Source organism: Chloroflexota bacterium (genome assembly GCA_016235055.1).
Taxonomy (GTDB): Bacteria; Chloroflexota; Anaerolineae; order JACRMK01; family JACRMK01; genus JACRMK01.
The window spans coordinates 1-115,343 of record JACRMK010000051.1 but is presented as its reverse complement, the minus strand read 5'-3'; the positions used below and the strand labels follow the sequence as shown (position 1 = coordinate 115,343).

The window sequence follows — 115,343 nt, the reverse complement described above, 5'->3', positions numbered from 1 at the left end:
AAGAACTGGGTCATCGTCGACGTGTTCGCCGTGTCGTCCGGATTCGTGCTGCGCGCCGTCGCCGGCGCCGTGGTTATCAATGTGCCCGTATCGCCCTGGCTGTACGTCGTCGCCATCCTCGGCGCGCTGTTCCTCGGCATCAACAAGCGCCGTAACGAACTGGTGACACTCGGTTCCGACGCTGGCAACCACCGCGCCGTGCTGGAGCATTACACATTGCCGCTGCTTGACGAGATGACGTCCGTCGTCACGTCGGCCACGGTCATGGCGTACTCGCTCTACACTTTCTCCGCCGAGAACCTGCCGAAGGACCACTCGATGATGCTGACGATCCCGTTCGTCATCTACGGGATCTTCCGCTACCTCTACCTCATCCACGTCCGGCACGAGGGCGGCGACCCATCGGAACTGCTGTTCCGCGACCGCCCGCTGCTGGTGGCGATTCTGATGTGGGGCGCGGCGGTCGTCACGATCCTCATTCTAGAGCGGTCGCCCGCCCTGTAGTTACGCCCCGCCCAACAACGCCTCCGCCTGCGCCCACTCGTCCGGCGTGTTGACGTTGATGAACGACCGCAGCGCCGGGTCGTACGGCACGACTTCGTCCCGCCGCACCGCGCGCACCCGCACACGATCGAAGTAGCCAATCAGCCGCAGGTCCCCGCTTTGCACCTGCGCGGCCATCGGCTCGATGCAGGTCCGCCGGTACACGGCATGTAGCGGGTGCAGGTCGATCTGCTTGGCCGTCTGGCTGGCGGCTTCCAGCACAGCGCCCGTGCTGAGGTCGGGCACGACCGCATCGTAACCATCTGCCAGCGACACCAGATGCTCCAGCAGGCGTCCGTTCAGAAACGGCATGTCACACGCCACGGCGATGGCGAGCTCAGTCCGTATCGCCACCAGCCCCGAATACAGGCCGCCGAGCGAACCGGCATTGGGTAGCGCATCGGGTATCATCGCCAGCCCAAAGGCGCGATACGCCTCCGGCGAGTTGGTCACGAGCACGATGTCGGCGCAAATCGTTTGCAGCATATCGATGACGCGACCGATCAATGCCCGGCCGCCCAGTTCCATCAACGCCTTGTCGCGCCCCATCCGGCGCGAGCGGCCGCCGGCCAGAATAATGCCGGTGACCGCGCTCACCGCCAGTCCCGCAGGTCGCCGGGCGTGAGCAGCTCGCTGAGCAGGCGCTTGAATACCGCCGCTTTGTCGTGTCGTGCGAACAGTCCCCGCACTAGTTCCTCGCCCACATCGTAGGTGTACGTGTAGGAACGCGAGAGCGGCTCGGTCAGGAAGCGAATGCTGCGCTCGGCCTCCGGCCGGGTGCGGTGGCTGTAACGCATGATGTAGTCCGCCACGACATCGGCCGGCACACTGCCGGCATGCAGCATCAACGCGGCGTTGCCGCTGACTGCGCGCATCGCCTGCTGGGCTTCGTGCAGGCGCAGCACCACATCGACCGGCAGATCATCGTTGACGCCTGCGCGCGGGTACAGCACCTCGCGCTGCCAGCGTTCCCGTTCCTCCGGCGTGAACAGCACGTCGGCCGCGGTCGTCGCGATGCCTTCCGACACCACGCACTCCGGCGCGTTGATCAGCAGCACACTCGCCTCGATCAAGCCTGCCTCCGCATACAACGCGCGCTCTTTGATCGCATGCTCGGTATGATGGCCCGGGTAACCCTCGTGCGCCATCAACTCAACGAACATATCCGCGCGCGCCGGCACATCGGCGTTGACCTCGATCAGCGAATGCCCCGCGCCGCGATACCAGTTGTACGCGCTCCAGGGTTTATCGTGCACCAACGCGATTTCGACCGACTCATCGCCGGGCAATTCAAACAGCGCGCGGGTGCGGCGGCGCGTCTCTTCCATCGCCAGCCGGTAGAGCTCCGCGGCTCTGTCAGCCGGTACTTCGAAGCGCCGACGCCGGGCCTGCATCCGTTCGCGGAGATCCCCGTCGCCCGGCAGCAGGACCGACAGATCGCGCTGCGCAGCGTCCAGCACGCTATCGTCCACCCGCTGCGCTTCTATGTCGTATAGCTCGCGTACCTCGTCGGCATAGGCTGGCGGGTTGCCGGCCAGGATGCGCAGGCTGGCTTGCATCGCGTTGATCTGCACCGACAGAAAGCGGCGACTGCGCGGATCGGATTCACCGCGCGCCACGGCGCCCGCCAGGTCGCGCGCTCGCGACTGCAAATCAGCCAGCGCGATGCGCCCGGCCGTATCGGCGTCACACCGCCATTGCGGCGGCCCGAAATAGGCGTCCAGGTAGCCGGACTGGTGCTGCTCAATCGCCAGCGCCAGCCGCACATAGGCGGCGCCGATTTCCGTGGCGGGCGTTCCGGCGAATTCTGGGACAGCGGTCATGATATGCTCCAGCGCAAACGCGCCCGGAGTGATTTTACCACAGGCAGCCCAGGGTGAAACACAGAGAAGGGATGCCGCATGCGCGGAGCATCCCTTCTCGGCAATCCCGTGGTGGGGGAACAGAACTCTATTTATCGGCCGCTTTTGCGAGATAGTTGACGGCTTCGCCCACGCTGGTGATCTTCTGGGCCTGATCGTCCGAAATCTCGCCGCCGAACTCCTCTTCGAAAGCCATGATCAGCTCGACCAGATCGAGTGAATCGGCCTCGAGATCCTCACGGAAGCGCGCCTCCATGGTGACTTTGTCGGCGTCGGCGCCGAGCTGATCCACGATGATTTTCTTGACGCGCTCGAAGGTATCGGATGCCATTGCTGTCTCCCCTTTCCATTTTTTGGAATGCCTGTTGGATGTCCGTCACAAATGCCGTGAAAGTATACCAGCGTTGGCCGCGTGCGTCAACACATTGACAAGGCGTTGCACTGCCTGTAACATGGTGCATGCGGCCGGCTGCGGCATGTGCGCCGGTTCTGCATGTGAAAACACCGAACTGTCGCATAGGTTACGATGACCAGTCAGCGAAAAATCGACCACGTCCGAATCGTCAGCGAGGAGCCGGTCGAGTTTATCGAGACGAAGAACGGCCTCGAAAAATACCGGTTTATCCACCGCGCGCTCCCGGAGGCCGACAAGGCCGCGATCGACCTGCGGCTGAGCCTGTTTGGCCGCGCCCTGGACGCCCCGCTCTGTATCGCTTCAATGACCGGTGGCGCCGGCGGCACCGGCCCGATCAACCAGCGGCTGGCCGAAGCCGCGCAGCAGGCCCGGATTGCGATGGGTGTCGGATCGCAGCGCGCCGCAATCGAAGACCCCACGCTGGCCGAAACGTACCAGGTGCGGCGCTGGGCGCCCGACATCTTGTTGTTTGCCAATCTGGGTGCCGTCCAGTTGAACTACGGCTACGGTATCGACGAGTGCCGGCGCGCCGTGGAGATGATCGACGCCGACGCGCTCATCTTGCACCTCAATTCAATGCAGGAAGCCGTGCAGGTCAACGGCGACACCAATTTCCATGGGCTGCTTGCCAAAATCGAGCAGGTCTGTCGCGCCCTGTCAGCGCCTGTCATCGCCAAGGAAGTGTCGTGGGGTATCGACGCAGAGACCGCACGGCGACTCGCGGATGCCGGCGTGCAGGCAATTGACGTTGCGGGCGCGGGCGGTACCTCATGGACGGAGGTCGAACGGCGACGCACGGCTGACCCGCGACTCCAGAAGATCGCGGCAACGTTCCTCGAATGGGGTATCCCGACTGCTGAGACGATCGTCGAAGCGCAGCGCGGCGCGCCCAGCCTCCCCGTCATCGCCAGCGGCGGATTGCGCAACGGGCTCGAAGCGGCCAAGTGCATCGCGCTCGGCGCTACGCTTACGAGCATGGCATCGCCGTATCTCAAAGCGGCGCTGTCGTCCACCGAGGCCGTCGCCGAGCGGATCGCGCAGACCGCCGAGGAACTGCGCATCGCGATGTTCGGCATCGGCGCGGCCAACCTCGCACAATTGCGACACAGCCCCCTGCTACGAAAAGTCGACTAGCCATCATGCCTGCGCCTGATCTTTCGATATACCTGGAAGCGATCGACGCTGAGATGCGCGCCGTCATCCGGTCCAGTGAGTCAATGTTGGCGCCGTTCTACGGCATGATGCACTACCACATGGGCTGGGCCGATGAGCAGTTTCGCCCGGCGGTCGTGAACAGCGGCAAACGGTTGCGGCCGGTCTTCTGCTTGCTGGCCGCCGAAACGCTCGGCAGCGACTGGCGGCCGGCGTTGCCGGCTGCGGCAGCCGTCGAGATTCTGCACAACTTCTCGCTCGTCCACGACGACATCGAGGACGGCGACCGCACGCGACGGCACCGCCCGACGCTCTGGACGCTGAGCGGCGTGCCGCACGCCATCAACGCGGGCGATGCGCTGTTCGTGCTCGCCCAGCAAGCGTTGCTGCGGCTGAGTGACCACGACGTGCCGGCCGCGAGCGTACTGCGCGCGGAGCGCATCTTCCAGACCACGTGCCTCCGGCTGGTCGAGGGACAGTTCCTCGACATGCAGGGCGAATCGCTGGCGCAGACCGACCTGCCGTACTATGAACGCATGATCAGCGGCAAGACCGCCGCGCTGCTCGGCGCGTCGCTGGCGCTCGGAGCCGTCGCAGTGAATGCGAGCGATGCGATGGTTGCGGACTGCCAGCGATTCGGGGAAGAATTGGGGCTGGCGTTCCAGATGACCGACGATATTCTCGGCCTCTGGGGCGCGCCCGCGGTCACTGGCAAACCGGCCGGGGCTGACCTGAAACACAAGAAGAAGAGCCTGCCTGTGGTGCTGGCACAGGCCACAGTTGGCGAACTCGGCGACACGATGCGCCGCGTGTTCGCGTTGCCCGAAGTCAGCGATGCCGAAGTGGCAACGCTGCTCGGCCTAATGGACGGAGCGCAGATCCGGCAGCGCGCCGAGCAGGAGGCCAATCGGCACAATGCTATTGCGTGTGGCTGCTGGCAGACTGTGGCTGGTTCAGCCGCGTCGGCCAGCGCAGCCGCGACAGCCAGCGCGCTCGCCGAATCGCTAACCCGCCGCACGCATTAACCGCGCTAGCCGGCGCCTCGGCGGCGCGGCAGGAAGGCCGATACGCGCTGCATATAGCCACGGTAATCTGGAGCGCGCTGCAACAGATCGCGCTCTTCGAGCCACGCCATCACCAGCAGCCACAGAATCCCGCCAAGCGACGCAACCAGCACTGTCCACGATGGCACGACGAGAAACAGCCCGGCCAACTCCAGCATCATCCCCGCGTACACCGGATGCCGAATCCAGGCATACGGCCCGTGCGCTTCGACCGCATCACTCGTTGAAGGGGCCATCGCGCGCGTGCGCAGCGTGCGCACGGACCAGGTGATCAGCACGGATCCGGCCGCCAACGCAGCCCAGCCCGCAAGCGCCGAAGGCATGCCTACTGCATACAGGTCGGGCGAAGGGTCCCAGACGGCCAGCAGATAGCCGCTTGACCAGAACGGGACGCTGACAGCGCGCACAATGAGTGTAGCGCGCTGCCCGCCGGCCACGCCCCAGCGCTGCGAGAAGCGCGTGGTAAACGTACTGAGCCCGCCAAGCGCAAAGCCCAGCCAAAGTGGGAGCAAGAACAGCCACATATCGCTATCCCCGTCTTGAGTCGCCGCGTACGAACGGCGGCGCCACCTCGCTGGATGTCAAAGCAGCATAGCGCCCGGGCTTGCGGTACGCGTTACCCCACGTCTCAGACGCCCGGTATTGGCGCAGCGCACCCAGATCGAAGCGCGCCTGATAGATCGACTCGCCGCCACCGCCCTCGACGATCACCATGTCATGGGAATGGTGTCCGTCAAACGCGATACCGTCGAGGGCGACTGACCTGCCTCCCGACCACGGAGACGGATAGTTGGTCAGCGCGACGGCCATCATGTTCTCGAAGGCGCGTGCATGCAGTTGGCCCATACGATTGGCTTCCATCTCGCACGCATTCGGCACCAGCACAAGTTCCGCGCCAGCCAGCATAAGCACCCGCGCGCTCTCGGGAAACTCGCGGTCGTAGCAGATCATCGCGCCGATCTGCACCGGTCCACCGCCGGTGTCGAGCATGCCAACGGCGAAACCGTCGCCCGGTGTCAGCAAAGCTTCGCGGTCGAAGTCGCAGGTATGCACCTTGGCGTAGTGAAGAACCTGTCGGCCATGCCGGTCGAAGAGCGTGACGCTATTGCGTGGTTGCGGATCGTAGCGCTCCAGATAGGTGATCGCAATCGCCATGTCGAGTTCGCGCGCCAGTTGCGCGAAATGCGCTACAAACGGGCCGTCTGAAGCCACGGCGCTTTCGCGCCAGCGCGCCGCTGCACCTGCGTTGGGGGGATCGGGGATCTGGTAACCGTGGCTCCACATCTCAGGAAACACGGCCAGTTCGGCGCCAGCCCGCTGAGCGCGGCGGCACCACTCGTCGCCCTTGAGCCGGTTCGCTTCTACATCATCGGCGTGAGGCTCCAACTGCATCAACGCCACAGTCAACCCGGCCATGTAATGCCCTCCAACACAAAGAGCGCAGCCACCCGCGCTGCGCTCCTGATCATTGCCCGCGAAGGCTGCCTTTAGCCCTGCTGCCAGTGCGCCAGCGGCAGGTTGTTCGGCGTGATCAGGCCGGCCGCGCCGCCCACCACGCGCGGAATCGAGTTGACCACGATCGCGGCGGTCGCGATGTCGCCATGCAGGCCGCCTTCAATGGTGGACTTGATGTTCGGTGTGCCGTCGATCTGCACCGTGTCATGCGACTGCGGCGCGCCGACATACGCCACCAGTTGCAGCGTGATGCGCTCCTCGCCATTAACGTAGCCGATGCCCGACTGGTCCACGCCGGCAACCGTGCCCGCCTTGACGGTCAGGAATGGCGTCGTCACATCCTGCTTGGCAATGACCGGGTCGATCACTTCTTTGTAATCGCTCAACGTCCAGCCGAACGAGTCGGCAATCATCGTGATCGACTCGCGCAAGCCGACGTGCCGCACCGAGCCATCCGCCACGCGCTTCTGGAACTCCTCACGCGTAATGCCTGCGCCAATCTTCTGCTGGAACGGCAGACGGCGCACGCCGGCATCCTGCATGCGCACGATGCGGATGCGCTTCACGTCCGCGCACGGCGCGGTCAGGAAGATCGGCAGCGCGTCCATCACAAAACCGGGGTTGACGCCGGTCGCGTAGATTGCGACGCCATTTTTCCTGGCGAGCGCGTCGAGTTCGGATACCAACTCGGCATTGTGCGCCTGCGGGTACGACAACTCTTCGCACGTTGAGATAACCGGCAGGCCGGCATTGACAATCGTCTCGAGCTGGCCCTTGACCTTCTTGAGCGCGGACGCGGTCGTCAGCACGACGATGTCGGCGACGTTCTTGTTGACGACGCTCTTCACGTCGTTCGTTACGGTCACACCCAGCTTTTGGCCGTCGCCGAGCAGGGCGCCGAGTTCCTTGCCCACTTTCGCCGGGTCGATGTCCACCGCCCCAACGATCTGCATGTCGCCGCGCTTGGCCACCAGCTTGGCGACGCCAATCCCGATCGGCCCCAGGCCGAAATGCACAACACGAATCATAGTTTCTCCTCAGGTAGTTGGTTCCGTTGCACTGCACGAATGATTAGAGCAGCTTGGCGTCCTGCAACTCGCCGAGCGAGCGCTCGAATGCCCCCAGCGTGGCGGCAAGCACATCGTCATCGTGCGCCATACTCAGCAGACCGGCGCTGTGGAAGACGTGCACACCGTGATGGTACATCGCCAGATGGAACGCCTTGTCGATCTCTGCCGCCGAGCCTTTCTTGAGTGTTTCGAGCGACAGACCGGGATCGCGCAGGTCAGCTTCACCGCGCGCCGCCACCGGCACGCCCAGAATGACGTGGAAAACTGATGCGTCGCCGTACGCTGCACCTTCAATCTCCATGCGGTTCAGGATCTGGTTCATGCCCTTGCGCAGCTTGGCCGCCTGGGCGTCGATAAACGCGTGCACTTTGCCGTCGGCGATCGCGTCGAGGCAGACGATGGCCGCCGCCGCCGAGACCGGATTGGCGTTGAACGTGCCGTTGTGCAGGACTTTGTGTTCGATGTTCCACTCGCGTCCCTTGAACGTCAACTGATCCATGATGTCGCGCCGGCCGGCCACGGCCCCGCCCGGCAGGCCGCCCGCTACGATCTTCGCCATCGTCGTCAGGTCCGGCGTGACGCCGACCCTGCCCTGCACGCCGCCCGGCGACCAGCGAAAGCCGCCGATCACTTCGTCGAAGATCAGTACCGTGTCGTACTTGGTCGACAACGCGCGCAGCGCCTTCAGGAACCCGTCCGGCATCGGAACCTTGGAGTACGAAGCCCCGGTCGGCTCCAGGATGATGCCGGCGATCTTGCCAGTCTTGAGCTCGTTTTCGACAATGCCGAGGTCGTGCGGCACGGTGCGCATCGACTCGCGCACGGTCTCCGGGATGCCCGGCAACTTATTCGACGCCAGCGACTGCAGTCCCACACTGGCATAGTCGTTCCAGCCATGGAAGTGCCCTTCGAAGCGTAAAATGTACGGGCGACCGGTGAACGCGCGCGACAGCCGCATCGCCATCATGGTCGCCTCGGTGCCGGAAGCCACGAAGCGCACCATCTCGGCCGACGGCACCATCTTGACAATGCGCTCGGCCCACTGGATCTCGGCCGGGTGGCTGGCGCTGAAGTGTGTGCCCACGCGCATCTGCTCGGCGACCGCACGCGAGATGGCGGCATAGTTGTGACCGAGGATCAGCGCGCCGTGGCCCATGCCCAGGTCAATCAGTTCGTGGCCGTCGGCGTCCCACTTGCGCGCGCCTGAGGCGCGCAGGATGTAGAACGGGAACGGGTCCTGATGGCGCACATCGTGCGCAATGCCGCCCGGCAGAAGCGTTGCTGCTTTCTCGTGCAAGGCACGCGAATTAGCATTCTCTTTGGTGTATCGCTCGATAATGGCGTTGCTCATCAGACTTCCTTTCAAGGATTGTGGCGGCGGGTTGGGCGGTGGTCACGGACGCACTGCGCGTTGACTTGGTTGTAAACGCCACGCCACTCGTCGCCGATCTCGTCGTGTTGTGCCTAGATCCTCCGGCGCCGCGCCGCGGGGTGTTCTTCGTCCTCGTCGTCGAGTTCGTCCTCGTCGTCGTCCTCATCGTCGCCGAACTCGTCTTCCTCCCCGTCGTCTTCGAGGTCATCCAGTTCGTCGTCGTTCAGAGCCGCGTCGCCGCCCTCCGCCTCGTCCTCATCGGGCGTCAGTTCTTCGTCGTCATCCCAATCTTCATCGTCGATGACACCGGCGAACACTTCGCGGGTCTGCGCCGTCAGGCATCCCTGATCGGGATCATATTCGATCTCCTCGGCCGTGCAGCGGGACTTCTTGTTGAACACACACACATCATAGCGACAAACGATGCGCGGCATACGCCCCTCGCATTGGATGGAATGTCGCAGCCCGCAGGCTGCGTGCTCCTTCCCCCCCCCGCCCGTCCCAGAAACTAGAAAACCGTGTCACTCCAGTCGAGCATTTGCACGTCGGCAGCGTCGCCAGGCCGCAGGCGCGCGACCCCTTCCGGCACCACCAGCAACCCGTTGGCGCGCACCAGCGACGTGAGCACGCCGGAACCCTGCTCGCCGGTCGTCCGCGCATAGTAGACGCCGTCCTCGCGCGTCACGACGGCCCGCACGAAGTTGCGACGGCCGGAGTTCTCAATCTCCTCTCGCACGACGGCGCGCACGGTCGGCGTCTGCCAGCGCACCCAGCCGGCCATCTTGAGGAGCGCCGGGCGCACGAACTGCTCGAAAGAGACCATGGCGGCCACCGGATTGCCCGGCAGGCCGACCAGCGGCACGCCGCGCAGGCTGCCAAACGCCATCGGTTTGCCCGGCTTCATGGCCACCGACCAGAACTCTATATGCCCTTCGCTGGCGAGTACATCTTTGACCATATCGAAATCGCCCACCGAGACGCCGGCCGACGTCAGAAACAGATCGGGCGCGAGCGCCAGCCCCTCCTCCACCTTGGCCGTCAGATGATCGAGCCGATCGCGCGCGATGCCGAGGCAGAGCGGGATGCCCCCACTGCGGCGGACCAGCGCCGCCGTGGAGTACTCGTTGATATTGCGAATCTGCCCGGGGCCGATCGGCTCGTCAATGCTCACCAGTTCGTCGCCCGTGGCTAGAATCGCCACGCGCGGCTGCCGGTGCACCATGACGCTCGCCTGCCCGAGCGCGGCCAGCATGCCGACCTCCTGCGGCCGTATTAACGCACCCGCGCGGATAACCACGACGCCTTGCGTCACGTCCTCACCCGCGCGCCGGATGTTCTCGCCGGCCTGCACGGCGACGAGCACCTGCACGTCGCCGCCGCGCTCGGCCTGTCCCAGGTCACGGGTGCCGTGGCCGCGTGCGCCCAGCCCTTCGCTCGTATGCTCGAAACGCACCACCGCATCGGCGCCGGCCGGCAGCGGCGCGCCGGTCATGATACGCACAGCCTCGCCATGCGACACGCGCACAGACACGGGTGCGCCCGCCGGGGCGTGACCGGTCACGCGCAAGGTTGCTGGAACCAGCTGAACGTCCGCCGCGATGACAGCATAGCCGTCCATCGCCGAATTGTCGAACGGGGGAATGTTGAGGCCCGCCGCCACATCCGCCGTGGCAATGCGCCCGAGCGCATCGAGTAACGGCACCTGTTCGGGGGGCAACGGCATGACTTGCGCCAAAATACGCGCGCGCGCTTCTTCGACCGAAATCAAACCATTGCTCACAGACGCTCCTGTGCCATTATAGCACGCAGAATAACGCTGTCAATGACGATTTTTTCGAGGCAGCAATTCTCATTTTGGCTTCAGACGGACACTTCCCATGCCGGCTTGCTATGAACTGGCCCCTGGTGCTTGTTACGCAGGCTGCCTCGACAAGAAAGCGACGTTGCCCTCTCCCCGACCCCCTCCCAACTTCGTTGGGAGGGGGCGAGATTCTAAGGGGATGAGAGGGGGCAACCTGGTGGACGGACTCCAAAATGAGAATTGCTGTTTTCGAGGAGACAGAGCGGCCCCGCAGCATGCCTGCGTCAGACCGCGAACTGGGTTCATTCCAGTTTTCGGGCCGGAGTTGGGCCGGTCGTCGGCCTACAGCTCTTCGTGCCGTTGTCCGCTGGCCTCCCGCCAGCGGACGCTTAACGGTCAGCGGTGCTGTCCAGCGGCTTCGCGCCGCTGGACGTTAAGCACGCCTGGGCTGGAGGCCCAGGCGCAACGAAGCCACTGACCAGCGCGGGCATCCAGAGGTGTTGACTCTGGACTCCCGCTTTTGCGGGAGTGACGTCTTGTTCTGCCACAGACAGCGGTTCTCCCTCAATCTGACGCGCACCCCCGCAAATTCGCACAGTGGACACCCGGCCGCATTATTGAGTAGAATAGCCGCAGCCAAGTCCCCCATTCCTCGGCCAACAAGGAGGCATTGTGGAAGCGTTTTACCAATCGGTCGCCGGGTTCTGTTTCACACTGATGGGTCTGTGGTCGGGCGTCGTGTCGCTGCGGCGTCAGGAGTGGCTCTTTGACCCGGCGCGCCGGCGCATGGCGCACAGCGTGTACCTGGGCTTTTTTCTTCCCGCCGTCATGAGCCTGCTCGCCGCCGCCATCCCCGATCAGAAGATCATATGGCAAATCGCGTTCTTCAGTTCGGCCGCCTTTGGCTTCGTGTCGACGGTCCTCTTCATTGCGCGAGAGCCGGCCGGCGAGTTCAGCTTCTTCGTGCGGCGCAGCCGCTGGCTGGTCGCGCTACTGTACGCACTGGTCGCGATCGTGGCCCTTTTCCCGGACGCGGTCGGACTGCTCGGCATCACCCTGAAGCCGTTACAGATCGAAGCGGCCATGTTGGCGGTGCTCGTGTTCCTCGGCGTTGCCTACGCCTGGGAGTTCACGATGGAACCGGCCGCCGGCGAGCAACGGCCATAAACACGGACGGCACGTCGACATGCTCCCTCCTTCGCCTTATCGTTGGGTAATGCTCGCGCTCGTCGTGGCCTGCTACACGGCGTTTGGCATCCTCTCGTCGTCGCTCGCGCCGCTGGTTACGCCGGTCATGCACGACCTGCACCTCGACGCGACGCAGATGGGATTCGTGCTGGGCACCTGGCAGCTTGTGTACATCTTCGTCGCCTTCTGGGGCGGCGCGCTGGTCGATCGCTTCGGTCTGAAACGCGCCATAACGGCCGGCATGCTGTTCCTCGCGCTATCGGCAGCGCTGCGCGGCTTTGCCTCGGACTTCACCAGTCTGGCGCTCGCCGTCGGCCTATTTGGCATCGGCGGCCCGATGATCTCGTCCGGCATCCCCAAGCTCGTGTCAACGTGGTTCAGCGGACGCGAGCGCGGCACGGCGGTAGGCATCGCCAACATCGGGCCGGCGCTCGGCGGCGTCATCATCCTCTCGACCGCCAGCAGCATCCTCGTGCCGCTGACGGGCTCCTGGCGCGGGTCGCAGGAGATTACCGCCGGCGTCTGCCTGATCGTCGGCATCGTCTGGTGGCTGCTGGCGCGCGATCTGCCCGAACAGGCCGACGATAGCCCCCACGTGGTGCGCGCCTCCGGGCCGCTGGCGGCGATGGGCCACCTGCTGCGCGTGCGAAATGTGGCCGTCATTCTGGGCGGCGCCGCCGCAATATTCGGGATCGGTCACGGACTCGGCCAATGGCTGCCAAACGTGCTGGAGGCTAAAGGGTTGTCGCCGACCGAGGCTGGTTTCTTCGCGTCGTTCTCGACGGCGGCAGGGATAATCAGCACATTGCTGTCGCCGCGCATCGCGGCGGCGGGCAACCGGCGGCTGACGATCATGATCATGTTCGGCGGCCAGTTTCTGGCGCTCACCGGCCTGTGCCTGCTGGCCGGCCCGGGGCTGGCACTTCTGCTGCCTGTGCTCGGATTCTTTCGGCAGGGCATCGGCCCGCTCGTCCAGCTCATATTGATGGAGACACCCGAAGTGGGCACGCGGCACATGGGCACGGTCGGCGGCTTGTACTTCGCGCTTGGAGAGATCGGCGGCTTCGGCGGCCCATTTGTCATGGGGTGGCTGCTCGACCTGACCGGCAGTTTTGCGTCGGGCATTCTCATGTTGGCCGCATTGGCGCTGCTGCTGGTCGTGCTGGCATCCCTTCTGCAGGAAGGACGCCACGCCACCTTGAATGCCCTGCCATCCTAAGCCGCCGGTTAGCGGCGATTCTGCTTGCTCCTTTGGTTAGCAAGGCGTATAATGCCCTCCGTGCAACCGAATCGAACACCGCTTCCGGCATGGCAGTGGAATCAGTACCTGATCACGCTCGCATCGTTCACGACCTTCTCTGGCTTCACCTTCTTCAGTCCGTTCATCCCCCTGTTCGTGCATAGCGAGCTTGGAATCGAGAGCCTGGCCGAAGTCGCATTCTGGTCGGGCGTCCTGATCGCGGCGCCGCCTTTGCTGTCGGCGCTCAGCGCGCCGTTCTGGGGCTCGCTCGCCGATCGCTACGGGTACCGCGCCATGGTGCAGCGGGCGATCCTGACGTTCGTCGTCGTGGTCGGGTTGATGGCGTTCGTCACCAACATCTGGCAGATGCTCATCTTGCGCATGTTGTCCGGATTGCTTGGCGGCTTCAACGCCATGGGCATGGCGCTGATCACAAACGTCACCCCGAAGACGAAGACCGCGCAGGCCGTTGGCCTGTTTCAGGGCGCGCGCACGTTCAGCAACGCCTTCGGGCCGCTGCTGGGCGGCGTGCTGTCCGCCTGGATCGGCATGCGTCCGACGTTTATCGTCAGCGCCGCGTTGTTCGTCGGCGCATTCATCATGTTGCGCCTGTTCTGGCGCGACGAGGTGGAAGAGACATCCGGCGCCCGCAGCACCTCACGCTCGACCGTGTCGCTCTGGAATGCAGTGCGCACGCCAGCATTCTTCGCCGTGATGATCGCGCTGTTCCTGACGCAGGCAGTCGACCAGTCGTTCGGGCCGATCCTGCCGCTGGTCGTCCAGCAGATGCAGCCCAGCGACACGGCATCGGCGACGCTGTGGACCGGCCTGATCGTCTCCGTCGCCGCCGTCGGCGCGACGATCTCCGCGATGGCCGCGGGCCGGCTGGCGACCAAGTTCCAGCCGCGCTCGGTGCTGCTATTCACCCTGCTGGCTGGCGCGGCCGTTTGCGTGCCGTTGGCTGCCGCGATGACGACGCCTGGCCTGCTATTCTGGCGCGCACTGCTGGGATTGTTGGCCGGCGGCTCCGCCACGCTGGCGTACACCGTAGGCGGCACGCACCTGCCCGACGAGTTACGCGGTTCGGGCTTCGGGCTGCTCACGTCGGCGGCGTTGCTGGGCGGCGCGGTCAGCCCGCTGGTGTACGGGGTCATTGCCGGCGTGGATCTGCGGCTGCCGTTCACCCTCAACAGCCTCGTCTACGTCGCCGTGTTTGCCTGGGTGTTGGTGGCGCTGCGCAGCCGCCGCACACTGGCGCATCCCGGTTAGGCGAGGCACGCGTGTTCAGGCGTTTCCGGCAGCTCGAGGCATGGGAGTGGAATAGCTACATCACCGCCTTTGCCATCCTCGTCGTCTTCAGCGCATTCAGTTTCGTCATCCCGTTCCTGTCGCTCTTCCTGAGCCGCGAGCTCGGCATGACCGACATGCCGACCGTCGCGCTCTGGACGGGCATCCTCTTCGCCACCGCGCCGCTGCTCGGAGCATTCTCCGGCCCGATCTGGGGCTCGCTGGCAGACCGCTTCGGGCATAAGGCGATGCTCCAACGCGCGATCTTCGTCGTATCAATCGCGCTCGGCGCGATGGCGTTCGCGCAGAACGAATGGCACGTGCTCTTCTGGCGCGCCGTGATCGGCTTGTTTGGCGGCATCAACGCCATGGGCATCGCGCTGCTGACGACCATCGCGCCGAAGGAGAAGACCGGCCAGGCGGTTGGCTTGCTATACGGCGCGCGCGCGCTCAGCGGGGCGGTGGCACCCGCGCTCGGCGGCGCGCTGGCCGATTCCGTCGGCATGCGCCAGGCGTTCATCGTCAGCGGGCTGCTCGGCTTTGCATCGTTCGCGCTGCTGACGGCCGTCTTTCGCGAGACACCCGACATGAAGCGCGACCGCGAAACGCGCCGCCAGGCGCCGCCACCGATGTCGCTGCGCGCGGTCGCACGCTCGCCGGAGTTCCTGGCGCTGGCCCTCGTCCTGTTCTTCGTGCAGGCGGTGGACAACTCGTTTGCGCCGATCCTCCCGCTCTTCGTCGCGATGCTCGAAGGCTCCGCAGAGCGGGCTGCCTCGTTGAGCGGCATGATCATCTCCGTCGCGGCCGTGGCAATGGCAATCGCCTCCACGGGGCTTGGACGCCTGACCGAACGACTACCGGCGCGGCGGCTTTTGCTTGTCACGCTGGTGCTGGGCACGCTGCTCTGTATTCCATTAGCGCTCAGCGGCTCGACGACAGAGTTTTTCATCTGGCGCGTGCTGCTCGGGTTGTGTGCGGGCGGCACGATGACGCTGGCGTTCTCGCTGGGCGGCAGCGTGATCCCGCCGGAGATTCGCGGCGCCGGCTTTGGCCTGCTGACCTCCGCGACGCTGATGGGCAGCGCGGTTAGCCCGATCGTGTTCGGCGCACTCGGCGGCTACAATCTGCGCTATGCCTTTGGGCTGGACGCCATCGTGTACGCCGTGATCTTTGTCTGGGTACTGGTGGCGCTGCGGCACAACCGCTAGGACACCCGAACCGCTTCCACACACAGATCCCCGGCGACAGCGGAAACGCTGACTGCTGCCGGAACTGCCCAGCACGTTTGCACCGGTCGAACCAGACAGAGGCTCCAACCGTTTGGCCGTATGCCCCATCGTACGGGCGCGGTCTCCGCGCGCCCAACCAGCGATTGCCCGGAACGCCTGCGCTGGCTTTATGGCGCCTATTATTGGATAGCTGATCCACCGTACTGCCGTCCAGGGCGATGCAAAAGTTTGGTGATTACCCACATCGTCGTGGATCGCGCGTATCAAGACCTCGCGGGTTTTGAAAACCCGCGAGGTCTGGTAGATATGGGTAATCACCAGCAAAAGTCCCTTGACAAACTTGGCGATCGTGCCCTGAACGGCACAAAACGCCGTCGACGGGCATGGAAATGCACGCACGCTTCGACCCCGTCTGCGCCTCGCCCCGCGCCGTTGGCGGGGGCGGGCGCTTCGACAAGCTCAGCGCCCGCTTCGTCGAATTTTCATCATACACTACGACTATTGAACGACCCTGACTGCCGTCCAAAGCGTTTGACGCAGACGCCCGATTAGTGCTAGTATGCGCGTCATATTTGGTTGAATCTCTCGGGTCGCACACGCTCGAGAGCGGTTGCGGTATCGAGGCCAATCTGCATAGCCCCTGGCGAAAGGATGCGAATGAAGACACACGCTCGCTGGTATCGCGCTTTGCTCATCATCGTGACCTTTGCACTGTTCGTGCCACTCTGGTCTGGAATCGTCCAGGCGTCGCCGGGCGCAATACCGCCCGCAGCCAAGCCGGTCGACGGCGGCGATCCGGACGCGCCGAAGAAGCCGCCAGTCGGAAGCGTGCCCGGTGGCCCGAACGGTCCCGCCCAGTTGAACCAGGAAGAAGAAGGCCTGGCGCTGGAGCGCGACTGGGCGTTTTACTCGCGCCGCACGGCCGGCGATCCCAACGTGCCGTTTGACATGCAGGCGGCGGCGCGCCTACGCGCGGCCGCAGCCGATCAACTGGGCAGCCCTGGCAGCCGGCCGAGCGCGCCGCAGACACCCGGCACGTTCGGCGGCGCATGGGCAACGGCCGGCCCGAATCCAATGGTGCTCACCGGTCGCGGCGACGGCACATTCGACGCCATGACCGGGCGCATCGGCGCGCTGGCCATTCGCTCGACAGCCCCTTACACCATCTACCTCGGCGGCGCGCAGGGTGGCATCTGGATTTCGTCGACTGCCACCAGCGTCTGGACGCCCAAAACCGACTTCATGGGCACGCTCGCCATCGGCGCGCTGGCGCTGGCGCCGTCGAACGAAGACACGGTGTACGTCGGCACCGGCGAGGGCGCGCTTTCGGGTGACTCGTACTTCGGCGAAGGCATCTATAAGTCCACCAACGCCGGCGGCACATTCACCAAGATCAGCGCGGCCGGTTACTTCACGGCTACCTCCATCTCAAAGTTGGTCGTTCACAATTCGGATGAGAACACACTCTACGTTGGCACCCTGCGCGGGCGCGGCGGCGAGCGCCGCACCAGCCCGCCGACCGCCGCTATGCCGTTCGGCATCTGGAAATCCACCGATGGTGGCATCAATTGGTCGGCGGTGCTCACCGTCTCAACCAGTCCACTGGTCATGAGCGGAGTGACCGACCTGGTGATGGACCCGCAGAACTCGAGCGTGGTCTACGCCTCGATTTTGGGCTCTGGCATCTCGAAGACGGTCGACGGCGGCCTGACCTGGCAGACGGCGATGACCGGCCTGCCAACCGGGGACTACGCGACCGCCCCGTCGCGCATCGCGCTCGGCATCAGCCACCCGGCCACTCAGACGAACGCAACGCTCTACGCCGGCTTTGAGTACTACAGCGGCATAACGAAGGTTCCCTCGCGCGTTTACAAGTCAACGGACAATGCCGGAACCTGGTCGTTAGTCGGGACGGCTGTCGTCGACAACTACTGCGGTTCGCAGTGCACGTACGACAACGTGATCGGCGTCGACCCTGGCGATCCCAACACGGTGTACGCGCTGGGTCTGTACGACTACACGAACGGGTCGGGCGGCATCTATCGCTCACGCGACGGCGGCACGACATGGGTTGATCTGGGCTTTAACCTGCACCCGGACTACCACGCGATCGCGATTCGCAAGGACAATCCGTCGTATCTGGTCATCGGCAACGACGGCGGCGTCTGGTCGACGGCGGCGCAGGGCGGCCGGCTCAACCCGGGCGACGCGCCAAATGCGACATCGTGGGTAAACCTGAACGGCAATGTGAACCCAGCGACCGCCGTGGTCAACAGCCGCAGCGGACTCGCGCTGGGCCAGTTCACCAGCATCGCCACCAACCCGGCGGTCGCCAACCGGTTCTACGGCGGCACACAAGACAACGGCACCCTGCGCAAATCGACTAGCAGCGCAACCTGGTACGACGTCAGCAGCGGCGACGGCGGCCAGGTCCTGATCGATCCGACTGACGCCAACTTCGTCTACGGCACATACTATGGCATCCGCACCTACCGTTTTACGGACGGCGGCGGGCTGTACTCCGGAGGATTCACCAGCAACGAGTTCATCCGGGGCGGCCTCGATCTCACCGATCGCTCGGAGTTCTACATTCCATGGATGATGGACCCGGCCAATCCGGCGCGGTTGTATCTGGGCACCTACCGGGTGTATCGCACGGATAACGCCAAGACGGCCAATGCCGGCGACGTGTACTGGAACACCGTCAGCGGCGACCTGACGTCCGGCTGCACGGGCACGGCACCCAACGGCGCGCGCGGCTGCTACATCAGCGCGTTCGGCAAGTCGGCCGGCGCCAATGCGTTGTACGTCGGCACGGACGAAGGCTGGATCTGGCTGTCCACCAACTCGACGGCGGGTACACCGACGTGGACACGGCTTGATCAGGTCGGCGTCAGCACGCCGAATCGGCCGATCGCGTCAATCGCCGTGGACGCGTCCAACTACCGCGTGGCCTACGTCGGATTCAATGGCTTCAACGCCGCGACCCCGTCGCAGCCCGGGCACATCTTCAAGACCACGAACGCCGGGCAGTCGTGGACCGACATTAGCAATAACCTGCCTGACATTCCCGTCAACTCGGTCGTGCTCGATCCGGCCGATCCGCAGACGATCTACATCGGCACCGATATCGGCCCGTATGTCACGACCAACGGCGGAAGCCTCTGGTCGCCGCTGGGCTCCGGTTTCCCGGTTGTCGCCATCTGGCAGTTGGCGCTGAACGCATACACACGCCAGATAGTGGCGGGCACGCACGGACGCGGCGCGTGGTCGTTGACGGATAGCTCCACGTTGCTGCCCGCGCTGCAGATCAGCAAGCAGACCGGCGCGACACCGGTCGGCCCCGGCAGCACGCTGCAGTACACGGTGACGGTCGAGAATCACGGCAATGTCACGGCCACCAACGTTGTCATCACCGACCAGATTCCCGCGAACACGACCTTCGTCGCCGCCGGATCGGGCGGCGCGCTGACCGGCTCCAATGTTGTGTTCAACGTGCCGCTCATCGCACCACCGACGACGGTTGCCACGGGCGGCTCACTCGGCATTGGCGTCCTGCCTGGTCGCGCCACCGTGACGTTCACCGTGCAGATCGCGTCGGGCGGCGCGGTGACCACCGGTTCGACCATCACCAACGACAACTATCTCGCGTCGTCAACGGAAGTGGCGCCGGTCTACGGCAGTCCGCACATCACAACCCTGGCGCCAAGCGCGGGCGTAGCGGTGCTGCCGCTCACGCAAATGGACGGCGCCCGCAGCGGCCAGTCGCTGTTCTATCCCTTTACCATCCAAAACAACGGCTACCTGAACGACAGCTTCACGCTGCTTAGCACAGGCAACAGTTGGGCGGTTTCGTTCTGGGACTCCACCGGCGCGACGCAGATCGGCGGCACGCCGGTCATCGGCGCAGGCGCCACGGCCAGCGTGCTGGTCAAAGTAGCCGTACCGGCCGGCATGCCCAACGCATTTTGGGACGTTGCCACGGTACATGCGTCGTCCGACAACAGTCCGGTAGTCGAAGCCACGGCAGCCGTGACCACCACGGCGGTGACGTACGACATCCTGCTGGTGGACAACGACGATGCGCATCCCAACTCGGAGGCCACCTATCAGGCCGCGCTGACGGCCGGCGGCTATAGCTACAACTACCTCGACTTGCGGACGGCGCCGGGCCACCAGTTGCCCATTAACTACCTGAAAGCGCACAAAGCGGTCGTATGGTTTGCGGGCATGTCGTATCCCGGCCCGCTCCTGCCCTATGAAAGCGAACTCGCCGCGTATCTGGATGGCGGCGGTCGCATCTTCATGTCCGGCCAGGATATCCTCGATCAGTCGGCCGGCACGACGCCGTTTGTGCTGAACTATCTGCACATCAACTGGGACGGCACGGAAGGCCAGAACGACCGGGGCACGCTGACGGTCACGGCGGTCATCACCAGCCCGTTCAGCGCCGGACTGAGCCCAATGGCGATGAACTACGCGGCCGCCGGCTTCGCCGCCGACTACAGCGATCAGATCACGCCGACGTTCCCGGCCGAGGTGGCGTTCCTCGACGACAAGGGCAAACCCGACGCCCTGCAAGTGGACACGGGCGTCTACAAAGTCATCTTCCTCGGCTTCCCGTTCGAGGTCATTCAGAGCGCCCCCGAGCGCGCGGCCGTGCTGGACCGCGGCCTGAAATACCTGTTAGCGAGCTCGGCGCTGACCGGTGTCGGCGTCAGCGGCCCAGCGGTGCTGCAACAGAACGCCGCCGGCAGCTACATCGCAACCGCTGCGCCGATCTCGTCGACCCGGCCGGTGCGCTACTACTGGCAAGCCGACGAGCAGACCGCGGCCAACGTGCTCGGTCTCGGCAGCGACACGCGCAGCTACACCTGGTCGACGCTCGGCCCCAAGACGATAACCGTCACGGCCTCGAATGAGGACGTCTGGGCCGCGCTGTCGGGCGTCAATCAGGTGCCCGCCGTGAACTCGGCGGCCACCGGACTGGCGTCGTTTATCTACAACCCAACCACGCGCGTGCTGAGCTACACCTTGAGCATCGGCAATCTCGTCGGCGCGACGGCCGCCCACATTCACTACGGCGCAGCCGGCGTGAACGGCGGCGTGGCGCACACGCTGAACACACCCGTGGGCGGCGCGGCCAGTGGCGCAGTGACGCTCAGCGCCTCCGACGAAACGGCGTTGTACGCCGGAGGCCTGTATGTGAATGTCCACACCGCAGCCAATCCGGGTGGCGAGGTGCGCGGACAGATCATGGTGACAGGCGGGCACACGACACAGGTCGCGCACGTAGTCGTCGTGCACCCCGTATTGTATTTCCCGCTGGTTGGGCGCTAACGAGCTCGGGCCAACGGGCTTTCGGCAGAGTACGACGCAACGGGGGCGCTTGCAAGCGCCCCCGTTGCTGTGGCGCGGTATAATATATGCATGAGACGCGTATGGTCAATCCTTTGCTGCTTGCTGGCACTGACGGCGTGCGCCACAACCGGGACTCCGACGCCGTCCCGCGCGCTGACACCGGCTGCACCCACCAGCGCGACCGCCAGCGTGACAGCCGAACCTCCGCATAGCGCGGCGGATTCGCTTCAAGCGGCATTGTTGCTCGTTGAACGCGAACTTGGCGCGGCGTCGATAGCCGGCGACGTGGCTGCGGTGCAAAGCCATGCGCAGAACGCAACCAATGTTCTGGTCGGCCCATACGGACGGTGGTACGCCGGTGACGCCGGTATCGAGCAGGGCGTGCTGCCCGGCGAGCGCGTGCCCGGTCCCGCCCCCGACGTGGGCAATCCGCAATGGCCGGCTGGCTGGGCGTTGCTCGTCTATGGTGAAGGCCGCCCGGGGGATCAAGCTGTGGTGCGCGATCTGATCGGGGACGTTGGCGTCTGGCAATCGGCGCCCCGCCGGGGCTATGATGCGGTTGCGGCTGCGATTGCCGCCGGGCCGGTCGTCGAGTCGGTCAAGCTTGCCGGACCGGTTGGGCGCACCCTTGCCTACGCGCGACTGATCCTCGCGACGGCCGACTCGCTGGAGCGCGCTCACCGCTGGGCTAATCTGGCAGCCATTGAGGCCGGGCAGGCAGCCCGCATCGCGGGCATGCTTGGCCGCTAGAGCAGTTCGCGTACCCACGCGACAGGTTGGCGCACCGCGCGCTAACGTTGAAGCGACAGGTCACTGACTCGTCCACTCGGATAGGTCAGAGACCTGTCTTTACGTGCTGGCCAGCAATTTGCCGTGGGACGCAACACTCCGGCGCATCCCAATGGCGCGCGCGCCGCGACGGCATCCGCTCGATATCTGATATACTTACACAGATGGCGACATGCTCAACACAAAACAGTATTTCCCAAACATCAATCGCGCCATGCAAGGGCGAACACGGTATTGAGGATACGCATGAAACTGGCGATCATTGGCGGCACGGGCACGCAAGGCACCGCGCTGGCGCAACGGTTTGCACGCGCCGGCGTGAACGTAATCATCGGCTCTCGGGATGCGGCGCGTGGCGCCGCCGCTGCCGAGGCGCTGAATGCCCGCCTCGGCAGCGCGCTGGCCGGCGGCGCAGCCAACCGCGACGCGGCCGCCCAGGGCGACGTCGTGCTACTATCGGTGCCGTATGATGGCATGCAGCCGATCATCGACGATGTGCGCGAAGCGGCGCTTGGCAAGATCGTCATCAATATCGCGTCGGCGCTGTCACCCGAGCGCAAGAGCCAGGCAAAACCGCCGCCGGCCGGGTCGATCACGGCGGAGTTACAGCAGTTCTTCGGTGAAACGACGAAGGTCATCGCCGCATTCCAGAACATCTCCCCGGAGAAGCTGGCAGGCGAGGGGCCGATCGATAGCGACGTGCTGGTGTGCGGGGGCGACCGCGCGGCGCGCGAAAGCGTCATCGGCCTGATCCAGCAGACGGGACTGCGCGCGCTCGATGCGGGCACGCTGGCCAACGCGGTGGCGGTTGAGACGCTGACGGCGGTGTTGATTGCCGTCAACATCAAGTACAAGGTTAAGGGCGCCGGCATACGCATTACCGGTCTGCCTGTTTGAGCGACACGGAGAGGCGAGCGTGGAGCTACTGCAAGTCATTTATACGGCCGTGCCCGGCATTCCGCTGATCAGTCCGGGCGATGATCTGGGGCGTGTCGTCTTTGAGGCAGCCAGCGCGGCAGGCGTTCAACTGGCCGATGGCGACGCCATCGTCTTCGCGCAGAAAGTAGTCAGCAAGAGCGAGGGGCGGCTGGTGCGCCTCAAGGATGTGACACCGTCTGCGCGCGCCACGGACGTTGCGGCCATCACCGGGCACGACCCGCGACTGGATGAGCTGATTATTCGCGAATCGACGGAAATCCTCAAGATGCGGCGCGGCTTGATCGTCGTCGCTCAGCGCACCGGCTTTATCTGCGCGAATGCGGGCATCGACCGGTCCAACATCGAGCCGGACGGCGACGAGATCGTCGTCAGCCTGCTGCCGGTTGACCCGGACGCCTCGGCGCGCCTGTTGCGCGCGCGCTTGCAGGCGCTGTCGGGCAAGCAACTGGCCGTGCTCATCATCGACACACATGGCCGCGCATTTCGCGATGGCGTGATCGGCACGACCATCGGGCTGGCGGGCATGCAGGCGCTGCGCGACGCGCGCGGCGAGGAAGACTTGTTCGGCTTTCATTTACAGCATACGGTCATCGCGCCGGCTGACGAGATTGCGGCCGGCGCATCGCTGCTGATGGGGCAGAGCGGCGAAGGGCGGCCGGTGGTGGTCGTGCACGGCGCGCGCTACAATCCGGGCGAGGGATCGGTCCGCGAGTTGGTCCGGCCGCGTGAACTCGATCTGTTCCGTCCCGAACCGCTAATTCGACTATCTGGTTAACCAATCATTTAATCACACAGCATAGCCCGGGCATGGTCCCGGACGGGTTCGAAAGGAGAACGATGGCTGACACGAAGAGCAACAAAAAAGCCGCCAAGGCGGCGTCGAAAAGCAAGAAGGTGCGCGTTGCCATTATTGGCGTTGGCAACTGCGCGTCGTCGCTGGTGCAGGGCGTGCAGTTCTACCAGGATGCGCCGGTGGATGCGTTTGTGCCGGGGCTAATGCATAGCGTGCTCGGCGGCTATCACGTCGGCGATATCGAGTTCACCGCTGCGTTCGACATCGACGCCGAGAAGGTCGGCAAGGACCTCAGCGAGGCGATCTTCAGCGGCCCCAACAACACGATCAAGTTCGCCGACGTGCCGGACCAGGCTGTGAAGGTGCACCGCGGCATGACCCATGATGGCCTCGGCAAATACCTCAAGGAAGTCATCCACAAGGCGCCGGGTTCCACGGCCGACATTGTCCAGATCCTCAAGGACACGCAGACCGATGTGGTCGTCAACTATCTGCCGGTCGGCTCGGAAATGGCGACCAAGTGGTACGTCGAGCAGGTGCTGGAGGCCGGTTGCGCCTTTGTTAACTGCATTCCGGTTTTTATCGGGCGCGAGGACTACTGGCAGGCGCGCTTCAAAGAGAAGGGACTGCCGATCATCGGCGATGACATCAAGTCGCAGGTCGGCGCGACGATTACCCATCGTGTGCTGACCAACCTGTTCAAAGATCGCGGCGTCCGGCTCGACCGGACATACCAGCTAAATTTCGGCGGCAACACCGACTTCTACAATATGCTGGAACGCGAGCGATTGGAATCGAAGAAGATCAGCAAGACCAACGCGGTCGTCTCGCAACTGCCCTACGACATGGGCGCTGAGAACGTGCACGTGGGCCCGAGCGACTTTGTGCCGTGGCTGAAAGACCGCAAGTGGTGCTATATCCGCATGGAGGGCACAACGTTCGGCAACGTGCCGCTCAATCTGGAATTGAAACTTGAAGTGTGGGACTCGCCCAATTCGGCGGGCGTCGTCATCGATGCGGTGCGCTGCGCCAAGATCGGACTGGATCGCGGCGAGGGCGGGACGCTGAAGGGACCGGCCGCGTACTTCATGAAGTCGCCGCCGATACAGTACGACGACGCGACGGCCCTGGACATGGTGGAAGAGTTCATCAAGGGCTGATCGGTCCGGCGTGTTGACGCGGGCGGCTGCAACGGCAGCCGTCCGCCGGATCCTTCGCTCAAGCAACTCCATCATGATTCTCGTGTACGTTGGCTGGCGCGTGGCCAGCTTCCTGGTCGGTCGCTTGCCGCTCGACGTCTGCTACCGCTTGGCCGGTCTGCTCGGATCGGTCGTTTTCACACTCATGCGGAGTTCGCGACGCCATGCGGCGGACAACTACGCGCGGGTGCTCGGCAAGCCGGCCTCCGATCCGGCCGTGCAGGCCACTGTGCGCCGGTCGATGCGCAACTTCTGCTTCTACACGCTGGAAGTCATGCGCTTTCCGTACCTGACGGAAGCCGAGTTGAACCGCCGGGTAGTTCTGCATGACACCGGCGAATTTGGCACGGCGCTGGCCCGGGGGCGCGGGGTCGTCTTCACGTCGATTCATTTTGGCAACATGGAACTGGCGGGCGTCAAACTGGCCCGCCAGTACGCACCGCTCACGCTGCCGGCCGAGGTCGTGCGCCCGCGCCAGTTGTTCGACTGGCTGGTGAACGCGCGCAAACGACACAACGTGACGCTCGTGCCGTATACGCATGCGGCCCGCGCTATCATAAACGCGCTGCGCAACAACGAAATACTCGGCATGTTTGTGGATCTCGGCGCGCGCTACGATCACAAGGCGGTGCCGGTGCGCTTCTTCGGCGCGACGGCGTACTTTCCGGCGGCCCCGGCGCTGGTGGCGTATCGCGCCAATGCGCCGGTCATCTTTGGTTTTGCGCCGATCGATGACCAGGGCGCCGTGCACGGTTACCCGTACCCGGCGATCTACCCTGACCTGGCGATGGATCGCGATGCGTTCGTGCGGCAGACGATGCAGACGATCGCCGGGCAGATGGAGGATGCGATCAGCCGCTACCCGGACCAGTGGTACATATTCCGCCCGATATGGCCTGTGGATGAAGGCGCGCCGGCGCGTCAGGGCGCGGGCGTTGAGGCATCGGCTCCCGAGGCCGGTCGATGATCGTCTACTGGGGGCTGCGCTTGCTGGCGTGGGTGCTCGGCTATGTGCATGATGGCATCGCCTATCCGGTCTTCCGGCTTATCGGCGTCGTCCTGTACTGGGTGGTGCCTGGCCGCCGCCGCATGGCCGAGCACAACCTCCGGCACGTGCTGGGACCAGACGCGACGCCGGCGCAGGTGCGCGCCTGCGGCATCGAGGCGTCGCAGACGCTGGCGCTAAACTACTACGAATTGTTCCACATGCCGGCGTACAGTCGCGAGGCGATCCGCGCCCGCATGACGATCAATGGCGTTGAGCGCATCGCCGAGGCGCTGGAACGCAAGCGCGGCGTCATTCTGGTCACCCTGCACCTGGGCAATGTGGAAACGCTGATCCAGGTGCCATCCCTCTATCCGTACATGCGGTTCATGATGCTCGTCGAGCGCATGCACAATCCGGGCGTGCTGCGCATGATGAGCGAACTGCGCGCCAGCCAGGGCGTTGACATTGTCAACACGGATGAGTTGATGAAGCTGGTGCGCCGGCTCAAGGAAAACGGCGTGGTGGCGCTCGCAGCCGACCGCGACGTGACCGGCAGCGGCGCCGTGCTCGACTTCTTTGGCCGTCCCGCCCGCCTGCCGGATGGCGCGGTGAGGCTTGCCGCGCGCACCGGCGCCGCGCTGATCCTTGCCTATGGTTGGCGCGACCACGCGGGCGGCTTTCGCGTCGAAGTTGAGCCAGCCATGGCACTGGTCTCGACCCGTGACGCCGACGCCGACGCCCGCGAGAACATGCGCCGGCTTGCCGCGCGGCTGGAATATGTCATCCGCGCGCGCCCCGGCCAGTGGATGGCTTTTCACTCGACCTGGATCTAGCCCATGAAAATTGCTTTGGTGTCACCGTACGATCACTCCGTGGCCGGAGGCGTTGGCGCGCACATCGCGGGACTTGAGAAGGAGTTCTGCGCGCTGGGTCACCAGGTGAAGATCCTGGCGCCGGCGTCCGACGACACCAAGGTCGGCGAGAACGTGATGATCGTCAGCGACCGCGTCGTGCCCGTCGGAATCAGCGGCTCGAAAGCACGCATCACGTTGAGCCTGAGCCTTTACCGTCGGATCAAGCGCATCCTGCATGACGAGCAGTTCGATGTGGTGCATATTCACGAGCCGCTGGTGCCAATGCTTCCGGTGTTCGTGCTGCGCCATGCGCACGGTGTGACCATCGGCACGTTTCACGCCTACCGCGACAACGACAGCTACATGGGCTACGCCGCCACGCGGCCGGTTCTGCAGCGCCTGATGAGCCGGCTCGACGCGCGCACGTGCGTCTCGCGGCCGGTCGTCGAGTTTGTTTCGCGCTACTTCCCCGCCACGTACGAGATCATCCCCAACGGGCTGGACATCGAGCGCTTTGGCGACCCGTCCATCGCGCCGATCGAGAAATACATGGATGGCAAGCTGAACATCCTGTTTGTGGGCCGGCTGGAAAAACGCAAGGGCTTTCCGCACTTGCTGGCGGCCTACCCGCAGATCAAGGAACAGGTGCCGGATGCGCGCCTGCTTGTCGTCGGCGCGTATGACAAGGACGACCGCGAGCAGTTCGTGCACTACGCGCGCGACAACGGCCTGCGCGACGTGCGGTTCGTCGGCTACGTCGCGGCGGACGAACTGCCGCGCTACTATCGCACCGCGCATGTGTTCTGCGCGCCGTCGACCGGCTTCGAGTCGTTCGGCTACGTTCTGGTCGAAGCATTGGCCGCCGGGGCGCCGCTAGTGGCATCCGACATCACCGGCTACCGCAGCGTCATCACGCACGGGGTGGACGGCCTGCTGACGCCGCCGGGCGACGAGCCGGCGCTTGCGCAGATGATCACCCTGCTGCTGCGCGATCCGGCGCTGCGGGCGCGGCTGTCCGCGCAGGGCCGCGAGACGGTCAAGCAGTACTCGTGGAAAAACGTGGCACAGCGCACGCTCGAACTCTACGAGCGCTGCATCGAGGCGCGCGAGCAGAAAGCGCCGGAAGCGCACCGTTCACGCTTTTCGCTGGGGCGGCCACGCCGCAACGGAGGCGCGCGGTGATCTCGGAGCGCCTGCGCGGCCTGCTGAGTGGGGTTATGCAGGGCGTCGGCACGACGCTTGCGCGCACCGGCCTGTCGCCCAATGTGTTCACGGTAATCGGCTTTACGGCAGTCGTGATAAATGCCGTCGTGATTGCGCTGGGCTTCCCGCAACTGGCCGGGCTGCTGCTGATTGTCGCACTGGCGCTCGACTCGCTCGATGGCGCAGTGGCCCGCGCGACCGGGCGCATCAGCGCATTCGGTGCGTTCCTGGACTCCACGCTCGACCGCTGGGCCGAAGTGGCGATCTTCTTTGGTATGGCCGTCTACCTGCAAGGTTCGTGGATTGACCAGGCCATCATTTACTGGGCGATCTGCAGTTCGCTGCTGGTCTCGTACACGCGCGCGCGCGCCGAGGGGATTGGCGTACAGTGCAAAGAGGGGTTCTTCACGCGCTTCGAGCGGGTGGTGGTAATCATCATCGGCCTGCTGTCGCTGCAAATGACGATTGCCAACGCCGTGATCGCCGTGCTTGCCACGTTCACGGCGGTCCAACGCGTGTGGTACGTCTGGGGGCAGACGCGCGGGCGCTAGCGCGACGCCTGTTGCAGCAACTCCTTCGCTTCCCGAAAGTTGGCGTTCAACTCGACCGCCGCCGCAAATTCGTCGCGCGCGCGGTCCTTTTGTCCAAGCGCCAGCAGCGCGCGACCGCGCCAGGCGTGCACTTCCTCAATCGGGTCCAGGTTCTTCATTTGCGGCGTGGTCAGGTCGAGGATGCGCTGATAAGCTCCGGTGCGGAACAACGCGTCGTAGGGGCCGAAGTTATACCAGGCAAAGTTGGGCGGCATGCCGAGCGCGGCTGCTCGGTCGTATGCTTCCACCGCGCCGCGTGCATCGCCGGCAGCCAGCCGATCGTCGCCGAGGTTGAACCACTGCGCGGCATCCTGCGGGGCGGCCTGCGCGGCGGCGCTCGCCGCGCCGAGCGCGCGCCGTACATTGGCCTGCGCGTCGAAGTCGTCGCCCAGCGCCGCGCGCACAGCCGGCTCCTGCTGGGGTTTGTACGCCACGATGATGCGGTGGTTCCACGGCTTCCACCACGCCTCGAAGTCCGCGAACGAATACGCCTTGCGCGGCGGCGTGAACGGGTCGCTGGTGATGAAGACGCCGGTCGCTAGATCGTACCCCTGCACGACGCGGAAGTGGCCGACCAGATCGCTTTCGCTCTTGGCCAGCCACTGGTGCACGATTACGGGCAGGCCTGCTGCCACCAGCCGCATCAATTGCTCGCGCGTGCCGTTGACGCGCACGATGGCGCTCAGTCCCTGGCTGGTCAGGTAAGCCTGCATCTCGTCCGGACGGACGTTCTTGTCTTTTTCGTTCCCCTTGATCAAATCGGCAATGTCGAACTGCGTGCGCGGCACGCCAAGGTATGTCGTGATAATGCCGAGCGACACCGGCCCGCAGTTGTTCCACTTCTGGTACTCGTGCGCGACATTCAACTGTACCTTGGGCGGCAAAGTGACTGACGCTGTGGCCGCGGCGGGTCGCGGCGTGGCTGTCGGAGTCGGGCTGGTGGTCACAGTCGCCATCGCGGTGGCTGTTGGCGTGTCCGTCGGCGTCGGCACCGTGGTCGCCGTGAAGGAGGGCACAGGCGTTGCCGATGCTGGCGCGATCGCCGGCTCGACTTGCGCGGGGACCGCAGTTGCTGGCGCAGACAAGGCGGCTGGATCGCCGCGCGTACAAGCGGCCAGCGCAACAGCAAGCGCCAGCACCACAGGGCTTTCCCAAAGTTGATGCCTCCCCCACCCTAACCCTCCCCCGCGACGCAAAACCGGCGTCGCAGGAGAGGGAATATGCTCCTTCCCCTGTTCGCTGGGATTGCGAACGGGGGAAGGTTGGGATGGGGGCAGGCCCCGCACGGGCTTTGAAATAGCCCTGGACAGCACCAAGAGAACCATGGACGCCCATCGGGCGTGTGCTATAATGACCGAGAACATGACAATTCACTGCGGGCCGCTCGGGTGCGTGTGCGCCCCGCGAATTTCAGTATAACCGATGCTGATAGAAGCCAATAACCTCACCAAGCGGTTTGGCGACTTCGCGGCGGTAGACGATCTGAGCCTGGCGCTGGCCGAAGGCGAGATCCTCGCCCTGCTGGGTCCTAACGGCGCGGGCAAGACCACCACGGTGCGCATGCTCGCTTCGATACTGAAGCCGACGCACGGTACCGCCCGCGTGTGCGGGTTCGACGTCGTCAGCCAGGCGCGCGCGGTGCGGCATGCCGTCGGTCTGTTGACGGAGGTGCCCGGCCTCTATCTGCGCATGAACGCCGTCGAGTACCTCGACTTTTTCGGCGAGTTGCAGCACATGGATCGCGCGCTCTGCCGGAAGCGAGCCGACGAACTGCTGATGCGCTTTGGCATCTGGGAGGCGCGCGAGCGGCGGTTGGGCACGTATTCCAAGGGTATGAAGCAGAAGGCGGCGATCGTCCGCGCCATGCTGCACGATCCGCGCATGTTGTTCCTCGATGAACCGACCTCGGCCATGGACCCGCACAGCGCCAAACAGGTGCGCGACGCCATTTCCGACCTGCGTGGGCTGGGGCGCACGATCCTGCTCTGCACGCACAATCTCCCGGAAGCGGAAATGCTGGCCGACCGGATCGCCATCGTCCGGCGCGGGCGCGTCATCGCATCGGGCACGGCCGACCAACTAAAGCGCGATCTGCTCGGCGAGCCGCTAATGGAAGTGCGCGTCGCGGGCGCACTGGACGGCATCACCGGACGGCTCGGGGCGCTAGAGGTGGTGGCGCAGGGGCCGGACTGGTTCCGGTACCGGACCACGACGCCACAGCGCGCCAACCCAGCGGTGCTGGCACAACTGGCCGCGCTGGGCGTGCCCGTTGTGACTTTGAGCGAGGTCGAGCGCCGCCTTGAAGACGTCTACCTCAAGATCGTGGAGCAGTGATCTCGCCCGCCATGCTCGCCAATGCCCTGATCATCACGCGCCGCGAACTGCGCGACAGCCTGCGCGACTGGCGCATCCTGCTGCCCATCGGCCTGCTGACGCTTGGATTTCCGTGGCTCATGCTCGGCATCGCGCAGGTGGCATTCCAGTACGCGCGTAACTTCGACCAGGATGCACTGTTCATCACGCTCGTGCCGTTCTCCATCATGATCGTGGGTTTCTTCCCGATCTCGTTCTGCCTGGTGATCGCGCTCGAAGCGTTTGTGGGCGAAAAGGAGCGCGCCAGCCTGGAGCCGCTGCTGTCGATGCCGATTGAGGATATCGAACTCTATATCGGCAAACTGCTTGCGTCGATGGCGCTGCCGCTGCTCGGCTCGTACCTGGCGATCACGGAGTTTGTGCTCGGCCTCAAGTGGCTCAAGGGACTGGACGTACCGTTCTGGATGATTACCCAGATCGGCCTGCTGACCGGTCTCGAATCGCTGGTCATGGTGTCCGGTGCCGTGGTCGTCTCGTCGCACACGACGAGCATTCGCGCCGCGAATCTGCTGGCATCGTTTATCATCGTGCCGATGACGCTGCTGGTGCAGGTCGAGAGCTTGCTGCTGCTGAACAACCGCTCCGAGTTGCTCTGGCACGTCATGGCGGGACTGCTCGTCGCCAACTTGATCGTCGGGCGCATGGGACTGCGGCTCTTCAATCGCGAGGAGATTCTGGCCCGCGAGATGGACGAGCTGCATGTGCGCGGCCTGCTGGGCACGTTCTGGCGCTTCCTCAAAGAGGGCCGCACACATTTCTCATTCCGAGGCTTCTATCGCAGCGATTTCGGCGCCATCCTGTCGCGCACGCGCAATGCGATCATCGTGACCGTCGGGCTGATGCTGCTGACCGGGCTGCTTGGGGCGGTCGCGGCCAACATCTATCGACTGCCCGAGGGCGCCATCCAGTTGCGCGATCTGTCGGCTTCGGAGTTCCGGCGGATGCTGGACGATGCGCCGTCCATGGGGTTGCTGCCGCGGCTGGAAACGGGTGCGATCTTCTTCAACAATGTGCGCTCGCTGGCCGCTGCCGGATTACTTGGCTTGTTCTCATTCGGGTCGCTCGCGCTGATTCTGCTGATGGTGCCGGTCGGCATCATCGGCTATGCGGCCGGCGCCGTCGCGCTGGGTGGACTGAACCCATGGCAGTTTCTGACGGCATTCATATTGCCGCACGGCATCCTGGAGATGCCGGCTGCGATCCTGGCGACCGCGCTGGCGCTGCACATGGGCGCGTCGCTGATCTCGCCGCGCGCGAACATGACCGCGGGCGAAAGCCTGCTCTCGGCGCTGGCCGACTTCCTGCGTGTGTTCATCCTGATTGTCGTGCCGCTGCTGCTGGCCGCCGCATGGGTGGAAGCGCAAATCACACCGGAGATCGTGATCTGGTTCTATGGCAGATAACCGCACCCCCGTGGAGCTGCTCGGCGTGGATATTGGCGGCACGTTCACCGATTTCGTGCTGCGGCGCGGTCAAGAGTTGATCGTGCACAAGCTGCTGTCGACGCCGGACGACCCGTCGCGCGCGCTTCTGCAGGGTGTGCGCGAGTTGTCGCTGGCGCCCGATGGTGAGATCATCCACGGTTCCACCGTCGCGACGAATGCGCTGCTCGAACGCAAGGGCGCGCGCACCGCGCTGATCACGACGCGCGGCTTCGCCGATGTCATCGAGATCGGCCGCCAGAACCGGCCCTTGTTGTACGCCTTTCACCAGACCAAGCCCGCGCCGCTTGTCGCGCGCGATTGGCGCATCGAACTGGGCGAGCGGCTTGACTACCAGGGCACGGTCCTCGGCGCGCTCGATCCGGCCGAACTGCCGCCGGCGCTGGAACGCATGCGAACAGGCGGCATCGAGTCGGTGGCCGTCTGCCTGTTATTTTCCTTCGTGAACCCGGCGCATGAGCGCATGGTCGGCGATGCCCTGCGCGATAGCGGGCTATGGCTGTCGCTGTCGTCCGACATTCTGCCGGAGTATCGCGAGTACGAGCGCGTGTCGACGACGATCATCAATGCGTATGTCGCGCCGGTCGTCGCGCGCTACGTCGGCAATCTGGAGGCCGGGCTGGCGGGCCGCCGCTTACGCATCATGCAGTCGAACGGTGGCAGCATTTCAGCATCCGCCGCGCGCGACGTGGCGGCGCGGCTGGCGCTGTCGGGCCCGGCGGGCGGCATCGTAGGCGCGTTCACCGTCGCGCAGGCAGCCGGGTTCGATCACATTATCACGTTTGATATGGGCGGCACGTCCACCGACGTGGCGCTTTGCACCGGCCAGCCGCAGGAGACCAACGAGGGCAATATCGCCGGTTTCCCGATGCGCCTGCCGATCCTCGACATTCACACCGTCGGCGCGGGCGGCGGCTCACTGGCGCGCATCGATGCCGGGGGCGCGCTGCGTGTGGGGCCGGAGTCGTCCGGCGCCAATCCGGGACCGGCCTGCTACGGCCGGGGCTGCGCGCAGGTCACGGTGACCGATGCCAACTTGATGCTGGGCCGCATCGCGCCCGGTCGCTTCCTCGGCGGGCGCATGCGACTGGACGCCGGGGCCACAGCGCAGGTGTTCGAACCGCTCGCGGCGCAAATGGGCGTGGACGCGCCGGCGGCCGCGCACGGCGTGATCCGGGTCGTTAACGCCAATATGGAACGCGCCATCCGGCACGTCTCGGTCGAGCGCGGATACGACCCACGCGAGTTCACACTGGTGGCGTTTGGCGGTGCAGGGCCACTGCACGCGTGCGCGCTCGCCGAAGCGCTGGGTATCCCGCGGGTGCTGGTGCCGCGTTATCCCGGCGTCCTGTCGGCGCTCGGCATGCTCAATGCCGATCTCGTCAAAGATTTCTCGGCGAGCGCCCTCAAACGTGCGGCCGAACTAGACAGCGAGTCCGTTGCGCGGCTCTATGCGCCGCTGGTCAAGCGCGCGCGCGACGCGATGGCCGCCGAGGACGTGCCGGCCGGCCGGCTGTCACTCAAGCTCGGTGCCGACATGCGCTACGCAGGGCAGTCGTATGAGTTGACCGTGCCATATGATGATTTACCGGCGACGCTCAGCCGGTTCCATGCGGCGCACCTGCAGCGTTTTGGTCACGCCGATGAAAAACTGCCAGTCGAGTTCGTGACGCTACGCGTCAAAGCGGTCGGTGAGACCGATAAGCCACGTGTGGTAGCGGTGCAGCCTTCGCGGGCGGCTGTGTCGTACAGCGCGGCGCACCTTGACCGCGAAGCGCTGCAGCCGGGCGATACGGTGGCCGGCCCCAGCGTGATCTACCAGTTTGATGCGACAACATTCATCGACGGCGGCTGGCGCGCGCGCGTGGACGGCTACCTGAACCTGATCGTCGAGCGCCTGGCGGTATAGCACCGTCTCATCAGACTCGGTAGTTCCAAGATTCATGTTCTGGAGGTGACGGTCGCGTTGATGACGGTGAGCGGACCCGTGCTCGATTCGATCGGCGCGTGGCTGTTGACATTGCTGGCTTTCTTCCTTATGCTGTGGCGAAGCTATCGTGGGTTGGTTTTGAGCGGCGTCTTGTGGCGTGGGGGCACTCGCTCAAGTACTGAATCGGGGCGATGGACCACGCCGCTCACGCAGGGTTCGTTGTTGGCTGCGGCGTATGCTGACGCGTCAGGCAATCGATGCAGCGCCGTTATTCAGCGCAGCGCAACCGGGAGGAATCACATGGCATCCGACATTCCACAACTGGCAGACTTCGTCCGGCTGAATGCCTCGCATGTCGAACAGGCCGCCGGGATGTTCGCGCGCGCCTTCCACAGCGATCCACTGTACTGCCACTTCTTTCCCGCCGACCGCGACCGCGAGCGCATGCTCCCGGCGATGTTTCGCTTCCGGCTGCGCTACGGCCTGCTCGCCGGCGAAGTGTACGCATCGTCACCGGGTATGGAAGCAGCGGCGATCTGGATTCCCTCGCAGAACGATCACATGACGTTTGGGCGTATGCTGCGCACCGGCGGGCTGGGGGTGTTCCTATCGGCCGGCTCCGCCGCGCGCAAGCGCATGCAGAGGGCGATCCGCTGGGCGGGGGAGATTCACGCGCGCCAGGCGGGTTTCCCGCACTGGCACTTGTCGCCCATCGCTACCGACCCGGCGCGGCAGGGCAAAGGTTACGCGGGCGCTCTGATTCGCGCGATGCTGGCCCGGCTTGACGCCGAGCGTGTGCCGTGCTTCCTGGAGGCGCAGACCGAGCGCAATGTGCCGCTCTACGAGCACTTCGGCTTCAAAGTCGTGGAGCACGGGACGATTCCCGGCACGCAGATCGGGCACTGGGCGATGCTGCGGCGGCCGGCGGGCGCGTAGGTGCCGGCGTGCTTCGCGGTTCTGGAGATGGAAAACCCTTCGGGTCTTGAAGACCCGAAGGGTTTGATCTTTAGATCGAATCCAGCACCGCGGCGAACGTCTTGATGATCTGGTCGATCTCATCCTCATTGATGGTCAACGGTGGCGAGAACGCGACGGTCGCGTTTGGCACCGAGCGCGCGCGGATGCCGCGCGCCTGCGCTGCGTTGGCGACCTTGGCCGCCGTGGCCGGGTCCTGCTCCTTGGTCTTGCGATCCTTGACAAACTCGATGCCGCACAGCAGTCCGATGCCGCGCGCTTCGCCGATCTGCGGGAAGTCGACCATCAGCGATTTTAGTCCGGCCTGCAACTTCTCGCCCATCAGCCGCGAATGCTCGACCAGGTTCTCGCGCTCGTAGATATCGAGATTGACCAGCCCGACCGCGCACGACGCCGGGTGTCCGGAGTAGGTGTGACCGTGCATCCACGACTCGCTCTCCGGCGCGCTGTTGATGGCGTCCATGATTGCGTCCGAGACCTGGATGCCGCCGAGCGGCAGGTATCCGCTCGTGACGCCCTTGGCAAACGACAAGATATCCGGGCGCAGGTTCCAGTGGTTAATGCCGAAGCGTTTGCCGGTGCGGCCGAAGCCGTTGATGACCTCGTCCACCATCAGCAGCACGTCGTACTTGTCGCAGATCTGGCGCACGAGCGGGAAGTAATCGTCCGGCGGGATGATCACGCCGCCGACGCCCATCACCGGCTCGGCGATGTACGCCGCAACCGTATCCGGTCCTTCGCGCAGGATCGCTTCCTCGACCGCGCGCGCGGCCGCCTGGCCGACCGTCTCGCCGGGCTTCATGTCGCCCTCGTAGCGATACGGGTACGGCGCGGGCACGTGGATGAAGCCCGGAATCGCCGGTCCGAACATCTCGTGATAACGGCTGACGCCGGTGGCGAACGTCGCCGCGAGCGTGATGCCGTGATAGGCGCTCTTGCGCGCGATGACTTTGTACTTGTCCTTCTTGCCCATGCGCTTCCAGTAGTAGCGCGCGGTCTTGAACGCTGAGTCGTTTGCCTCGGAACCGCCGGAGGTGAAGAACGTGTGGTTGAGCGTCGGATGCGCGTAGCCGGCCAGGCGCGCCGCCAGTTCGATCGAGGGGCGGTTGCTCATGCCAACGTAGTTCGAGGTGTACGCCATGTTGAGCATCTGCTTGTAGGCGGCCTCGGCGCACTCCTTGCGGCCATACCCGATATTGACGTTCCACAGCCCGGCCATGGCATCGAGGATCTTGCGGCCGTCGGTCGTATACAGGTAGACGCCTTCCGATCGCTCGACGATCAGCGGGTCGGCGTGCGCTTTCGGGTGCTGGAGCGGATGCAGTTGCAGCTTGTCCTTCTCGACAAGCGCGGCATGTTCGGCTGCGGTTATTGGCATAGTTATTCCTTTCGGTGGCGGACAGGCCGTTGGGCCAAAGATTGTTCTGCGGCTACATTATACCCGAACTGCCAAGGCGGATGCCCCGTGCCGGCTCTTGCGGAATGACGAAGGAGCCTCGGATGCCCGCAGCGAAAGGACGGGGCAGGGTCCGGTCAGCATGCCGGATGATGGTGTGCCGTGGGGGTACAAACGCTGGCATGCAACCCAGCAATTCTCATTTTGGAGTCGGCTGCCAATATGCCCCCTCATCCCCTGCCCCTTCTCCCCCGCGCGCGCGGGGGAGAAGGGGAAAAGCTAACGGGGAGGGCAGCGCCACTTTTTCGGCGGATCAGCTTGCGTGACAAGCGCCTGAGAGCCAGCGCATCGCAAGCGGCATTGGAAAGTACCCGTACAAAGCCAAATTGAGAATTGCTGCATGCAACCGCGCGCGCGCTGGCATTGCGGGGCGGACGGGCGTAAAATAGCCCCATGAACGCGCCCAAGCCCCGCCGCGAAGCGTGGCAGTGGAACCAGTACGTCGTCACGCTGGCGATCTTCATCACTTTCGTTGGATTTTCGTTCGTCAGCCCGTTTCTGTCGCTGTATATCCACCGGGAACTCGGCATTGAAGACATGCGCGAGGTCGCACTGTGGAACGGCTTTCTGTTCGGCATTACCCCGCTGCTCGGCGCTTTCTCCGGCCCGTTCTGGGGCTCGCTGGCCGACCGCTTTGGCTACAAGGCGATGGTTCAGCGCGCACTGTTCACGATTATCTTCGTGCTGACCGGCATGGCCTTCGTGCAGTCCGTCTGGCATCTGTTGGGACTGCGCGTGCTGCTGGGGCTGCTCGGTGGCGTCAATGCCATGGGCATGGCGCTTATCACGTCGATCACGCCGCGCGAGCGCACCGGACAGGCGGTCGGAATGATTCAGGGCGCGCGGTCGTTCAGCCAGGCCGTGGCGCCCGCCTTTGGCGGCATCGTGGCCGACACGGTCGGCATGCGCCAGTCGTTCATCGTGAGCGGCGCGCTGGCGGTATCGGCGTTCATGCTAATGACGTTCGCCTACCGCGAAACGGCGGAAACGCGCAAGGCGGCCAAACGCGGTGACGGCATGTCGCTCGGCCAGTTGCTGCGTGTGCCCTCATTCCTGGCCGTGTTTGTCGTTCTGTTTCTGGTACAGATGGTGGACCAGTCGTTCAATCCGATCATGCCATTGTTCGTCACACTGCTGGAGGGCGGCAACAGCGCCAGTGCCGCCACCTATAGCGGGTTTATCATTTCGGCGGCGGCCGTGGCGATCACGTTGTCAGCCGCGATGGTGGGGCGCTTCGCCGCCAAGTTCCCGCCGCGCCGCATGCTTTTTGTGACGCTGGCCGCCGGCATGCTGGCCTGCATTCCGATTGCGCTGGCCGGGTCAACGCTGGAGTTCGGACTATGGCGCATTGTGCTCGGTCTGTTCGCCGGCGGATCGGTCACACTGGCGTTTACCCTGGGTGGCACGGTCATCCCCAATGAGATCCGCGGCTATGGGTTCGGTCTGCTCACCTCGGCCACGCTGATCGGCAATGCCGTCAGCCCGATGTTGTTCGGCGCGCTGGCCGGCATCAATCTCCGTTTCGTGTACGGACTGGACGCCGTGGTCTATGCCATTGTCCTCGCGTGGGTCGTCCTTGTACTGGGCCGCATGGGCAAAGACGTGCCGGTTGAAGCCGTGCCGGTACAGGCAGGCCGCTAAGCCAATCGCGCCAACTTCGCCATAATCTGATACGCAACTAGCTTTGCAGCAATTCTCATTTTGGAGTCGGCTGCCAATGTACCCCCTCATCCCCTGCCCCTTCGCCCCGCGCGCGCGGGGGCGAAGGGGAAAAGCTAATGGGGAGGGCAGCGCCACTTTTTCGGCGGGCCAGCTTGCGTGACAAGCGCCTGAGAGCCAGCGCATCGCAAGCGGCATTGGAAAGTACCCGTACAAAGCCAAATTGAGAATTGCTGTAGCTTTGGCAGACGCGCCACTCGCCGTTATACTTTGGCGTACAAGCCGTTTTGCCGCCTTTCCGCAGGCGGCGCACCGCCGGCAAAACCTGACCGAGACTCTATATGCCCCGTCAACGACTGACTCGCCGCGCGAGCGGCGCGAACAATAGCAGTGCCGATGCCTCGCCGGCACCCAAGAAGACACACGAAGTGGCCGCCGTACCACCGGACGCGGTACTATTCCTCAACCGCGAGCTCAGCCAGCTTGAGTTTTTCCGGCGCGTGCTCGATGAGGCGCAGGACGAGACCAATCCCCTGCTCGAACGCGTCAAGTTCCTGTCGATTGTCGGCTCGATCATGGCCGAATTCTTCATGATCCGCGTCGCCGGCCTCAGGCAGCAGCTTGCCGCCGGCGTGGTCGATCGCTCAACGGACGGCCTGACCGCTGCCGAACAGCTCAAGGCGATCCGGAAGGTCGTGCTCGACCTGATGGGCGACGCCCGCAACACACTGCGCGCCCTCTTGCCGCAACTGGCGCGCGCCGGCATCCATATCCACGACTACGCCACGCTGGATGTGGAACAGCGCGCAGCACTGCGCGCCTATTTCGACCAGATGGTCTTTCCGGTGCTGACGCCGCTCGCCTTCGACCCGGCGCGCCCATTCCCGCACATCTCCAACATGAGCATGAACCTGGCGGTGATCGTGCGCACGCAAGCCGGCCACGAGCGCTTTGCGCGCATCAAGGTGCCGAACACGCTGCCGCGTCTGCTGCCCGTCAAGCCGCCGGACGACCGCGCGCCGGCCAACGGGCGCGGCCCGCACGACCTGCATTTCGTCTGGCTGGAGCAGGTCATCGCTGCGAACCTCGCTGCGCTGTTCCCCGGGCAAACGATTGTCGAGACCCACCCGTTCCGCATCACCCGCGATGCTGATATCGCCCTGCAGGAGATGGACGCCGAAGACCTGCTGGACACGGTCGAGCAGAGCCTGCGCGAGCGGCGCTTCGGTTCGGTGGTGCGCATGACCATCGATCGCGATATGCCGGAGAGCATCCGTGACGTGCTCGCGGAGAACCTGGATCTATCGCCTGACACTATTTATACGCTGGATCCACCGTTGGGCACCAGCGACCTGATCAGCCTGTATGCACTTGATCGCCCGGACCTTAAGGACCCGCCGTTTGCGCCAGTGCGTCCGCCCGGGCTCGATGATGAAGAGGGCGACATCTTCGCAGCGATTCGGCGGCAGGATATTCTGCTGCACCACCCCTACGACTCGTTTGCGCCGGTTGTGGACTTCCTTGAGCAGGCGGCGCGTGATCCGCACGTGCTGGCGATCAAGCAGACGCTGTACCGCGTCGGGCGAAACTCGCCGGTTGTGCAGGCGCTGATGGAAGCGGCGCGCAACGGCAAGCAAGTCGCCGTCGTCATGGAACTCAAAGCGCGCTTCGACGAGGAGAGCAACATTGAATGGGCGCGCGCACTGGAGCAAGAGGGCGTGCACGTGGTCTACGGGCTGGTCGGTCTCAAGACGCACTCCAAGATCGCGCTGGTCGTGCGCAAGGAAGGCGACCAGTTGCGGCGCTACGTTCACCTGGCGACCGGCAACTATAACCCAGGAACGGCACGGCTCTACACCGATATCGGACTGCTAACCGCCAACCCGGACATGGGCGCGGATGCGACCGACGTGTTCAACTACCTGACCGGCTACTCGACCAAGACCGACTACCGCAAATTCCTCGTCGCACCGATCAACCTGCGCAGCGGCATCGACAGCCTGATCCGCCGCGAAATCGAGCACCAAAAGCAGGGGCGCGGCGGGCACCTGATCCTGAAACTCAATTCGCTGGTAGACAAGCAGATTATCCACCTGCTCTACGAGGCGTCGCAGGCCGGCGTCAAGGTGGACTTGATCGCGCGAGGCATTTGCTGCCTGCGGCCCGGTATCCCCGGTGTCAGCGACAACATCCGGGTCACCAGCATCGTCGGGCGATTCCTCGAGCACAGTCGCCTCTTCTGGTTCCGCAACGGCGGCGCTGAGCAGGTCTATGCCGGCAGCGCCGACTTGATGCCGCGCAATCTAGACCGGCGTGTCGAGATCGTGTTCCCATTTGAGGATCCGCGCGTGGTGCGCCAGGTGCGCGACCAGATCCTGGCGACATACCTGGCGGACAACGTCAAAGCGCGCGTGATGCTGCCGGACGGCACCTATCAGCGGCGGCGGCCCGAACCGGGCGAGGCGACGTTGAGCGCGCAGCAAGTGTTGCTACCGCGCGCCGAGCGCAGCGTATAGCCAGCCGGCTTCAACCGGCCCCACATAATCACGCAGCGCCCGTCGGTTGACGGGCGCTGCGTTCATTGTAACTCTAGGAAATTACGAATGTCCCGTCGGCCTGTCATGCACGTCCTGAACGCGTCCCGCCACAAGCGAGACGCTCGCTGCTGTGCGGCGCGAACAGGATAATGCGCGAAAGCCGCACCGATGGCTTTTGTCTGTCGCGCACAAAGCTTTTCAGCCGACGATCGGATCTAACGTCACGGATCATGGTCAAGTCGAAGGGCCATAAGTACTAAACGACGCTATGCAAGGCTCTCAGCCATCACTTCGATCCAATGCTTCGGCTTGCGCCCGGTGCCATGCTCGACCTGCTGCCGGCATGACACGCCGCTAACCGCAATCTCTGTGTCGGGCGACTGAGCGCGCACCTTCGGGAACAGCCGATCCTCGCCGACCTTCATCGACAACTCGTAGTGCTCGCTTTCGAAGCCAAACGCGCCGGCCATGCCGCAACAGCCCGCACCGCTCTCCGTCACCGCAAAACCCGGATTTAGCTTCAGCGCCCCAGTCACCGGCCCCATGCCGCACGCGGCTTTTTGATGGCAATGGCCGTGGATCAGCACGTTCTTCTTGTCCGGTGCAAACTTGAGCTTGTCTTTGACTGATGGCAGGAACTCCTCCAGCAGCATCGCCTTTGAGGCGACCAACTTGGCATCCGCGCTGTCCGGGAAGAAGTCGACGTACTCCTCGCGCAGCGTCAGCAGGCACGACGGCTCCGCGCCGACGATCGGGATGCCGGCGCGCGCAATCGGCGCCAGCAGTTCAATGTTGCGCGCGGCCAGCGACTTCGCCTCGTCAAGCAGTCCTTTGGAGATAAACGGGCGGCCGCAGCATGGGCGCTGGGGCGCGAACACCTCGACACCGGCCGACTGCAGCACCTTCGCCGCCGCCACGCCGATCGACGGGTAGTTGTGGTTCATGTACGTGTCGACGAACAGCGCGACCTGCGGCGCACCGGACGCCGCCGGCGCTTGCCGGCCGATGTGCAGCGCGGGCATGCGGCTTTCGAACGTGTCGCGCACGAACGGCGGCAAGTTGCGCGAAGGCGTAATGCCGACCTGCGACAGCACCCACTTCGTCGGCGCCAGCCCGAGCGTCCAGTTCGACAGCGGTGCAAACGCTGAACCGAGCTTGCTCAGGTAATGGATGTTGCCGAACAACCGCGCGCGCAGCGGCTTGCCGTTGGCTGCGTAGTAGTTGTGCAGGAACTCGTACTTGTATTTGGCCATGTCCACATTGGTGGAGCACTCGGCCTTGCATCCCTTGCATTCGAGGCATAGGTCAAGCACGTCATAGACGCGCCTGGACGTGAGCGACTCGCCCGGCAACCGCCCGGTCATTGCCAGCCGCAGCACATTGGCACGCCCGCGCGTCGAGTGCGTTTCGTCGCGCGTAGCCTGAAACGACGGGCACATGGTGCCGTCGCCGATCTTGCGGCACTCGCCCATGCCGTTGCACGCCTCGATGGCGCGCGCCCACGAGCCGCCGTCGTGAGTATAGTCGAACACGGTTTTGAACTCCGCGCTGCGGTAATTCGTGCCGTAGCGCAGATTCTCCGTCATCGCCGGCGCATCCACAATCTTGCCGGGGTTCATCAACTTGCCGGGGTCAAACGCGGACTTGACGTCGCGGAACGCCTGATATAGCTGCGGCCCGAACATCTTCTCGTTGAAGCAGGAACGCGTCAGGCCATCGCCATGCTCGCTGCTGAACGAGCCGCCGTATTCAAGCACCAGGTCGCTGGCCTGCTGGGCGATCTGGTACATGCGCTGGATGCCTTCGGCGTTCTTCAGGTTGATCAGCGGGCGCACGTGCAGCAGACCAACGCTGGCATGCGCGTAAAATGCCCCCGACGTGCCATTGTCCTCGAGTATCTTGGCAAACGTGCGGATGAAGCTCGCGAGCTTGGCGACCGGCACGGCGCAGTCTTCGACAAACGCAATCGGGCGGGCGTCGCCCTTGATGCCATTCAGCAGTCCCTGCCCCTGCTTGCGGATCGTGATGCAGTTCGCGATTGCCGTGCGGTCGAGCAAGTGCACCATGGCGTAGCCGTGGCCGGCGTTCCGCATCTTCGCTTCGAGCGACGCTTGCTGCGCCTTCAACTCATCCACCGACGCGCCGAAGAATTCGACGATCAGCAGCGCGTTCGGATCACCCTCGACGAACGTCAGCTTGCGGGCATACTCCGGCGACTGGCGCGTCATGTCGAGCACCAGCCGGTCGATCAACTCGACGGAGGTTGGGCTGCACGAGACGACGTCAACCATGGCGTCGAGCGCGGCAAACATGTCGCTGAAATGGATGATCGAGAGGCTGGTCATCTTCGGGCGCGGCACCAGCTTCAGTTTCGCCTCGGTGACGGCCACGAGTGTGCCTTCAGAGCCGATCGCCATGTGCGCCATGTTGCGCACGCCGTTGCGACCCCACGCGTCGAGGTTGTAGCCGCCGACCCGGCGCAGGACCTTCGGGAAGCGCGCTTCGACCTCGGCCCGGTTCGCCTCGGCGATCCGCTCGATCTCGCGATAGATCTGTGCTTCGAGTGTGGCGAGGCGCGTCTTGGCCTGAAACGCCGGCTCGTCCAGCGCCTCGAAGACAGCGCGCGTGCCATCGCTCAGCAGCACGTTCTGCGATATGACGTGGTCGATCGTCTTGCCGTAGACAATTGAGCGCATGCCGGCGGAGTTGTTGCCCATCATGCCGCCGAGCGTGGCGCGGTTACTGGGCGCGACATCGGGACCGAACCAGAGCCCGTGCGGCTCCAGCGCTTTGTTCAGATGGTCGAGCACAACACCGGGCTGCACGCGCACCCAGCGCTCCTCGCTATTGATCTCGAGGACATTGTTGAAGTACTTCGAGCAATCCATCAAGATCGCTTCGCCGACCGACTGGCCGGAGAGGCTCGTGCCGCCGCCGCGCACCAGCACTGGCGTCTGGTTCCGCCCCGCCACTTCCAGCACCGCCTGGATGTCGTCGGCATCGCGCGGCACGACCACGCCGACCGGTTCGATCTGGTAGATGCTGGCGTCGGTCGAATACAGCGCCCGCGAGATCTGATCGAACCGCACTTCGCCGCGAATCTTGTCGCGCAGCTCGTCCACTATGTTTGACATAGACACTCCGAAAAGGTCGAAATCCCAAATTCCAAACCCCAAATTCCAATTGACGATGTAAGACTGATGCCGTTGTCACAAAGAAGGCCTGGGGACATGAGATGCTATGATTGGCTATTTGCCCGATGGTTGCGAATGAGCACGGTTAAGATTCGAACCAACTCGTCAGACTCGCGCTCCAGGTCCGTGCTCGAAGCGGCTGAAGCATCTGTGGCCGCAATAATGCGAAGCCAGTAGCGCGTCTCCCTGGCCTCTTTGCGTGCGATGTTCCATTTGTTGATGCGGTCACGTGACGTTTCTGTGCCATCGGCCTCTTCGACATTTGCGCCGACCGATGTGCTGGCCCGCACGAGTTGTCGCACCAGTATCTGCGTCGCCATGTCGCGAGGCAGTTTTCGTGACCATTGTATTACCTCAACTGCAAATCGAAATGTTCGCTCACGGATATCATAGGGCTTTGGCGCTAGCATAGAATCTATCCGATAGTTTTGGGGTTTGAGATTTGGGATTTTCGCGCCTATTCGTCCATGAACTCCTTCATGATCAGTGACTGAGTCCATACCGATTTCATATACTCCCAGTCGTCAATCCGGTCAGGGCGCATACGCACCACGCGCTTTGGGTCGAGCGAAGACGTGACGACCGTCCACGCGTGCGCATCGACGGCTCGAAGCAATCCATCGGCCGTCAGGCCGTTCACACGCCACGGCCGCTCGCCGTCGAAGACCGTATCCAGTTCCATGATCGGATACCCGACCAGATCAACCGCCAATTGCTCCCTCGCCATCGCAATCTGCTCCCGTAGTGATGTCTCTGCTGTATTATAGTGCAAAGCAGCCATGGTTGCAGGGCCGGCGCGCAATGGGCGCATTTCACTTCTGGGGCGGCGAGGCGGGAACAATACGTCATGCCCGCGAAAGGGGGCATCCAGAGGTCTTATTCTGGACTCCCGCCTTCGCGGGAGTGACGATGGTGGCGCCTGTGTGGCAGCGTAGTTGTTCTGCCCCGAATCTGAAATGCACTCGCGCGCAATACGGCGTTAAACCCGCCTGAGTTGCAGCGAATAACTTGCTCGCAATCGCAATTCTGGAATCGGCAGCGCGGTGTGTCCCCCCTCCGACCGGGGCAGACCCGTTCGCGCCACGCTTAACATCCGGCGGCAGCGAGCCAATGCATACCGCTGCCGTTAGCGTACATTCCTTAGTAACTGAAGCTATATCTCAGGGAGGGGATGGCGGATATTTTGCCTAAGCGGATGCCCGTCCCCGCAGAAAGTGACGGACGCATGTCCCATGAAGCACCCGCCCGGAAGTCGTTTTTCCGCTCGCCATTATTCCCAGTTTTCATGATCGTGTTTGTAGACGTGCTGGGGCTTGGTATTACCTTGCCCGTACTGCCGCTGTACGCGCAGAACGAGTTTGGCGCGTCGGCGCAGGATATTGCGGGAATCACCAGCCTTTTCTTCTTCGCACAAATGCTGGCCGCGCCGGTGCTCGGCCGCCTGTCCGATGCGTTCGGGCGGCGCCCCTTGCTGCTCGCCAGCCAGGGCGGAACGTTCATTGCGCTGCTGGTCAATGCGCTGGCGCAGTCAATGGGCATGATCTACCTTGCACGTGTAATCGACGGCCTGACCGGCGGAAACATTTCGGTGGCGCAGGCGTATCTGACCGACATCACCGACGAGCGCAACCGCGCCAGCGGCCTCGGCGTCATCAACGCGGCGTTCGGCGCCGGCTTTGTCTTCGGCCCGGCGTTCGGCGCATTCATGGCCGCGCAGTTCGGCGCGCGCGTGCCGTTTATGATCGCGGCCGGCGTGTCGCTGGTGACGATCGCACTGACCTACTTCCTGCTACCGGAATCGCACACCGCCGAGAAGCGCAGGGTTGCAGCGCAGAACGCGCACGGTGCGCCGGCCATGAACATGGGCACGATTCTGCGCAATCCGGCCGTCGTGCTGATCCTGCTGATCGGCTTCACCGGACAGTTCGCTTTCTTCGGCTTCCAGTCGACGTTCGTGCTGTGGGCTGACAAAATCATGCTGAAAGGCGCGTCCACTGACGACGCCCAACGCATCGTCGGCGGCATCTTCACGCTCATCGGCATCATGAACATCATCGCGCAGGTCTGGCTGATCCGGCCATTGGTGCGCCGCTTCGGCGAAAAACCGCTGATTGCCGGCGGCGTTGCCATCCGCGGCCTCGCCTTTGGCATTCTGCCGGCCCTGCCGCTTTTGCCGGTCGTACTGCTCACGGCGCCACTGCAGGCGATCGGCGGCAGTGTCTTGCAGCCGGCGCTGATCGCCCTGTTGACCTACCTGTTGCCCGGCCGGCGCGGGCAGGTGATCGGCATTTACAGTTCGGCAGGTAGCATCGGCAATGTGATCGGGCCGCTGGCAGCCGGCTACCTCTTCCAGTTCGTGAATCCGTCCGCGCCCATGTGGATGTCAGCCGGCGTGAGTGTCATCACGCTGGCATTCGCGCTGGCGCTGTGGAAGCTGACGCCCCCGGTCAGCACGCCGATGCACCCGATCCATGGTGCGCTTGGCGGCCGCCCGGCCCCCACCGGCGCGCCAGCCCAGGCAGCCGTGCCGGCAAAGACGGTCAACGAATAATGACGATACAACTGGCACATCAGGCGGAACATGGAACCGGTTGAGCACATGCTCGACCGGTTCCTTTATTCTTGCAATTGCGCTACGCAAACTGCCGCTCAAACGGCGTGATTTGCCGGCGGTCTTCCCAGCGGTCATATACCGCGAAATGCACGGAGGGAAAGACATCTCGAAATGCACCAGACAGGGCCTCACTGAACAGCCCTGCGATCTCGACCGGATTGTTTTCAAACGCGCCGCAGCCCCACGCGCCAAGCACCAAGACATCATGCCGGTACAGCGCGGCAATGCCCAGCACTTTGTTAATGCGTAACCGCATGACCGGGCCAATCTCCGCCGCTCGCCGCGGGTCTTCTTCAAGTAGAAAACCCTTATGAACGGCCGGCGAAGTTATGAATGAGCAAAGATACGGCTCTGCCAGCAAGTCGCCATTATCAGAACGAAATACTGGCACATCAGGCGAAATAATGACATAATCTGCAAAAAGCGGATCCCGATGCTTCCAATGATAGGCATACATCGGGCTGTCTTTGAGGCACGTGTACAACGCGGAGGAGCGGGCAAGTGTTTCCTCCTGCGCAAGTGCGCCATCAAGAAACCCGCCGCCGGGATGAGACGGTGAAGCAAAATTGAGCGCCAGCACGCGTTTGCCAGCAGCCACAAACCGTGCGCCTGCCGCCAGCGTTGTCTCGTTGGCAACAGTTGTCCGTGTACCTGTTTTGCCTGGTTGCGGCGACGGTACGAGCGCGTCGGGCGAAAAAGTCTTTGTACTGGATACCGCTTGCCGAACTGCATCAGCAATGTGAACCGTGCGCCCGCCAATCTCGTATCGACCTACGGCGGCAATTCGCACCGCTTCCTCGCCAAGCCAAGCCGCCCGAGCCCGATCCATTCGGTAGCAGTGATTCACGGGGTACCAGCCAATGCCCTTGCGATCTGCTCCAGATGGTCCACGTCGTGCAGGCCGACGTTGAGCGCCACATCGAGCAGCGTCGCCGGGCCCTGCAGCGGATGCACGCCCTCCAACTGCCACTGCTCGTCACTCACGCCTTCCAGCAGCGTGATGAAAGCGCGCCGGCGCGAGAGGAACTCGTCAACCGTCGCGTGAAAGTCGGCTGCATCGTATTTGTTGCGCGCAACCAGGTCGTCATTCAGCACGTAGGCAAACGTCGGGTTGGGCCTGGCCAGCAGGTCCGATACGCGCTGCGTGAAAATGGCCTCCTCGTCGCGCATGTGGCAGAGCGTGTAGAGCATGCTCCAGCCATCAGGGCCGTCGCGCAGGCGTGCGGCCTGCTCCGCGCTGACGCCGTTCAGGAGCGCGGCCAGCAGCACGGGCGTTTTGCGCAGCGTCCGCAATGCCTTCTCGGGGTTGATCAGGCGTTTCATGCTTCCTTCTTTTTGATGTCGGACTCGCCGTGCTGTCCGCATGGGCAGATTTCGCGCAGATACGGCCAGGTGTAGATGCCCGCGCCGTGCCCGTCGGCAAACTGGATCGTCACCGCGTACGAGCCAACAAACTGGACATGCTGGGGACCAGCGATGTCGCCGGAGGCGGTCTTGACGCTATCCGGTACCGCACCGACTGGCGCCGCGCCATGTATCCACGGCCGGCACTCGGCACACGGGCACTTGCGCCGCAGGTAGTCGAAGTCGTACTGGCTGATGTGGCCGTCCATCCACTTGATCTGCAGGATGCGGTGGTTCATGTCGAGCGACAGCTCGTCGGGGCGGCGCTCGTTGCGATTGCTCATGCGCGTGCTCGTTTCATAAAGGCGGCGGGCAGGCCACGCTGCGCCCGCCCGCCGTCTGCCGTGTCGATACCGCCGGATGCTAGTCCGCGGCGGCGTGCATCGCGCGGCCCAGCCGCTTGATGCCCTCGGTGATCGTCTCCGGGTCCTGGAATGAATATGCCAGGCGCAGAACGCCCTTGCCCTTGGCAGGGTCGCTGGCAAACGCAACGCCAGGGCGATAGGCCACGCTTTCCTGCGCAGACACGTCGTTCAACTTCACATCGTCCACATCCTTGTGCAGGTTGACCCAGAGGAAGATGCCGCCGTCCGGCATGTTCCAGTCCGACAGGTCCCTGCAATGTTCCTTCAGCGCGGCGACCATCGTGTCGCGCTTGTGCTTGTACGACGCCGTCACGACCTTAATGTGGCTCCAGAGGTTGTCCTTCCAGAACTCGGCCGCGACGCGCTGCGCGAACGGATTGGTGCCGCCGTCCTGCTTGAACTGCGTGCAGACGCGCAGGATGTCCGGGTGCGCAATGACCCAGCCGAGGCGCAAGCCCGCGCCGAGGATCTTCGAGACGGTGCCGGTGCGAATCACATAGCGGCCGGTGTCGTCCATGCTGTACATGCTCGGCACATCGTCGCCCGCGAAGCGGATGCGGCTGTACGGATCGTCTTCGACGATGACGAAGCCGAACTCCTTGGCCAGGTCGAGCGCCGCCTGGTAGCGATCCTGCCTGAACGAGATGCCGAGCGGGTTGTGGAAGCCGGTCACTGTGTAGAACAGCTTCGGGCGGATGCCCTTGTTGGTCAGGTCGACCAGCAACTTGCGGAACTCGGCAACCACGTAGCCGTGCTCATCCATCGGCACGGTCACGACGTTCGGATGGTAGACCCGGATCTGCTGCGCGACGTACGACTGCTCTTCCAGAATCACGGTGTCGCCGGGGTTAATGAAGGCCGCGTAGATCAGTTGCAGTGCCTGGCTCGCGCCTGACGTGATTAGCACGTCGTCGCGAGTCGGCTTGCGCCCGGGGAAGATGCTCTCGAGGCGCACCACCTGGTCACGGAAGCCGTCGAAGCCCATCAAGGCGCCGTAGTTCAGCGCCAGGCGGTCGGTCATACAGACGCGGCGCGTCGCATCAGCGATGCCTTCCATCGGGTAGGTGCTCGGGTCGGGCATACCGCCTTCGAACGAATACTTGATCGGCGCCAGCATGCCCGCCTGGCCCCAGCGGCGCTGGCCCATCGAGCCTACTCGATCGGCTGCGGACTTCGAATACAACGCTTCAAAGTTGAATTCCGTCACGGTGCTTGTTCTCCTGTCCTTTTGGTAGGAAGTGAGGCGGGCCCCGCCCGCCGGTTAGCCGCGATGGGCCGGCGCCCCATCATGCGGAGACGCCGGCCCGGTTCCTTTACTGTTCGATGTCGGCGCCCTGCATGGCCAGGTTGAACTGCTGGTGCCACGTCGAGTCGGCGCCGCCACCCACGCGCGAGATGACGACGTCAATCAGGTACGGCTCGCCGCGCTTGGTGGCATCCATGCCGCGCTTCAGCGCCGCGGCGATCTGCCCATTCTCCGTTACGCGCTCGCTCTGCACGCCCTGGCTCTTGGCCAGCATGGCGAAGTCGATCTGCGGGTCGCCCAGGAACATGCCGGGATACTTGTTGGTGCGTGCTGCAACGCCTCCCAGGCGGTGGAACGCATGCCGCACCGTCTGGTAATTGAAGTCGTTCCAAACCACCGTCAGCACCGGCACGCCATAGCGCGCCATCGTCCAGAATGCCGACGAGGAGTACATCGTCGAGCCGTCGCCGATGCTGAGGAAGACCGGCGTGTCGGGCCGCGCGATCTTGGCGCCGATCGCCGCGCCCACGCCCCAGCCCAGCGAGCCGCCCGATGTGCCGAGCCACATCTTTTCCTTCTCCGATTGCCTGTAGCCAAAGTGAATCGGGCTGTGGTCGGCGGTGAAGTGCTCGTTGACAAAGATTGTGCCGGGCTCCAGCGCTTGCTCGCACTCGTACGAAAGCCGCACCGGGTGAATGACGGTGTTGCTGAAATTCTGCTTGAGCCAGTCGGCGTGGTGCTGCTGCCGGACGGCCGCGCGCGTGGACAGATCCTCCTGCCGGGCCGAGCGCCGCGTATCGGACTGCGGCGAACTCATGGCGCGCAGACAGTCAATCAGCGCGCGCATGCCGGTCTTGACGTTCGACATGATCGCCAGATCCATCGGGTAGTTACGGCCCATGTGGTCGAGGTTCATGCCCATGGCCGCCGAGTAGTCGAGGATCGGCCACGAGTTGTCATTCTCGCGCTCACCCCAGCCGCCGGTCGCTTTGCCGCCGATGGACAAGAACAGGTCGGCGCCTTCCGGCAGTGCGACGCCGCGATAGAAGCCGTAGTAATACGGGTGCTGCGTGGGGAAGTTGCGAAACGCGTCGCTGCCGTGCGTCACCACGGCCCCGAGTGTCTCGGCCAGGACGACAGCCTCGGCCTGCGCGCCGGCCTTCCAGACTTCGTCGCCCACGAACAGCACCGGCTGCTTGCATGAAAGCAGCTTTTCGGCCAAGGTCTCTATCGCGCGCGGATCCGGCGCGGCGTTGGGCGCTATCTCAAACTGCTCGCGCGGGTAGACCATCACCTCGACGTTCGGCGCTTCCAACGCGTAGTTCGAATACGCGACGTACGTCGGGCCCGGCGGATTCGCCGTCGACACCTTGAATGCCCGACGCAGCGAGAGCGCTATCGCTTCCGGGTTACGAATCTCCCACGAGATCTTGGTGAACTGGCGGTTGACCTCTTTCTGGTTGAAGCCGGGCGACGCAGCCAGGCCGACCAGATCCGTGTAGTACTCATTATCCGGCATGCCGGCGGTAACCACCAGCGGCGTACCATCGCGAAAGGCATTGTATAGCTGGCCGGCCATCTGGCCGGTGCCGCCAATTGTGTGCACATTCACGAATCCGACATCGCCCTTTGCTTTGGCGTAGCCGTCGGCTAATGCAATGACAATGCCCTCGTGCAAGCCCATGATCAGCTGGATGTCGGGCGCTTCGACCAGCGCATCGAAGAACGCCGCTTCTGCCGAACCGGGGTTGGTAAACAGGTAGCGCACGCCGGCGGCTTTGGCCTGCTCGACCAAAACCTCACCGCCGGTGCCCACGACCTTCCTGCCGGCAATCTTGCCCATAGACGCTTTCTCCTCGTGTGGTAAGTAGTACAAAGATGATTGCTTATAGCTTATGATGCGCAGATTCTATCATAATGCGTTATGACAATGCAAGGCAGCGCAATAGCTGGGGTATACCGCCAAACTGTCGGAGGCACAACGGATCGTCATGCCGGCATGGTGTTAGCCGGCATCCACGCCAACCGCAACCCTGAGCGTCTGTGCCGAACCGCTTGAGTAGATTCCGGCCAGAAACATGCCGGAATGACGGATTGGCCAGCCGTGCGGCCCCGACACTTTTGCGGTATACCCCAATAGCTGCCGACACAAAGAGACTTCCGAAGCAACCGGGCCTCGGAAGTCCTTCGTGCGCTGACCACAGCTATGCTGTTCGACCGGTCAACTCTCGTCTGACGGCGGCATCCACTTCATGAGGTAATCTACCAGCGTCTGTACGCCATCTGGCATCGTTCCGGTAAAGACCTCTATATGATTGTGCTTCGGGCCAATGCGAGACACGATTTCGTATGCATAGCCATCCGGGCTGGGCTCGACTTTGGGCGGCTGGCTCTTGAAGAAGCCCGACTGATCGAGCAGCTTGCGCAGACGCACGATATGCGCATCGGCCATGCTGCGCTGCGTGCGGTTGAATACCGTCTTGACCGTGTCGTCGGCGCCCGGCGTGACGCGGCCATCGGGATACACCACCATCTCCTGCGTCGTGAATCGGAGGCCGCCGCTCACGCGCATCACCAGCAGCGCGCCGCGCGGCAGCTCAAGCGCCTTGGGAGCGGACGCGCCGGCTTCCGGCGCCGGCACACTCGGTGGTTGCGTCGAGGTCTCGCTCATCAATTTACCTTGACCGATCGAATGATGCTGTCCATCAGCGGGGATGCGCCGGCCGCCTCGTCTTCCGGCACGGCCAGCGTAATGTAGTAAGCGCTATCCTTGCCGATGACCACGTATTCAATCGCGTGGACGACTACCGGCACCGACGCGCGGCGCGCCTGGTCGATCGGCTGCACCACATAGGCGTACTCCTGCCGCATCGACTTCAGGCCGGATACCGTTGCGTCGGCGGTGGACAGCAGATGGTATGCCGTCAGCGTGCCCTGCTGTGCGACGCGCCGATCCACCAACTGTTGCAGGGTCGGGGGGTTCTGCGTATCCAGCCCGCGTCGGTCCACCACCAGCGACGCCTTGAACGCCGACTCGGTGGCCGGGTTTTCGACCTTGAGCATGACCTGTCGCAGCGATTCCGTGCTGCCCCAGGTCGCCGGGTAGGTTACCGTGAATCCGGTCGCTTGGTCCTGAAAGACGGCGGTCCGGTTTTCCACCGACATACGCAGGACCCAGCCAACCGCCAGTGCAGCGAGCAGCACCAACGCGACGCCGACGTCCTTGCGGCCGAGCCGGAAATCCCAGGTTTGAGTTGTTTGCAGGCTTGGGGTCATGGTAGCCTCCTCCGGCTAGGACTTCGCTTCGCCCAGTTGCATGCGGATTGAGCGGCGCATCAGCCAAACCAGCACGAGGAACGTCGCCAGCGCCACGGCTACGCCCAGCAGCAACGAGTTCCACGGATTGACCGACAGCCCGGACGCGCTGACTTCATCGATCAGCCAGGTGAACAGGCCGCTCAAGACGGACGATAGCGCCAACCCGCCTGGCACCCACCAGATTGGCCGATGGCTGAACTTGGCCTCGGCCATGAAGTATCCGAGCAGGCCGCCAAAGCACGCCTGCGCCAGCGCGGTCGTGACCACGCTGATGACGCCCGGCGCCAGTGCCACGCCCTGGTTGTCAATGATGTGGTGCAGGTTGAGCAGTGTCGCCACGCCGAGACCGGCCGTCGTGCCGTAGACGACGCCATCCATGCGCTCGTCAAACTCGTCGGTGGCGTAAACGATGGCGCGGATGGCGACGTACTTGATCGTCTCGAATGTGAAGCCGAAGATCAGGATATTCGCCAGCAACGACGTGGTGCGATTGATGACGGCCCACTGGCTGACGTTGAACAGCGGCCCGACGATGCGCAGCCCCACCGCATCGGTCAGTAGCAGCGCCAGCAGGAAGACGCCCGCGATCTTGGTTTTGGGCTCCGGCTCCAGCCGGTCTTGGCGGTAGAAGTACCACAACCAGAGACCGGTCGGTACAATCGCCAGGAACAGACCGATGACAATCAGCGCGGTCTGGTCGAGATTGGTCAGCGGCAGCGTGACCACCGCGACAATCGCCGCGAACGCACCCATCAAAATAACCTGCACGAACGCCGAACGCCAGAACGACGGGTTGGGTCGGTGTACGGCGGCCAGATGCCGGTCGCAGTAGGCACGTCCCGCGTAAATATTGCCGGCCGGCGCCGGCTCATTGCAGATGCAGCACTTGAGGTTGGTGCTCATGTTAGTCTCCCGGACGTTAGCGGCTCGGCCGCATGGTCGCGTTCACGGTGTACGTGCCCTTGGCGCTCGACGGGATGGTAATGCCCTCGTCGGAGATGATCGGGCGGAAACCGCCGGCAATAACGATGACGCTGTACTGGCCGTTCGGGATCGGATCGGCGGCGCGGTAGAAGCCGGTCGCATCCGACACGCCGAAGGTCAGCACCTCGTCGGCCGTGACGGTGTCATCCGCGGCAGCGTCGGTCGCGCTGAGGCCGGGGCGCAGGAAGAAGATCTTGGCGCCCTCGATGCCGCGACCCGTGTCGCCGTTCTTGATTGCGCCTTCGATCTGCAGCTTGTTGCCCGCCGGCGTCGGCTGCGAGACCGGGCCGGTCGTACACGAGTTCATCTCCACGTCGTCGACGAACATACTGCTCAGGTTGCCGACCGCATTCTCGGAGATAAACGCGATGCGGATCGCCTTGCCGGCAAACTCCGTGATGTCAAACTGAGCCTGATGCCAGTTGTCATCGCCGTCGGTGGACGGCAGTTGCTCCACCGAGCCCAGCGCGTTGCCATTCGAATCCGCGATAATCGCCCAGAACGTCGCAGGCGACGCGGCGGCATCCTCGGTCTCGTTGTGCACCAGGCGCCAGTACCCCAGAATCACCTTGTTCGCATTGGCCGGGATGCGCACGTCCTGGTAGACATACTGCATGTTCTCTTCCGAGATGCCGCCCAGCCAGGCGCTGCGCGCGCCGCTATGCGGCAGTTCGGTGTCGATGATCGCACCCTGCGACGACACCTCGATCCAACCCTGATTCTGCGCCTCGAAGCCGCCGTTCACGACCAGATTCGTGCAGCCCGCCGCCTGCGGCTGCGCCGTCGGCGAGGACGCCGGCGTCGGCGTTGAGGCGCGGCGCGTACCCGACGGCGTCGGCGTGGGCGCCGGCGCGTTGCTGGCATCCAGCCCGACTCCCGCGAAGCCGTCGCGTACCGCCTGCACTTCGGTCGCGCTGAACAGGTCCTGTGCTGCGCGCATGGTCAAGCGCACCGCGTCGGGAAACTGCGAGCTCGGGGTCAGGTACTGCGTCAACGTGCGGTAGTAAATCTGCTCGGTCTTCTCGCGGCCAATCTTCTGCGCGATCAGGAATGCCGCGCGGTTTGGAATGCCGCTGTTGACGTGCACACCGCCGTTGTCGCTCTTGCGCTCCAGCGGCAGGTTCGCGAAGTCGCGCATGTGCGCCGGCTGCCCGGCCGACTTGAGCGGATCGGCGGGGTTATAGCGTCCGCCGGCCGTCGGGTCTTCCATATTACGCAGATACGGCACGGGATACGGCGGCGACTTGATGACCGTTTCGCCGATCAGCCAGTTACCGCGGTCGATCATCGCGGCAAATACGTCGGAGTACGACTCGTTCAACGCGCCCGACTGGCCCTGGTAGATCAGTTGCGCTGTCGCGTCGGTCACGCCGTGCGTGAACTCGTGGCCGACCACATCCAGGCCGTAGGCCAGCGGCTGGAAGACCTGCCCGCCGTCGCCATAGACCATCTGCTTGCGCTGGCTGATCCATGAGGCGTTCTGCGCGTCGGCCGTTGTGCTGCCATAATGCACGGTCGAGATCATCGGGCTGCCCTGCCCGTCAATCGCATCACGCTTGAACGTCTTCAGATAGTAGTCGTAGACCTTGCCCGCGCCGTCGTGCGCCGCCTGCGCGACCGGATCGTCGGTGCGTTCGCCTTCTTCCGCCAGTATGCGGCCTGGGATGCTCGTCTTGTTGTCGGCCGTGTACGTGCGACGGACTTTGTCCTCATTGGCCGCATCATAGCGGTAGACAATCGCCGGGCGGTTGGCGTTGACAAAGGTGTGGAACTCGCCGAGCGGGTTGTCGGTCACGATGATGACGTGCCACGTCAACGTTGCTTTGCCGTTCTCCTCGACGAAGACGGTCAACTGCGTTTGTTCCTTTTGTACCTCGGCCTGCACGGTCGCCTTCTCGTCTGCGTCGAGTTGCGTGTCCATCAGATCGCGCGCGGCGGCGCGTTCTGCGTCGGCGGCGGTGATGCTCGCCGAGGTCGACAGGTCGATCTCAGGACGGTATTGACCGTTGACCGCTACGATGCGCTCCCGTTCGTCGATATGCACGACGAACTGACGGCCAAAGACGGGGATGCCCTTGTAGGACTGTGCCAGGCGCACATGGGCCCAGCCGCGCTGCGCGTCGGGCTCGATGCGCAGCGTCTTGAACTCGTCAGCCGCGCTGCCCAGCTTGAACAACGCTCGGTTTTCATCCAGGAAACCGTGCGCGATCGCGGCCGGGTTGCCGTGCTCGATCGCACCGGGCGTGTACGGGATGCGATCGCCCGCCTCGCGGCCGGACAGGAAATCCGGTACGCCGGTGCGCGCATCCCAGTGCGCGTCCAGCCGGTTGCCGGAACGCTCATTGAGCCGCGCAAACGCTTTCTCCGGGCCGCTGTCGGTGTTGCTCGCCAGGGTGCCGCTGATGACGAGCAGGAAGCCGATGAACGCCAGGAAGATGAGGGGCCAGCGTATGCGCTGGATGTCGGATTTCATCGGATGCTCCTTGTGTGGGGCAAGTGGACTGCGCACTGTTCGCCTGCGTTCGTACTTGGGGTAGTTATACGGAATTGCAGGTCAATTGTCAACATCCAGACTGCTGCCGCAAGCGGTGGCACCCCGGTTCACTTCAGCTTCGCCAGCTTCAGCGCGCTGACCGTCAGACTGCCCGGCCCGGCGTACATGATTCGCACCTCAACGATGCCGGTTTCGGCCAGGCTGAATGCGCCACGCGCCTGCGCGCCGGCGGTCGTCAGCGTCCCGGACGCCGCAATCGCGTCGCCCCCCGGACGTGCGATCGACACATCCCATGCGCCGATCCGATCACTGGGACTCTGTGCGGCGTACTCGATCACCAAGGCGTAGTCACCCGGCGGCAACGGTACATACGGCCCAAAGGTCAGGAAGCCCGGTGGACCGCCCGCCACGGTGCGTCCAAGCCCATCAACCCGGCCGACGGCGCCCGGCAGATTTGCAGGCTGATATGTGTAGCTGTCACCTGCGCGGCGGAAACTGGCCAGTCCCGGCGCACCTTTGAACATCACCGGCAGCGCCGTATCTGACGGCCGGTTGTAGACCAGCGCGCGCGCATCCGCGCAATCGATGATTGCGGCCGGGGCGCCAAAACGAGCACGCACGCGCTTCTCGTCGATCACGTATTCCGCGGGCATGCCGGGGCGGCGGTCAAGCAGGATGAACTGCGGCTCAATGTCATACGCGCTTAGATCGTTCTCCCAGTAGAACGGCGCGAGGTCGGCCGTTACCTGCGCGAGTTCCAGGCCGTTTCTTGAGAGCAGCGCGGTCGGTCGGGCCTGCCAGTAGGTTGCCACTCCCCGCGTCACACCCAGCGGCGACAACTGCTCGTCCAGACACGCGACATCCGCAGGGTAGTACGTCGTCACTTGCGATAGCTTCGCGAGCCGGGGCGCATCGGCTACCGCCTGCGCCAGCATGATGGCGCTGATCGCCACGGCGCAGCCCGCTGACAGCCACACGGCGCGGCGCGTCCCATCGCTCCATGGCGAAAGCAAGAGCACGAAGCCCCAGCCGGTGGGCAGGACTAGCAACGGCACGAAATACCGCAGGTTCGTGATATCGCTGAAGATGCCGGCCAGCACGACGAAAGCCAATTCAACGGGCGCGTGCACCGCCAGCGCGGCGCCCAGCACCACCGCTGCCACATCCGACGGCGCAGCGTTGACACCGGCGCCCCGCACGCGCCGCAGCGTGTATGCGAACAGGCCGCCGAGCCACAGCGCGATCAGCGCCGCGTGCAAAGGGCTGGCCGAACCGGCTTGCTGCACAACGCCCGCCAATGCCGCGAGCGATCGGCCGGCGTGGTCCGGCGCGAGCATCATGCTTACGTTATCCACGGACGTGCGCGCCATGCGATCGGCCACAAAACCGGCCGTGCTGGCCACACCAAGCACAGCGGCCAGCGCCGCAGCGCGCCGGCGGTATGCCGGTAGCCGGACGGCCAGCGCCAGTAACGCGCCGCCAAGCGGTACGAGCACCTGCGGCACAAAGAACAGGTCGGACAGGGTAGCCGCGAACGCCAATGCGCCCAACGTGGCCATAGCCAGCGCCTGCCCAGGCCTTGTGGCCGGGCGAACCAAAAGCCAGATGACGAGCGCCAGCGCGAAGAGCAAAGTGAGCGCCACGCCGCCATGCAGAACCGGCCCCAACAGGTACTGCGCGCCCGGCAACCACAGTGCGGCACCGCCCAGGTAAAGCGCTCCGCACGCAATGATTAGCGCGTCGTGCGCGGGCACATATTTGCGGAATGTCAGGCGCGATAGCGCCATGATTCCGACAACGCAGAGCACCACCTGCGCGAGCGCATAGCTGATGGCAGCCGCCTGCAGGTTGCCGGTGAGGAAGCGTAGCGCAAAGTACAGCGTACTATCGGGGAACCAGTATGTCGCCGCAGACCAGGCCCAGCGCGAGAAGTCGTTACCCTGAACAAAATGCCGGTACAAATCTTCGGTTAGCAGCAGGTCTGCGTTGAAGACCATACTTCGAAACGCGTCGATCTGCCTGGTGAAATACGTCGCGGCGGCGGCCAGGAACCCGAAGGCCGCCCACGCGACCAGCATGCGTTGAGCGATCCATACGTTTCCAGGCCGTCTCTGTCGATCGGCTGCCATGCGGTTGTCAGCTCGGGTTACTGCGGGCCATCCATCAGTCCGATGCCCGCTTCCATCGCCCTATCATGGTCGCCAACGAACGGCCACCCGTTCGGCAAATCAGGTCAAGCGGTGCACGCGTTTCAGCGGAGATACGTAGGTCGATCGCACCGTCAGATACCGGCAAGAAGTGCACGAGCAGGACCGGTATCCTATACAGCGCAGCCGCGTCAGAGACAAGCCGTCGCGGGCCGCGCAACGGGCGCAGCAAGTTATCGAGCCAGGCGGGCATTAGCCCATCTCGATGCGCACGGCGTTGATGAGCGTCGTCAGCGCCTGCTGGACGACCAACGTCTCCGGATGCCGCACAATGATGAAGCCCTCGCCCTCGTATGTCTTGCTCTTTTCCTGACCAATCGCGGGCAGCTTCGCGTCGGTCACCAGATGGCCGACCTCTTGCATCGCCGTTTCCAGGCCGTGGATCGCCTTGACCCGCCCCTCGCCCTGGCTGCGCAGATAGGCCGCGCCCACGGCGTAGCGACGGGTGGGCACTTCGAACGTGTCTTTGGCGATCAACTTGACCCACGCCCCGAGCGCGTCGAATTCGTTGGCGCGCGAGATCAGCGTCATGATCTGCGCGCCGGGCGGCCGGGCGGCGACCTCAGAGATCGCGATGCTGCCGTCGCGCCGCCGGAACCATTCGAGGTGGCTCACCCCGGTGTCCATGCCGAGCGCTTCGAGCGCGCGCCAGCCGATCTCGCGAATGTCGTCATAGCGCGGCGATTCGATCTCGTGCGGCAGCAGCACGCACCACTGAATCCACGGGTTGCGTATGACATCGAGCGGCTGCGGCAGGTAGTGTGTCAGCGAATGAAAGACCGGCTTGCCGTGCAGAGAAAAAGTGTCGAAGGAATGTTCCTCGCCGACGATGAACTCCTCGATCAGCACCTCGTTGGCCGGCGATGGCGCGGCCTTGTCCAGCGCGTCGCGCAGTTGCGTGGCGTTCTCGACCTTGTACGTCGCCTGCGATGCGGCGCCCGCCGGCGGCTTGACGACCAGCGGGTAACCCGTTTCGCCGGCGAACGCCCATGCGGCGGCTTCGCTGGTCAACAGGCTGTGGCGCGCGCACGGCAATCCCACGCTGCGCAGCACTTCCTTCATCTGCGCCTTGTCGCGAAAGTTTCTGACCGTGTCGGACGACATGCCCGCCACACCAAGCCTCTCGCGCGCCTCCGCCATCGGCATCTGTATCTGTTCGTTGCCGCCAAACAGACGGTGAATGGGCGCACCGATCTGGCGCGCCAGCGCCTCTGCTGCCGTGACCAGTTGTCCGGCGTTCTGCGCATCGTCCACTCGCCAGTGCCCCGTCAGGCGCGAGCGAACGTACTGCGGCAGCTTTTCCTGCGCCTCCTGGCTGATCACGCCGAGCCGCACGCCGGGCATGTGCGCCGCGTAGTCGATGGCGCGGACGTTGAACTCGGTCAGGAAGGGTGCAACGAAGATTGTGAAGGACATGGGCTCCTCGCCAAGGTGGATTCAGCGTGATGTGCTGTCAATCACGAACAGCATGGCGTGCCAACTGGCACGCCACACGACCAACCTATTGCGCCTTCAATGCCCGCCAGACCCGTTCCGGCGTCATCGGAATCTGGTCCATCCAGATGCCCGCCGCGTCGTGCACGGCATTGGCGACCGCCGGCGCGACGCCGTCCATCGGGATCTCCGCGGCCGCCTTGACACCGAACGGGTGCGACGGCTCGTACGTCTCCACGAAGATCGTCTGCAGTTCCGGCATCTCGTTAGCGGCAAAGATCTTGTAGTCGCGAAGGTTGCGCTGCTCGATCGCGCCACGCGCGTCAAACGTCATCTCCTCGCACACGGCGTAGCCGAGCGCCTGCGTCATGCCGCCTTCGATCTGCCCCGAGGCGGTCAGCGGGTTCACGATCACGCCGGAGTCGACGGCCATGACCAGCTTCTCGACGCGCACCTCGCCCGTCTCGATGTCGACCGTCACCTCGGCGAACTGGGCGGCGAACGGCGGCGGCGATTCCGGCGACACGTACGAGGCGACCGCCATGATCTGGCGCTGGTTCGCATGGTGCAGCGATTCGAGCGCCACTTGCGCCAGTGTGACGGAGCGGCCATCGGGCGCAAACGCCTGCCGGTCGCGGAGCGCCACATCGGCGGCGCGCACCGCCATGCCGGACGTGCTGAACATACCCGCTGCCGCCTCGCGAATCTGGTCGGCGACCTGCTGCGCGGCGCGCGTCACGGCCGTGCCGCTGATGTACGTCGTGCTGCTGGCATACGCGCCTTTGTCGAACGGCGTGAAATCGGTGTCGGACGAGTAGATGATGATGTCGTCCAGCGTCACGCCGAGCACCTCGGCCGCCATCTGCGCCAGCACGGTATCCGAGCCGGTGCCGAGGTCGGTCGCGCCGACGAGCACGTTGAACGAGCCGTCGTCGTTAATCTTGATGCTGGCTGCGCCCATGTCGAGATACGGGATCGCGGTGCCCTGCATCACCAGCGCCACGCCGAGACCGCGGCGCAAATGCGGCGCGCCGGGAACAGCGTGATAGTCGGCACGTGCGCGCTTGGCGTGCCAGTCGATTGCCGCGGCACCGCGCTCCACGCATTGCGGCAGGCCGCAGGTCTTGATGATCTCCGGGCGCGGCTCGCGACCCTCACTCCAGGCGCGGCTGAACGGGTGCTCATCGCCGGCCTTGACCGTGTTCTTCAGACGGAACTCGAGCGGATCCCAACCCATCGCCTCGGCGATCCGTTCCATGTGCACGTCAAGCGGGAAGAAGCCCTGCGGGACGCCGTATCCACGATACGCACCGGACGGCGGCGTATTGGTGTAAACCACGTCCGCATAGAAGCGGATGTTCGGTGCGTTGTAGAGCGCCATCGCTTTGTGCCCGGTGTTGCCGGTTACCGTCAGTGCGTGGCAACCGTAAGCCCCGGTATCCGACAGGGCGACCATCTCGTTCGCGACGATCTTGCCGTCGCGGGTGACGCCGGTCTTCATGCGCACGCGCATCGGGTGGCGCGAGCGCGCCGCCAGGAACTCCTCGCCGCGCGTGTACTCGAAGCGCACCGGTCGGCCCGTGGCGATCGTCAGGTGCGCAGCCACGTCCTCGATCAGCACTTCCTGCTTGCCGCCGAAGCCGCCGCCGATGCGCGGCTTGATGACCCGGATGCGCTTGGGCGACAGGCCCAGCACCGGCGACAGGATGCGCCGCGCATGGAACGGCACCTGAGTGGACGAGCGAATGACCAGCCGGTCGTCCTCGTCCCACCACGTCACCACCACATGCGGCTCGATGCTGACCTGCTGCACCTTCGGCACGACGTACTCGTGCTCGAAGATGCGCTCGGCCTGCTTGAAGCCGTCGTCCACGTTGCCGATGTTGATGCGAATCGCGGCCGCCAGGTTGCGAGATGGATCGGATTCGCCAAAGCGCACGTAGTCCGGCTCGTCATGGATGCGGGGGGCGTCCGGCTTCAGCGACTCGCGCATATCGAGCACGGCAGGCAGTTCCTCGTAGTCCACATCGATCAGCGCTAGCGCCTGCTCCGCGATCTCGTCGCTCTCGGCAGCCACAAACGCCACGCGATCGCCGACGAAGCGCACCTTGCTGTCGAGCGAGACGGAATCGAGCGGCCCGGGGATCGGGTCGGATTGCCCGGCCGTCGAATATACGACGCGCGGAATGTCCTGGTAGGTCAGCACCGCCGCCACACCCGGCAGAGCGCGCGCTTTCGATACGTCGATGCACGTGATGCGCGCATGCGCCACCGGCGACCAGAGCACCCTGGCCGTCAAGATGCCGCGCAGTTCGATGTCGTCGGTGAACGCCGGTTTGCCCTGCACCAGCTTGAGCGCGTCGACCTTCTGCTCCGGCTTGCCCACCACCTTCGTTACGGGGCCGGCCGGCGCAACAACCATCGTTGGCAGCAGCGTCTGCGTCACGGCGCCGGCCGGCGCCAGTCCCGGCGCATCCGGCGTGGAGCGCAGCGGAGCGCCAAAGACGGCGTCGAACGGCACACCGGTTGGCACGCCGGTCTCCCCGCGCGCCGCGGCCAGCACGGCCTGCACCGGCTTGAGGTAACCGGTGCAGCGGCACAACACGCCGGACAGCGCATCGCGCACTTCGGCTTCGGTCGGGTGCGGGTTGCGGTCAAGCAGCGCCTTCGCGGCGAGGATCAAACCGGGCGTGCAATAGCCGCACTGGATGGCGCCCGACGCGGCAAAGGCTCGTTGCAGTACGTGCAGCGGCTCGCTGCCCTTCCAGCCGCGCTGCTGATCACCGCCCATGCCCTCTATCGTCGTGACGGCGCAACCTGCCACCTGCGCGGCTAGCGTCACGCATGAGTTGCGCGGCACGCCGTCCACCAGCACCAAACATGCCCCGCACGCGCCGTCTTCGCAGCCGTGCTTGACGCCGAAATAGCCGTGGCGGCGCAACAGCGGCAGCAGCGTTTCGTTGGGCACAGCGTCGGCGGCAACGGCAACTCCATTCACAAACAACGCGAGCTTCATGCCGATTTCCTCGCACGCCCTCTGTGTGCGCCCTCAGTCTTCACCCCGCTCTTTTTCGTTTGATAGGAAGCCTTGCGCTCTGCCAGAGCTTTCGTTCGTCGCTGATCGGGTACGCGCACAAAATCCGCAAGCAAAGGCAGTGATAGGATCGGTTGATCAACCGTAAAGTGTGCCGAAAAATCGATGATCGTAAACCCTACGATTGCGCCCGAGGTCGGGTCAAGGCGAAGTATGAAATCGTCATCCACCTCGACATACGACGTATACTTGGGGCGACCGAGCGATACGTATAGCACGTCCGCTTCTTTGTCATATAAGATGCCCAATTGGTTCTTCATGGTTCACCGATTGCGTTTCGGATACGCCGTGATAATGAACTGCGCTGGCTGCAAGCGAACAATGACGTTGATATGGGTGTATCCCGCAGGCAGGTTGGAGAAGCTTCGCGCATAGCGGTACTTTGTGCTATCTCGCCGATCCTGGCTGCGGCTGCCGAGACGCACGGTCATGAGTACCTCGTCTCGGAAGCCGCGCAGTTCCCAATGCCCTTCGGCGATGTGCGCCCACCGTTCGTTAGTAAGGACAATCGTGTTTCCCCAACGATCGACAACTGACCACGCCATCGAGCTTCCTTGCCAGGAGTGCTACGCCCCAGCCCGCCGCAACACCTTGCCCGAGCGCGCCGCCGTCACCTTGCCGTCCTCAATCGCCATCGTGCCGTTCACCAGCACGTACGGGATGCCCTTCGGCTGCTGGATCGGATCTTCGAACGTGGCTTCATCTTTGACCGTCTTGGGATCGAACACGACCACGTCGGCGTACGCGCCCTCGCGCAGCACACCACGATCCTTCATCGCAAAACGCTGGGCCGGGAACGACGTCATCTTGCGAATCGCCTCGGGCAGTTCGATCACGTGCTCCTCGCGCACATACTTGGAGAGGATGCGCGGATAGGTCCCGTAGGCGCGCGGGTGCGGCCGGCTGCCGGTGCCGAGCGCGTCGGTGCCGACCATGATCTGCGGGTCGCGCATGATCGTCTTGACGTCGTCTTCGTGCATCATGAAGATCACCATCAGGATGCGTGATTGGGTCTCCAGCAGCAGGTCGAACAGGACGGTGAACGGGTCGGTCTGCGCCTCCTGCGCCAGGCGTTCGAGCGTCTTGCCTTCGATCTCCGGTTTGAACGGCGACGCGGCGATCATGACCTTGTCCCAGGTCGTATTGCGCGACGGATTCCACCAGTCGCCCACGCCGTTGAGCATGTCGTGGCGCATCTTCGAGCGCATCTCGGCGCTGCGCAGGCGGATCATCGTCTCGGGCACACCGCCTTCATGCGCCCATGGCGGCAGCAGCGTCGAAAGCATGGTGCTGCCGGCGATGTACGGGTACTGATCGCCGGTCACATCCAGGCCGCGCGCCCGAGCGTCGTGGATTGTCTGGATCAGCCGGCCGCTCTGTCCCCAGTTCGTTGAGCCGGAGACCTTGCAGTGCGAGATCTGCACCGGCACGCCCGATTCCTCGCCAATCGTGATCGCTTCCTGCACGGCGTCAATCAGCTTGTTAGCCTCGTTGCGGATGTGGCTGGTATAGATGCCGCCGTATTTCTTCACCACGCGCGCCAGCTCGACAACCTCGCTGGTGTTGGCGAACGTGCCGGGCGGATAGACGAGGCCAGTCGACAACCCGGCCGCGCCCGACTCCATCGCCTCGGCCACGTAGCGGCGCATCGTCTCCAATTCGTCCATGCGTGCCTGGCGCATCTCGAAGCCCATCGCGGCCACGCGCACGGCGTTATGTCCGACGAGCGCGGCGGTGTTGACGGGCGGGTGTTTCGCCTCCAGCGTGTCGAGGTAGCCGCCGAAGGTCGTCCATGTGAACTCCACGCCGCCGAGGATCGCATCCATCTGCGCCAGCAGCAGATCGCGGAACAGCGCGTTGACCGGCGCCGGCGAGAAGCCGCAGTTGCCCACCACGAGCGTCGTCACGCCCTGCATGACCGCCGACGAGTCCGGGATGTCGGCGAGCAGCAGGCCATCATAATGGGAATGCACATCGACGAAACCGGGCGTGATCAGCATCCCGTCCACGTCGATCACGCGCACAGCACCTTCGCCGTGGCGGTCGCCGATGGCGACAATGCGCTCGCCGCGAATGCAGACATCGCCGTCGCGCATCCCGCTGCCGGTACCGTCCAGAATCTTGCCGCCTCGCAACACTAAATCGAGCATGGGTTCTTCTCCTGAGATGAGATCTTTGACCGGCCTAACGTGTTGCTTCTGCAAGCGCCCGCCGAATCAGCACAGCCACCATCGCGCGACGGTACGCCGCCGTTGCGCGCATGTCGTCGATAGGGCGCACCGCCTGCCGCGCCGCTTCGCCGGCCAGCTGCGCTTCACTGCTATTGAGTCCGCGGCCGTCGAGCAGACGCTCGATCTCGTGCAGGCGCACGACGGCCGGCTCCGCGCCGCCCACCGCCACGCGGGTGTCATGCACACGGTGTTCGTTCATGCGCGCGACACGCACCGCCACCGCGACGAGCGCCGCATCATGCGGTGTGCGCGCGACACGAGCGAACCCGAACCGCGCGCCGGCCGGCTGCACGGGCGTTAGTACCTCGGTGATCAGCGTTCCACGATCGAGCCACTGCTGCCGGTCGCGCGCCAGCACGTCGCACGGGACGACTTCGACGCCGCCGCTCCAGACCACGCGCGCCCAGGCATCAACGGCCACCAGAGCCACCAGCAGGTCGTTCCATCCGGCCGCCGCCAGCACGCCGCCCAGCGTGGCCGCCTGCCGCTCCGTATGCTGCGCCGACAGCGCAGCCGCCCGCCGCAGCAGCGCGCCGGCCTCGCCGCCAACCGCGCCGCCCGCAACCGCCTGCAGTGTCGTCAGCGCGCCGATGTGACAACCGTCCGGCTCATTCCGCACGTAGTTGAGCGGCAGACCCTGCAAGTCGACGACCATTTGGACGCCCGGCGCATCGCCGCCGAGCAGGCTGGTTCCGCCGGCCAGCGCCGCGGCCTCCGGCGCCTTGAGCAGCTTCACTGCTTCGGCCACCGTGCGCGGCCGCGCATATTCATTGATTTGTCGTGGCACAGCATCAATCCTTGCATACCGCGGCCGGGCCATGCCTGCAGCCGCACTCAATCGTGTATCGGTGCGCGTCAGCGCACACCCCAGATCCGCAGATTCGAAAATGCCACTTCGACATCGTTGTGCTCGACCGTCAGCCCGAAATAGCCGCGCGGCAGCGACGCGTCCGATACCCGCTTCAACAACTGCCCATTCGCATAGAACTCGAATGAACCGCCGCGCACCAGTACACCGAGACGATTCACGCCGCCGGCGATAACGGCCGCGCTCTTCGCCCAGTCAGACAGTTTGACCGCCTGCCCGGGGGAGACCTTCCAGATCGAGAACTGGCCGTTGCCATTGATCAGAAAGGCGTACGTGCGATTCGTCGAGCGATTGCCGTGCGCGGTCAGGCCGTAACCCCAATCGGGCAGGCCGCCGATGAAACGCGTGTCCACTTCGTAGTAGTAGTTGTCGGCCTCCACGCAGTCATCGCACTGCGCGCGCCAGACATCGTCCGGCACGGACGAGAAGAGGCGGTATTCGCCCCCGCCGATCTCCCCGATGCGGGCGCGGTCGATCCGCCCAGTCCACCAGCCATTCCAGTTGTTCGCGAAGTCGTCGGCGAAGCTCAGGTTACCGACGCTGATGGGCGCCGACGGGCGCGCGCCCGCCGGGAGATCAACCATCAGATCGGCCGCGGGCGCCACCGTGAATGCCCCGGTCGCCAGCAACTCGCCGTTTCCGTACAGCTCGACGTCGTAGCGACCGTTCTGCAAGCCGTAGCGCTGCGTGACGCTCTTGATGGCGGTACCGTCCGCGACCAGATTCCAGTTTTCGTTGTACCGCAGGCCAAACGCATCGACGCCATCGTGATATATCTTCCAGACCGTCTGGGTGTTCTTGTTCAGGCCACGGTACGAGAACATCGCGTAGATGGTCCGCGCATTGTCCGGGAACTCATCGCGAGCGACATATGAGCGAAACATGCCGTCCTCATCGGTCACTTCATTTCCGAATGTAAACGGCTCCACCTGTGCGCCGGTCAGCGCAACGACCTTGCCCGGATAGTACTCCAGGCGTACCATGGCCTCTTTGATGCGCTTGCGGTACTTCTCGCCCAGGGCCGGCAGCGCAGCGCGGTTACCGATATTGCCCGTGCTTGGCCGGTCGCGGCCCGCGTAGCAGTGCTGCCCATTCACCTGGCAAAGCAAATTATCGATGTCGTCCGACGCCGATTGCAGCATCAACCAGATTGATACCGGCGAACTGAGACCTTTATCCGGGGGCGCCATCGCGACCGCGGCGCAATAGGCAACGGCATCGTCATACGCCTTGTCCGCTACAGCCTGCCCCTGCGCAAGCATCGCCAGCGCAAGGTTTAGCATCGGTCCGCAGGCGCTCGCGTTCATCGCGACCGCCTGGCGGCTGTGCGCGATGCTCTCCGCGTAACGTCCGGTCATATACAGCGTCCAACCGAGATTCCATTGGTCTTCGTAGCGTCCCCCGCCGCGCGCCAGCGCTAATTCATAATCCCGGATGGCCAGGTCGAGCCGGGGCGGCTTCATGTTGAGGTACGCCGACCCGCGCTCCGCGTACGCCGCCGCGAAGCCTGGCGCGGCAGCGACAGCCGCATCATACCGGCCCACCGCATCGTCGAAGCGCCCCTGCCATGCCAACCCGTAGCCCTGGGCGTACTGCTCGATGGCGCGCTGCGGCAAGCGCTCGACCGGCGACACGAAGTTGGCCACGTTGCCGACAGACGCGGCCGCGCTCAACCCCAACCCGACCACCACCAGCAGCCCGCGCACCAGTCCGCTGACCGTCGCGGCCAGGCCGAACAAGAAAAGCACGACCGCGTAAATTGTGATGATGGCGACATAGTTGCTGGCCTTGGTATCCCACGAGCCGGATTCCAGCATCGCCGCTTCTCGACGCTGGCTGAGCAGCGTTGCCGTAACGACCCACGAATCGGACTCGTATAGCGAATAGTCGGGCACCCGGTATCCGTCGCTGGCGCGCACGCTGGCGTACGGCGGCAGCAGCAGCGGCGACAGCCCGGTCAACGCCTCCGAGGCGGTGATGAAAGCGGAGGCGGCCGCCTCGGCGCCGGACGTCTCAAGGTGCTGCGCCTGCGCGCGCAGTTCTGCATACTGGCGGGCGGCCACGTAGGTGCCAAACAGGTATTTCTGCTGGCCGGTGGATGCGACGGTCGAACCATTGACGGCGACCTGCTGCGCTTCGCGATTGAGGCGCGCGTTTCGCCCGGAGGCATCGGCCTGAAGCAGCGACGTCAGCGCGACGAAGAGCGCGACGGACGCGATAGATACGGCAAGCCAGCGCTTGAACGATTCATCGCGGCTGCGTGCTGCGCGCGGGGGATTCGTGCCGGCCGCGCGGCCTTCGGGCAGATCCTGCGGAGGGTTGAGGGGCATTATCCGACGAGTTCCACGAGGGCAGCCAGCACGGTGCCCAGCACAAACACGCCCAGTCCGAGCACCAGGAGGACGTGCCGGAAGGCGTTCTGAATCGCATCTGCCAGCGTCAGGCAGACGATGGCGAAGCCAAGCCAGATCAGCGCAAACAGCATCCAGTTGGCCTTCGTGCGCGCCTGGTCGGCCTGATCGAAATGCGGCTGCGGGTGTGTGTCCTTCTTGTAACTTAACGATTCACGGCTTTGCGCCAGCGCGCGGTTCACGTCCAACTGCTCGTTGCGGTCAATGTACGCCTGCGGAATGTAGTCTTCGAGGGCACGCCGAGCCGCGGAGTGGAAGGTCTCGGCGGGCGTCTCGAAACCCGGCACGTCCGCCAGCATGGTGTAGAGGCGGTCGTTCGCCTTGAACGCCGCGAAGCTGATCTGGTCGCCGAGCACCACGCTGCCCGCCTGCGCTCGCACCGACTGATCGTCTACGAGCGCCAGGATACCGCGCATGTCGGCGCTGCCCGCGTTGCTCGACGCGACCGAGGCGCGCCACGCGATCACCGCGCCAGCGACCGATACCACGGCGATCACGATCGCCAGAAACGTGCTGTAGCGGCTGCTGTTCTCGCCGCCGGAATCGCTCATGTGCGCTCCACCGTCGCTACTGCGCAAAGGTATCGATCATCAGCTTCACGTCGTCGCCCAGCGGATAAAGCACCGGGCAGGTGCAGCCGTTCTGTGTGTATAGAGCGACCCGGTCGATAACCTCGTTCGGCGTACCGCTCGCCGTGATTCGCTCGATCAGATCGTCGGGCACGAACTGCATCGCCGCGTGAATCTGCTCCTTCGTGGCCGGCCAACCGAGGATACTCTGGATGCGCTGCACGACCGCATCGCTCGTGCCGCTGGCTTTGGCGATATGCGGCTGCTGCGCCAGGTACTGCGTCAGCAGTTCTTTGGCCGCCTGCACAGCGCGGCCGTGGTCCCGGTCCACGGAGCAGACCACGAGTTGCGGGCGGTCGATCTGGTCGAGCGTGCGGCCCGCCTTGTGCGCTCCAGCCGTCAGCCGCTCGAGCGCGTTCGTGTTGTACTCGGGCGGCACGCAGTAGTTCAGCAGCACACCGTCAGCCATCTCGCCGGCCATCTCCATCATCGCATCACCGGTCGCGCCGATATAGAACGGCACGTTGCGCGGCGCGCGGCGGCCGTGCACGACGTCCAGTTCGATGCCGTCCACGTGATGAAACTCGCCATGAAACGTGACACGCTCCATGGCCAGCAAGCGGCGCATGACATCGATCGTCTCGCGCATCGCCTTGAGCGGCTTCTTGCGCTCGATACCGACATTGCGCGCCAGCGGATCCCACCACGCGCCGATGCCGCAGAGGATGCGGTCGGGAGCGAGGTCATCGAGCGTCAGAAAGGTGGCCGCGAGCAGGCCGATGTTGCGCGTCCAGTTGTTGATAACCCCACTGCCGATCTTGATGCGCGATGTCACGGCGGCGAATGCCGCCATCGGCACGATGGCGTCGCGCACCAACCGCGATTCCGCCTGCCAGACCGCCTCAAATCCGCGCGCTTCGGCGTACTGCGCGTACTGCATGCCTTCGCGGATTTCGTGCTTGTCCTGCAAATAGATGGCTACTCGTTCGGTCACGCTATCCTCCGCTGCGCGGCCGCGAACGCCGCGTCGTTATGCGAATTATACCCCGAACACGGATGCAAGTTCAACGCGCGGCGGACGGCGAAGTATATCGGCAAACGGTCGGAGGGCCAGAAACCAGCCGCGGCCCACCAACCCGTCATTCCGGCACGTCGTTGTCCGCCGACCAGCGCCGGAATCCATTCGGAGGCTGCGACATCGGAGATGCGCGCTCGTCGTTTGAGTGGATGCCGGCTAACTATCCGCCGGCATGACGGGCTTGTAAGTTCCGGCAGTAGCCCGTTGTGTCCGAGCGGCACAGGGCGCCGATTTGCGGCAGGTTCCGTCCCGGCTATGATCGACGCAGCCGGTGGCGTCACGCATGGACCAATGGAAATCGATCGCTCGCGTCCGGTTCCCGCTCATGGCGGCGATTGCCCTGTTAAGCGGATTGAGCTTCGTGATCGCCCAACAAGTGATGCGGCAGTCGGCCAACGATTCGCAGATCCAGATGGCCGAGGATGCCGCGCAACTGCTGGGGGCAGGCACCACGCCGGCGCAAGTCGACGGCGCGGGTGCCGTCGAAATCTCACAGAGTCTCGCTCTGTATCTGATCGTGTTCGACTCCGGTGGCAAGGTACTCGCGTCGTCAGCCCGACTGCATGGACTAGAGGTTGGCGCTGTTACATTGGCAGCCATCGGCTTCCAGGCGCAGATGGGTTTGCCGCGCGGCGCGCACTACGCTCAACACTCTCTGATCATTCAGTTTCAGCGTATGATAAGTTTTCGGCGTGCTCCCTTGCGATTGATGGTTGGCGCTAACAATCTAACAGGGTTTCGGCAATCCGATACGTTTTCTCGATTCAATCGCCGTCAACGCCAATTTTAGACCTACTGAGTCTTGCCAGCGGTGGACGATCAATCCGCCAACACCACGGACTTCCGGGCCGCCGTGTTCACATGCAGTTGAAAGATGTCCGGGCGCGCATAATGGCCGACCACGTCGAAGTCGTACTTGCCGCGCGCTATGGCGCCCATATCCAGGTCGGCCGTCAGCACCGCTGACTCGTTGAAGCATGGCCCGGCCAGCACCTCGCCCAGCGGCGACACGATGCTCGACCCGCCGCGAATCAGCACGGTATCCAGATTGGTGCCCTGGATCGGCGCATAATCCGCCGGGAAGTCGGATACACGCGCATACTGGCACGCCGATAGCACGAAACAGCGCCCTTCGATCGCGATTGTTCGCATCGTCGGCAGCCAGGTGTCGCGGTCGTCCACGGTCGGCGCGCAGTACAACTGGATGCCCTGCCCGTACATCGCCATGCGCAGCAACGGCATGTAGTTCTCCCAGCAGATCGCCGCACCCATACGGCCGAGCGGCGTATCCAGCACCGGCAAGGTCGATCCGTCGCCGTAGCCCCAGATCAACCGCTCCATGGCCGTCGGCATCACCTTGCGATGTTTGCCGGACAGTTTGCCGTCCGGCCCGAAGAAGAGCACAGTGCAGTACAGGGTACCGCCGTCGCGCTCGATCACACCGATCACAAGATGGAGGCCGTGCTTGCGCGCAGCGGCGCCGAGCACGGCCGTTTGCGGCCCCGGCACCGCCAGCGCACTCTCGTAGTAGCGGCGGAACCAATCGCGCCCATCCGGCGAGCGCATGCCGACACGCGCGCCAAAATCATGCCCCTTCGGGTAGCCGGTTAGGTAGGCCTCGGGGAAGACCACCAGTTGCGCACCTTGCGCCGCCGCCTCGTCGATACGGGTCAGCGCCTTCGCCAGCGAACGGTCCAGGTCAAACGCGCACGGGGCATCTTGCACGACGCTGGCACGAACTGTACTCATCGGTCCGTCCTCCTTGCGAAAAATTAGGGCGCATGCGACTGCACGCCGCTCAGGGGATACACCCGGGATTTGCCGGAGTGTCGAAGGGGCGCACCGGCGTGTGCGTCCTCACCTCGACACAGAGAGGGCAGACACGCTGGTCTGCCCCTGCCGCTGGCGCACCTCAGACACTGTGCGGGGATACACCATGATGTGGTAACGCCGCGTGCCGGTAGGCCACGCGCAATCGGGTATTGCGTTAGCCGCCGCGCGTCTTCATGCGCGCGCCGAACATGTAGCGCCACGGGTTCGACATTTCGCCGACTGGAACCTCAATCAATGTCGGGCCTTTCTGATCCAGGCCGATGCGGATTGCATCGCGCAGTTCCTTCGCGCTCGTCGCGCGCAGTCCCTTCGCGCCAAACGTCTCCGCCAGCTTCACGAAGTCGGGGTTGTGCAGGTTCGACGCGATGAAGCGACCGCCGTAGTCGTCCTTCTGCATGCGACGCACGTTGCCAAAGGCGCCATCCGCGAAGACCACCGTGACGAGCGGAATCTGGTGCAGCACGGCCGTGGCCAACTCCTGCACATTGTACATGAAGCCGCCGTCGCCGCTGACCGCAACCACCGGGTCGTTCGGGTGTGCCACTTTGACGCCGAGCGCCGTCGCAAAGCCATAGCCAAGCGTGCCCTGATAGCCGGAGTTGATCAGCGAGCGCGGGTGGTAGACCGGGTACATGTACGCCGACGCGTAACCGACCTGCGTCACCTCGTCCACCAGCAGGCCGTTGTCCGGCAGCACCTCGCGGATCACCTGCAGGAACTCGTACTGCGGCGTGATCGCCGCAAACTCGTCGTCGAACTCCTCCCTCAGCGCGCGCAACTCGGCCTCGCGCGACGCGCGCGCGCCGTTGTGCTTCGGCAGCGCATCGCGCAGCGCGGCCAGCGCCAACCTGGCGTCGGATATGATGCCGACGGTGGGCGGGCGGATGCGGCCAAGCTCGACCGGATCCACGTCGACGCGGATGATTTTCAGCTTGTTGTCCACGCCCCACTGTGTCAGCGGCCGCTGCAATCGCGTGCCGACCGCCAGCACGACGTCGGCATCGACCCACAGCCGGTTGCCCGCCGGGTAGTGCATCGACAGGTAATGTTTGTCGCTGATGACGCCCTTGCCGCTGCTGGCCGCGACCACCGGCGCCTGCAACATCTCGGCGACGGCCAGCAGTTCCAGCCCGGCATCGTCAGCGCCGCTGCCGATGAAGATCAGCGGCTTCTGCGCCGCGCCAAGCAACTGCGCGGCCTGCTCGATGCGGTCGGGCTCCGGCGCGATCGCCTCATAGTTCGTATTGGGATCGGTCAGCGTGACGTCGGCTGTCGTGGTCAGCACGTCCATCGGCAGTTCGAGGCCGACCGGACGCGGCCGCCCGGTGTTGAGCTGGCGAAACGCCTCGTCCACGTTGTGCTGCACCTGGGTCGGGTGCTCGATGCGCGCCGCCCACTTGGTCAGGCCGCGCATGATCGCCAGCTGGTCCGGCAGTTCGTGCAACATGCCGATACCGCGCCCGATCATGTTCTGTACGATCTGGCCGCTCAGTGCCAGCACTTTGGCGTTGGTCGCCCAAGCCGTCGAGAGCGCGGCGGTCGTATTGAGGAAGCCCGGACCCGGCACGACGGCGTATGCGCCAACTTTGCCCGTGGACTTGGAGTAGCCCATCGCCATATAGGCCGCGCCCTGCTCATGACGCGTGTGAATCACGCGAATATCACCGCCATAGTCGTGCAGCGCGACAAAGAGGCCGTCGTTCTGGACACCGGGGAGAACGAACAGCGTATCGACGCCGTGGCGCTGCAGCATTTCGACCAGGGCGCGTCCGCCCGTCATTCGAGTCATCAGTCGCTCCTGATATTATGGTTGGCCGCGCGTCTGGGCGCGGCGTTGCGGCTATTCTACCGCATCCATCGCCTTCCGTCTATCGCGCTGCGTCGGCGTTGGCCGGATGCGCAAAGAAAGGGCGAGACGCCTGGCGGCGCTTCGCCCTTCATGACTGCAATAAGCCCTATCGCCGGCGGAGACGCGGATCAAGCACGTCGCGCAGACCATCGCCGAGCAGGTTCAGCCCGAAGACGGTCAGCGTCAGCGCCGTGCCCGGGAACAGCATTGTCCACGGCGCCTGGCTCAGCACGATACGCGAGTCATTGAGCATGCCGCCCCATGACGGCACCTCGGGCGGCGCGCCCGCGCCGAGGAACGACAGTGACGCCTCGCCGATGACCGCCTCCGCAAAGATGAAACTGACCTGGACGATCAAGGGCGACACACAGTTGGGCAGCAAGTGCGTCGCGATGATGCGCTGTACAGTGCAGCCCGTGGCGCGCGCCGCCTCGACGAACGCCGTCTCGCTCAGTGAGAGCACGACGCTGCGTACCACACGCGCGAGGCGCGGCGTCGAAACAACCGCCAGCGCAATGATGACGTTCTCGACCGCCGCGCCGCGCGCGGCCATAATTGCTATCGCCAGGATAATGCCCGGAAACGCCATCATGCCATCAAGGATGCGCATCAATGGCGTGTCAAGCTGCCGGATGTAGCCTGCCACCAGCCCAACCAGCGTGCCCGCCAGCAACACGACCAGCGAAACGCCGAAGCCGACCGTCAGCGACAAGCGCGAGCCGTAGATCACACGGCTGAATACATCGCGCCCCTGGGTATCTGTGCCAAACAGGTGCGGGTCGCCCGGCAGTTTCAGGCGGTCGAGCGGCACCACCCTGACCGGATCATACGTGGTCAGGTTCGGCGCCAGAATTGCAAGCGCCAGCATAATGATCATGACCGTGCTGCCAATCATGATATTGCGGCGGCGCGTGAGCTGGCTCCACCACGAGGGTTTGGTAACAAGCAATGCAGAGGTTTGTGATATGGCGGTAGTGGTCATGAGTATTGTCGCTCCCGCCCTAGGCGTGCCGGATGCGCGGATCGAGGAACGAGTACATCATGTCCACCACCAGGTTGACGAGCACGTACACGGTGGCGATGGTCAGAATTGCACCCTGAATCACGGGAAAATCGCGCCGCCCGATCGCCAGAATCAGCAACTTACCCATGCCGGGCAAGTTGAATATCTGCTCCGTGATGACCGCACCGCCCAGCAATGACGCGACGATGATGCCGATGGTCGTCAGCACCGGGATAAACGCATTCTTGAGCGCATGGCGCAGCACCACCATCGACTCGCGCAGACCTTTCGCCCGCGCGGTGCGCACATAGTCCTGCCCTAGCACGTCAAGCATCATCGAGCGCGTGATGCGCGCCAGCAGTGCGCTCGACGCCAGGCCGAGCGTGAAGGCGGGCAGGATCATGTAGCGCAGCGACTCGCCGGCGTTTTTCTCAAGCGATTCGTAACCGGTGGTGGGCAGCCACTTCAAGCCGGTGGCAAAAATGAGAATCAGCAGGAGGCCCATAACGAATGTTGGGATCGACGCGCCGACAATTGCCATGCCGGTCGAAAAGACATCGAGCCACGATCCGCGGTAATGCGCGGCCAGGATGCCGGTTGGCAGGCCAATACAGATGGCAACCAGCGTTGCGAGGATCGTCAGCATGACGGTCGGCTGCACGCGCTCCAGCAGTGCGTCGCTGACCGGCTTCTGCAGGAAATACGACTGGCCGAGATCGCCTTGCACGATCTTGGACAGGAAGGCAATATACTGGACGGGCAGCGGGTCCTCGAGTCCCAGTTGCCGCCGCAACTCCATCCTGCGCTCCTCGGTGGCGTCGGGGCCAAGCATCACGCCGGCCGGGTCGCCGGGCACAATACGCAAGAGCAGAAACACGGCTGTCGCCACGAGCACCATGACCGGCACGGCCAGCAACAGGCGGCGGATAATATAGCGAGTCATATTGTAGTTTGTAGATGGAAGAGCGCACAGGGAGACCTGACCGGCCGTGGGCCGGTCAGGTCCGGATGCGCTGTTAGGCCGTCACGCCCGCATTGAAGAAGAACCAATCCGGGAAGTTGACATAGCCGCCGATCTCCTTGCGGATGCCGCGCAGCAGGAAGTTGTCTCCCAGCTTTACGAATGGCATCTGCTTCCAGACCAGCGCCTGCATCTCTTCGAAAAGCGGCTTCTGCTTGGCGATATCCGACTCGGCGACGATGCCGTTCAAAATGCGATCGCGTTCCGGGTCGTCCCACCAGCCCGGCCACGACGCCGCCATGAACGGATGCGTCGCCGGATGCGTGTACGAGGAATGGCCAGTGAGGAAGACGTCGTAGATATCCGGATTGGCGCGGTTCTTCACCAGCGTCGCCCAGTCCGACACCTGCAACTCGACCTTCATGCCGGCCGCCTCAAGCTTTTGCTTGATGTACTCGGCAAACTTATAGTTGTAGGCGTACTCTTTGGTCGCCAACCAGCGGATCGGCTCGCCCTTATAGCCGGCGTCCTGCAGAAGCGATTTGACCTTAGACAGGTCCACCTTGTTGTAGTTCTCTGCGCCCGCCTTGCTGTACCACGCCGTTTCCGGTGCGTTGATGCCCGGGTCGAGCCGCCAGAAGTCTTTGTTACCGAAGCCAGCCGCCATCGCCTCTTCGCAGTTGATCGCAGCAGCAACCGCCTGGCGTAGCTTCTCGCTGGTGAACATGCCCTTCTTCTTATTGAAATGCGGGCAGTACCAGTAGTACGGCTTGACGATGATCGGCAAAGCCTGTGACGCGGACTTTAGCTGGTCGTACTGGTCGCCGTCGAGTGTGTCGGCATACTGGAAATCGCCATTGATCAGTCCGTTCAAACGCACGGCAGCGTCCGGCGTGGGGATAAACTGGATCTCGTCGAAGAACGCTTCGCGGCGGTCCGCCGGGCCCGACTCCTTGCTCTCTTTCGGCGCGTAATCGGGGTACCGCACGCCGCGGATATAGCGGTCGGTGACGTACTCGGCCAACTTGAACACCCCGGTGCCGATCAACTGATCCGGCTTCAGGGCGTTCTTTCCCGCGGCGTTGGCGATATCCGCCGGCAGCATGAACGCCTCAGCCCGCGAGAGGAAATCGAGCAGAATGCCGGTCGGCGCCTTGAAGATCATGCGCACGGTCGACGCGTCGGGCGTTTCGAACTTGTCAAACTGCTTGAACACGGTCTGGCCGCGACCCACGATCTGGAACCAGCGGTTGAGCGACGCCGTCACGTCGCCGGAGTCAAACACCTTACCGTTGTGGAACTTGACGCCCTTGCGCAGCTTGAACTCGAAGACCTTGGCGCTTTCGGTGATCTTGTAATCTTCGACCAGCAGCGGCTTGGCCGCGTAGGTCATATCCTGTGTGAACAGGCCCTCGAAGAACTGCTGCGAAATATTGTTTGTGATCGTCGCCGTCGTGAACATCGAATCCATAATGTTGGGCGGCTCGCCAAGAATGGCCACTTTGAAGATTGAGCCCTTCTTGATGGCAGGCGGCTTTACCGCGCCGGGCGCGGTCGTACCGGCGGGCGCGGGGGCCGTGGTCGGGCTAGCGCCCGAAGGACCGCAGGCAGCCAAAACAACCGCCGCCATCGACGCGGTGGCGCCGAGGCGAATGAACTGGCGGCGAGTTAGGCGGGTGGACGCATGTTCAGTTGTAGAGGTCAAATTGGAAATCGGCATGCTCTCCTCCTACTATGATGGCGGGCGAGGCCATCGCTCGATCGGCAACGGTTTGCCTATGGGGTGATAATACTCAATCGCCGCCTGCTCTGTCAAGGCACGGAATGACCGGATGTTCGGGGCAAATCAGCCGCGTATCAGCGCGAGTAGTTCGGGCAGCAGCGTTGCCGTCGTGGCCAGCGATTCGTTGCCGTGAATCGTGGCGTTCCCCTGCCAGTCGCCGAAATAGCCGCCTGCCTCGCGCAGGATCGGCGGAAATGGCCCGCAATCCCAGGCATTCATGATCGGGTCGAGCATCGCTTCCGCGCGGCCGGTGGCGACGAGCAGGTAGCCGTAGGCGTCGCTCCAGCCGCGGCAAGTGTAAGCGGCCCGCTGGATGCGGTCCCACTCGCTTGCTCGATGGTACTGCGAGAAGCTGCGCATCTCCGAATAGCAGACATACGAGCGCGCCAGCGACGCGGCGGCAGAAACGTGCGCGCGGCGACCGTTCCACCAGCAGCCCTCGCCGGTCGCCGCCGCCAGCATTTCGCCCAGCGCCGGGTAGTAGGCAACGCCCACCTCTACCACACCATCGATCTCCAGGCCGATCAGCACGCCGTACAGTGGCACGCCGCGCGCAAACGCTTTGGTGCCATCGATCGGGTCCACCACCCAGCGGTGGCTCGCGCCGGCGCCCGCAGTGCCGTATTCCTCGCCGATGATGCCGTGCCCTGGAAAGCGCGACTGAATGCGCGACCGTATCAATTCCTCCGATTGCTTGTCGGCGATGGTTACCGGCGAATCGTCCGACTTGAAGTCGGGTCGAATGTCCGACTGGTAGTAGCCGAGCGTCAACCGGCCGGCCAGATAAGCGGTTTCGCGCGCAAAGTCGAGGTAGGTCGCAAGCGATTCGGTCACGGAGTTAGGCCTCTCACTGGATTTCGCACGGTAGGGTGCGGGACTCGTGGATGCTGCGCTCCTCGCGCACATCGGTGCGGTCATGCGGATCAACAAAATCGAGCCGTGCCTGCGCTACCACCGGACGATCGCGCATCGGTGAGCATCGCATCCAGCAATTCTCATTTTGAAGTCTGGCTACCAGGTCGCCCCCTCATCCCTTGGCCCCTTCTCCCCCGCGCGCGGGGGAGAAGGGGAAAAACTAACGGGGAGGGAAGCACTCATTATTCGTCGAATTGGCTTGCGTGATAAGCACCTGAACTCCAGCGCATGACAAGCCGACATTGGAACGTACCCGGCCAAAGCCAAATTGAGAATTGCTGGCATCGCATCCGACACGTTGGCCGGCAGTTCTGATACAATAGTGGTGGCGGCAACCCACACACCAGGCCGCCCAGGAGAATGTCCATGCCCAAGCAAGCAATCCAGCTCGACGGCGGCCCCAAAGCCGGGGGCGCCTATTCGCCGGCCGTGCGCGCTGGCGATTTCATCTACATCTCCGGCCAGGTGCCGCGCGACCCGGCCAGCGGCGAGACCGCCGGCGACACTATCGAGTCGCAAACCCACCGCGTTCTTCAAAATATCGGTGTCTTGCTCGCAGCGTCCGGCGCAAGTTTCGCCGATGTGGTCAAAGCGACGGTGCACCTGAGCGACATCGCCGGTTTTGCGCGCTTCAACACGGTTTACGCCACCTACTTCCCGGACCCCAAACCGGCGCGCACCACGACCGGCGCGCAGTTGCCCGGCGGCTTTCTCGTCGAGATCGACGTGACCGTCTACGTGGGGAAGTAGGGGCCGACCCGTGTGTCGGCCCGGTCCTATTCGGCGTCCGACACGGCCAGCGCAAACAGGCCGTCGCCGGCATTGACCCGCAGCAGGCCCCGCAGCGTGATGACAACTCCACCGGCTGACGAACGCACCATCTCCAGCATCTCGCCGGCCGGTGTACGCACCTCGCCCAACAGATCGCCCTTGCGCACTGTGTCCAGCAGGCCGACATGCGCGAAGAACAGCCCGCCGGTGTTCGCCAGGATGATATGGTCCAGGTCGCCGGAGCCGTACAGCCGATGCGTGACCGGCTGGAGGACAGGTTCGCCGTCCAGCATGCCGAGCGACTTGAGGCAGTTGACCACGCCGGTCGTTATCGTCGCAACATCTTCCGGCCGCGCGCGCCCCGCGCCGGGCGCTTCGGTATACAGGCCGGGGATGCCGTGCTCGGCGGCAAAGCTCATCGTGCGTCCGGGCGCCATGTCCGGGTGGGCCCAGATCACCGGCGCGCCGAATGCCTCCGCGAGCTTGCGTGTGCGCACGCCCAGAGCCTGCCCGGCCGGCCGGTAGTAGCCGACCAGCATCGGCAGGTTGTACGCCACGCCGGCGCTGTGCAGGTCGATGACTAGATCGGCGTGGCGCATGATCGTTTCGCCCAGCCAGTAGGCAATGCGCTGCGTGATCGTGCCGGACGGGTCGCCCGGGAAAACGCGCGCCATATTCAGCCCATCGATCGGGCTGGAGCGCGTGGCCGAGCCGAAAGCGGGCGCATTGCAGACCGGCACGCACACGACCGTGCCGCGCAGGGCCTGCGGGTCGAGCCCCGCGTAAACCTGCGGGATCGCGATCATGCCTTCATACTCGTCGCCGTGGATGCCGGCCAGCACGACGACCAGCGGTCCCGGCTGGCTACCGGCCGCGGCCAGCATGTCGAGTGACAACATGTGCCCGTCGCCGAGCGTGGTTAGATCGAGCTTCAGGTGCTGCTTGGCGCCGCGCGCCAGCTTCGACACGTCAAACTGCTGAATGTTCATCGTCACGTCCCTACCACCCGGGCTGACTGTCCAACGGATAGACCGGGCGCGGCAGGTGTTTGTACGTGAAGCGCGCCAGGTTAGCGGCCACCAGGCCGGGCGTATCCACTTCGATGATCTCCGACGCGATGCGCTGGTAGGCGCCGCGGAAGGCGACCGCCGATTTGGCGACGATGATCTGCTGATCTTCGGGGACAATGCCCTGGCTGCGCAATTGCGCCAGATCGCCGGGGGGCGTCTTGCGCTCGGTCAGCAGCACGCGCACGCCTCCAGCGCGCACAACCGCGCAGCGGCCCATCTCGACGTTGTTGCCGTACAACTGCGCGAAGTGGTCGGTGCCCTCGATCGTGAAGCGGCCCTCGGTAATGTTCTCGACCGTCGCGCGCGCCGCCACCGGCGTGCCGTGCAAGCTATCGACCTTGCCGCCGATACGTAGGTCAAGCTCCGCCCCAAGGCCGGCCGCGATCGCCTGCGCGACCGATTCCGGGTCGGCGATGGTGACCACCGCGCCCTGCGCCCCGGCATCGACGAGCGCGCGCAGGAGGTAGGTGCTGTCGCCCGGACTGCCGCCGCCAACATTGTCGCCGACGTCAGCCAGCATGACCGGGCCGCTGCGCTTCGCGCCGCGCGTCAGCGCGACCGCGCGCGCCACCGCCTCGTCTACCGGCGTGCCGACATGCCGCGCCGCCGCGCGCTGCGACCAGGCGACTTCGCACAATTGATCGGCCAACTTGCGCGCCAGCGTCGCGTCGCCGTCGGTCGTGACGACCACGCTCATGCCGGTGAACGGCGTGTCGGCATAGGCGAAGCCACCCATCACGCTCACGTTCAACACATGCGGATTCTGCTCGAACTCACGGCCGAGCGCATGCACCGCGTTCAGCGGCGATTGGTCGGTCCATGTCGTCAGCGCCGAGAGAATCAGAGGCGGCCGCGCCAGCGCCTTCGCCGTGCGCGCGCCTTCTTCCGTCAGGCGGCGCAGGATGCGCGATGCTTCGATGCCGCGATCGTAGGTGTCCAGGTGCGGGTTCTCATCGAACGCGACAAACGCATCGGCCGCGTCGACCATCGCCTGGCTCAAGTTGCCGTGCATGTCCAGCACACTCACCACCGGGATTCCCGGCCCGACGACGGCGCGCACGTGCTCGAGGATATCGGCCTCGCTGTCGAGGTAGCCGTCGGCCACCATCGCGCCGTGCAGCACTAACAGCACGCCGTCCAGCGGCAGCGTAGCGCGCAGGCGCTCGATCAGCGCGTCGCGCAGCATCTCATGCGCGGCCCGCGTCACCGTGGCGCTCGGCATCGCCGCCGCGTAGACCAGCGGCACGATCTGCACGCCCCAGGCACGCAGACCGTCGATCGCTCCGCCCAGCGCGGTCTTCGACGCCGCGTAACGCGCGGCGATTCCCTCGCCTTCCGCGTAACTCTGCCGCATAAAATTGTCGAGCGTCGTGACGCCCGGCGCAAAGGTGTTGGTTTCGTGAACGATGCCGCCCAGTGCAATCCGATTCATGGTCTCTTCACTTTCACGCCAGCCCGCGTGGCTTCAGGATGTAGCGCTCGGCGTTGCCGTGCGCGATCTGCACTTTCTCCGCATCGCTGATATCGGCCACCGCGAGCAGCGTCGGGAACGCCGCTGGCTCGTACAGCGGCGAGTCAGTGCCGAACAGCACTTTGTCCGCGCCAATGGCGCGCACGACCTGAGCCACAATCCCGGTGCGGATCGCGCGGGCGGTACCCATGTCGGTGATCAGGTTGCCGGTGCGGCAGTCCTGAATCGCGTCGAGCGCCTCGTGCGTCTGGCCGAACGCGCCAGCCGCGAAGTGCGCCGCGATGATCGTCAGCGTCGGGAACGCCTCGGCCAGCCGCTTCATGCGCGCCGGCGACGCGTACGACTCGTTCTCGCCGTGCGACAGGACCGGCAATTTCGTCGGCACAACGCGCTCAAGCAAGCGGAACGTCGCCTTGATGTCGGCCGGGTAGCGGTGCAGCACCGGGTGCAGCTTGACACCAACCACTTTCGGGTGATCCTTGAAGCGGTCGAGCAGGGTGTATGAGTCGTTCTCGCGTAGCGGGTTCAGCACCAGCCAGACCAGCAAGTGGTCGTGCTGCTCGGCCTGCTGAATCGTCCACTCGTTGCCATAGATCAATTCGCCCGAGAGCGCCGCCGTCGAGCTGACGACGGTACGCTCGATGCCGGCGCGCGCCTGCAGGGCGATGAACTGCTCGGTCGTGTAGGTCCAGATGTCTTCGTGCCACGGGCCCAGGTGCGCGTGCGTGTCAATGTATCGCATGGGGTTCATCGCTCCGAAATGGATTGGTCGATGGCGGTCACCAGGCCATCGACGTGAGCTTCATTCATTGGCACCGAGAGAGCGCTCATCGATAAACCCTGACTCAGGTACTGTCCCTGCGCCAGCAGGGAACGGAAGACGCGCCCGGCCAGCGCCTTGTCGGTGCGCGCCAGACTGCGGTAGTCGACGACCGGTTCTGCGCTGAAGTGGATGCTGAACAGCGATCCGGTGCAGACGACCTGCGCCGGGACGCCGCGCCGCTCGAACAGCGTGCGCAGGCCGGACGCCAGGCGCGCGCCGAGCGCATTGATGCGCTCCAACACGGGCGGCGTCAACTGGCGGAGCGTCGCCAGACCCGCGGCCATGGCGACCGGGTGCGCGCTGAACGTGCCGCTCTGGAAGTAGCCAGTCGGTCCCTGCGACGTGTCGAGCAGATCCATCAGGTCGGCGCGGCCGCCGAACGCGCCGACCGGGAAACCGCCGCCGATGATCTTGCCGTAGGTCGACAGATCGGGCGTGATGCCATACTCGACTTGCAGGCCGCCGCTGCCAACCCGAAAGCCGACGATCTCGTCGAAGACAAGCAGGATGCCCAGCCGCGCCGTGAGGTCGCGCACGAACTGCACGAACTCGCGCCGCTGCGGCAGAATGCCCGCGCGCGGGTCGAACATCACGCAGGCCAGTTCGTCGCGGTGCGCCGTCAGAATGCGCTCGACCGCCGCCTCGTCGTTGTACGGCAGGATCAGCGTGTCGCTGACCGCGCCGGGCGACATGCCACGCACCGCCGGCACGGCGACGGGCGCATCGGCCGGGCCGGCCAGGTCGAGCGGCGGCGCGACGCTGATCTCGACCGAATCGTGGCTGCCGTGGTAGCCGCCCTCGAACTTAGCGATCTTCGGCTTGCCGGTGCTGCCGCGCGCCAGCCGGATCGCATGCAGGGTCGCTTCCGTGCCAGAATTGCAGAAACGCACCCGCTCCAGCGACGGCACGCGCCGGCACAACTCCTCAGCCAACTCGGTCTCGCTGCCGGTCGGGCCGCCGAGCGCGATGCCGCGCGTCAACTGCGCTTGCACGGCCGCCAGCACGGCGGGGTGCCCGTGCCCGAGCACCTGTGCGGTGTGGTGGCCCGCAAAGTCCGCGTAGCGGTGCTCGTCCACATCAAATAGATAGCAGCCCTCGCCGCGCTCCAGCGTCAGCGGGAACGGCGCATAGAAGTACGCACCCTTCGCGCCGCCAGGCATGACGGCGCGGGCCCGCTCGTACGCGGCGCGGGAGCGCGGGATCTCGCGCTCAAAACGCTCCTGAGCGGAATTTGGCATCGCGTTACACCTTCAGGATATCGTCGGCTTCGATCAGCGGGATCTCGACGCCATCGGTGAGCCGCTGGATCGCGTCCTGCACCTTGAAGCCAACGCCAGTCAGGACGCACATGACCGTCTCATCACCGCGCAGGCGGCCACTGGCGCGATCGAGCGACACCGCCGCCGCCGTGATCGCCGCCGCCGGCTCGACGAACAGCCCTTCCTGGGCCGCCAGCGCCTTCTGGGCGCGCGCCGTTTCGGCGTCGGGCACCGCCATCGCCCAGCCGCCGGAGTCGCGCACCGCCTTCAGCGCGAGCGCGCCGTCTGGTGGGTCGGCCAACTGCAACCCGCTGATCGTGCCGCGACTCTCAACCAGGGGACGGTACTCGCGACCCGCGTTGAACGCGTCGGCGAGCGCGGCGCAACCTTCACCCTGCACGGACACCATGCGCGGCAGGCTGCCGATGCGCCCGAGGCGCTGCCACTCACGGAAGCCTTTCCAGACCATGTTCAGCAGTCCGCCGCCGCCGACCGGCACGTACACGACTTCGGGCGCGCGCCCCAACTGTTCGCAGATTTCGTAGGCCAGCGTTTTGACGCCTTCCATCCCGAACGGGTTGAACTTGCTGGCCGTCACCATCATCATCCAATTGTTCTGCGCACAGAGGCGACGCACACCGTCGAACGTCGCGCGCTCGGCGTCCTTGCTGATGCCGAGCCCGCGCACGGCCACCAGTCGCGGGCCGTACATCATGATCTGCGCGATCTTGCTGCGCGCCGCCTTTTCGATGACGAACAGCGTGCCGGGCAGACCGGCGCGCGCGCCGTACGCCGACAGGGACGCGCCCGCGTTGCCCGACGACGTCGCGGCCCAGCCGATCTTGCCCGTCTCGCGCGCCCGCGCCATGCTCACCGCCGCAATGCGATCTTTATACGAGCCGGTCGGCATGACACCTTCAACCTTGAAATGCAGCTCCGGCACGCCCCAGGCTCGGCCCAGGTGCGCACTTGCCACAAGCGGCGTCGTGCTCTCGCCGAGGCTGACGCGGCTGACCGGATCGCACACCGGCAGGAGGTCAAAGAAGCGCCAGACGCCCATGCCGCTGAACGCACGCGGCGACCGCCAGATCGCCTCGTCGTATACAACATCGAGCGTGCCGCCACACTGCGGGCACTGGTTGACATCGGCATCTGCGAACGCGTGCCCGCAGGCCAGGCAGCGCAGGGAGAGCTTGTCAGGCATCATCGCCTACCCGAGCGCCGCGCCCAGCGCCGACTCGGCGCGGTCGAGCGTCTCTTCGATATCGGCCTCGCTGTGCGCCGCCGAGATGTACCAGGTGCCACGCAGGGTCGTGCGCACGCCGTGCTCGGCCAGCGCGGTCGTGAACCGCTTGGCGAGATTCGCGTCGCGGTCGAGGTAATCGCGGTATTCGTAAAACTTGTCTCGCTTCGTGAACGCCAGTTGGATCACCGGCCCGATCGCGTTGACCAGCGCCGGCACGCCACGGCGGGCGAAGATCTCCGTGAGGCCCGCGTTCAGCTTGCCGCCCATCGCGCGCAGGTGGCCGTAGACCTGGTCGCGGTTCTCGTCAAGGTACTTGGTCGCCGCGTTGGCTGCGGCCATCACGACCGGGTTGGAGTTGTATGTCCCGGCGTAGTTGACGACATTGCGGGCAGCCAGATCGAGGATGTCGCGCCGCCCGGCCAGCGCGCTCAACGGGAAGCCGGCCGCGATGCCCTTGGCGAACGTCGCCAGATCGGGCGTGACGCCGTACAGTTCCTGCGCGCCGCCGAGCGAGACGCGGAATCCGGAGATCACCTCGTCAAAGACCAGCACGACGCCGTACTGGTCGCAGAGCTTGCGCAGGCCTTCGAGGAAGCCGGGGCGCGGCTCGGCGCCGCCGGCATTGAACATGATCGGCTCGGTGATGATGCAGGCGATCTCGTGTGCCTGCGCCTCCAGCGTGCGCTCCACGATAGCCAGGTCGTTCCACGGCAGCAGGATGATATTGTCGAACACGTTCGTCGCCATGCCGGCGCTGCCCGCCACCATGTTCGGCTTCTCGCGCGGGCCCATGTTCTCGGCCGTCGGCGCCGTGCTGATCGCGACGGTATCCGGCCAGCCGTGGAAGTGGCCCTCAAACTTGATGTACTTCTGGCGCCCCGTGAACGCGCGCGCCAACCGGAACGCCATCTGAACCGCTTCGGAGCCGCTGTTGTTGTAGCGCACCAGTTGCGCGCACGGCACGATGCGCTGGATGCGCTCGGACGTCTCCACCTCATGGATGTGCTGGCCAGCCGTCACCAGCAGGCGGTCGATCTGCTGGTGCACGGCATCCAGCACGACCTTCGGATTGTGGCCCAGGATCAGCGGCCCCTGGCCCAGGACATAGTCGATGTACTCGTTGCCGTCCACGTCGTACAACCGCGCGCCTTCGCCGCGCTCGAAATACAACGGTCCCGGCAATTCAGCCAGCCGGATGACGCTGCCGACGCCGCCAGCCAGCGAACGCGACGCGCGATCGAGGAGCGCCTGTGATTTGGTTCGGGTGTACGACATGGAAGGCTCCTGTCTTGAATTGTGGTGGTGAGTGGGTGACGCCTAGCGCGACGCATGCGGCCGGGCGCGCGCCCAGACCAGCACGCCGGTTGCCGGGCGGCCGCCCAAGAGAAGCGGCGGCGTGCGCAGGATCAAGCGGTCGCCGTCAAACTCGAAGGCGCGGATCTGATCGGCGCCCACTTCGTTGGGCAGCATGTTCCATTCGGCATGATGGGTGACCGTCTGCGCTGCAGCGTCCACGTGGTAGGTCCCAGCATACGCCCGATAACCCTGGTAGGCAGCCACGATCTGGTCGGGCGTGCCGCCCAGACGGTCGGTGGATGCGAACGCCGGCCGCTCGCGTCGCATCAACTGCGCCGACATATAGCCGTCGGCCGTGTAGACCAGCAGTCCCGAGTCATAGGTGCGGGTGGCGGTGCCGTCCGCATAGCGAAACTCAGACGACAGTAGCCGCCACGCGCCGACAAACGAATTGCCGGCCGGTGCTGACATCAGTCCGCGACCTCGACGATCATTTCGATCTCGACGGCAAAGTTGCTGGGCAACTGATACAGGCCGACCGCCGAGCGCGCGTGTCGGCCCTTTGCGCCGAACAGATCGTTGATCAGATCGGTACAGCCATGGATGACCTCGGGCGTCTGCGTGAAGCCGTCTGCTGCGTTGACCATACCGAATAGCTTCACAACGCGCGTGACCTTATCCAGGTCGCCCACGATTGCCTTGACCGCGCTCAGGCAGTTCAGCGCGCATGCGCGCGCAGCGGCGTAGCCTTGCTCGACGGTCAACTCCTTGCCGACCTTGCCGACGTAGTTCTCTGTGCCTCGGCGCGAGACCTGGCCTGACGTAAACACCAGGTTGCCGGTCCGCACGGCCGGCTCGATCTTACCCTGGCCGAGCGTCGCCGGCTCGATCTCGTAGCCCATCGCTTTCAGTTTCGCTTCAATATGCATGCTGTGTCTCCTTTGGTAATTGGATGGATCCCGCCCGCGCTGCTATGGGACACGGTGACGGGGCGAATCTTAGCAAATAGGGCGCGTTGCGTCAATTGCCCGACTCGTGGTTCAGCAATTCTCAATTTGGCTTTGGACGCGTACTGTCCAATGCTGGCTTGTCATGCGCTGGTGTTCAGGTGCTTATCACGCAAGCCAATTCGACGAGTAATGAGTGCTTCCCTCCCCCCGGCCCCCTCCCAACGAAGTTGGGAGGGGGAGAGATTCTAAGGGGAGGTGCGCGGCGGCTGCGCCGCCGCGCACCTCCCCGTTAGCTTTTCCCCTTCTCCCCCGCGCGCGGGGGAGAAGGGCCAGGGGATGAGAGGGGGCATACTGGCGGCCGACTCCAAAATGAGAATTGCTGCTCGTGGTTCGACAGGCTCACCGCGCGACTCGGTGAGCCTGGCATACTGCACCACATTTGACAGCGCAGCCGAGGGCACAGTATAACAGCAGGCAAATCAGGTCGGGAGAATGCGATGACTACGGACCCCGCCGCGCCGCTCGTACTGATGCACAGCCGAGTGAAATCCGAATGGATCGACTACAACCGGCACATGATGGACGGCTACTATGCCGTGGCCTTCAGCCCAGTGGTCGACGCCTTTATGAACCTGATCGGACTGGACGAGTCGTACCGTGCGTTAACCGCCTGCACGATCTACACGGCCGAGATGCATATCGTTTTCTTGCGCGAACTCAAAGCAGGCGCGCCGCTGCGCTTTGAGGCACAACTGCTCGGGCACGACACAAAGCGCTTCCACCTGTTCTTCACGCTCCACCACGATGCCGAAGGCTATGTGGCGGCCACGGCGGAATTCATGCTGCTGCACGTCGATCAGCACCAGATGCGCGTCGTGCCCATGCCGTCGAACGCGCTGGCGCGACTAGACGCAATTGCGGAACGGCACCGGCTTCTGCCACAACCACCGCAGGCCGGACGGCGAGTAAGCATGAATGGCGCCGCCAGGGCGACGTCGGCTCAGACCGAGTGAAACCAGCGCGCCACGTCATACTCGATCTCGGCCACTGAGTGCGCCCGCTCAAGCTGCGCGACAATCGCTGCCGCGTCGTCCGCGTCCGGCACCATGTCGCTCGCATCGACCTTCAGGCCGTACACGGATGCGCGCGACTCGAGCAGTGCCTCGACCCAGAGCGTCAGCGCATGCCGGTGCCGCAACAGTTGCCGATAGACCGCCGCGTACGCTTGCGGGTCGAACGGCGCCAGTCCCATCATGTGCGGTGTGGCCGCGCCGATCTCCACGGCCAGCGCATGCACCTCCTGCCAGAGCATCTGCAGCACATTGGGCGGTGCATCGGCCGCTTCACGCGGGTGTGTCGGGTTCGCGAACGTCCGCCCGCGGGCGTCCTCGATCACTGCGCGCACTGAGACGGAAGGCACCGGCGTGATGAACAGCACATCCGGACTCGCCAGCAACGGCTCCGAATCGTCCGGCTGCACCTGCGCCAGTTCCAGCAATCGGTTTCCAATCAGCGGCACCTCCCCGATCAGCATGTGTGATGCGCCAGGGTACTCGCGATGCCAGCGCAGCACGGCTGCGCGCGCCCATTGACCGACCGCCTTGCGGATCATTGCATGGGTCACGCCATCGACTTCGGGATACTTGGCCCGCGTCGCCAGCGACTCGAACGCGGGACGCGCCACGTCCCACTGCAGCAGATGCACGCTGCGGTCCAGTGCGTGCGCCGCCTGCGCCAACTCGCGAATGAACAGGCTCTTGCCGACGCCGGGCAGTCCCGCGACAAACACCATGCGCTGCGAGCGGGCCAACGACCCCAGTGCGGCCTCCATATCCGAGGCGCTCGCAATCACAATATCTTCGGGCATGCTCAGGTTCCGCGCAGGAATTGCTTGAACGCCAGCAACCGCTCATAGGCCGGCTTAGGCGTCAGATCGCGCCGCAGCAGACCGCCGTGGGGGATGAAGCGCGCGCCGATGTCGCGATTGACACCGCGATCGGCGAAATCCCACCAGGTGATCACGCTCATGTTTGGCTGCGCGGCGCACAGCGTGTAGAGTCCTTCGCTGAACTCCGCCTGGCGCGTTTCATTCCACGGCCCGTGCCACCAACCACCCGCCGCCGGATGGTCGCTGCCAAAAAACGCCGTCGGATCGACCGCGTGCTGCGACGGCATACCGACCTCGGTCACGCGCAACGGCTTTCCGAACGGCGCGAAGGATTCCACTAGGTCGTCCACGGTGAGAAGGTCGCGGCAGGAGAAGTAGCGTTTGATGCCGAAGTAGAACTGTAAGCCAATGGCGTCATACTCGATGCCGCGCTCCGCGCAGCGCTTCAAGATGTACGCGGGCGGCACGCTGGGCCGCTCGTGCGGGTAACTGCGCGCACCGAACGGGTCCGAGAAGTTGATCATGCGCACGGCGTGCGGCTGCAGGCGCTTGAGCTCGGCCGAGACGAGCGCGGTGATGTCCAGCAACTGCTCGACGGTCAGGTTCAAGCCGTTGGCGTCGCCATCCTGCGGCTCGTTGATCATCTCCCAGACATGCACGCGGTCGCCGAAACGAGCGATCGCCGCGCGCACCTGCTCCAACGCGACGTCCTTCGCCTCATCGAACGAAAGCGAGCGCATCCAGGGCGGGATGCCGTACGGGTGAAACCAGATCAGCGGCGCGCCCTCGACTTCGATCCCGCTGCGGGTTAACCAATCCACGACGCGATCCGTTGCATCCCAGGTGAAGCGGTCGCGCGACGGACGCGTCAGGAAGAAATAGAGCGGTGCGGTCCCGCAGTCGCACAGCGCGCGAAAATGCCGCTCGTACGCCTCGCCGAGGCCGACGCCAAACGCCTGCGCGCCAAAACGCAGGCCGAGCGGCCCGGCCGCCTTGCGCTGCTGGATACGCCAGCGGGCCAACGCCAGCGCAAGCTGCTCGCCGAGATAGTACAGGTCGGCCAGCGACGAGACGGCCGCATAGCGCCCAGCCCACTCAACCGGCACCGCGAAGCCGTTTGCGCGGCAGCGCTCCAACAGGCGCGCGATCTGGTCGCGGCGCCCCTGCACCAGTGCGGTATGCAGATCAACCACCCCGTCCGAATGCGGCAGGACGGCGGTGCGCGCCATCACCTCGCCAAACCCCTCGATCGTGTAGAGCAGATTGAGCGCGGCACGCGGCGCGGGGGTGTCGCAGTCAAGCCGAGAGCTGTCGAAGGCGACCTCCCCGGCACACGGCACGCCGTCCGCGTCGCTCATGAACGACCACGCCGAAACAAAGTCAACTTGCGGAACCGAAAAGCGGATCATATCCGTTCACTCGCATTTACCATAGCAGGCCGGAACTTCCACCGGACGTCCGGCGTCTAGTTCATGAGGCCAATTTCACTGGTGGAGGTACAGGCATGAAAACCCTGCGGTTGCTAATCTCGTTCCTGCTGGTCATTGTCACCTTCTTGCTGGGCACATTCGGCGCTCTGGCGCGATAACCGCCCCTCAGCGCGGCCACAGGTCCCGGAGTTGCGCAATCAGCAGCGCCTCCGGCGCTGCATGTGGCCCATCGAAACGCGTCAACTTCACGTCGTAGTTGGCCGCCTTCAACGCCTCAGCGAAGCGCACCGATGATTCGAGCGGCACAAGGCTGTCGGCCGTGCCGTGAACCAGTCGAACTTTTAGCCCGCGCCGGGAATCAACGCGCGGCGCAAGCGTCACTAACTCGGCGACGCCGGCATCCACGCCGCGCGGCGGCGTGCTGAGGTTGTACGGTCCGGCCGCGCCGACGAAGGCGTCCACATGGGCCGAGTTTCCGGTCTGCGTGCAGCGCGCCTGCGGTGGCGGGCCGCCAGCTTTCGCAGCATAGGCGTCCCACGCGCGTTCTGGCTCGTCACCCAGGAACGCAACCAACGCCGCAGTCGCCGCCCCGGCCGAGAAACCACCGAGCGTCACTTTCGAAGCATCCCCACCGTAGGTCGCCGCAGTCGCGCGCGCAAAGCGTACCGCGCACGCGACGATCTCCGTGACCTCTCGGTACCCGCGCCCGTTGTCCTGCGTCGCGCGTGATAGCGTATAGACCGGCCAATCGGCCACGTAGACCACGAAACCGGCAGCCGCCGTCGACTGGCTGAAGTGTGAGTAGCCGCGCTTCGTCTCGCCGGTACCGTGCAGGAACACCACGATGGGCAACCCCTGACCGCCGACCGGCGCGTACACATCGAGCGCGTACGAGTCCACCAGCGCGGTGATCGGCACAGAGTACGTCAGGTTGAGTGTGGCTGTGACGACCACCGGAGCCGGTGTCGGGGATACCTGCGCGGTCGGGGTTGCGGCCGGCAATGTTGGCGCAACGACCGGGGTTATTGCGGGGGACGGCGACGCGCCGCACGCCGCCAGCGCCACTCCGATTGCGACGGCAGCAAGAAGGCCACGCGTCTGGAAAAACATTCGAATGAGATTGCGCCAGAGTGTTCGAACCATAAGTGCGTCCTCTTCGAGACGTGCGCAGATTATAGCCAGCGCCCGGACACCGCGCAAACGGCTGTTGTGAGTATAATACTCGCCATGCACGCATGGCTCGCACACTGCCGTCGCGCAGATGGCGTACTCCACCGATGACGCCGATGTCTCCGCGCCCGCATACACACCGTCCCTGGGCAATTCGCCTGCTGGCGGCGCTCGGCTTCTATGCCGCGCTCACCGTGTTCATGACGTGGCCGCTTTCGGCTCACCTTGGCGATGCCATCGCCGGCGAGTCCGGCGATGGGCAGTACTTCATGTGGCTCACCGGCTGGTACCCGGAGGCAATCCTCCGGCTCGGCGTCTCGCCGCTGTGGGTTCCCTGGCTCAACTACCCGGAAGGCTACGCGCTGGCCTACAACGAGATGACACCGGGCACGGCGCTGTTTGCCTGGCCGCTAACGCTGCTGGGCGGAGCGACACTGGGCTACAATTTTGTGGTGCTGTCGTCCATGATTCTGGCCGGAACCGCCGCATACCTCTGGGCGTTTCGTTTCACGCGCAGTCACTCTGCCGCCCTGATCGGCGGCATGGTTTTCACGTTCATGACTGACCATGTGAGTCGGGCGGGTGTCCATGTAACCCTGGTATGTACGCAGTGGCTGGCTTTCTATTTGCTTTCGTTGCAGTCTGCACTCAGCGCGCGTGCGCCACGCACCGGCACGGCCATTGCCGCGGGAGTCTTTCTTGCGCTGCTGGCGTTGAGCGGGCAGTATCTGTTCTATCACGCACTAGTGCTCTCCGTGCTTTACGTTGCCGGCTATCTGATTTGGATCAATCGAACGGCATGGAAGACGACACGGCTGTGGACCCAATTGGCGCGTATTGGCCTGTTTGCCCTACCGTTCATTGCCGCCGCCGAGATTCCCTATGTGCAACTCACCTTTACCGGAAACGGTCCCGCTGCGCGCCCGATTGGAGAGGTGCAACTGCACGGCGCCAGCCTGACCGATTTCCTGTCACCGGTGCCATCGCTACTTCTGCGTCGCTACGCGCTCGGTGGTCTGTTCGATGCCGTCGCGGGCGCGCCTTTCCATGAGCATACGATCTACCTGGGCAGCGTGGCGATTGGTCTCGCATGCATCGCCATCGGGGCGCGACGCCGGACGGCGCCCGACTCGAAGACGATACACCTGTGGACATTCATGGGCGTCTGCACCGTCATCCTTGCCATGGGTGTGTCGCTCAATGCAGGCCGGCAGACCGTTCTGGTTGACCTGCCGGAATGGCTGCGCCCCTGGTATCCATACTCACAGACCTTTGTGCCCCTGCCCGGTTTCGTACTTTACAAGCTGCTGCCCTTTTACAGTTCGATGCGCGTTTGGACACGCTGGGCCTTCAGCAGCAGCCTGTTTGTGAGCTTGCTGGCGGCAGCCGGCGCAACGGCCCTGCTGGCGCGCGCGCAGAAGCGCGTCAGGCTATTGCTTGCAGTTGCGCTGTGTGCGCTCGTGCTCATCGATAGCTCATTGGGCTTTCTGCCCCTGACACCCACCGCTGGGCGTCCGGTCGACTACTGGCTGGCACAGCAACCCGGCAACGGTGCCATCGTGCAACTGCCGGTCAATCAAAGCTTGATGTACGCGCACCTGGTATACTACGCAACGATAGCCGGCAAGCCGTACGTTGGATCGAACTTTGGCGCGTTCTGGTCGCCACAGGCCAAACGGCTGGTGAGTACGCTCGCTGACTTTCCCACCGCCCAGGGTATCACCCTGCTGCGAGAACTTGGCGTGCAATGGGTTGTCATCGACACAGGCACGTTCCCGCAATTTGAGGAGTCGCGTGCCGCGTTAGCAGCATGGGAAATGCGACTACGCTATGAGTCCAATGGCGCGGCGGTCTACGAGCTGGGCGCGCGCTAATTCGCCTGACGCAGCGCGCCACACGGGCTGACGTGGAACACATGAAACGGCACGCGGCAATCAACAGACCGCCTATCGACGCCAGGCGGGCGCGGGTACCGGAGGCGCATCTATGAAACTGATCTCGACGCTTCTATGGATCGCAATCGCCATGTCCTCCGTCGTAGCCCTCACCGCGTGTGGCGAAAACGCGATAACCGCCACGACGGCGGCACCGACGACCGCAGCAGTCGCTCCCGCTACGGAAACGGCAACGCCAGTTCCACCGACGCCGACCGTCACCGCAACACCCGCGCCGACTGCCACGCCAACTACGACCCCAACCTCGTCTGGCACCCCAACGCCAGCGCCAACCGACACGCCGCTGCCCACAGCGACCGGAACGGCCACGCGGGCGCCAACCCATCGACCGACGATCACGCCAGCGCCAGTCTCGGACGCGCCGGCGGCCGTATGTCCGGCCTGGTTTGTGACGCCCGCGCCCAGCAAGGGGTTGCTGGTCATCGAGAACCACCTGGGATCGAGTACCACAATCGATGCCGAAGGGCCCAATACCAGTTGGTCACGACAGTTGGAGGGAAAGGTCGGCGACGAACCCGGACGATTTGTGCTAACGCTCGATCCGGGGCGCTATGTCTTTGGTTACAGCGGCAAGAGGCAGGTGAGCGTTGGTCAGTACGTCGAGTTCTCAGGGCGCATCTGGACCGCAGTGAAGGCGGGCGACTCGCTCGTATCGCCCATATATCGCAGCGGCCGATTTGATGAATTTGTGTACCCGTTGTCGCCACCGGCCGGCTGCCCCGGCTATGTGCCGCAACCACCGCCACCGCCGGCGCAGTGCCCGGCATGGTACGTGCCGCCGCAGTCCGGCTTCGGTGTTCTGGTAGTGGAAAACTTTCTCAACGAAACAGCGGAGGTTGCCGGCGTTGAAGCAACGAATTTCACAGGACGGATACCCGCGCTGAAAGACGGAGAGCCGGGAGTGTTGGCCATACCGCTGGCGCCAGGCTCGTATGAATTTGCCAGCCGCGCCAGTAACGGTGAGGGCCGGATCCGGGCCGAAATCGCGGCTGGACGGTTTGTCGTTGCTTCCGTGTCGCGCATGAACCCCCGCCGGCTGCTGGATGTCGTCGCAAGCGCCATGCCAGTGCCGGCCGGCTGCGATGGCTATGTGCCTCCTCTGCCACCCGCCACCACGCCATGTCCCACATGGTACGCCAGACCGGAACCCGGCCGCGGGTTGCTCATTGTGGTGAACGGCATGATGGACAGTAACCTGATCGCCACAAAGGGTATGGAATACACCAGCCCGCTGCCCGCCGCCAGGGCAGCCGGACCGGGGATCGTGCGCATACCGGTGTCACCCGGCCATTATGAGTTTGATACGTCCAACACCGGTAACCACCTGACGGCTGATGTGGCCGCAGATCAAACGCTCTGGGTCTATATATCGGGTTTTGGCGCCCGGCAGATCTTCGGACCGCCCCCGGCAGCGTGCAAATGACGACAGCGACAATGACGATAGACTTCGGCCCGTATAAGGCTGCTCTGACGAGCATCCACCAACACCTCTGCCCCAAGCAGGTGCTCGGAGTACGCGCCGGGCTGCACGCCGGCGACTTGCTCGGCATTACCCTGCCACATCTTGACAAGCGGCTGTTCGCGTTCGTCGAGACCGATGGCTGTTTCACCGATGGGATCGTCGTGGCGACAGGCTGCGCCGCCGGTCATCGCACGATTCGGCACATGGACTACGGCAAGGTCGCCGCGACGTTTGTGGATACGCTCAACGGCCGGGCGATACGTATCTGTCCCACAATCGAGTCACGCCAGCGCGCCTGGGCTTATGCGCCGGGCGCGCTCGACGCATGGCATGCGCAGCTCGATGCATATCAAACAATGCCGGCGGAGGAACTGCTGGATGTGGTGGACGTGCAACTGACGGTCTCGCTTCAGGCGATTCTCAGCGAGCCCGGTTTGCGCGTACAGTGCGCGCGCTGCGGCGAGGATGTAATCAATGGCCGTCATGTTGAGCAAGCCGGCCTGACACTCTGCCGCCCGTGCGCCGGTGAAGCTTATTACGCGCGCATTGACACCTGAGCCGCAACATGCGAGCGACATTAGCCGTCCGGCCTACGCGTGCGGAAACGGCGCCGGCAAGCCGTCGATAGCGAGGTTGACACACGACGGCAGTCCGGAGTGCACCGCTTGCGCGATGGCCGCCGCCAGGTCAGCCGGATCCTCGACATACGCCCCGAAACCACCCAATGCCGCGACGACACGGTCGTAGCGCGCCAGCATCAGTTCGCAGCCAAAGGTGCGGTCTGCGCCGTAGGTCTGGATTTGAATCTGATGTTCCGCGTTCCAGCGCGCGTCGTTGCCGACGATCGCCACGAACGGAATACGATTGCGAACCGCCGTCTCGAACTCAGCCAGGTGATAACCGAACGCGCCGTCGCCCGAAATGGCGAAGACCGTGCGAGAAGAGTCGGCCAGCTTCGCGCCAATCGCCATCGGCACCGCCGCGCCGATACCGCCGGCCGGACCATTGATCAGGCGCGTCGTCGCTTCGAGTCCACCCTGCGCCCACTGCCCGAACTCGCCGCCGTCGGCGATCAGTATGGCGCCGGCGTCGAGGTGCGGCTGCACAGCGGCGCACAGGCGCAGCGGGTGGATCGGCCGCGCATCGGATTCGCGCCAAAGCGCCCATTCGTCCAGGGTCGAAAGCCGCGCCGTTTCGACGGCGATCAGCCACTCGTGATGGAACGACGCGCGCGATTCGGCCAGCGCACTCAGCCGCTCGACCGCCCATTGCGGATCCATCGCCACGCTGAGTGGTACGGCCGCTTGCCGCAAATGTCCCGCATCCGGGTCGATCTGCATGAACTTGCCATTGAACGCCGGGGGCTTGCCCCACTTGAGAGAAAAGTCGAGCGGCTTGCCAAGCAGCAGGACAACATCTGCCTCGGCCATTAACGCGGCGGCGCCGTGCAGCCACGGGTCGTTCATGCCGCGCGGACTCTCGCACGCCAGAGCCGGCACGCCCGTCACGTCCGAGAGCCGCATCACGTCGCGCCAGCGCACGCCACGGCTCATCGCCGGACCAGCCACGATCAGCGGGCGGACGGCTCCCAGCAACGCGTCAAGCATGCCCGCTAGTTGGGTGTCATCGGTTGGGTGCGGCGCCAGTTTGACTGCGGGGGGTTGTAGCGCCGGAACGACGGCCTCCAGCACATCGACCGGCAAGCTGAGGTGCACCGGGCCGGGGCGGCCTGATGCGGCTATCTCCATCGCCCGCGCAAAGTCGCCAGCCAGCGCCGCCGGGTTGTCAACACGCCACGCGGCTTTGCAGACCGGGGCGACCACCGCGACCTGATCGACCTCCTGAAACGCGCCGCGCCCGGCCTGCGCCAGCGCACTGTGGCCGCTGAGCGCAACGAGCGGAGACTCGGCCATGTGTGCGGCGTAGAGCGCGCTCACCGAGTTCAGGTGCCCCGGTCCCGCCGTCAGCAGCACCACACCCGGCTGATCGGTCAGCCGACCCCACGCATCGGCCATGTGCACCGCCGCGGCCTCGTGTCGCGTGTGGATGACGCGGATGCCGGACCCGATCAGCGCGTCGTATACTGACATGATCTGATTGCCGGATAGCGAGAACAGATGCGACACATTTGCGGCCTGCATCGCCCTGACCAGCGCCTGCGCCCCTTTGCGTGTCATGACGGTCTCCCCCTCAACTGCGGCGGACGACGCGGCCCGGCGTGGCGCCGGTGTGCTCGCCGTTCTTGATGACTGCCACGCCATTGACAAAAACATGGTTCACGCCCGTGGCGTACTGATGCGGATTGTCATATGTGGCGTGGTCGGCAACCGTCGCCGGATCGAAGACAACCACGTCGGCGGCATAGCCGTCACGCAGCGCGCCGCGCTTGCCCAGCCGGTACGTCTCGGCGGGATATGACGTAAGCCGCCGCACCGCTTCCGTCAGCGAAATAACCTTCTCATCACGCACATATTTGCCCAGCAGGCGCGCAAAGTTGCCGTAGGTGCGCGGGTGCGGGTTCGACTTCATGAAGATGCCTTCCGCTGAGACCGACGCCGAATCGGAGCCGAACGACACCCACGGGAGCGCGATCTGGCGGCGGATGTTGTCCTCGCTCATCATGAAGTAGACCGTGCCGATCCGACTGTCGTCGGCGACGACCAGATCCATCGCAGCATCCTCGGGCGACTGTCCACGCTCGCGCGCAACCTGCGCCAGCGTCCGGCCGGTCAGGTGCTTGAGCGCATCGTTCTTGAATGCGACGAGCAGCGTGCCGTCTGCGCCGGCCGCGAGGTAGAGATTCTCCCAGGCGTTGCTCGGCGTCGACATTTCGGCCTTAATGCGCGCCCGCGCAGCCGGATCCTGCAACCGCGCCACCAATGCTTGGTGCCCGCCTTCGTGTGCCCACGGCGGGAACGCCGCGCTTAGCCCGGTCGAACCGGCTGTGTAAGTGTACATGTCGGCGGTGATGCGCGCGCCCGATGCGCGCGCCGCCTCCACTTTGGCGATGACCGGCTCCAACTTGTGCCAGTTGGCGGTGCTGGCCGCCTTGAGGTGGTAGATCTCGGCGGGAATATCGGCCGCGCGCGCAATGCCGATCAACTCATCCACCGCTTCGAGCCAGGCGTTCCCCTCGCTGCGGATGTGCGAGATATACATGCCGCCGCACGCGGCCGCTGCCCGCGCCAGCGCCACCAGCTCCGCAGTCTGCGCGTAGCAGTCGGGCGGGTAGATCAATGCGGTCGCCAGGCCGAGCGCGCCTTCGTCCATCGCTTGCCGAACCAGGTACTCAAGTTGCCTGAGCTCGTCCGGCGTCGGCGGGCGGTTCTCGTAGCCGAGCACGTACGGCCGCAGTGTCAGCAGCGGCACGAACGACGCTACATTGCACGCTATGCCGTGCTCAACCAGCCACTCGAGATAGCCGCCCAGCGTCGACCACGCGATGTCGAATTTGATATCACCCTGCCGCTCGACCCACTCACGCTTGAGGCGATCGTTCAGCGGGCCGACCCACGACTCGCCAAGCACTTCGAGCGTGACACCCTGCCGGATGTCGCTCTGCGAGCGTCCGTCCGCGATCAATGACTGCTCCGCGTGGCTCATCACATTGATGAAGCCCGGCGCGACGGCCAGTCCCCTGGCGTCGACTTCAATGACGCCGCGTGCGCCGCCCAGCGCACCCACTGCAGCAATCACGTCGCCGTTCAGGGCGATGTCGCCAGTACACGGCGCACCGCCGTCGCCATCATAGATCATGCCGTTGCGAATCAATACGTCGAACATGCTTCGATCCTTTCCGGGCGCGGCCGCGCCAGTTGCGTGGCGACGCGATTATGGAGTACCATAGGAGCCGCATCGGCACATTACTTGTCACCCACAGGAGAGAACGGTATGGTCAAACACAAGGTAATCATCGATTGCGATCCCGGGCACGACGACGCCATCGGGATCGTGCTGGGCGCGCCGCATCTGGACATCCTCGGCATCACCTGCGTCGGCGGCAACCAGACCCTCGAAAAGGTCACTGTCAACGCGCTCAAGATCGTCGAAGTCATCGGGCGGACGGATATTCCCGTCGTGCCCGGCATTGGCCGTCCGCTGGTCAAGGCGGCGTCGCACGCGCCTGATGTCCATGGCCTGACCGGCATGGACGGCCCGGTACTGCCGGCACCGGTGACGAAGGCGAAGGCCGGTCATGCGGTGGACTTCATCATCGACACCGTCATGGCCAACGACGGCGTCACGCTGATTCCCACCGGACCACTGACCAACATCGCCGTCGCCCTGCGCAAGGAGCCGCGCATCGCGTCGCGCCTGCAAGAGATCAGCATCATGGGCGGCTCGGCGACACACGGCAATCGCAGTGTGGCCGCCGAGTTCAACATCTGGTACGACCCGGAGGCGGCGCACATCGTCTTCGGCAGCGGCGTGCCGATCAAAATGCACGGGCTGAACCTGACGCTGCAGGTGGTCGCTACCGAGGACGTAATCGCCAAATGCCGTGCCATCGGCAACAGGCCGGCCATCTTCGTGGCCGAGCTGCTCGACTTCTTCGCCGATGCACAGAAACGCAAACTCGGCACACACAGCGGCGCACTGCACGACCCGGTCGCCGTCGCCGGCGTGATCGACCCCACGCTGTTCGAGTACTACGATATGCACGTCGGGATCGAGTTGCGCGGCGAGCGGACATACGGGATGACCGTGAGCGACATGCGGCACCTGCGGGGCAGCGCATTCGGCTTTCCGCAAAGTGCAACGCCGCTGCGCGGCGAGCCGCCCAACGCGCAGGTCGGCATGAAGGCCGATGCGCCGCGCTTCTTCAAGTTACTTTACGAGACACTCGCTACGTACAAGTAACGCGCACAAATCGATGCCACGCGGCGCAACCTCCGCCCGAGGCGGGCTGCGCCGCGTTCCACCAATCGAACATCTAACGGCTCGGCGCCAATTCGCGCGACTATCGCAGGGGCGGGAAGCGGCTCGGATCGACGGACTGGGTGGCGGCAGTGCCGCCCGCCACACCGTACAGTGTCACGCGATACGACTGGAAATAAAACGAGAACAGATCGTCAAACCGATAGTACCGGGCCGTTCGCGTGAAGGCGGCCGCGTCGCCGTCCCAATCTTCGCCAAGTACAAAATAGAGCTGATATGTGCCGCCACGGATATTCTTGATTGTGAAAGAACCCGACGCGCGCAGGTAAACGGCGACAACCGGCGCCGATTGCCCGTACTCAGTGAGCGCGGCCACGGCGTCCAATTGCTGGCCATTCTCGATAGTTAGTTCGCTCTTGCCTGTTCGACCGGTATCTTTCAGAAATGTGCCCGTGTCCAGGTGACGCGTAAGCAACGGAGTGGGTGTCACGGTACTGGTCGGTGTGGCGGTCGGGGTGCGCGTCGGCGTTGGGGTGCGCGTGACGGTGGCGGTTGGCGTGCCGGTTCTCGTGGGCGTAGGCGTCACCGTAAATGTTGCCGTCGGTGTTGGGTCGGGCGCAAACGGTCGATGTGGGTCCATCAACCAGGTAATCCCACAGACACCGATAAAGGCAATCATGCAGACAACGATCAAATAGTGCCAGGCGGGCTGCGTTTTCATGGTCGTTGTTCCGTTCACCACACCGCAAGCGCCGTGTGTTGCGCCCGACACCGGCAGGCTCGAAGTTCGCCCCGCCGTGGAAGGGAGAAGCTCGTTCGTCTAGCTGCGCATTATCCGGCCGCTCATGCCGAGCCAGTCCAGCAACTGCGTGAGGTCGTCCAACGTCCCGGCGTCCACGACCGCCGCCGGTTGGCGCACCGTCGCCTCGGCGATGGCGCCACGCCGCCGGTAGATCTCTTTGCGCAGCGGCAGGTTGATCAACGCCTGGCTCTCGAAGCGAATTAGTGCGCACGCGCGATAGAATACGTCCGCCGCCCCGTTGCGGTCGCCGCCCGCCCAGCGGTTGTAAATGTCCACCAGAATCTCCGGGAAGGCAAAGCCGGTCATGGTGCCGATCGCGCCGTGGCGCAGCTCCTCCAGAAACATCAGCGCGCCAAGCCCGCCGAAGATCCGCACATCCGGGTTGGCGGCCAGCACCTGGCCGACCTTGCGCGGCGTCGGCTCGTCTTCGAGCTTGAGCCAGCGGCAGGCCGGGCTTTCGGCGGCCAGCCCGGCGATGAAGTCGGCGCTCATGTGCACGCCGCTGGTCGGCGGGTAATCCTGAACGACGATCGGCAGTTCGATTGCGCCGGACACGCTCAGGTAATGCCGCCGCACCGCTTCGTTGTTGGGCCGCGTCAGGCGCGGCGGCTCGATCATGACCGCCTGCGCACCCAATTCCTCGGCTCGCTTACTGTACGCGATGCAGCCGTCGGTCGCCGCGTGCGATGTGCCCACGCAGATCGGAATGCGCGCATTCGCCGTCTCGATCACGGTGGCGATCACCTGGTCGCGCTCGCCCTCCGTGAGTTTGGTCGCCTCGCCCAACACGCCGAGGATCGTCATGCCGTGGACGCCCGCGCCGATCGTGAACTCGGTCAGGCGGCTCAGGCTTTCGAGATCGAGCAAGCCATCCGCATGAAACGGCGTCGGTGTGATGTTGTAGATGCCTTTGAGAAAGTCGCCGCTCATGCCCTCGCCTCCGCAGTCCCGCTCGCCAGCAACGCCAGCAGTTCGGCGCGCGTCGGGGGCATTCCTTCCGCGCTGCTGATCTTGAGCGCCGCCGCCGCGTTGCCCCAGCGTAGCGCATCCGACAGCGATTGACCCTCGACCAGCGCGGCGATGAATCCGGCATCGAACGCGTCGCCCGCCCCAACGCTGTTGAGTACCCGCACGGCCGGCGGCGACGCATGCCACACGTCGTTGGCCGAGACCGCCGTCGCGCCCTCCGCGCCGCGCCGCGAGATGACCGTGCGCCGTTCACCAGCCAGTGCCCGTGCGCGCGCTACATCATCCGCGCCGGTACGCAGGTACGCGATCTCGTCGACCGCCGAGCCGAGCACATAATCGGATTGCGCAACAGCGCGCTCCAACGCGTCGAGGAAGCCGTCCTCAAACTGGCCATCCCGGAATCCGATCCGCAGGTTCAAGTCAAGCGAGACGGGCACGCCGGCCGCGCGGGCCTGCGTCATCGCGCCAATGATCGTTTCGCGCGTCTGCGGCTCAGTGAAGCACATACCGGTCGAGTGCAGCCAGGCCGCGCTGCCGACCAGTGCCGCATCGAGCGCACTCGCAGGCAAGCGCCCATGCGCGCCGCCGCGGCGCGGCCAGCCGAACAGCGTGCGCTCACCGGTGCGCTCAACAATGACCAGGACTACGGTCGTAAACGCCTCGCCTGTGAACACGACCCGCGAGGCATCCACGCCGCGCGTTGTCAGGGCGTGCGATACGAAACGCCCGTAGCCGTCATCGCCCAATGCGCCCGCGAACTGCGCGGGCACCCCCAGCGCGGACAGCGCGACCGCGGTGTTCGCGACGGTGCCGCCCAGGCGCAGTTCCGGCGGCGTCACGGGGCCGCGATTGCCGGGTTGGGGCGGAAGCTGCACGATCAGGTCGGCATTGGCGTCACCGACCAACAGCACCGGCTTACCCATTGCCATCACCAGGCGGCGTTGGCGGCGGCGGCAAACGCGCGAACGCGCTCGCGATCTTTACGCTTGCTGCCGGGGATGTTGGTGTGCGTGAACGAGTCGACGCCCCACGGCCGGACCACCCGGATCGCCTCGGCGATGTTCTGCGGACTCAGCCCGCCCGCGAGGATAACCGGCACGTTGACCCGGCGCACAATCTCCGCGCTAACGCGCCAGTCGTGCACGACGCCCGTCGCGCCGACGCCCAGCACACTGGAAACCTTGGTATCGAGGATGTACATGTCGCTGGCCGGTTGAAAGGCCAGCGCCAGCGCGACCGCCTCCGAGCCAGTGACGGGTATCGCCAGCAGCACCTTGACCGGCGAAATCGCCCGGCGGATTTCGCCGACCAATGCGGGCGTCAGCTCTTCGATATCGCCGGACAGGTGCAGCACGTCCGGTTTGACGGCCTGCACGGTCTCAGCGACCTCGGCCACATCGGCGGCCAGCGTCATGGCGTTGCGCATCACATTGGCGGCAGGCGGCAGCGCGTCAAAGATCGCCCGACAGTCGGCGAAGCTCAACTCCGACGGCAGGCGGCCGCGATTGCCGGTCGCCACCCCAATGAAGTTCGCGCCTTCCTCGGCGCACAACCGCGCATCGTCCGGCGCTTTGAGGCTATAAATCTGCACTTTCATACGGCTCACGTTCCACAGAGGATTTTCAGCGCGATTATACCACGTTCATCTAGTCAGACCCGAAGGGTTTTGACGGAGACCCATCGCGTGTTGGGGATCGACGCCAAACCCTTCGGGTCGGGTCTCAGCAATTCTCATTTTGGAGTCGGCCGCCAGTATGCCCCCTCATCCCCTGGCCCCTGCTCCCCCGCGCGCGCGGGGGAGCAGGGGAAAAGCTAACGGGGATTGCTGGTCGGGTCTATGGCCCTTGCGCGATTGGCCCAATCTGCGATAAGATGACGTTATATCCCGTCTGAGCCATCATGGAGCATCGCAAATGGATCCCACACCTGAAGTTCTGCGCCGAGCGCACTACTGGATGCGCTTCGCGCGCGCCTTCGACGACCGCTGCATCACCATGTACAAACAGGGTAAGATCGCGGGCGGCTATTTCTCGCAACTCGGCCACGAGGCGATCAGCGTCGGCGCATCGCTGGCGCTTGGCTCCGCCGATATCATCGCACCGATGCACCGCGATGTCGGCGCGTACTTCGTGCGCGGTCTGACGCCCCGCCGGGTTGCCGCGCAGTACTACGGCCGCGCCGCCGGCCCGAGCGGCGGACGCGACGCGAACATGCACGGCCTCGGCGATCTGTCGATCGGCATCGTCGGCTTTGTGAGCCACCTACCGCAATCGCTGCCGGTCGCGGCCGGCATCGCGCATGCCTTCAAGCTCAAGCGCGAGCCGCGCGTCGCGATGACATTCGTCGGCGACGGCAGCGCGAGCGAAGGGCTGGCGCACGAGACGTTAAACTGGGCGGGCGTCTTCCAACTGCCGATCGTGTTCATCGTCGAGAACAACCAGTACGCCTACTCAACGCCGCTGGCGCGGCAGACGCGCGTGCCCGACCTCGCGCGGCGAGCGGACGGGTACGGCATCCCCGGCCTGATCGTGGACGGCAACGACTTCTTCGCCGTGTTCACCGCCGCCAGCGAGGCGGTCGAGCGCGCCCGCGCCGGCGGCGGCCCGACGCTGATCGAGTGCAAGACGATGCGTATGCGCGGGCACGCGATCCACGACAATATGGCGTACGTGCCGCCGGAGTTGATCGCCGAATGGCAGGCGCGCGACCCCATCATTCGCTTCGAGGAGCAGATGCGCGCGCGCGGACAGCTTGACGAGGGCGCGCTGGAGGAGATGATCGGCCAGATCGAAACCGATATTGACGACGCGCTCGCCTTCGCCGACCAGGCGCCCTACCCGGACCCGGCCACGCTGCGTTTTGGCGTTTACGCCGACAGCGCCGGCGGAGGCGTGGCATGACCTGGGATCAGGGGATACACAAGTCCGTCACCACGCTGCATGCGACCGGCGTGGCGCGCGAAATGACGTACCTCGAGGCCGTGCGCGACGCGCTGCAGTACGAGATGCGGCGCGACCCGCGCGTGCTGGTCATCGGCGAGGACGTCGGCATCTATGGCGGCGCGTTTAAGCTGACTCAAGGGTTATTTGAGGAGTTCGGCGGCGAGCGCGTGATCGACACGCCGATGTCGGAGGCCTGCCTGATTGGCGCGGCGGTCGGGATGGCGTTCATGGGATTGCGGCCGGTGGTCGAAATGCAGTTTGCCGACTTCATCTCGACCGGCTTCGACACGATCGTGCAGTTCGCCGCCACGAACCACTACCGCTGGGGCTCGGCCGTGCCGATCGTCATCCGCGCGCCAAGCGGCGGCGGCCTGCGCGGCGGGCCGTTCCACTCACAGAACCCGGAAGCGTGGTTCGCACACGTGCCCGGCTTGAAGGTCGTCGCGGCAGCGACACCGGCCGATGCGCGCGGTCTGCTCATCAGCGCGATCCGCGACCCGAACCCGGTCATCTTCTTTGAGTACAAGTTCTTGTACCGCTCGTTGCGCGGCCCCGTGCCGGACGGCGAGGATGGTCTCGTGCCACTCGGCAGCGCGGCCATCGTGCGCCGCGGCGCGGATTTGAGCATCATCACCTACGGCGCGATGGTCTCCGAAGCACTGGCCGCGTCCGACACGCTCGCAGCGGAGGACTGGAATGTCGAGGTGCTCGACCTGCGCACACTCAAGCCGCTCGACACCGAGGCCGTACTCGAGAGCGTGCGGCGCACCGGCAAGGCGCTCATCGTGCATGAGGCCAACTTGACCGGCGGCATCGGCGGCGAGGTGGCCGCGCTGATCAGCCAGCACGCCTTCGAAAGCCTCGACGGCCCGATCACACGCCTGGCCGCGCCAGATACGCCCGTGCCCTACACACCGCCGCTGGAGGATGCCTACCGCCCCAACCGGCAGAAGATCGCCGAGGCGGCGCGAGCCCTACTGAAGTACTAAAAAGCAATCGCCGCCCTTTTCAGGACGGCGTTGCACATTCTGGCGCGAGCGACGGGATTCGAACCCGCGATCTCAGCCTTGACAGGGCTGCATGTTAGGCCGCTACACCACGCCCGCAGTTGCGTTAAATAGTATAGCAGAATGCCGCCGCACCAACAAATTAGCGCGAGCGACGGCAGCAATTCGCAATTTGCCTTTGGACGCGTATTTCCCAATGCCGGCTTGCTATGAACTGGCCCCCTGGTGCTTGTCACGCAAGCGCGCTCGACAAGTAAGCGGCGTTGCCCTCCCCCCGACCCCCTCCCAACTTTGTTGGGAGGGGGCGAGATTCTTAGGGGAGGTGCGCGGCGGCTACGCCGCCGCGCACCTCCCCGTTAGCTTTTCCCCTGCTCCCCCGCGCGCGCGGGGGAGCAGGGGCCAGGGGATGAGAGGGGGCACAATGGCGGCCGACTCCAAAATGAGAATTGCCGTCTGCGCGCTCTGTTTCTTGCGCGCAATCCGAATTGGTGTATAATTCCGCGCATTCCAAATTACTAACCGCACTACAGCGATAGGTGCACGGAGGGGGGACATGCCTTTTCGCCGACTCAACTTTCTGAAGCCTGCCGCACTTCTGGCAGGCGGTTTGCTGTCACTATCCGCCTGCATACCCGAAATCCCGCAGACGACGCTGGCGCCGAAGACAAGCAATGCCACGGCGATCTTCAACCTGTTCGAGCCGATCTTCTGGACGGCGGTGGTGGTCTTCTTCATCGTCGAGGCGCTGCTTTTCTATTCGGTCTTCCGCTTCCGCTCGCGCGATCACTCCTGGGGTGTGCCGGAGCAGTTGCACGGCAACACGTCGCTCGAGATCGGCTGGACCATCATCCCGGCCGTCATCCTCGGCGTCATCTTCTTCCTGACCCTGCAGACGCTGACCGTCGTGCACAACGTGCCGGCGGCCGCCGCCAGCGGCCCGCAGGTGAACGTGCGCGTCGTCGGCCACCAGTGGTGGTGGGAGTTCCAGTACCCGGACTACAAGACCGCCGATGGCCAGATCGTCAGCGTCGGCAGCGACATGCACGTGCCGGCCGGCGCGGTCGTCAACTACACGCTCGAATCCGTCGATGTGATTCACAGCTTCTGGGCGCCGCAACTGGGCGGCAAGATGGACCTGGTGCCCGGCCATGTGAACCGCTTCTACTTCGTCGCGCCGAAGGAGACGGGCGAGTTTGCCGGGCAGTGCGCCGAGTTCTGCGGCGCGCAGCACGCCAACATGCGCTTCCACGTCATGGTGGACAAGGATTTCAGCGCCTGGATCGAGAATCAGAAGAAGCCCGCCGCCGCCCCGGCGACCGACAAGGCCAGGCAGGGCGCGCAGTTGTTCGCCACTGCGGGCTGTCTGGCCTGTCACAACGCGGGCGGTGTTGCAGCCGTCACCGAGGGCAAGATCGGCCCGAACCTGACGCACCTTGGCAGCCGCACCACCATCGCGGGCGGCAGCCTGCCGCTGACGAAAGACAACCTGTCGCGCTGGCTGCACAATCCGGACGATGTGAAGCCCGGTAATTTGATGGCCGGCACCATGCGCCAGATCGTCGCCGGCTGGGGCGGCAACGCCGACGCGAATATCGACGCGCTGGTCGAGTATCTGACGAGCTTGAAATAACCCTTCTTCCGCCGGGTCCCGCCCATCCGCGGGCCGCGCTGGAAGCGAACGTCTAGCCAAAAGGGAGCGAATGCACTATGGCCGCACACGTGGGCACGTTGCCCCGAACCCGCAAGAAGCCGGAAGGGCTGACCGGCTTCTTGATCACGGTCATCGACTATATGACGACCGTCGATCACAAGAGGATCGGCGTCATGTATCTTGGCGCCTCCTTCGTATTCCTGCTGGTCGGAGGTCTGGAGGCGCTGCTGATCCGCACGCAGTTGGGCGCGTCGAACCTCAAGCTCATTGCGCCTGACCTGTACAATCAGTTGTTCACCATGCACGGCACGACCATGGTCTTCATGGCCGTCATGCCGTTCAATGCCGGCTTCGGCAACTACTTCCTGCCGATCATGGTCGGCGCGCGCGACATGGCGTACCCGCGCTTGAACGCCCTTTCCTTGTGGACGTTTCTGTTCGGCGGCCTGTTCATGTACGCTTCGTTTCTGCTGGGCGGCGCGCCGAACGCCGGCTGGTTCTCGTACGCCCCGCTGACCGAGAGCAACTACTCGGTCACCCACGGCATGGATTTCTGGGTGCTCGGGCTGCAGATGCTCGGCGTCTCGTCCACCCTCGGCGCGATCAACTTCATCGTCACCGCGCTCAACCTGCGCGCGCCGGGCATGCGGATCAACCGCATGCCGCTGTTCGTCTGGATGACGGTCGTCACCTCGTTCCTGCTGGTCCTGTCCCTGCCGAGCGTCTCCATCGCAATGATCCTGCTGCTCTTCGATCGAAACCTCGGCACGAACTTCTACATCGCCAAGATGGGCGGCGATCCGCTGCTCTGGCAGCACCTGTTCTGGTTCTTCGGCCACCCCGAGGTGTATGTCATGATCTTGCCCGCCATGGGTATCATCTCCGAGGTCCTGCCGACCTTCGCGCGCAAGCCGATCTTCGGCTACTCGTTCGTCGCCTATTCCGGCATCGCTATCGGCTTCCTGGGCTTCACCGTGTGGGCGCACCATATGTTCGCGGTCGGCATGCCGCCCATCGTCAACGCCGCCTTCTCGCTCGGCAGCATGCTGATCGGCGTCCCGACGGGCGTCAAGATCTTCAACTGGATCGGCACGCTCTGGGGCGGCAACATCCGCTACAGCACGGCCATGCTGTTCGCCATCGGCTTCATCGGCATGTTCGTCATCGGCGGTATCGGCGGCGTCTTCCTCGGCTCGCCGCCGGTGGACTACCAGATCACCGACACCTACTTCGTCGTCGGCCACCTGCACTATGTGCTGGTCGGCGGCGCGCTGGTCGGCATCATGTCCGGCTTCTACTACTGGTTCCCGAAGATGACCGGCCGCCTGTTGAGCGAGGCGCTGGGCAAGACGCACTTCGTGCTGTGGACTACCGGCATCACGCTCACCTTCCTGCCGATGCACCTGCTCGGCATCCTGGGCATGCCGCGCCGCATTTATACTTATTACGGCGACATGGGCTGGGACACCTGGAACCTGATTCAGACGTTTGGCGCATACCTGATCGGCGCCGGCGCGCTGCTGTTCCTGTTCAATGTGCTGAAGAGCCTGCGCAGCGGCGAAGTCGCCGGCAACGATCCGTGGGATGGCGCCACGCTCGAATGGGCGACCTCGTCGCCGCCGCCGGCCTACAACTTCGCCACCACACCGATCGTTGGCAGCCGCCGCCCGTACTGGGACCATAAACACGGCGGGCAAGGCGACAGCGGAGCGGCGCTCGAAATGGGCGCGCCCGAGCATATCCACCTGCCATCGCCGTCGATCTGGCCGATGGTGCTGGCCTTCGGCGTCATGGTCGCCATGACCGGCATGTTGTATATGAAGGATCTGGCTGAGAGTTGGGCCATCGGTGACATGTCGGTGAACCCGGTCGTCGTCTTGCTGGGTGTAGTGATCGTGTTGTTCGCCGCCATGAACTGGCAGAACGAAGTCAGCGCCGGCAAATAACGGATTGGCGTCTGCCGGCGGCGTCATCCCGCCGCCGGCGACCCCGACACGAGAGGACTTGATGGAGAATAGCACCCCTTCCAACCATTCCGTCGGCAGTCTCGGCGTGGACAGCAAAAAGCTCGGCATGTGGACCTTCATGGGCTCCGAGGTCATGCTGTTCGCGTCGCTGATCGCGACCTACCTGACGTTCCGCGGCAAGGACACCGTCAACCCGCCGTTCGCCCATGAACTGCTCAACCATCCCGACTCGGCGTTCATTGTCGCCGTTAACACACTCGTCCTGCTCTGCAGCTCGCTGACGATGGTGCTGGCGCTGGACGGCGCGGAACGCGGCAATCGCCGCAAGTTCTTCACGTTCATCCTGGCCACCGCCGCGCTCGGCAGCCTCTTCCTCGGCGTTCAGATCAACGAGTATGCCGGTCTGATCCGGGAGGGCCTGTCGTTGAGCGCCAACCAGTTTGGCGCCTCGTTCTTCGTGCTGACCGGCTTCCACGGCATGCACGTCGCCATCGGCGTCTTCCTGCTGCTGTATGCCGCCTTCCGCGGCAAGGTTCAGGGCTTCACCAGGGAGTTCCCGCTGGCCGTCGAGATCATCGGCCTGTACTGGCACTTCGTGGACCTCGTCTGGGTCGTCATCTTCATGATCGTCTATCTGCTGAAGTAGGCGGGAGGAAACGCGATTATGGAACCGCATTCAAACGCGCCGGATCGCACCCGGCTCTATGTCGTGACCTTCGTGATTCTGGGCGTCATGACGTTTATCGAATTCGCCATCGGCGGCATCCCGTTTGTTCCGGGCTTGGAGCCGGGCCTGTTTGCGATCATCGGCTTGCCGCTGCTCAAGCTGCCCGCCCTGATTCTGTTTGCAACCGGCAAGGCGGTGCTGGTGGCCGGGGTGTATATGCACCTGCGCTTCGACAGCCCGGCCTTCCGCAACCTGCTGCTGGCCGGCCTGCTCTGCGCGCTGCTGCTGATCGGCGCGTTCACGTTCGTGCTGAACATCAACTGGGCCACGTAGCGCCCGGCCGGCGCGCGTCCCGTTCAACGACAAACCCGTTTGCGTGCCGTGCACTTTCGACGGCAGCGCAAACGGGTTTATAATTTCCCCTGCCTTATGTTCTGGAACTTCGAACCAACTATTCTGCTGGGTCTCGGCATCCTGATTGCCGTGTACGTCCTGGCTACGACGGAGTGGCGCGACCGTTTCCCCGGATCGTCGCCGCTATCGCGCCGCCGGATCGCCTTCTTCGCGGTGGCGATTGGCGCGGCGGCGGTTGCGCTGCTCTCGCCGCTCGACGAGCTCTCGGATAAATACCTGCTGATGGCGCACATGGTCCAGCACCTGCTGCTCACGCTGATCATGGCGCCGGCTTTGCTGCTCGCCATCCCCGGCTGGATGCTGCGCCCGCTGCTGCGCGTGCCGCTGGTGCTGCCCGTCCTGCGCGTGCTGACCAGCGCGATCGCCGCCTACCTCATCTTCAATGGCGTGTTTGCCGGCTGGCATGAGCCAGCCCTGTACGACGGCGCGCTCAAGTCGCCGCCGTTCCATATCCTGGAGCACCTGCTTTTCATGGCGACCGCACTACTGGCCTGGTGGCCGGTCTGCAGCCCGCTCCCGGAACTGCCGCGCCTGCCGTATCCGGCGCAGATCCTGTACCTGTTCTTCCTGTCGATCGTTCCCACCATCCTCGGCGCGTTCATCACCTTTGCGCCGGGCGTGCTGTACGAAACCTATGCCGCCGCGCCGCGCATCGCCGATGTGTCGGCGCTGGAAGACCAGCAGATCGCCGGGCTGATCATGTGGCTGCCGGGCGCCTTCATTTACCTGGGGGCGCTGACCGTCGTGTTTTTCGTCTGGTTCGAGGGAAAGGAAAAAGCGGGCGAAATCCGCTAGCACGAATAGCGCTATGCTTCCAACATCCCGGGCCTTCCGCCTGTTCAGCCTCTGGACCGCCGTCATCACCTTTGTGCTGATCGTGATCGGCGGTGTCGTGCGCGTCACCGGTTCGGGCGACGCCTGCCCCGACTGGCCGCTCTGCTATGGCAGCGTCATCCCGCCGTTCGAGCTGCGCGTCTGGATCGAGTGGACGCACCGCCTGACCAACACGCTCGTCGCGCCGTCGATTCTCATCCTGGCGATCTGGACGACGCTGCGCTACCGCGCCCAGACGCTGATCCTGCGCAGCGCCTGGCTGGCCGCCGTGCTGCTGGTCGTGCAGATTGTGCTGGGCGGCCTGGTCGTCATCTTCGGCCTGCCCGCCGCGCTGGTCGGCATTCACCTGGCCAACGCCTTGCTGATCTGGTCGGCGATCCTGCTGGTCGTGCTCTCGGTCTACCGCCCGTGGGTGGGCGTCGCACCGCAGTCTAACCCGCGCCTGCGCCGCCTGATTCTCGCCAGCGCCGTCGCCGTGTACATCCTGCTGTTCAGTGGCACCGTCGTCACCGGCACGCAGTCCAACATCGCGTGCCTGGGCTGGCCGCTGTGCAGCGATAGCCTGTTGCCGCAAAACGTGAATCAGCTCGTCAATATTTCGCATCGCTACATCGCGGCCGCGTTGGGCATCCTGCTCATCTACACGCTGGTGCAGACTTTGCGTGCCAGCCGCAGCCTGCCGCCGCTGCGCCTCGCCGTGCAGTGGGCCATCGGCCTGTTCTTCGGGCAGATCGTCATCGGCGCGATCAATGTCCTGTCCCTGTTTACCCCGTTCTGGAACGCTTTGCACCTGCTCATGGCCGCCGCCGTCTGGGGCGGCATGTTCGTGCTGGTCGTCATCGCCTGGCAGTGCCTGGGCGATCAACCCGCAACGGGCGCCGCGCGTTCGGGAGTCAATTTTGGTCAACCCGTCTCCCCATCCGCTCCCGGCCGCTGACCCGCCGGTCGCCCCCCGCGGCGAGCCGGATGATCTGACCACCTCCATGCGCCTCGGGCGCGAGGCGCGCCCGCGTACCTGGCGCTCAGTTGCCGGCGACTACCTGCTGCTGACGAAGCCGTTCATCGTCGCGCTGCTGCTGATGACGACGCTGTCGGCCATGCTGATCGCCCAGCGCGGCATGCCGCCCTGGCCGGTCTTCATTTTCACACTCATCGGCGGCGCGTGCGCCTCCGGCGGGGCCAACGCTTTCAACTCGTGGTACGACCGCAACCTCGACAAGCAAATGGACCGCACGGCGCGCCGTCCGATCCCCTCGGGGCGCGTGCCGGCGCGCTCCGCGCTGGTCTTCTCGCTGGTGTTGTGCGTGCTCTCGCAGATCCTGCTCGGCTTCTTCGTGAACTGGCTCGCGGCGCTGCTGGCGCTGGCGGGGATCATCTACTACGCCGTGCTGTACACCACCGCCCTGAAATACATGACGCCGCAGAACATCGTCGTCGGCGGCGGCGCGGGCGCCATCCCGCCGCTCGTCGGCTGGGCTGCCGTGACCGGCGACATCAACCTGCTGGCGCTCTACCTCTTCGCGATCATCTTCCTCTGGACGCCGCCACACACCTGGGCGCTCATGCTGCTGATCGAGAAGGACTATCGCAGCGCGCGCGTGCCGATGATGCCGGCGATCTGGGGCGGCGCGGAGACGCGCTGGCAAGCGTTGCTCTACACGGTGCTGCTGTTCGTCGTGACGCTCCTGCCGTACACCTTCCTCGCGCTCGGCAACTTCTACCTCGTCTGCGCGGTGCTGCTCGGCGGCTGGCTGTTGTACCTCGCGTTCCGCCTCTGGCGCGACGGCGAAAAATCGACCGCGCGGCGGCTGTACAAGTACTCGAACTACTACCTCGCGCTGCTGTTCCTCGCGATGGTCATCGACGCGGCGGTTATTCGCTAACACGCCATGCGCATAGCTCACATAACGCAAACCCTTCGAGTTTTCACGACCCGGAGGGTTTTTGGATTGCTTCTCCTGTTTATTGTGGCCGCTTGCGCGCCCGCGCCGCAGTTGCAAGGCACGAACCTGGAGAAAGACCCCGCGCCGGACTTCGCGTTGTCCGACGCGGCCGGCCGGCCCTTCCGCCTCTCCGAGCAGAAGGGCCGCGCGGTGGTGCTGACTTTCCTGTACGCCAACTGCCCCGACGAGTGCCCGCTGATTGCGGAACGCCTGCGCGCCGCCAACGACCAGTTGGGCGGCGATGCCGCCAATGTGCGCTGGGTCGCCGTCTCACTCGACCCGGTCGGCGATACCGCCCCGGTGGTTGCGCAGTTCCTCAAGGCGCATCGCGTCGAAAGCCAGTTGACCTACCTGATCGGCGCGCGCGAGCAGTTAGCGCCCGTCTGGAAGTCGTATTTCATCGCGGTTACGCCGGGCGTGTCGCTGGGCGCGCTGAGCCACCAGTCGCGCGTCATCGTCATCGACCGTGACGGCTTGCAGCGCTCCAACTTCCGCGCCGACCTCGACACCGCCGCACTCGTGAATGACATCCGTATCGCTTTGAAATAGAGGCCCTGTTGCGGTAATGCCCCTTTGATCGGTTCGCATGGGAGGCTTTGACTTATGTCCCGTAACAACTCGCTGATCAAACAAATCATCGAGGAGTTTTGCTCTCGTTATACACCCGGCGGGGAGGTGCTATATCTCGGCGATGCGAGTCAAAAACACAAACTGCACGAACACGAGCGATTAGCTCAACTTGGCGTAGTCCTCGACGATCACACCAAGATGCCTGATGTAATTGTGTACTTCGCGCAGCGCAACTGGCTTGTCCTGATCGAAGCGGTAACCAGCCATGGCCCTATTGATCTCAAGCGTCATAATGAATTGAAAGCGCTGTTTGCCTCCAGTCGAGCTCCATTGGTTTTCGTGACTGCATTCGCAACGTATCGCACGATGCGTAAGTATTTCCAGGACATCGCTTGGGAAACTGATGTGTGGGTTGCCGAATCTCCGTCGCACCTCATTCATTTCAACGGAGATCGTTTCCTCGGTCCCTATGAGTACGAAGAGAAGCGGGCCAAATCACGCCGGGCGGCTTCGAGCAAACAGCGCGCGCCATCCCGGAGTGCGCCCAGGAAAAAGCCTCGCGATTGATGTTTAGGCGAAATGGGTAGGTGAATCGAAAAAACAACCGCCCGCCAGGGAACATGTTCCCTGGCGGGCGGTTGTTTTTCTTTCGGTGCGTACCTACGATGCCGTCATCATCCCGCGGATCATCACGCCCATCACGAACAGCGCCGTGATCGCGTAGAAACGCGGCTTGACCAGGTCGCTGTGCCCTCGCTGGATTTGCCAGGCGCCCATGCCCGGCACCGAGATCGCCGTCACGATGCCGTACAGAATGTGGATCGGGTCGCGCGGGTTGGCGCCTGCCAGCAGCATGATCAGCCCCAGTGCGCCGATCACCAGTCCGAGCACCCACCCAATGCTCAGGATACCGCGGTAGTTCGCGTCCTGCGGCTTGCGGCGCACCCACATAGTGATTCCGATGAGCCCGGCGGCGCCCATGTACAGGATGCCCGAAATTGCCAGTTGGCGATGGATCGGCGCAATCGCCGCTACCAGTTCCACGTTCATGCACTCTCCTCGCGCAGAAAATCTGCCGCCAGTATAGCCGCCCGCTCCGGTCGTGTCAAAGCCGCCGTCGCCGATTGTAATCCGTGCTAACTATTGCCAGCAATTCTCATTTTGGAGTCGGCTGCCAATATGCCCCCTCATCCCCTGCCCCTTCTCCCCCGCGCGCGCGGGGGAGAAGGGGAAAAGCTAACGGGGAGGTGCGCGGCGGCGCAGCCGCCGCGCACCTCCCCTAAGAAT

98 protein-coding genes and 1 tRNA gene (1 of these 99 running past the window's edge) are annotated in these 115,343 nt (G+C 64.4%); 41 read left to right on the top strand and 58 right to left on the bottom strand.

Going from position 1 to position 115,343, the window contains the following annotated elements:
- A protein-coding gene (locus HZB53_13400; protein MBI5878639.1) for a decaprenyl-phosphate phosphoribosyltransferase crosses the window boundary here: on the top strand, positions 1 to 504 show its 3' portion. It extends 399 nt beyond the left edge of the window; the window shows 504 of its 903 coding nt (coding positions 400-903); its start codon lies beyond the left edge, outside the window; its stop codon occupies positions 502 to 504.
- Here HZB53_13400 and HZB53_13395 read toward each other — a convergent pair whose 3' ends face one another.
- From HZB53_13395 to HZB53_13385, 3 genes are all read right to left on the bottom strand, one after another.
- Positions 505 to 1,140 (bottom strand): molybdenum cofactor guanylyltransferase, encoded by a 636-nt coding sequence (locus tag HZB53_13395; protein MBI5878638.1) that lies wholly within the window; start codon positions 1,138 to 1,140, stop codon positions 505 to 507.
- Positions 1,137 to 2,366 carry a hypothetical protein gene (locus HZB53_13390; GenBank protein ID MBI5878637.1) on the bottom strand — a complete coding sequence of 410 codons (1,230 nt, stop codon included), beginning with the start codon at positions 2,364 to 2,366 and terminating at the stop codon, positions 1,137 to 1,139. Before HZB53_13390 ends, HZB53_13395 begins: the two co-directional genes overlap by 4 nt.
- Before the next feature lie 127 nt (positions 2,367 to 2,493).
- The gene (locus tag HZB53_13385; protein MBI5878636.1) at positions 2,494 to 2,736 is read right to left on the bottom strand and encodes an acyl carrier protein; all 243 of its coding nucleotides are present in this window, start codon (positions 2,734 to 2,736) and stop codon (positions 2,494 to 2,496) included.
- Between the two features lie 195 nt (positions 2,737 to 2,931).
- Here HZB53_13385 and HZB53_13380 point away from each other — a divergent pair, with 195 nt between their 5' ends.
- Positions 2,932 to 3,954: a type 2 isopentenyl-diphosphate Delta-isomerase gene (locus HZB53_13380; GenBank protein MBI5878635.1), complete on the top strand. Its 1,023-nt coding sequence runs from the start codon at positions 2,932 to 2,934 to the stop codon at positions 3,952 to 3,954.
- A 5-nt stretch (positions 3,955 to 3,959) separates the two neighbouring features.
- Positions 3,960 to 4,997, top strand: a complete 1,038-nt coding sequence (locus HZB53_13375; protein ID MBI5878634.1) for a polyprenyl synthetase family protein — start codon at positions 3,960 to 3,962, stop codon at positions 4,995 to 4,997.
- Positions 4,998 to 5,002: 5 nt separating this feature from the next.
- Here HZB53_13375 and HZB53_13370 read toward each other — a convergent pair whose 3' ends face one another.
- The 6 genes from HZB53_13370 to HZB53_13345 form a co-directional block, all read right to left on the bottom strand.
- Positions 5,003 to 5,560 (bottom strand): hypothetical protein, encoded by a 558-nt coding sequence (locus HZB53_13370; protein ID MBI5878633.1) that lies wholly within the window; start codon positions 5,558 to 5,560, stop codon positions 5,003 to 5,005.
- 4 nt (positions 5,561 to 5,564) lie between these two features.
- Positions 5,565 to 6,452 (bottom strand): carbon-nitrogen hydrolase family protein, encoded by an 888-nt coding sequence (locus HZB53_13365; protein MBI5878632.1) that lies wholly within the window; start codon positions 6,450 to 6,452, stop codon positions 5,565 to 5,567.
- 71 nt (positions 6,453 to 6,523) lie between these two features.
- Positions 6,524 to 7,519 carry a dihydrodipicolinate reductase gene (locus HZB53_13360; protein MBI5878631.1) on the bottom strand — a complete coding sequence of 332 codons (996 nt, stop codon included), beginning with the start codon at positions 7,517 to 7,519 and terminating at the stop codon, positions 6,524 to 6,526.
- A gap of 43 nt (positions 7,520 to 7,562) precedes the next feature.
- Positions 7,563 to 8,912: an aminotransferase class III-fold pyridoxal phosphate-dependent enzyme gene (locus tag HZB53_13355; protein MBI5878630.1), complete on the bottom strand. Its 1,350-nt coding sequence runs from the start codon at positions 8,910 to 8,912 to the stop codon at positions 7,563 to 7,565.
- Between the two features lie 113 nt (positions 8,913 to 9,025).
- Positions 9,026 to 9,367 carry a hypothetical protein gene (locus HZB53_13350; GenBank protein MBI5878629.1) on the bottom strand — a complete coding sequence of 114 codons (342 nt, stop codon included), beginning with the start codon at positions 9,365 to 9,367 and terminating at the stop codon, positions 9,026 to 9,028.
- Positions 9,368 to 9,441: 74 nt separating this feature from the next.
- Complete coding sequence (locus HZB53_13345) at positions 9,442 to 10,701, bottom strand: molybdopterin molybdotransferase MoeA (protein MBI5878628.1); 1,260 nt, start codon at positions 10,699 to 10,701, stop codon at positions 9,442 to 9,444.
- A 705-nt stretch (positions 10,702 to 11,406) separates the two neighbouring features.
- Here HZB53_13345 and HZB53_13340 point away from each other — a divergent pair.
- The 13 genes from HZB53_13340 to HZB53_13280 all read left to right on the top strand — a co-directional run bounded on the left by HZB53_13340 (position 11,407) and on the right by HZB53_13280 (position 28,355).
- Complete coding sequence (locus HZB53_13340; protein ID MBI5878627.1) at positions 11,407 to 11,901, top strand: hypothetical protein; 495 nt, start codon at positions 11,407 to 11,409, stop codon at positions 11,899 to 11,901.
- Positions 11,902 to 11,950: 49 nt separating this feature from the next.
- On the top strand, positions 11,951 to 13,141 hold the full coding sequence (locus HZB53_13335) for an MFS transporter (protein MBI5878626.1): 1,191 nt from the start codon (positions 11,951 to 11,953) through the stop codon (positions 13,139 to 13,141).
- 60 nt (positions 13,142 to 13,201) lie between these two features.
- On the top strand, positions 13,202 to 14,431 hold the full coding sequence (locus HZB53_13330) for an MFS transporter (GenBank protein ID MBI5878625.1): 1,230 nt from the start codon (positions 13,202 to 13,204) through the stop codon (positions 14,429 to 14,431).
- 11 nt (positions 14,432 to 14,442) lie between these two features.
- Entirely contained in the window at positions 14,443 to 15,657 is a 1,215-nt protein-coding gene (locus tag HZB53_13325; GenBank protein ID MBI5878624.1) for an MFS transporter, read from the top strand.
- Between the two features lie 678 nt (positions 15,658 to 16,335).
- Positions 16,336 to 21,018, top strand: a complete 4,683-nt coding sequence (locus HZB53_13320) for a CHRD domain-containing protein (protein ID MBI5878623.1) — start codon at positions 16,336 to 16,338, stop codon at positions 21,016 to 21,018.
- Positions 21,019 to 21,228: 210 nt separating this feature from the next.
- Positions 21,229 to 21,789: a hypothetical protein gene (locus HZB53_13315; protein ID MBI5878622.1), complete on the top strand. Its 561-nt coding sequence runs from the start codon at positions 21,229 to 21,231 to the stop codon at positions 21,787 to 21,789.
- Between the two features lie 285 nt (positions 21,790 to 22,074).
- Positions 22,075 to 22,725, top strand: coding sequence for an NADPH-dependent F420 reductase (gene npdG, locus HZB53_13310; GenBank protein MBI5878621.1), 651 nt, complete (start codon positions 22,075 to 22,077; stop codon positions 22,723 to 22,725).
- Positions 22,726 to 22,744: 19 nt separating this feature from the next.
- Positions 22,745 to 23,542 (top strand): coenzyme F420-0:L-glutamate ligase, encoded by a 798-nt coding sequence (gene cofE, locus HZB53_13305; protein ID MBI5878620.1) that lies wholly within the window; start codon positions 22,745 to 22,747, stop codon positions 23,540 to 23,542.
- Between the two features lie 62 nt (positions 23,543 to 23,604).
- Positions 23,605 to 24,720, top strand: coding sequence for an inositol-3-phosphate synthase (locus tag HZB53_13300; GenBank protein MBI5878619.1), 1,116 nt, complete (start codon positions 23,605 to 23,607; stop codon positions 24,718 to 24,720).
- Positions 24,721 to 24,793: 73 nt separating this feature from the next.
- Positions 24,794 to 25,726, top strand: a complete 933-nt coding sequence (locus HZB53_13295) for a hypothetical protein (GenBank protein MBI5878618.1) — start codon at positions 24,794 to 24,796, stop codon at positions 25,724 to 25,726.
- Positions 25,723 to 26,580, top strand: a complete 858-nt coding sequence (locus HZB53_13290; GenBank protein ID MBI5878617.1) for a lysophospholipid acyltransferase family protein — start codon at positions 25,723 to 25,725, stop codon at positions 26,578 to 26,580. The genes HZB53_13295 and HZB53_13290 overlap by 4 nt, the downstream gene beginning before the upstream one ends.
- A 3-nt stretch (positions 26,581 to 26,583) precedes the next feature.
- A complete protein-coding gene (locus HZB53_13285; protein MBI5878616.1) occupies positions 26,584 to 27,783 on the top strand; it encodes a glycosyltransferase family 4 protein in 1,200 nt (399 codons plus the stop codon).
- Positions 27,780 to 28,355, top strand: coding sequence for a CDP-alcohol phosphatidyltransferase family protein (locus HZB53_13280; protein MBI5878615.1), 576 nt, complete (start codon positions 27,780 to 27,782; stop codon positions 28,353 to 28,355). The genes HZB53_13285 and HZB53_13280 overlap by 4 nt, the downstream gene beginning before the upstream one ends.
- Here HZB53_13280 and HZB53_13275 read toward each other — a convergent pair.
- Positions 28,352 to 29,410 carry a C39 family peptidase gene (locus HZB53_13275; protein MBI5878614.1) on the bottom strand — a complete coding sequence of 353 codons (1,059 nt, stop codon included), beginning with the start codon at positions 29,408 to 29,410 and terminating at the stop codon, positions 28,352 to 28,354. The genes HZB53_13280 and HZB53_13275 overlap by 4 nt on opposite strands.
- Before the next feature lie 409 nt (positions 29,411 to 29,819).
- Here HZB53_13275 and HZB53_13270 point away from each other — a divergent pair, with 409 nt between their 5' ends.
- The 4 genes from HZB53_13270 (at position 29,820) to HZB53_13255 (ending at position 35,075) form a co-directional block, all read left to right on the top strand.
- Positions 29,820 to 30,728 carry an ABC transporter ATP-binding protein gene (locus tag HZB53_13270; protein ID MBI5878613.1) on the top strand — a complete coding sequence of 303 codons (909 nt, stop codon included), beginning with the start codon at positions 29,820 to 29,822 and terminating at the stop codon, positions 30,726 to 30,728.
- 11 nt (positions 30,729 to 30,739) lie between these two features.
- On the top strand, positions 30,740 to 32,170 hold the full coding sequence (locus tag HZB53_13265; GenBank protein MBI5878612.1) for a stage II sporulation protein M: 1,431 nt from the start codon (positions 30,740 to 30,742) through the stop codon (positions 32,168 to 32,170).
- The gene (locus tag HZB53_13260) at positions 32,160 to 34,118 is read left to right on the top strand and encodes a hydantoinase/oxoprolinase family protein (GenBank protein MBI5878611.1); all 1,959 of its coding nucleotides are present in this window, start codon (positions 32,160 to 32,162) and stop codon (positions 34,116 to 34,118) included. Before HZB53_13265 ends, HZB53_13260 begins: the two co-directional genes overlap by 11 nt.
- A gap of 321 nt (positions 34,119 to 34,439) precedes the next feature.
- Positions 34,440 to 35,075 (top strand): GNAT family N-acetyltransferase, encoded by a 636-nt coding sequence (locus tag HZB53_13255; GenBank protein ID MBI5878610.1) that lies wholly within the window; start codon positions 34,440 to 34,442, stop codon positions 35,073 to 35,075.
- 70 nt (positions 35,076 to 35,145) lie between these two features.
- On the opposite strand, the gene HZB53_13250 is transcribed toward HZB53_13255, so the two are convergent.
- The gene (locus tag HZB53_13250; protein MBI5878609.1) at positions 35,146 to 36,492 is read right to left on the bottom strand and encodes an aspartate aminotransferase family protein; all 1,347 of its coding nucleotides are present in this window, start codon (positions 36,490 to 36,492) and stop codon (positions 35,146 to 35,148) included.
- A gap of 471 nt (positions 36,493 to 36,963) precedes the next feature.
- On the opposite strand from HZB53_13250, the gene HZB53_13245 reads away from it, so the two are divergent.
- On the top strand, positions 36,964 to 38,211 hold the full coding sequence (locus HZB53_13245; GenBank protein MBI5878608.1) for an MFS transporter: 1,248 nt from the start codon (positions 36,964 to 36,966) through the stop codon (positions 38,209 to 38,211).
- Between the two features lie 359 nt (positions 38,212 to 38,570).
- Positions 38,571 to 40,745, top strand: coding sequence for a polyphosphate kinase 1 (ppk1, locus tag HZB53_13240; GenBank protein ID MBI5878607.1), 2,175 nt, complete (start codon positions 38,571 to 38,573; stop codon positions 40,743 to 40,745).
- A gap of 287 nt (positions 40,746 to 41,032) precedes the next feature.
- Here ppk1 and HZB53_13235 read toward each other — a convergent pair whose 3' ends face one another.
- From HZB53_13235 to HZB53_13225, 3 genes are all read right to left on the bottom strand, one after another.
- A complete protein-coding gene (locus HZB53_13235) occupies positions 41,033 to 43,900 on the bottom strand; it encodes an FAD-binding protein (GenBank protein ID MBI5878606.1) in 2,868 nt (955 codons plus the stop codon).
- A 104-nt stretch (positions 43,901 to 44,004) separates the two neighbouring features.
- A complete protein-coding gene (locus HZB53_13230) occupies positions 44,005 to 44,370 on the bottom strand; it encodes a four helix bundle protein (protein MBI5878605.1) in 366 nt (121 codons plus the stop codon).
- 47 nt (positions 44,371 to 44,417) lie between these two features.
- Positions 44,418 to 44,687, bottom strand: a complete 270-nt coding sequence (locus tag HZB53_13225) for a hypothetical protein (protein MBI5878604.1) — start codon at positions 44,685 to 44,687, stop codon at positions 44,418 to 44,420.
- A gap of 558 nt (positions 44,688 to 45,245) precedes the next feature.
- Here HZB53_13225 and HZB53_13220 point away from each other — a divergent pair.
- Positions 45,246 to 46,511, top strand: a complete 1,266-nt coding sequence (locus HZB53_13220; protein MBI5878603.1) for an MFS transporter — start codon at positions 45,246 to 45,248, stop codon at positions 46,509 to 46,511.
- Between the two features lie 82 nt (positions 46,512 to 46,593).
- Here HZB53_13220 and HZB53_13215 read toward each other — a convergent pair whose 3' ends face one another.
- From HZB53_13215 to HZB53_13125, 19 genes are all read right to left on the bottom strand, one after another.
- A complete protein-coding gene (locus tag HZB53_13215) occupies positions 46,594 to 47,364 on the bottom strand; it encodes a TIGR02452 family protein (GenBank protein MBI5878602.1) in 771 nt (256 codons plus the stop codon).
- Positions 47,365 to 47,417: 53 nt separating this feature from the next.
- Complete coding sequence (locus tag HZB53_13210) at positions 47,418 to 47,897, bottom strand: DinB family protein (GenBank protein MBI5878601.1); 480 nt, start codon at positions 47,895 to 47,897, stop codon at positions 47,418 to 47,420.
- A complete protein-coding gene (locus HZB53_13205) occupies positions 47,894 to 48,262 on the bottom strand; it encodes a DUF971 domain-containing protein (protein MBI5878600.1) in 369 nt (122 codons plus the stop codon). Before HZB53_13205 ends, HZB53_13210 begins: the two co-directional genes overlap by 4 nt.
- A gap of 79 nt (positions 48,263 to 48,341) precedes the next feature.
- Complete coding sequence (locus tag HZB53_13200) at positions 48,342 to 49,550, bottom strand: PLP-dependent aminotransferase family protein (protein MBI5878599.1); 1,209 nt, start codon at positions 49,548 to 49,550, stop codon at positions 48,342 to 48,344.
- 106 nt (positions 49,551 to 49,656) lie between these two features.
- Positions 49,657 to 51,432, bottom strand: coding sequence for a thiamine pyrophosphate-binding protein (locus HZB53_13195; GenBank protein ID MBI5878598.1), 1,776 nt, complete (start codon positions 51,430 to 51,432; stop codon positions 49,657 to 49,659).
- A gap of 378 nt (positions 51,433 to 51,810) precedes the next feature.
- Positions 51,811 to 52,260, bottom strand: a complete 450-nt coding sequence (locus tag HZB53_13190) for a hypothetical protein (protein MBI5878597.1) — start codon at positions 52,258 to 52,260, stop codon at positions 51,811 to 51,813.
- A complete protein-coding gene (locus HZB53_13185; GenBank protein MBI5878596.1) occupies positions 52,260 to 52,865 on the bottom strand; it encodes a hypothetical protein in 606 nt (201 codons plus the stop codon). Before HZB53_13185 ends, HZB53_13190 begins: the two co-directional genes overlap by 1 nt.
- A gap of 15 nt (positions 52,866 to 52,880) precedes the next feature.
- On the bottom strand, positions 52,881 to 53,810 hold the full coding sequence (locus HZB53_13180) for a PrsW family intramembrane metalloprotease (GenBank protein ID MBI5878595.1): 930 nt from the start codon (positions 53,808 to 53,810) through the stop codon (positions 52,881 to 52,883).
- Between the two features lie 16 nt (positions 53,811 to 53,826).
- A complete protein-coding gene (locus tag HZB53_13175; GenBank protein MBI5878594.1) occupies positions 53,827 to 56,364 on the bottom strand; it encodes a M4 family metallopeptidase in 2,538 nt (845 codons plus the stop codon).
- A 128-nt stretch (positions 56,365 to 56,492) separates the two neighbouring features.
- Entirely contained in the window at positions 56,493 to 58,463 is a 1,971-nt protein-coding gene (locus tag HZB53_13170; GenBank protein ID MBI5878593.1) for a hypothetical protein, read from the bottom strand.
- A gap of 321 nt (positions 58,464 to 58,784) precedes the next feature.
- Positions 58,785 to 60,008 carry an ATP-grasp domain-containing protein gene (locus HZB53_13165; protein ID MBI5878592.1) on the bottom strand — a complete coding sequence of 408 codons (1,224 nt, stop codon included), beginning with the start codon at positions 60,006 to 60,008 and terminating at the stop codon, positions 58,785 to 58,787.
- An 85-nt stretch (positions 60,009 to 60,093) separates the two neighbouring features.
- A complete protein-coding gene (locus HZB53_13160) occupies positions 60,094 to 63,042 on the bottom strand; it encodes a molybdopterin-dependent oxidoreductase (protein ID MBI5878591.1) in 2,949 nt (982 codons plus the stop codon).
- Complete coding sequence (locus HZB53_13155; GenBank protein ID MBI5878590.1) at positions 63,039 to 63,380, bottom strand: DUF2283 domain-containing protein; 342 nt, start codon at positions 63,378 to 63,380, stop codon at positions 63,039 to 63,041. The genes HZB53_13160 and HZB53_13155 overlap by 4 nt, the downstream gene beginning before the upstream one ends.
- Before the next feature lie 3 nt (positions 63,381 to 63,383).
- Positions 63,384 to 63,665 (bottom strand): hypothetical protein, encoded by a 282-nt coding sequence (locus HZB53_13150; protein MBI5878589.1) that lies wholly within the window; start codon positions 63,663 to 63,665, stop codon positions 63,384 to 63,386.
- 21 nt (positions 63,666 to 63,686) lie between these two features.
- Entirely contained in the window at positions 63,687 to 65,270 is a 1,584-nt protein-coding gene (locus HZB53_13145) for a D-aminoacylase (GenBank protein MBI5878588.1), read from the bottom strand.
- A 34-nt stretch (positions 65,271 to 65,304) separates the two neighbouring features.
- A complete protein-coding gene (locus tag HZB53_13140; protein MBI5878587.1) occupies positions 65,305 to 66,138 on the bottom strand; it encodes an FAD binding domain-containing protein in 834 nt (277 codons plus the stop codon).
- 68 nt (positions 66,139 to 66,206) lie between these two features.
- Complete coding sequence (locus HZB53_13135) at positions 66,207 to 68,549, bottom strand: tetratricopeptide repeat protein (protein ID MBI5878586.1); 2,343 nt, start codon at positions 68,547 to 68,549, stop codon at positions 66,207 to 66,209.
- Positions 68,549 to 69,181: a hypothetical protein gene (locus tag HZB53_13130; GenBank protein MBI5878585.1), complete on the bottom strand. Its 633-nt coding sequence runs from the start codon at positions 69,179 to 69,181 to the stop codon at positions 68,549 to 68,551. Before HZB53_13130 ends, HZB53_13135 begins: the two co-directional genes overlap by 1 nt.
- 16 nt (positions 69,182 to 69,197) lie before the next feature.
- Positions 69,198 to 70,193, bottom strand: a complete 996-nt coding sequence (locus HZB53_13125; GenBank protein ID MBI5878584.1) for an LLM class flavin-dependent oxidoreductase — start codon at positions 70,191 to 70,193, stop codon at positions 69,198 to 69,200.
- A gap of 367 nt (positions 70,194 to 70,560) precedes the next feature.
- Between HZB53_13125 and HZB53_13120 the strand changes: the two genes are divergently transcribed.
- On the top strand, positions 70,561 to 71,067 hold the full coding sequence (locus tag HZB53_13120) for a hypothetical protein (GenBank protein MBI5878583.1): 507 nt from the start codon (positions 70,561 to 70,563) through the stop codon (positions 71,065 to 71,067).
- A 29-nt stretch (positions 71,068 to 71,096) separates the two neighbouring features.
- Here the strand turns inward: HZB53_13120 and HZB53_13115 are convergent, their stop codons facing one another.
- The 6 genes from HZB53_13115 to HZB53_13090 all read right to left on the bottom strand — a co-directional run bounded on the left by HZB53_13115 (position 71,097) and on the right by HZB53_13090 (position 78,612).
- Positions 71,097 to 72,026, bottom strand: coding sequence for a carbon-nitrogen hydrolase family protein (locus HZB53_13115; GenBank protein ID MBI5878582.1), 930 nt, complete (start codon positions 72,024 to 72,026; stop codon positions 71,097 to 71,099).
- A 238-nt stretch (positions 72,027 to 72,264) separates the two neighbouring features.
- Positions 72,265 to 73,899 carry a hypothetical protein gene (locus HZB53_13110; GenBank protein ID MBI5878581.1) on the bottom strand — a complete coding sequence of 545 codons (1,635 nt, stop codon included), beginning with the start codon at positions 73,897 to 73,899 and terminating at the stop codon, positions 72,265 to 72,267.
- 166 nt (positions 73,900 to 74,065) lie between these two features.
- Entirely contained in the window at positions 74,066 to 74,941 is an 876-nt protein-coding gene (locus tag HZB53_13105) for an ABC transporter permease (GenBank protein ID MBI5878580.1), read from the bottom strand.
- Between the two features lie 19 nt (positions 74,942 to 74,960).
- Complete coding sequence (locus tag HZB53_13100) at positions 74,961 to 75,905, bottom strand: ABC transporter permease (GenBank protein MBI5878579.1); 945 nt, start codon at positions 75,903 to 75,905, stop codon at positions 74,961 to 74,963.
- A gap of 73 nt (positions 75,906 to 75,978) precedes the next feature.
- Positions 75,979 to 77,643 (bottom strand): ABC transporter substrate-binding protein, encoded by a 1,665-nt coding sequence (locus tag HZB53_13095; GenBank protein MBI5878578.1) that lies wholly within the window; start codon positions 77,641 to 77,643, stop codon positions 75,979 to 75,981.
- Positions 77,644 to 77,769: 126 nt separating this feature from the next.
- Positions 77,770 to 78,612, bottom strand: coding sequence for an inositol monophosphatase family protein (locus HZB53_13090; GenBank protein MBI5878577.1), 843 nt, complete (start codon positions 78,610 to 78,612; stop codon positions 77,770 to 77,772).
- A gap of 375 nt (positions 78,613 to 78,987) precedes the next feature.
- Between HZB53_13090 and HZB53_13085 the strand changes: the two genes are divergently transcribed.
- Positions 78,988 to 79,371 (top strand): hypothetical protein, encoded by a 384-nt coding sequence (locus tag HZB53_13085; GenBank protein ID MBI5878576.1) that lies wholly within the window; start codon positions 78,988 to 78,990, stop codon positions 79,369 to 79,371.
- 26 nt (positions 79,372 to 79,397) lie between these two features.
- On the opposite strand, the gene HZB53_13080 is transcribed toward HZB53_13085, so the two are convergent.
- From HZB53_13080 to HZB53_13045, 8 genes are read right to left on the bottom strand one after another with little or no spacing between them, the layout of a single operon-like run.
- A complete protein-coding gene (locus HZB53_13080) occupies positions 79,398 to 80,381 on the bottom strand; it encodes a succinylglutamate desuccinylase/aspartoacylase family protein (GenBank protein MBI5878575.1) in 984 nt (327 codons plus the stop codon).
- A 10-nt stretch (positions 80,382 to 80,391) separates the two neighbouring features.
- Positions 80,392 to 81,894: a M81 family metallopeptidase gene (locus HZB53_13075; protein MBI5878574.1), complete on the bottom strand. Its 1,503-nt coding sequence runs from the start codon at positions 81,892 to 81,894 to the stop codon at positions 80,392 to 80,394.
- 13 nt (positions 81,895 to 81,907) lie between these two features.
- Positions 81,908 to 82,675, bottom strand: a complete 768-nt coding sequence (locus HZB53_13070) for an amidohydrolase family protein (protein ID MBI5878573.1) — start codon at positions 82,673 to 82,675, stop codon at positions 81,908 to 81,910.
- A gap of 5 nt (positions 82,676 to 82,680) precedes the next feature.
- Entirely contained in the window at positions 82,681 to 83,994 is a 1,314-nt protein-coding gene (locus tag HZB53_13065; GenBank protein MBI5878572.1) for an aspartate aminotransferase family protein, read from the bottom strand.
- A gap of 4 nt (positions 83,995 to 83,998) precedes the next feature.
- The gene (locus tag HZB53_13060; protein MBI5878571.1) at positions 83,999 to 85,219 is read right to left on the bottom strand and encodes a pyridoxal-phosphate dependent enzyme; all 1,221 of its coding nucleotides are present in this window, start codon (positions 85,217 to 85,219) and stop codon (positions 83,999 to 84,001) included.
- A 6-nt stretch (positions 85,220 to 85,225) separates the two neighbouring features.
- On the bottom strand, positions 85,226 to 86,536 hold the full coding sequence (locus tag HZB53_13055) for an aspartate aminotransferase family protein (GenBank protein MBI5878570.1): 1,311 nt from the start codon (positions 86,534 to 86,536) through the stop codon (positions 85,226 to 85,228).
- Between the two features lie 42 nt (positions 86,537 to 86,578).
- Positions 86,579 to 87,028: a lipocalin-like domain-containing protein gene (locus HZB53_13050; protein ID MBI5878569.1), complete on the bottom strand. Its 450-nt coding sequence runs from the start codon at positions 87,026 to 87,028 to the stop codon at positions 86,579 to 86,581.
- Positions 87,028 to 87,486, bottom strand: coding sequence for a RidA family protein (locus HZB53_13045; protein MBI5878568.1), 459 nt, complete (start codon positions 87,484 to 87,486; stop codon positions 87,028 to 87,030). Before HZB53_13045 ends, HZB53_13050 begins: the two co-directional genes overlap by 1 nt.
- Positions 87,487 to 88,004: 518 nt before the next feature.
- Between HZB53_13045 and HZB53_13040 the strand changes: the two genes are divergently transcribed.
- Complete coding sequence (locus tag HZB53_13040) at positions 88,005 to 88,520, top strand: thioesterase family protein (GenBank protein MBI5878567.1); 516 nt, start codon at positions 88,005 to 88,007, stop codon at positions 88,518 to 88,520.
- Here the strand turns inward: HZB53_13040 and HZB53_13035 are convergent.
- From HZB53_13035 to HZB53_13025, 3 genes are all read right to left on the bottom strand, one after another.
- Complete coding sequence (locus tag HZB53_13035) at positions 88,508 to 89,374, bottom strand: hypothetical protein (GenBank protein ID MBI5878566.1); 867 nt, start codon at positions 89,372 to 89,374, stop codon at positions 88,508 to 88,510. The two genes, HZB53_13040 and HZB53_13035, sit on opposite strands and share 13 nt — an antisense overlap.
- A gap of 2 nt (positions 89,375 to 89,376) precedes the next feature.
- Positions 89,377 to 90,804 carry an endo-1,4-beta-xylanase gene (locus HZB53_13030; GenBank protein ID MBI5878565.1) on the bottom strand — a complete coding sequence of 476 codons (1,428 nt, stop codon included), beginning with the start codon at positions 90,802 to 90,804 and terminating at the stop codon, positions 89,377 to 89,379.
- Positions 90,805 to 90,990: 186 nt separating this feature from the next.
- Positions 90,991 to 91,827 carry an alpha/beta hydrolase gene (locus HZB53_13025; protein MBI5878564.1) on the bottom strand — a complete coding sequence of 279 codons (837 nt, stop codon included), beginning with the start codon at positions 91,825 to 91,827 and terminating at the stop codon, positions 90,991 to 90,993.
- A 284-nt stretch (positions 91,828 to 92,111) separates the two neighbouring features.
- Here HZB53_13025 and HZB53_13020 point away from each other — a divergent pair, with 284 nt between their 5' ends.
- From HZB53_13020 to HZB53_13010, 3 genes are all read left to right on the top strand, one after another.
- Positions 92,112 to 93,869, top strand: a complete 1,758-nt coding sequence (locus tag HZB53_13020; protein ID MBI5878563.1) for a hypothetical protein — start codon at positions 92,112 to 92,114, stop codon at positions 93,867 to 93,869.
- Between the two features lie 493 nt (positions 93,870 to 94,362).
- A complete protein-coding gene (locus HZB53_13015; protein ID MBI5878562.1) occupies positions 94,363 to 95,373 on the top strand; it encodes a hypothetical protein in 1,011 nt (336 codons plus the stop codon).
- The gene (locus HZB53_13010; protein ID MBI5878561.1) at positions 95,370 to 95,969 is read left to right on the top strand and encodes a TraR/DksA C4-type zinc finger protein; all 600 of its coding nucleotides are present in this window, start codon (positions 95,370 to 95,372) and stop codon (positions 95,967 to 95,969) included. Before HZB53_13015 ends, HZB53_13010 begins: the two co-directional genes overlap by 4 nt.
- A 33-nt stretch (positions 95,970 to 96,002) precedes the next feature.
- Here HZB53_13010 and HZB53_13005 read toward each other — a convergent pair whose 3' ends face one another.
- Together HZB53_13005 and HZB53_13000 are read right to left on the bottom strand one after the other, a co-directional pair.
- Positions 96,003 to 97,589 carry a thiamine pyrophosphate-binding protein gene (locus HZB53_13005; GenBank protein ID MBI5878560.1) on the bottom strand — a complete coding sequence of 529 codons (1,587 nt, stop codon included), beginning with the start codon at positions 97,587 to 97,589 and terminating at the stop codon, positions 96,003 to 96,005.
- 13 nt (positions 97,590 to 97,602) lie between these two features.
- Entirely contained in the window at positions 97,603 to 99,195 is a 1,593-nt protein-coding gene (locus HZB53_13000) for an amidohydrolase family protein (GenBank protein ID MBI5878559.1), read from the bottom strand.
- Positions 99,196 to 99,303: 108 nt separating this feature from the next.
- Between HZB53_13000 and HZB53_12995 the strand changes: the two genes are divergently transcribed.
- The gene (locus HZB53_12995; GenBank protein ID MBI5878558.1) at positions 99,304 to 100,272 is read left to right on the top strand and encodes a nucleoside hydrolase; all 969 of its coding nucleotides are present in this window, start codon (positions 99,304 to 99,306) and stop codon (positions 100,270 to 100,272) included.
- Between the two features lie 100 nt (positions 100,273 to 100,372).
- Here the strand turns inward: HZB53_12995 and HZB53_12990 are convergent, their stop codons facing one another.
- The 4 genes from HZB53_12990 to HZB53_12975 all read right to left on the bottom strand — a co-directional run bounded on the left by HZB53_12990 (position 100,373) and on the right by HZB53_12975 (position 103,658).
- Positions 100,373 to 100,930: a hypothetical protein gene (locus HZB53_12990; GenBank protein MBI5878557.1), complete on the bottom strand. Its 558-nt coding sequence runs from the start codon at positions 100,928 to 100,930 to the stop codon at positions 100,373 to 100,375.
- A 180-nt stretch (positions 100,931 to 101,110) separates the two neighbouring features.
- Positions 101,111 to 102,022 (bottom strand): dihydrodipicolinate synthase family protein, encoded by a 912-nt coding sequence (locus tag HZB53_12985; protein ID MBI5878556.1) that lies wholly within the window; start codon positions 102,020 to 102,022, stop codon positions 101,111 to 101,113.
- Complete coding sequence (locus HZB53_12980; protein MBI5878555.1) at positions 102,019 to 102,984, bottom strand: sugar kinase; 966 nt, start codon at positions 102,982 to 102,984, stop codon at positions 102,019 to 102,021. The genes HZB53_12985 and HZB53_12980 overlap by 4 nt, the downstream gene beginning before the upstream one ends.
- A gap of 5 nt (positions 102,985 to 102,989) precedes the next feature.
- A complete protein-coding gene (locus tag HZB53_12975) occupies positions 102,990 to 103,658 on the bottom strand; it encodes a phosphoribosylanthranilate isomerase (protein ID MBI5878554.1) in 669 nt (222 codons plus the stop codon).
- 316 nt (positions 103,659 to 103,974) lie between these two features.
- Between HZB53_12975 and HZB53_12970 the strand changes: the two genes are divergently transcribed.
- Complete coding sequence (locus HZB53_12970; protein ID MBI5878553.1) at positions 103,975 to 104,961, top strand: thiamine pyrophosphate-dependent dehydrogenase E1 component subunit alpha; 987 nt, start codon at positions 103,975 to 103,977, stop codon at positions 104,959 to 104,961.
- The gene (locus HZB53_12965) at positions 104,958 to 105,992 is read left to right on the top strand and encodes an alpha-ketoacid dehydrogenase subunit beta (protein MBI5878552.1); all 1,035 of its coding nucleotides are present in this window, start codon (positions 104,958 to 104,960) and stop codon (positions 105,990 to 105,992) included. Before HZB53_12970 ends, HZB53_12965 begins: the two co-directional genes overlap by 4 nt.
- Positions 105,993 to 106,032: 40 nt before the next feature.
- Here HZB53_12965 and HZB53_12960 read toward each other — a convergent pair.
- Positions 106,033 to 106,109 (bottom strand) — tRNA-Asp (locus HZB53_12960).
- A gap of 454 nt (positions 106,110 to 106,563) precedes the next feature.
- On the opposite strand from HZB53_12960, the gene coxB reads away from it, so the two are divergent.
- The 9 genes from coxB (at position 106,564) to HZB53_12915 (ending at position 114,623) form a co-directional block, all read left to right on the top strand.
- Positions 106,564 to 107,640, top strand: a complete 1,077-nt coding sequence (coxB, locus tag HZB53_12955) for a cytochrome c oxidase subunit II (GenBank protein MBI5878551.1) — start codon at positions 106,564 to 106,566, stop codon at positions 107,638 to 107,640.
- A gap of 77 nt (positions 107,641 to 107,717) precedes the next feature.
- Positions 107,718 to 109,607, top strand: coding sequence for a cytochrome c oxidase subunit I (ctaD, locus tag HZB53_12950; protein ID MBI5878550.1), 1,890 nt, complete (start codon positions 107,718 to 107,720; stop codon positions 109,605 to 109,607).
- A gap of 61 nt (positions 109,608 to 109,668) precedes the next feature.
- The gene (locus tag HZB53_12945) at positions 109,669 to 110,274 is read left to right on the top strand and encodes a heme-copper oxidase subunit III (GenBank protein MBI5878549.1); all 606 of its coding nucleotides are present in this window, start codon (positions 109,669 to 109,671) and stop codon (positions 110,272 to 110,274) included.
- 18 nt (positions 110,275 to 110,292) lie between these two features.
- Entirely contained in the window at positions 110,293 to 110,628 is a 336-nt protein-coding gene (locus HZB53_12940) for a cytochrome C oxidase subunit IV family protein (protein MBI5878548.1), read from the top strand.
- A gap of 96 nt (positions 110,629 to 110,724) precedes the next feature.
- Positions 110,725 to 111,504 carry a cytochrome c oxidase assembly protein gene (locus HZB53_12935; GenBank protein ID MBI5878547.1) on the top strand — a complete coding sequence of 260 codons (780 nt, stop codon included), beginning with the start codon at positions 110,725 to 110,727 and terminating at the stop codon, positions 111,502 to 111,504.
- Between the two features lie 13 nt (positions 111,505 to 111,517).
- On the top strand, positions 111,518 to 112,480 hold the full coding sequence (locus HZB53_12930) for a heme A synthase (GenBank protein ID MBI5878546.1): 963 nt from the start codon (positions 111,518 to 111,520) through the stop codon (positions 112,478 to 112,480).
- A 46-nt stretch (positions 112,481 to 112,526) separates the two neighbouring features.
- Positions 112,527 to 113,426, top strand: a complete 900-nt coding sequence (locus tag HZB53_12925; protein ID MBI5878545.1) for a protoheme IX farnesyltransferase — start codon at positions 112,527 to 112,529, stop codon at positions 113,424 to 113,426.
- A 66-nt stretch (positions 113,427 to 113,492) separates the two neighbouring features.
- Positions 113,493 to 114,035, top strand: coding sequence for an SCO family protein (locus tag HZB53_12920; protein MBI5878544.1), 543 nt, complete (start codon positions 113,493 to 113,495; stop codon positions 114,033 to 114,035).
- Between the two features lie 54 nt (positions 114,036 to 114,089).
- Entirely contained in the window at positions 114,090 to 114,623 is a 534-nt protein-coding gene (locus tag HZB53_12915) for a deoxyribonuclease (GenBank protein MBI5878543.1), read from the top strand.
- Positions 114,624 to 114,716: 93 nt separating this feature from the next.
- Here the strand turns inward: HZB53_12915 and HZB53_12910 are convergent, their stop codons facing one another.
- A complete protein-coding gene (locus tag HZB53_12910) occupies positions 114,717 to 115,106 on the bottom strand; it encodes a hypothetical protein (protein MBI5878542.1) in 390 nt (129 codons plus the stop codon).
- Between the last annotated feature and the right edge of the window lie 237 nt (positions 115,107 to 115,343).

Coding starts and splice junctions, on each gene's coding strand:
- HZB53_13390 (MBI5878637.1), bottom strand. CDS start 2,366: ATGACCGCTGTCCCAGAATTCGCCGGAACGCCCGCCACGGAAATCGGC.
- HZB53_13385 (MBI5878636.1), bottom strand. CDS start 2,736: ATGGCATCCGATACCTTCGAGCGCGTCAAGAAAATCATCGTGGATCAG.
- HZB53_13380 (MBI5878635.1), top strand. CDS start 2,932: ATGACCAGTCAGCGAAAAATCGACCACGTCCGAATCGTCAGCGAGGAG.
- HZB53_13375 (MBI5878634.1), top strand. CDS start 3,960: ATGCCTGCGCCTGATCTTTCGATATACCTGGAAGCGATCGACGCTGAG.
- HZB53_13370 (MBI5878633.1), bottom strand. CDS start 5,560: ATGTGGCTGTTCTTGCTCCCACTTTGGCTGGGCTTTGCGCTTGGCGGG.
- HZB53_13365 (MBI5878632.1), bottom strand. CDS start 6,452: ATGGCCGGGTTGACTGTGGCGTTGATGCAGTTGGAGCCTCACGCCGAT.
- HZB53_13360 (MBI5878631.1), bottom strand. CDS start 7,519: ATGATTCGTGTTGTGCATTTCGGCCTGGGGCCGATCGGGATTGGCGTC.
- HZB53_13355 (MBI5878630.1), bottom strand. CDS start 8,912: ATGAGCAACGCCATTATCGAGCGATACACCAAAGAGAATGCTAATTCG.
- HZB53_13350 (MBI5878629.1), bottom strand. CDS start 9,367: ATGCCGCGCATCGTTTGTCGCTATGATGTGTGTGTGTTCAACAAGAAG.
- HZB53_13335 (MBI5878626.1), top strand. CDS start 11,951: ATGCTCGCGCTCGTCGTGGCCTGCTACACGGCGTTTGGCATCCTCTCG.
- HZB53_13320 (MBI5878623.1), top strand. CDS start 16,336: ATGAAGACACACGCTCGCTGGTATCGCGCTTTGCTCATCATCGTGACC.
- npdG (MBI5878621.1), top strand. CDS start 22,075: ATGAAACTGGCGATCATTGGCGGCACGGGCACGCAAGGCACCGCGCTG.
- HZB53_13300 (MBI5878619.1), top strand. CDS start 23,605: ATGGCTGACACGAAGAGCAACAAAAAAGCCGCCAAGGCGGCGTCGAAA.
- HZB53_13295 (MBI5878618.1), top strand. CDS start 24,794: ATGATTCTCGTGTACGTTGGCTGGCGCGTGGCCAGCTTCCTGGTCGGT.
- HZB53_13290 (MBI5878617.1), top strand. CDS start 25,723: ATGATCGTCTACTGGGGGCTGCGCTTGCTGGCGTGGGTGCTCGGCTAT.
- HZB53_13285 (MBI5878616.1), top strand. CDS start 26,584: ATGAAAATTGCTTTGGTGTCACCGTACGATCACTCCGTGGCCGGAGGC.
- HZB53_13265 (MBI5878612.1), top strand. CDS start 30,740: ATGCTCGCCAATGCCCTGATCATCACGCGCCGCGAACTGCGCGACAGC.
- HZB53_13260 (MBI5878611.1), top strand. CDS start 32,160: ATGGCAGATAACCGCACCCCCGTGGAGCTGCTCGGCGTGGATATTGGC.
- HZB53_13255 (MBI5878610.1), top strand. CDS start 34,440: ATGGCATCCGACATTCCACAACTGGCAGACTTCGTCCGGCTGAATGCC.
- HZB53_13250 (MBI5878609.1), bottom strand. CDS start 36,492: ATGCCAATAACCGCAGCCGAACATGCCGCGCTTGTCGAGAAGGACAAG.
- HZB53_13245 (MBI5878608.1), top strand. CDS start 36,964: ATGAACGCGCCCAAGCCCCGCCGCGAAGCGTGGCAGTGGAACCAGTAC.
- ppk1 (MBI5878607.1), top strand. CDS start 38,571: ATGCCCCGTCAACGACTGACTCGCCGCGCGAGCGGCGCGAACAATAGC.
- HZB53_13235 (MBI5878606.1), bottom strand. CDS start 43,900: ATGTCAAACATAGTGGACGAGCTGCGCGACAAGATTCGCGGCGAAGTG.
- HZB53_13230 (MBI5878605.1), bottom strand. CDS start 44,370: ATGCTAGCGCCAAAGCCCTATGATATCCGTGAGCGAACATTTCGATTT.
- HZB53_13225 (MBI5878604.1), bottom strand. CDS start 44,687: ATGGCGAGGGAGCAATTGGCGGTTGATCTGGTCGGGTATCCGATCATG.
- HZB53_13220 (MBI5878603.1), top strand. CDS start 45,246: ATGATCGTGTTTGTAGACGTGCTGGGGCTTGGTATTACCTTGCCCGTA.
- HZB53_13210 (MBI5878601.1), bottom strand. CDS start 47,897: ATGAAACGCCTGATCAACCCCGAGAAGGCATTGCGGACGCTGCGCAAA.
- HZB53_13205 (MBI5878600.1), bottom strand. CDS start 48,262: ATGAGCAATCGCAACGAGCGCCGCCCCGACGAGCTGTCGCTCGACATG.
- HZB53_13195 (MBI5878598.1), bottom strand. CDS start 51,432: ATGGGCAAGATTGCCGGCAGGAAGGTCGTGGGCACCGGCGGTGAGGTT.
- HZB53_13190 (MBI5878597.1), bottom strand. CDS start 52,260: ATGAGCGAGACCTCGACGCAACCACCGAGTGTGCCGGCGCCGGAAGCC.
- HZB53_13185 (MBI5878596.1), bottom strand. CDS start 52,865: ATGACCCCAAGCCTGCAAACAACTCAAACCTGGGATTTCCGGCTCGGC.
- HZB53_13180 (MBI5878595.1), bottom strand. CDS start 53,810: ATGAGCACCAACCTCAAGTGCTGCATCTGCAATGAGCCGGCGCCGGCC.
- HZB53_13175 (MBI5878594.1), bottom strand. CDS start 56,364: ATGAAATCCGACATCCAGCGCATACGCTGGCCCCTCATCTTCCTGGCG.
- HZB53_13170 (MBI5878593.1), bottom strand. CDS start 58,463: ATGCTGGTCGCGTGGGCGGCCTTCGGGTTCCTGGCCGCCGCCGCGACG.
- HZB53_13165 (MBI5878592.1), bottom strand. CDS start 60,008: ATGTCCTTCACAATCTTCGTTGCACCCTTCCTGACCGAGTTCAACGTC.
- HZB53_13160 (MBI5878591.1), bottom strand. CDS start 63,042: ATGAAGCTCGCGTTGTTTGTGAATGGAGTTGCCGTTGCCGCCGACGCT.
- HZB53_13155 (MBI5878590.1), bottom strand. CDS start 63,380: ATGAAGAACCAATTGGGCATCTTATATGACAAAGAAGCGGACGTGCTA.
- HZB53_13150 (MBI5878589.1), bottom strand. CDS start 63,665: ATGGCGTGGTCAGTTGTCGATCGTTGGGGAAACACGATTGTCCTTACT.
- HZB53_13145 (MBI5878588.1), bottom strand. CDS start 65,270: ATGCTCGATTTAGTGTTGCGAGGCGGCAAGATTCTGGACGGTACCGGC.
- HZB53_13135 (MBI5878586.1), bottom strand. CDS start 68,549: ATGCCCCTCAACCCTCCGCAGGATCTGCCCGAAGGCCGCGCGGCCGGC.
- HZB53_13130 (MBI5878585.1), bottom strand. CDS start 69,181: ATGAGCGATTCCGGCGGCGAGAACAGCAGCCGCTACAGCACGTTTCTG.
- HZB53_13120 (MBI5878583.1), top strand. CDS start 70,561: ATGGACCAATGGAAATCGATCGCTCGCGTCCGGTTCCCGCTCATGGCG.
- HZB53_13115 (MBI5878582.1), bottom strand. CDS start 72,026: ATGAGTACAGTTCGTGCCAGCGTCGTGCAAGATGCCCCGTGCGCGTTT.
- HZB53_13110 (MBI5878581.1), bottom strand. CDS start 73,899: ATGACTCGAATGACGGGCGGACGCGCCCTGGTCGAAATGCTGCAGCGC.
- HZB53_13105 (MBI5878580.1), bottom strand. CDS start 74,941: ATGACCACTACCGCCATATCACAAACCTCTGCATTGCTTGTTACCAAA.
- HZB53_13100 (MBI5878579.1), bottom strand. CDS start 75,905: ATGACTCGCTATATTATCCGCCGCCTGTTGCTGGCCGTGCCGGTCATG.
- HZB53_13095 (MBI5878578.1), bottom strand. CDS start 77,643: ATGCCGATTTCCAATTTGACCTCTACAACTGAACATGCGTCCACCCGC.
- HZB53_13090 (MBI5878577.1), bottom strand. CDS start 78,612: ATGTGCGCGAGGAGCGCAGCATCCACGAGTCCCGCACCCTACCGTGCG.
- HZB53_13085 (MBI5878576.1), top strand. CDS start 78,988: ATGCCCAAGCAAGCAATCCAGCTCGACGGCGGCCCCAAAGCCGGGGGC.
- HZB53_13080 (MBI5878575.1), bottom strand. CDS start 80,381: ATGAACATTCAGCAGTTTGACGTGTCGAAGCTGGCGCGCGGCGCCAAG.
- HZB53_13075 (MBI5878574.1), bottom strand. CDS start 81,894: ATGAATCGGATTGCACTGGGCGGCATCGTTCACGAAACCAACACCTTT.
- HZB53_13070 (MBI5878573.1), bottom strand. CDS start 82,675: ATGCGATACATTGACACGCACGCGCACCTGGGCCCGTGGCACGAAGAC.
- HZB53_13065 (MBI5878572.1), bottom strand. CDS start 83,994: ATGCCAAATTCCGCTCAGGAGCGTTTTGAGCGCGAGATCCCGCGCTCC.
- HZB53_13060 (MBI5878571.1), bottom strand. CDS start 85,219: ATGCCTGACAAGCTCTCCCTGCGCTGCCTGGCCTGCGGGCACGCGTTC.
- HZB53_13055 (MBI5878570.1), bottom strand. CDS start 86,536: ATGTCGTACACCCGAACCAAATCACAGGCGCTCCTCGATCGCGCGTCG.
- HZB53_13050 (MBI5878569.1), bottom strand. CDS start 87,028: ATGTCAGCACCGGCCGGCAATTCGTTTGTCGGCGCGTGGCGGCTACTG.
- HZB53_13045 (MBI5878568.1), bottom strand. CDS start 87,486: ATGCATATTGAAGCGAAACTGAAAGCGATGGGCTACGAGATCGAGCCG.
- HZB53_13040 (MBI5878567.1), top strand. CDS start 88,005: ATGACTACGGACCCCGCCGCGCCGCTCGTACTGATGCACAGCCGAGTG.
- HZB53_13035 (MBI5878566.1), bottom strand. CDS start 89,374: ATGCCCGAAGATATTGTGATTGCGAGCGCCTCGGATATGGAGGCCGCA.
- HZB53_13030 (MBI5878565.1), bottom strand. CDS start 90,804: ATGATCCGCTTTTCGGTTCCGCAAGTTGACTTTGTTTCGGCGTGGTCG.
- HZB53_13020 (MBI5878563.1), top strand. CDS start 92,112: ATGTCTCCGCGCCCGCATACACACCGTCCCTGGGCAATTCGCCTGCTG.
- HZB53_13010 (MBI5878561.1), top strand. CDS start 95,370: ATGACGACAGCGACAATGACGATAGACTTCGGCCCGTATAAGGCTGCT.
- HZB53_13005 (MBI5878560.1), bottom strand. CDS start 97,589: ATGACACGCAAAGGGGCGCAGGCGCTGGTCAGGGCGATGCAGGCCGCA.
- HZB53_13000 (MBI5878559.1), bottom strand. CDS start 99,195: ATGTTCGACGTATTGATTCGCAACGGCATGATCTATGATGGCGACGGC.
- HZB53_12995 (MBI5878558.1), top strand. CDS start 99,304: ATGGTCAAACACAAGGTAATCATCGATTGCGATCCCGGGCACGACGAC.
- HZB53_12990 (MBI5878557.1), bottom strand. CDS start 100,930: ATGGACCCACATCGACCGTTTGCGCCCGACCCAACACCGACGGCAACA.
- HZB53_12985 (MBI5878556.1), bottom strand. CDS start 102,022: ATGAGCGGCGACTTTCTCAAAGGCATCTACAACATCACACCGACGCCG.
- HZB53_12980 (MBI5878555.1), bottom strand. CDS start 102,984: ATGGGTAAGCCGGTGCTGTTGGTCGGTGACGCCAATGCCGACCTGATC.
- HZB53_12975 (MBI5878554.1), bottom strand. CDS start 103,658: ATGAAAGTGCAGATTTATAGCCTCAAAGCGCCGGACGATGCGCGGTTG.
- HZB53_12970 (MBI5878553.1), top strand. CDS start 103,975: ATGGATCCCACACCTGAAGTTCTGCGCCGAGCGCACTACTGGATGCGC.
- HZB53_12965 (MBI5878552.1), top strand. CDS start 104,958: ATGACCTGGGATCAGGGGATACACAAGTCCGTCACCACGCTGCATGCG.
- coxB (MBI5878551.1), top strand. CDS start 106,564: ATGCCTTTTCGCCGACTCAACTTTCTGAAGCCTGCCGCACTTCTGGCA.
- ctaD (MBI5878550.1), top strand. CDS start 107,718: ATGGCCGCACACGTGGGCACGTTGCCCCGAACCCGCAAGAAGCCGGAA.
- HZB53_12945 (MBI5878549.1), top strand. CDS start 109,669: ATGGAGAATAGCACCCCTTCCAACCATTCCGTCGGCAGTCTCGGCGTG.
- HZB53_12940 (MBI5878548.1), top strand. CDS start 110,293: ATGGAACCGCATTCAAACGCGCCGGATCGCACCCGGCTCTATGTCGTG.
- HZB53_12935 (MBI5878547.1), top strand. CDS start 110,725: ATGTTCTGGAACTTCGAACCAACTATTCTGCTGGGTCTCGGCATCCTG.
- HZB53_12930 (MBI5878546.1), top strand. CDS start 111,518: ATGCTTCCAACATCCCGGGCCTTCCGCCTGTTCAGCCTCTGGACCGCC.
- HZB53_12925 (MBI5878545.1), top strand. CDS start 112,527: ATGCGCCTCGGGCGCGAGGCGCGCCCGCGTACCTGGCGCTCAGTTGCC.
- HZB53_12915 (MBI5878543.1), top strand. CDS start 114,090: ATGTCCCGTAACAACTCGCTGATCAAACAAATCATCGAGGAGTTTTGC.
- HZB53_12910 (MBI5878542.1), bottom strand. CDS start 115,106: ATGAACGTGGAACTGGTAGCGGCGATTGCGCCGATCCATCGCCAACTG.